Source organism: Pseudomonas sp. GW821-FHT12A04 (assembly GCF_058807755.1).
Window position 1 is genome coordinate 335,170 of sequence record NZ_JBXAQZ010000001.1, and the last position, 115,343, is coordinate 450,512.

Below are 115,343 nucleotides of genomic sequence, written 5' to 3' on the forward strand. Positions count from 1 at the left end.
CGGTGCCGGCAGCCACAGCCTCACCATGAAGCCACACACCATAGCCCATGTGGGTTTCAATGGCGTGGCCAAAAGTGTGGCCCAGGTTCAGGGTGGCACGCACGCCTGTCTCTTTCTCGTCGGCACCGACCACTGCCGCCTTGGCCGCACAGGAACGCTCGATGGCATAGGTCAGGGCTTGCTGGTCCAGATTACGCAGGCGATCGACGTTGTCTTCGAGCCAGGTCAGGAACGGCTCATCGCAGATCAGCCCGTACTTGATGACTTCGGCCAGCCCGGCGGACAGCTCGCGCGCCGGCAGGGTATTGAGGCTGGCGGTATCGATCAGCACCACGTTCGGCTGATAGAAGGCGCCGACCATGTTCTTGCCCAGCGGATGGTTGATCCCGGTCTTGCCGCCCACCGAGGAGTCGACCTGCGACAGCAGCGTGGTCGGAACCTGGATGAAATCAACGCCGCGCTGGTAGCAGGCGGCGGCAAAGCCGGCCATGTCACCGATCACACCGCCGCCAAGGGCGATCACCGTGGTGCGGCGGTCATGCCGGGCGGTCAGCAGACCGTCGAAAATCAGTTGCAGGGTTTCCCAGGTCTTGAAGGCTTCGCCGTCGGGCAGTACCACGGATATCACCGAGAACTGGGCCAGGCTGCGGGTCAGACGCTCGAGATAGAGCGGCGCAACAGTCTCGTTGGAGATGATCGCTACTTGCCGTCCGCGAATGTGCGGGGCCAGCAGCTCGGGCTGATCCAACAAACCTTCGCCAATATGAATCGGGTAGCTGCGCTCGCCTAGATCGACCTTGAGTGTCTGCATGTGTCCCCACAGTGAAGATGGAATCAGGCGTACTGCCTTGAGTTAACGAATATCCACGGCCTCTGCTGGTGTGACGCCGTTCGGTAGCCATCCGCCACAACCTCGAACGGTCATGGCGGGACGCCGAGGATAGCGCATTTCGCGCGGCGCTTTAACGGGGTGGTAACTGCTGCAGACGCTCTAGAATGTCGAGTACGACCATTCGTGGCGGCCGCTCATCGGTTTCGACCACCAGGTCGGCAATTTCCCGATAAAGCGGATCGCGGATCGCCAGCAGATCCCGCAGGGTCTTGGCCGGATCGGCGGTGCGCAGCAATGGCCGATTGCGGTCGCGGGACGTGCGGCCGACCTGCTGCTCGACTGACGCATGCAGATAAACCACCCGCCCACCGGCATGCAGTGCCCGACGATTGGCTTCGCGCATGACCGCGCCCCCGCCTGTCGCCAGCACCACACCGTCGCAATCGCACAGCTCGGCAATCATTGCCTGCTCGCGATCACGAAAACCCGGTTCGCCTTCCTTATCGAAGATCCAAGGGATATTGGCGCCCGTGCGCAATTCAATTTCCTTATCGGAATCTTTGAATGGCAGGCGCAGCTCTTTGGCCAGCAACCGGCCGATGGTGCTTTTTCCAGCACCCATCGGTCCAACAAGAATCAAATTTCGCACAGAATCAATGACTCACAGCAATCGCCCGATTATTCATGATACGCGGAGTGAGGAATACCAACAGCTCGGATTTTTTCTCCGAAACCACATCACGCCGGAAAAGGCGGCCAAGATACGGCACATCGCCAAGAAATGGCACCTTATCTACAACCTTGCTCTGAGTATTTGAGAAAACACCACCAATGACGATGGTCTCGCCATCGTTGACCAGGACCTTGGCGTTGACTTCGTTTTTCTTGATGGGGGGTACATCCTGAACCTTGTTCAGGTAGTCCGGTTCGTCCTTGGTCACCTTGACTTCCATGATGATCCGGTTGTCGGGTGTGATCTGCGGTGTCACTTCCAGCGACAGCGAAGCCTCCTTGAACGACACCGAAGTCGCGCCACTGGAGCTGGCTTCCTGATAGGGAATTTCCGTGCCCTTGAGGATTTTGGCGGTTTCCTTGTCGGACGTGACCACCTTGGGCTGCGAGACGATTTCCCCGTTGCCGGTTTTCTCCATGGCCGTCAGCTCCAGGTCCAGCAAGACGTTATCGGTGATGAAGGCGATGCCGATTCCCGAGGTGTTGTTGGCTACGCCCATGTCGACGAACGGTGAGTTGGTGCTGGTACTGCCGGGCGTGCCAATGGTCGATGACCCATTGAGTCCATTGCTGACGCCGGAGGTGTTCCAGTTGCCCTTGTTCTGTATCGAACCACCCCAGCGCACCCCGAGGCTTTTGTCATAGTCGACGTTGGCTTCGACAATGCGCGCCTCGATCATCACCTGACGCACAGGAATATCCAGCTGCGTGACGATCCTGCGCAGCTCATCCAGCCGGTCCTGGGTCTGGTAGGCAATGATGTTGTTGGTGCGTTCATCGACGGTGATTGATCCCCGTTCGTCGGGTTTCGCTTCGGCACTGGTCACCGACTGGAAGAGCTTGGCGATATCCGCCGCCTTGGCGTAATTGACCTGCAACAGCTCCCGACGCAACGGCGCCAGATCGGCAATCTGCTTCTGCGATTCGAGCTCCTGACGCTCACGGGCAGCAATTTCATCGGCCGGCGCAACCAGCAGGACATTGCCGACCTTGCGCTTGTCCAGCCCCTTGGTTTTCAGCACCAGATCCAGCGCCTGATCCCACGGCACGTTCTGCAAGCGCAGGGTAATTCCCCCCTGGACCGTGTCGCTGGCCACCAGATTGAGGTTGGTGAAATCGGCGATCAGTTGCAGCACCGAGCGCACATCGATGTCCTGGAAGTTCAGCGATAGCTTCTCGCCGCTGTAGGCCTGTTGCCCGGCATTGCGTTTTTGCAGTTCGTCGACCGTCGCCGGGCGAACGCTGACCGTGAGCTTATTGTCAGTCTGATAGGTCGAGTAATCGAACGTGCCGCCGGGCTCAATGCTGATGGTGGCTCGATCGCCGCTCGCGCTGGCATTGACGAACTGCACGGGCGTGGCGAAATCCTTCACGTCCAGGCGCACGCGCAATCGCTCGGGCAATAAGGTCTTGGCAAATCCGACGATGATCCTGCCTTCGCGCTCTTGTATGTCGGGCGCAATCGATGGATCCGACAAGTCGATCACCACGCTGCCTTCGCCCTGGGTCCCCCGCTGGAAATCCACACCCCGAATGGCCTTGCCCGCCGTCGCGACGGCTCGTGCCGGAACCGGCGCTGCTACCGCCGCCGGCCTGGATATCGACGGTTTGACTCCCTGCCCGACAACAACCAGCAGATTGTTACCTTCTATTCGCGAGTCGTACGGGGCCGGCTGGGTCAGGTTGATGATCAATCGCGTACGGTCCCGGGCCTCCACCACCGTCGCACTTCGGGCATTTCCACTGCCGAGATCGTGAGTCTTGCTCGCCAGCTGACTGGCGACACCCGGCAAATCCAGGGCAATCCGGGCTGGCGAATCCGTCGTGTAGCCGTGGGGCACCGGGGGCGGCGCATCGAACAACAACTTCAACTCGACACGGTCACCCGGCAGCGCTGCGACATCCAGCGCCTTGAGATTGGCCGCTTGTACCATCGGCGACAACAACGCTATCCATAGCGAAAGGCCGACGGTGGAAAGAATCCTATTCATTATTGGAGTTCCACTATGAGTGCTCTTTCAAAGGGATGGTCCGGGGACGCTCCAGCCACGCACCCTGACCATCGGGGACAATTTCAACCATATCGACTTGAGAGCCACTGATCGCAACGATCCGTCCGTGGTTACGCCCCAGGTAATCGCCGACTTTCAGCCGGTGCACCCCACCCGCCCCGCGCAGCAGGGCATAGGAGCCCGTTGCATTGGAAAGGGTGCCGACCATTTCAAACTGCTCGATGTTGAAGCCTTCGAGGTATTGTTTGACCCGACCCGGGTCGGGCTTGACGTTACCCGAACCCCGCCGCCGGGCCGCCAGATCGGTGCTGATCTGCGGCGAAAACGGGCTGCGCAGATTCGCCGCGTTGTAAGTGAATGCAGGGTAAGACTGGAATACTGGCGTTGGTTCAATCTTCCCCGGCCCGTGCAGGCGCATTTCGTTCATGTACGCGTCCAGATCGGTGTAGTCATCCCCCCCGCCACAACCGGACAGGGCAGACAGCAATACCACCACCGAAAAACTACGTGCCGGGCTCATTGATGCTGTCCCTTGTCGTTGTAGCGGTAGGTCTTGGCGAGGATGGTCAAGCGCAGTTTCGGACCACCCTCAGGGCTGACAGGAGCCAGATCGAAATCGTGCAAGGTAACGATTCGCGGCAACCCGGCCACACCACTGACGAAGGTGGCCAGGTCGTGGTAATCCCCGGTGACCGTGATCTGGATCGGCAGCTCGATGTAGAACGGCTGGGCCACCTCCGGCAGCAACTTGATCTCTTCGAACTCCAGGCCACTGCCGAGGCCCGTACGCGTGATGTCTTCGAGCAAGCCGGGCACTTCGGTATCGCTGGGCAGTTGCCGCAACAGCACGACGAAGGTGTTCTCCATCTCTTTCAACTGCCGGGTATAGAGATCCAGGTTCGCCGCCATGCGGGCCTTGCTGGCGAACTGCTCCTTGAGTGTCGACTCTTCCTCGCGCTTGAGATCGAGCTGGCTCACAAGGTCGCGGGTGGAAAAGTTATAGCTAAAGGCCATCACCAGAAGCACGAGCAAAGCAGCCACCAGACACTTGATCGCCGGCGGCCAGGCGCCCATGTTGCTGGTATCCAGATCATTGATGTCGATCTTGCGCAGCCCTTCGAACCATTCGGACAGACTCATTTGCCCCCCTCCGGTGTTGCGGGTTGAGTCTGGCGGACGGTCAACTGGAAGACGTTTGCCTGCTCCAACTGGCCGGCAGCCATGGCCTTGACTTCGGTCAGGCTCGGCGCATCGAACCAGTCTGATGCCTCGAGGTTGCGCATCAATTCTGAAACGCGGTTGTTGGATTGCGCGGCACCGGTGATGGACAAGGTCTTTGCGGTCATTTTCACTTCGGTGAAATACACGCCGTCGGGCAGGGCTCTCGCCAACTGGTCAAATATTCGCCCGCTGATTTGGCGATTGCCTTGCAGGCCCTGGATGACAGCCATGCGCTCGACCAATTGCTGACGGCGCGCCTTGAGATCATTGATCTGGCTGATTCGCTCATCGACCACGGCGACTTGCTTGCCGATGTAATCGTTACGGGCGACTTGCTGGTCGATGGCACCGCTAATGACCTGGTTCGCAACCAGCACCGCCCCCATCGCGCCCACCATTGCCGCCACCAGGACCAGCAGGAAGCGCTTGCGGCGGACTTCACGTCGCTCCTCGCGCCAGGGTAAAAGGTTGATCCGTGCCATCAGTCGAAGCTCCTGAGGGCCAGACCGCAGGCGATCATCAACGCCGGGGCATCACTCGCCAGGGCAGCGCCATTGACCTTGCTGCCCAGAGTCATTTCGCAAAACGGGTTCGCGACCTGGGTCGGCGTGCCCAATTGCTGCTCGATCAAACGGTCCAGCCCCGGGATCGACGCCGTACCGCCGGCCAGCAGGACATGGTCGACGGCGCTGTACTGGCCGGCAGCAAGGAAGAAGTGCAACGAGCGCGACACCTGCTGCACCAGCGCCTCTCGAAATGGCTGCAAGACCTCAGCGGCATAGTCATCCGGCAACCCGCCCTTCTTTTGCGCCAGCCCCGCCTGCTCCAGCGTCAGGCCGTAGCGACGCTGGATTTCCTCGGTCAGTTGCCGACCGCCGAACAGTTGTTCGCGGGTGTAGATAATCCGCCCGTTGTGCAGCACGCTCAGGGTGGTCATGGTGGCGCCGATGTCCACCACTGCGACCGTCAAAGGTTTCTCGGAAACCGCGAATCGACTGGACAGAAGTTCGAATGAACGCTCCAGCGCGTAGGCCTCGACATCGACCACGCGGGCGGTCAGCCCCGCCAGGGCCAGGGCGGCCTCGCGGACTTCGACGTTTTCCTTGCGACAAGCGGCGAGCAGCACGTTGACGCGCTCAGGATTACGCCCGGAGGTGCCCTGGACTTCAAAGTCGATCGCGACTTCGTCCAGGGGATAAGGAATGTACTGGTCAGCCTCGATTTTCAGCTGGCTTTCCATTTCGTCTTCGCAAAGACCGGCATCCATCTCGATGGTCTTGGTGATCACCGCTGAGCCCGCCACGGCCACGGCCACGTTCTTGAGGGCGGTTCTGGCCTTGGCCAGCGCGCGAGTGATCGCCAGCCCCACACCTTCGAGCTCGGCAATATTCTTTTCGATCACCGCGCCGACCGGCAATGGCTCGACCGCATAGGCCTCGACCCGATAGCGCTCACCCTGACGGCTCAACTCAAGAAGTTTCACCGAGGTGGAACTGATGTCGATTCCCAGCAGCGTATTGGATTTTTTCTTGAAGAGTCCTGGCACTACCAATTCCCTATGACTTTCCGTGAGTTACGGACTCTGCAATGTCCATTGCGTTCAATCCACCCGTCTTGACAGCAGCGCCAGCCACGCTCCCGATCAGAAAAATGCTTATAATGCCCAGCGTTTTTTTCCGCTTTTGCTCAAGCGCGGGTCGTTCTCGTTTAGCCTGAACCCTGTTGCCCAATTCATTTTTTACCCTGGATATCCAAAAGCCTTGATTCGTCTGCTGAAGTTTTTCGGTTGGTCCATCGTCGCGGTTTTCTGCGGACTCCTTCTGGGTCTGAGCGGGGCGTACCTTTACCTTAGTCCCGGACTACCGTCCGTGGAGGCGCTGAGAAGCATCCAGTTGCAGATCCCTTTGCGGGTCTACAGCAGCGATAACAAGTTGATCGCAGAATTTGGCGAAATGCGCCGTACACCGATCCGTTTCGCCGACATTCCCCCCAATTTCATCAATGCGTTACTAAGTGCTGAAGACGACAATTTCGCCAACCACTACGGCGTCGATCCGAGCAGCCTGATGCGTGCCGCGACCCAACTGGTCAAAAGCGGACACATCCAGTCCGGCGGCAGCACGATCACCATGCAGGTGGCGAAGAACTTCTTCCTGACCAGCGAACGCAGCTTTTCACGCAAGACCACCGAGATCCTGCTGGCCCTGCAGATCGAACAGCAGCTGACCAAGGACGAGATCCTCGAGCTGTACGTCAACAAGATCTATCTGGGTAACCGCGCCTACGGCATCGAGGCGGCGGCGCAGGTCTATTACGGCAAATCGATTCGCGATGTCAGCCTGGCGCAGATGGCGATGATCGCCGGCCTGCCCAAGGCGCCGTCGCGCTTCAACCCGCTGGCCAACCCGGCGCGCAGCAAGGAGCGTCGCGACTGGATCCTGGGGCGCATGTACAAGCTCGGAAAAATCAGCGAGGCCGACTACACCGCTGCAGTCAACGAGCCACTGAACGCCAGCTATCACGTGCCGACCCCGGAAGTGAACGCCCCGTACATCGCCGAAATGGCCCGTGCCGAAATGGTCGGGCGTTACGGTAGCGACGCGTATACCGAAGGCTTCCGCGTCACGACCACGGTACCGAGCGACCTCCAGGAGCTGGCCAACACCGCGGTCCACGAAGGCCTGATGACCTACGACCAGCGTCACGGCTATCGCGGGCCAGAGTCGCGGCTGCCGGGCAAGACCCGCGAGGCCTGGGCAACCGAGCTGACCAAACAACGCATCATCAGCGGCCTGGAACCGGCCATCGTGACCCAGGTCGACAAGACCGGCCTGCAGGTGCTGACCCGCACCGGTCAGGAACACGTGAACTGGGACACCATGAAGTGGGCCCGGCCGTTCCTGAACACCAACAGCATGGGCGCCAACCCGAAACAACCCTCGGACGTGGCCCAGGTCGGCGATCTGATTCGCGTGCAGCGTCAGCCGGACAATTCGCTGAAGTTCAGCCAGATCCCGCAGGCCCAAGGCGCTCTGGTGTCCCTGGACCCACAGAACGGCGCCATTCGTTCGCTGGTCGGGGGCTTCGCCTTCGAGCAGAGCAACTACAACCGCGCATTGCAGGCCAAGCGCCAGCCGGGCTCGAGCTTCAAACCGTTCGTCTACGCCGCCGCACTGGATAGCGGCTACACCGCCTCCAGCCTGGTGAACGACGCACCGATCGTGTTCGTCGACGAGTACCTGGACAAGGTCTGGCGCCCGAAGAACGACACCAACACCTTCCTCGGCCCGATTCGCCTGCGTGAAGCGCTGTACAAGTCGCGCAACCTGGTGTCGATCCGCTTGCTGCAAGCGATGGGCGTCGGCAAGACCATCGACTACATCACGCGCTTCGGCTTCAACAAACAGGACCTGCCACCCAACCTGTCCCTGGCACTGGGCACTGCGACCCTGACGCCAATGGAAATCGCCACCGGCTGGAGCGCCTTCGCCAACGGCGGCTACAAGATCACCCCGTACATCATCGACAAGATCGAAAGCCGCAACGGCGACACGCTGTTCGTCGCCAACCCGCCGAGCGTGCCTCAGGGCGGCGCTGCCAGCGATGGCATTGCCGTGCCAGCCGCCCAAGCCTTCACGGTCAACGCAACGCCGGGCGAGGCACCGGACACTACGCCGACACCACAAGCACCCGCCGTGGCCGAACGCATCGTTGATGGGCGCACCACGTACATCCTCAACAGCATGCTTGAGGATGTGATCAAGCTCGGCACCGGTCGCCGCGCGCTCGCCCTGGGCCGCCCTGACATTGCCGGCAAGACCGGTACGACCAACGAATCCAAGGACGCCTGGTTCTCCGGCTACAACGCCGATTACGTGACGACCGTGTGGACCGGCTTCGATCAACCGGAAAGCCTGGGTCGCAAGGAATTCGGCGGCACCGTCGCGCTGCCGATCTGGATGAACTACATGGGCGCCGCGCTCAAAGGCAAACCACCGCATACTCAACCGGAGCCCGAAGGCATCCTCAGTCTGCGAGTCGATCCGATCAGCGGTCGCGCGGCTAGCCCGGGCACCCCGGGGGCCTACTTTGAACTGTTCAAGGTCGAAGATACGCCACCGTCCGGGAACGAGCTGGGCAACGGTCTGGCACCTGGCAGCCCACTGCCGGCAGATGAAGCGGCGCCGATCGATTTGTTCTGATTGCAGGACCAACATAAAGCCCCGCTCTTCTGTAGAAGGCGGGGCTTTTTTGCATCCGGGTTTCCTGTCATATCGCCATCGCGAGCAAGCTCGCTCCCACAGGGGTACGCATTCCAATGTGGGAGCGGGCTTGCTCGCGAAGAGGCCATCAGAAACCACACAAAACCTTCAGGCACAAAAAAGCCCCGACTCTCACAAGCCGGGGCTTTTCGTTGAAGCGCTACAACGGCTTAGCCGTTGAACACGTCATCCACGCTTTTGAGCGGGTAGTTCTTCGGATACGGCAGGGTCGCCACACCGGTCTCGATGGCAGCTTTGGCCACGGCATCGGAGATCAGGGTGATCAGACGGGCATCCATTGGCTTCGGAATGATGTACTCACGACCGAATTCCAGCTTGATGCCGCCGTAGGCGTCGCACACTTCCTGAGGTACCGGCAGCTTGGCCAGTTCACGCAGGGCGTTGGCCGCAGCCACTTTCATTTCTTCGTTGATGCGCTTGGCGCGAACGTCCAGGGCACCGCGGAAAATGAACGGGAAGCCCAGTACGTTGTTGACCTGGTTCGGGTAGTCGGAACGACCGGTGGCCATGATCACGTCGCTACGGGTAGCGTGCGCCAGCTCCGGGGAGATTTCCGGATCAGGGTTCGAGCAGGCGAACACGATCGGGTTAGGCGCCATCGACAGCAGGCCTTCAGCACTCAGCAGGTTCGGGCCGGACAGACCAACGAACACATCAGCGCCTTGCAGGGCGTCAGCCAGGGTGCGCTTGTCGGTCGCGTGAGCGAACACAGCCTTGTACTGGTTCAGGTCGTCACGGCCGGAGTGGATCACGCCGGTGCGGTCGACCATGTAGATGTTTTCGATGTTGGCGCCCATGCTCACCAGCAACTTCATGCAGGAGATGGCGGCAGCGCCGGCACCCAGGCAGACGATCTTGGCTTCCGGCAGGGTTTTGCCAGCGATTTCCAGGGCGTTGATCATGCCGGCGGCGGTCACGATAGCGGTGCCGTGCTGGTCATCGTGGAATACCGGAATATCGCACTGCTCGATCAGAGCGCGCTCGATTTCAAAGCACTCTGGTGCCTTGATGTCTTCCAGGTTGATGCCACCGAAGGTGATGGAGATGCGCTTGACGGTGTCGATGAAGGCTTGCGGGCTTTCGGAGTCGACTTCGATGTCGAAAACGTCGATGCCGGCGAAGCGCTTGAACAGTACGCCCTTGCCTTCCATCACTGGCTTGGAAGCCAATGGGCCGAGGTTACCCAGACCGAGAATCGCGGTGCCATCGGAAATGACTGCAACCAGGTTGCCTTTGCCGGTGTACTTGTAGGCCAGTTCAGGATCGCGGGCGATCTCGCGTACTGGTTCGGCTACGCCCGGGCTGTAGGCCAGCGACAGGTCGCGAGCGGTAGCAGTGGCCTTGGTGAGCTCGACACTCAGCTTCCCTGGACGAGGATTGGCGTGATATTCGAGAGCGGCAGTTTTCAGATCAGACATTTTGGCATTCCGCTTTTTACTGTTGGACAGACTGGTCAGCGAGGATACGCGCCTCGCAAAGTCCCCACAAGACTGACTGGTCACCCCTGTCAAGCACCCGGCCCTACGACTTTGGGCCAAGAGCCACGGCACACAAGGGTTAGACTGTTCACAATCAGCGCAAAAAATGTCTACAATTTTTTATCACTGCACGACTTGAAACATCGCCGGGTCGGTCAAGGGCAACATCCAGCGCGCCTGACCTTCTTTCAGTCCGCCACGTCGCGAACGATCCAGCACCCAACCGCGCGCCTCGATCTGCTTGCCTTCGAGCCTTTCCAGCAAGGCCGTATCAAACCGCCCCAGCAAATTGGGTGCAACGCGCAATACAACCGAATCCTGTAACTCGATCCAAACCCCGCCGCGATTGCGTTGAACCTTGCTCACACGACCGCTGAGCACGGCGAAACCGGAAGTGCTGATCTGCTCCGCCTTCAGTACAGGCGACTGGCGCCATACACCGAGCCCGGCCTGTCGAGCGCTGGTTTCTGCAGCTTGCTGACAGATGACCAGATCGACATTCGGCGCCACGGCCACCTGAAAACCCAGGCCTTCGGCGAGCATTTGCGCTTCGAGGTTGGCGCCATTGGCACCGTAGACATGAGCCAGGGTGCGGCCGTAATGGTCCTTGCCTTCTTTGCCAGGCAGCAAACCAACCTGCCCGTCGCTAGCCGCCACCAGGGCTTCGAGTCGCTTGCGCGCGACCACGGCGAACGGTTCGTCGGAACGGCCATTCTTGCCCAGCTCCGGCGTGTTCAAGCCGATCATGCGCACACTGCGGCCATCGCTCAGGCGCAGGGTGTCGCCGTCCACCACCCGCTGCACCGCGACGGGCGCCAGGCCGCTGGGTGCCGGGCAAAACGCCTGGGCGCCGGATAGCCAAATCGCGGACATAAAAAAGGCGCCCGCGAGGGACGCCTTTTTCATCAGCATGGAAAAACCGGAACGGCTTCCCAAGTTGATTGGCCTTAGGCCTTTTTCGCGCCGAAAGCACCGAAACGGTCGGCGAAGCGCTGTACGCGGCCGCCAGTGTCCAGAGTCTTCTGCTTACCGGTGTAGAACGGGTGGCATTCGTTGCAAACGTCGATCGCCAGGGCTTTGCCGAAGGTCGAACGGGTTTCGAACTTGTTGCCGCAGCTGCAGGTAACAGCAACTGCTGGGTATTCTGGATGGATATCAGCTTTCATGGTGTCTTCCTCAGGCTAGCGTGCCGCCACCCAACACTATTGTTGAATACCGCACGTAATTAGGCCGCGGATTCTACCAGACAATGCCAATCACGCAAGCTGTCCCTGAGACCGACCGTCTGCTAGGCTCCCGGCCCAATACGCGATCCCTGTGGGAGCGAGCTTGCTCGCGATGAGGGTGTGTCATTCGGCATATGCGTTGCCTGACACGGCGCTATCGCGAGCAAGCTCGCTCCCACAGGGGGACATGCAACCCCGCTTTTATCTTCCGCTGATCGAGATCCCCCGCGTGCCCGACGCCATTTTGCGCCTCGCCCTGCCTTCGCCGCTGCGCCGCCTGTTCGACTACCGCGCTCCGGCTGGCGTCCTGCGCGCCCAGTTGCACCCCGGCATGCGCCTGCGGGTACCGTTCGGCCGACGGGAGATGATCGGTATTCTGGTAGAAGTCACCGACACCAGCGAAGTGCCGGTCGAGAAACTCAAGCCGGCCCTGGCCCTGCTCGACGCTACGCCACCGCTGCCGCCCGCGCTGTTCAAGCTGTGCCTGTGGACATCCCAGTATTACCAGCACAGCCTCGGCGACACCTTGAGCTGGGCGCTGCCGGTTTTGCTGCGCCAGGGTGAATTAGCCGAAGCACGCCAGGAGCGCTTCTGGTCCGCCGCGCCGGGGGCCAGCCTCGACGATCCGCGCATCGCCCGCGCCCCGCGCCAGCGTGAAGCCCTGGCCACACTGGCCCAACATCCCCATGGCGTCGCCCATCAATTGCTGAGCAAACTGATGCTGAGCAAGGACAGCCTGGATTTGCTGCTGGCCAAGGACCTGGTGCAGGTCGAGATCCGCCGGCACGCCCCGGGCGCACGCCACGAACACTGGCTGGCGCAACCGGAACTCCCCCTAAACCCGGAGCAGCGCGCCGCCTATGAGGCGATTCGCGCCGGCTTCGACAGTTATCACGCGTTCCTGCTGGCCGGCGTCACCGGCAGCGGCAAGACCGAAGTCTATTTGCAGTTGATCCGCGAAACCCTCGAGGCCGGCAAGCAGGCGCTGGTGCTGATCCCGGAAATCAACCTCGGCCCGCAGACCCTGGCGCGCTTCGAACAGCGTTTCAATGCCCGTATCGCGCTGATCCATTCGGCGGTCAATGACCGCGAACGCCTCGAGGCCTGGCTGGCCGCGCGGGACGGTGAGGCCGACATCATTATCGGCACCCGCTCGGCCCTGTTCACACCGATGAAGAACCCCGGCCTGATCATCATCGACGAAGAGCACGACGGCTCCTATAAACAGCAGGAAGGTTTGCGCTACCACGCCCGTGATCTGGCATTGGTGCGGGCGCGACAGGAAAACATTCCGATTGTCCTCGGCTCCGCCACCCCTTCGCTGGAAAGCCTGCACAACGCCTACACCGGCCGTTACGGGCTGCTGCGCTTGAACGAGCGAGCCGGCGGCGCCAAACAGCCGCGCTTCCTGCGTCTGGACGTGAAAAGCCGCCCGCTGGACAGCGGCATTTCCGGGCCGATGCAACAAGCCATCGGCCAGACTCTGGCCGCCGGACAGCAAGTCCTGGTGTTCCTCAACCGCCGCGGCTTCGCCCCGACCCTGCTGTGTCATGACTGTGGCTGGATGTCCGAGTGCCAGCGCTGTGACGCGCGAATGACCGTGCACCAGCGTTACGGCGAGTTGCGCTGCCACCATTGCGGCTACGTCGAACGCGTGCCGCGCCAGTGCCCGAAGTGCAACAAGGTCGATCTGCGCCCCGTTGGCGCCGGCACCGAACGGGCCGAGGAGCGCCTGGCGATTCTGTTCCCGGACTATCCGGTGCTGCGGGTCGACCGCGACAGCACATCGCGCAAGGATGCGATGAACCAGTTGTTCGCGACCATTCAAAAAGGCCAGCCGTGCATCCTGATCGGCACGCAGATGCTTGCCAAAGGTCACCACTTTCCACGGGTGACGCTGGTGTCGATCCTCGACGCCGACGGCGGCCTGTTCTCCGGCGACTTCCGCGCCAGCGAGCGCATGGCTCAATTGATCGTGCAGGTCGCCGGCCGCGCAGGTCGCGCCGAGGAGCCGGGCAAGGTGATTATCCAGACGCACCTGGCCGACCATCCGCTGCTGGTGCAATTGACCGAGCAAGGCTATTTCGCCTTTGCCGAACAGGCCTTGAGCGAACGCCGCGCGGCCGGTCTGCCGCCGTTTGCGCACCTGGCGCTGCTGCGGGCCGAGGCGCATAAACCGGGTCAGGCCGAAGGCTTCCTGGATGAGGCTTGCAGCGAGGCGGAGCGTTTGCTGGCCGAGCAGAATCTGACCGGGATCGAATTATTGGGACCGGTCCCGGCACCGATGGAGCGCCGGGCCGGGCGTTACCGTGCGCAACTGTTGGTACAGGCTGCGGCGCGAGCACCCTTGCATCGATTGCTGGCCAGTTGGTTGCTGGTGCTGGAGCAGATGCCGAGCGGGCGGGCGGTGCGTTGGTCCTTGGATGTTGATCCGGTCGATTTGTATTAATTTGGAGATTGCCATCGCGAGCAAGCTCGCTCCCACAGTGGTTCTCTGGTGGAACTAAATTTTGTATCCACCTCAAAACCTGCGGGAGCGGCGGTGCGACGATTCGACTTGCTCGCGAAGAGGCCCTAATTGTCACCACACATCCACATCCTGCCTGCTAAGGTTGGCAAGCCCGTCTTCGCAACGGATAATGCCCAGTTTTTCCACCAGCGCATGATGCGCCGCCGCGCCTGCGGTCGAAAGAGAAGACCATGAAAGACACCATTCGCCAGCTGATCCAACAAGCCATCACCCAACTCGTCAACGAAGGTGTGTTGCCTGAAGGCCTGTCGCCGGCGATCCAGGTGGAAAACTCCCGCGACAAGAAGAACGGCGATTTCGCCAGCAACATCGCCATGATGCTGGCCAAGCCCGCCGGCATGAAGCCCCGCGACCTGGCGGAAAAAATCATCGCCGCCCTGCCGGCTGACGAAAATGTCGCCAAGACCGAAATCGCCGGCCCGGGCTTCCTGAACTTCTTCCAGAACACCGACGCCCTGGCCTCGCGCCTGGACGCGGCCCTGGCCGACACCCACATCGGCGTACGCAAGGCCGGCCCGGTGCAGCGCACCGTGGTCGACCTGTCGGCACCGAACCTGGCCAAGGAGATGCACGTCGGTCACCTGCGCTCGACCATCATCGGCGACGGCGTGGCCCGCGTGCTGGAGTTCCTCGGCGACACCGTGATCCGTCAGAACCACGTCGGCGACTGGGGCACCCAGTTCGGCATGCTGATGGCTTACCTGCAGGAAAACCCGATCACCAGCGACGAGCTGTCGGACCTGGAGAACTTCTACCGCGCCGCCAAGCAACGCTTCGACGAATCCGAAGAGTTCGCCGACCGTGCCCGTGGCCTGGTGGTCAAGTTGCAGGCCGGCGACGCCGATTGCCTGGCCCTGTGGACCAAGTTCAAGGACATCTCGCTGTCCCACTGTCAGAAGATCTACGAACTGCTCAACGTTAAACTGACCATGGCCGACGTGATGGGCGAAAGCGCCTACAACGACGACCTGATCAACGTGGTCAACGACTTGAAGGCCGCAGGCATGCTGGTCGAGAGCAACGGCGCCCAATGCGTGTTCCTCGACGAGTTCAAGAACGCCGACGGCGACCCGCTGCCGGTGATCATCGTCAAGGCTGACGGCGGCTACCTCTACGCCACCACCGACCTGGCGGCCGTGCGCTACCGCAGCGGCAAGCTCAAGGCCGATCGTGCGCTGTACTTCGTCGACCAGCGTCAGGCCCTGCACTTCCAGCAAGTGTTCGCCGTGGCGCGCAAGGCCGGTTTCGTGACCCATCCGATGGAAATGGAACACATGGGCTTCGGCACCATGAACGGCGCGGACGGTCGTCCGTTCAAAACCCGTGATGGCGGCACCGTGAAGCTGATCGACCTGCTGACCGAAGCCCAGGAACGCGCCTATACCCTGGTGAAAGACAAGAACCCGGAGCTGGCCGAAGCCGAGTTGCGCAACATCGCCAAGGTGGTGGGCATCGGCGCAGTGAAGTACGCCGACCTGTCCAAGCATCGCACCAGCGACTACAGCTTCAACTTCGACCTGATGCTCAACTTCGAAGGCAACACCGCGCCGTACCTGCTGTACGCCTACACCCGCGTGGCCGGTGTGTTCCGCAAGCTCGGCAAGGACTTCAGTGAAGTCGACGGCCAGATCGTCCTCGAAGCGGCGCACGAACATGAACTCGCGGCGAAGCTCGCGCAGTTTGGCGAAATCCTGAACAACGTGTCCGAAAAAGGCACCCCGCACATCCTTTGCACTTACCTGTACGACGTCGCCGGCCTGTTCTCCAGCTTCTACGAGAACTGCCCGATCCTCGCCGCCGATACCCCGGCACAAATGCAGAGCCGCCTGCGCCTCGCCGCGCTGACCGGACGCACCCTCAAGCAAGGCCTGGAACTCTTGGGCCTGGAAACTCTGGAGCGTATGTAAGTTGGCTGCCAAGAAAAAACCTGCACCCAAGCGTGGCGCCAGCCGTTACCAAGCTCCTGCAAAGCAACCGATTCCGGGTTGGTTGTGGATGGTCATCGGCCTCACGGTCGGTGCGTTCCTTGTGTTTTTGATGAAACTGGAGCCGGGCAAGGGCAGCGACACGGTCAAGCGTGAAAAGGTCGAGCAACAGCAACAGCAGAAAGCCAGCAAGATCGCCGAGGCCAACAAGACCCCGCCGAGCCCGACGCAACCGGTGAAGCCGAAGTACGACTTCTACACCTTGCTGCCGGAATCGGAAGTCATCGTGCCGCCGGATGCCGTGCCGGAAAAAACCCTGCCGACGCCGCAAGTGCCTGCCATCCCGACCACGCCGGTCACCCCGGCCGAAGCGGCGAAGATCGACACCGCACGGGCCCAGGCTGCCTTGGCCGGGATTACTCCGCCTCCTGCACCACCGGTCAAGGCTGCGCCTGTGACGAAGTTTTTCCTGCAGGCTGGCTCGTTCCGCAAAGAGACCGATGCGGACAAGGTGCGGGCGCAGATCATCCTGCTGGGCCAGGCCGTGGCGGTTGAGTCCGGGACGGTGAAGGACGAAACCTGGTATCGGGTTCTGGTCGGGCCGTTCAGCAACCGCGAGCAACTGACCACCGCGCAGAAACAATTGGCGGGCGCAGGCTTCAGCAATTTGTTGTTACAACAACGCCAGAGCCGCTGATCCCTCCCTGTGGGCACCTTGCTTGAGGTTGCCCACAAACCCTGTGGCGAGGGGGCTTGCCCCCGCTGGGGTGCGAAGCGCCCCCAAACCCGGACACCACGTTGCTTCAGACAAATCCGGGATACCGGTTTTGCGGCCGCTGCGCGACCGAACGGGGGCGAGCCCCCTCACCACAGTTATTGCACGCCATTCGTCCCCCGCCGCTTCCTTCAGTTGAAATCCACTCCAGCACCCCCATATGAATGGGCATAAGGCATTTTCGCCCCGCTGCGTGGAGACTCTTCCCTTGACCACCATCGTTTCAGTTCGCCGCCACGGCAAAGTCGTCATGGGCGGCGACGGCCAGGTTTCCCTTGGTAATACCGTGATGAAAGGCAACGCGAAAAAAGTTCGCCGCCTGTACCACGGTCAGGTCATCGCCGGTTTTGCCGGTGCCACCGCTGACGCCTTTACCCTCTTCGAACGCTTCGAAGGCCAGCTTGAAAAACACCAGGGTCACCTGGTGCGCGCCGCCGTCGAACTCGCCAAAGAATGGCGCACCGACCGTTCCCTGAGCCGTCTTGAAGCCATGCTCGCGGTCGCCAACAAGGACGCCTCCCTGATCATCACCGGCAACGGCGATGTGGTTGAGCCCGAAGACGGCCTGATCGCCATGGGTTCCGGTGGCGCCTACGCCCAGGCCGCGGCCAGCGCGCTGCTGAAAAAGACCGACCTGTCAGCCCGGGAAATCGTCGAAACCGCCCTCGGTATCGCCGGCGACATCTGTGTATTCACCAACCACACCCAGACCATTGAGGAGCAGGACTGCGCCGAGTAAGCCCGTGCAGCCATCGCACCACGGCTCATTCTTGCTTGAGGTCCACTGAATATTATGTCCATGACTCCCCGTGAAATCGTCCACGAACTCAACCGCCACATCATCGGCCAGGACGATGCCAAGCGCGCCGTCGCCATTGCCCTGCGCAACCGCTGGCGCCGCATGCAACTGCCTGAAGAGCTGCGCGTTGAAGTAACGCCAAAGAACATCCTGATGATTGGCCCGACCGGTGTCGGTAAAACCGAGATCGCCCGTCGTCTGGCCAAACTGGCCAATGCGCCGTTCATCAAGGTCGAAGCGACCAAGTTCACTGAAGTCGGCTATGTCGGCCGCGACGTCGAATCGATCATTCGTGACCTGGCCGATGCCGCGATCAAGCTGCTGCGCGAACAGGAAATCGTCAAGGTTCGCCACCGCGCCGAAGACGCCGCCGAAGAGCGCATCCTCGATGCATTGCTGCCACCGGCGCGGATGGGCTTCAGCAGCGACGACGCCCCGACTGCCGATTCCAACACCCGCCAGCTGTTCCGCAAGCGCCTGCGTGAAGGTCAGCTGGATGACAAGGAGATCGAAATCGAGGTCGCCGAAATGACCGGCGTCGATATCTCCGCGCCACCGGGCATGGAAGAAATGACCAACCAGTTGCAAAGCCTGTTTGCCAACATGGGCAAGGGCAAGAAGAAAGCCCGCAAGCTCAAGGTCAAGGAAGCGCTCAAGCTGGTGCGCGACGAAGAAGCCGGTCGCCTGGTCAACGATGAAGAGTTGAAGGCCAAGGCCCTGGAAGCGGTCGAGCAGCACGGCATCGTGTTCATCGACGAAATCGACAAGGTCGCCAAGCGTGGCAATTCCGGTGGCGTCGATGTGTCCCGCGAAGGCGTGCAGCGCGACCTGCTGCCGCTGATCGAAGGCTGCACCGTCAACACCAAGCTGGGCATGGTCAAGACCGACCACATCCTGTTCATTGCTTCGGGTGCGTTCCACCTGAGCAAGCCGAGCGACCTGGTGCCAGAGCTACAAGGCCGTCTGCCGATCCGTGTCGAACTCAAGGCCCTGACCCCTGAGGATTTCGAACGCATCCTCAGCGAGCCTCACGCCTCGCTCACCGAGCAATACTGCGCTCTGCTGAAAACCGAAGGCCTGGGCATCGAGTTCCAGCCGAGCGGCATCAAGCGCATCGCGGAGATCGCCTGGCAGGTCAACGAGAAAACCGAAAACATCGGTGCCCGTCGCCTGCACACCCTGCTCGAGCGCCTGCTCGAAGAGGTGTCGTTCAGCGCCGGCGACCTGGCCAGCGCCCATGACGACAAGGTGATCCAGATCGACGCCGACTACGTCAACAGCCACCTGGGTGAATTGGCACAGAACGAAGACCTGTCCCGTTATATCCTGTAAGCCATACTTACAGCGATAGAGATCCTGTGGGAGCGAGCCTGTGGCGAGGGGGCTTGCCCCCGTTGGGGCGCGAAGCGCACCTAAAACCAGCCACCGCGATCCTGAATCAGAATGCGGTGATCGGTTTTACGACTGCTTCGCAGTCGAACGGGGGCAAGCCCCCTCGCCACAGGCTCGCTCCCACAAGGTTCTGCACAAGACGGACATCTGGCCATGATCCCCACCGACATCAAGCTGCACAAAGCCTCGAAAACCCTGACGCTCAAATACGCGTCCGGCGAGGAGTACACCCTGCCCGCCGAGTTCTTGCGCGTGCACTCTCCTTCCGCCGAGGTCCAGGGCCACGGCAAACCCATCCTGCAATTTGGCAAGATCAACGTAGGACTGACCAAGGTAGAACCCGCCGGTCAGTACGCACTGAAATTGACCTTCGATGACGGCCACGACAGCGGCTTGTTCACCTGGGAATATCTGTACGAGCTGGGGCGACGTTATGACGCACTCTGGGAAGATTATCTGGCCGAGCTAAAAGCCGCCGGAAAAACCCGCGATCCGAACGAATCCGTCGTCAGGCTGATGCTCTAATCCGAGCCTCTTGCTCTTTAGAGGGCATTTTCTAATTTCATCTGTTTGAATGCTCCGCTCCAGGGCCGCCGATTGGCCTGCTTGCGAAAAAAATTAAACTCGGGTAACCAATGGAACTGGCAAGTTCCCTGCAGTGCTCTCTGCATTAAAAAAGCAGCGATGCAGTATTAACGGTCACCCCGAGCAGTAGTACCTGGCATTGGCTGTGTGACTACACAGCAGGACCCGGTACTCGTCTCAGGACAATGGAGCGTCGTAGATGAGTAACAAGAATAACGATGACTTGAAGAGTCAAGCCTCGGAAAACACCTTGGGGCTGAATCCTGTCGTTGGACTGCGTGGAAAGGATCTACTGGCTTCTGCTCGAATGGTGCTCAGGCAGGCCATCAAGCAACCGATACACAGCGCCAAGCATGTCGCTCATTTCGGCCTTGAACTCAAGAACGTGCTGCTCGGCAAATCCGAGCTGCTGCCGACCAGCGATGACCGTCGTTTCGCGGATCCGGCCTGGAGCCAGAACCCGCTCTACAAACGTTATCTGCAAACCTACCTGGCGTGGCGCAAGGAACTCCACGACTGGATCGACGACAGTAACCTGCCGGCCAAGGACGTCAGCCGCGGGCACTTCGTGATCAACCTCATGACCGAGGCCTTCGCCCCGACCAACACGGCGGCCAACCCGGCGGCGGTCAAGCGCTTCTTCGAAACCGGCGGCAAGAGCCTGCTCGATGGCCTCTCGCATCTGGCCAAGGACCTGGTGCATAACGGCGGCATGCCGAGCCAGGTCAACATGGGTGCATTCGAGGTCGGCAAAACCCTTGGCGTGACCGAGGGTGCGGTGATCTTTCGCAACGACGTGCTGGAGCTGATCCAGTACAAGCCGACCACCGAGCAGGTGCATGAGCGCCCACTGCTGGTGGTACCGCCGCAGATCAACAAGTTCTACGTTTTCGACCTGAGCCCGGAAAAGAGCCTGGCGCGGTTCTGCCTGCGCAACAACATGCAGACCTTCATCGTCAGCTGGCGCAACCCGACCAAGGAGCAGCGCGAGTGGGGCCTGTCGACCTACATCGAAGCGCTCAAGGAAGCGGTTGATGTGGTCACCGCCATCACCGGCAGCAAAGACGTGAACATGCTCGGTGCCTGCTCCGGCGGCATCACCTGCACCGCGCTGCTGGGCCACTACGCGGCAATCGGCGAGAACAAGGTCAACGCCCTGACCCTGCTGGTCAGCGTGCTCGACACCACCCTGGACAGCGACGTGGCCCTGTTCGTCGACGAGCAAACCCTGGAAGCCGCCAAGCGCCAGTCGTACCAGGCCGGTGTACTCGAAGGCCGCGACATGGCGAAAGTCTTCGCCTGGATGCGCCCCAACGACCTGATCTGGAACTACTGGGTCAACAACTACCTGTTGGGCAACGAGCCGCCGGTATTCGACATTCTGTTCTGGAACAACGACACCACCCGGTTGCCCGCCGCGTTCCATGGCGACCTGATCGAGATGTTCAAAAGTAACCCGTTGACCCGTGCCGATGCACTGGAAGTGTGCGGTACGCCGATCGATCTGAAGAAGGTCACCGCCGACATCTTCTCGCTGGCCGGCACCAGCGACCACATTACCCCGTGGCGCTCCTGCTACAAGTCGGCGCAACTGTTCGGGGGCAACGTTGAATTCGTGCTGTCCAGCAGCGGACACATCCAGAGCATTCTGAACCCGCCGGGCAATCCGAAATCGCGCTACATGACCAGCACTGAAATGCCCGTCAATGCCGATGACTGGCAGGAAGAGTCGACCAAGCACGCCGACTCCTGGTGGCTGCACTGGCAGGCGTGGCAGGCACAGCGTTCGGGCAACCTGAAAAAAGCTCCGCTGAAATTGGGCAACAAGGCCTATCCCGCGGGTGAAGCCGCGCCAGGCACCTATGTGCATGAGCGGTAACTGACACACCTCGACTTCCCTGTGGGAGCGAGCTTGCTCGCGATGACGGTGGCAGGTTTGGCATATGCGCTGACTGACACTCCGCCATCGCGAGCAAGCTCGCTCCCACAAAGGGGTCGAGGAAGAATTTGAGAAAGCGACCCACAGGGCCAGAAGCATGCCGCAACCCTTCATATTCCGTACCGTCGATCTGGATGGCCAGACGCTCCGCACGGCGGTACGCCCCGGCAAGCCTCACTTGACGCCCCTGCTGATTTTCAACGGCATCGGCGCCAACCTGGAGCTGGTGTTCCCGTTCATCGCGGCACTGGACCCGGACCTGGAAGTCATCGCCTTCGACGTACCCGGCGTCGGCGGTTCGTCGACACCAAACCGGCCGTATCGTTTTCCGAGCCTTGCGAAGCTCACGGCGCGGATGCTCGACTATCTCGACTACGGGCAGGTCAACGTCATCGGCGTGTCCTGGGGGGGTGCCCTGGCTCAACAGTTCGCCTACGACTATCCGGAGCGCTGCAAGAAACTCGTGCTGGCGGCAACGGCGGCGGGTGCGGTGATGGTACCGGGCAAGCCGAAAGTGCTGTGGATGATGGCCAGCCCGCGACGCTACATCCAACCGTCCCACGTGATCCGCATTGCGCCGATGATCTACGGCGGCGCTTTCCGTCGCGACCCGACGCTGGCCGCGAGCCATGCGGCCAAGGTGCGTTCAGCGGGCAAGCTCGGATACTACTGGCAGCTGTTCGCCGGCCTCGGCTGGACCAGCATCCACTGGTTGCACAAGATCCGCCAGCCGACCCTGGTACTGGCCGGCGACGATGACCCGCTGATCCCGTTGGTCAACATGCGCTTGCTGGCCTGGCGGATCCCCAACGCCCAGTTGCACATCATCGATGACGGGCATTTGTTCCTGATTACCCGGGCCGAAGCGGTGGCCCCGATCATCATGAAATTCCTGGAAGAGGAGCGCCAGCGCGCGGTGATGCATCCGCGTCCGGCGCCATTGGGCAGCTAAACCGCTGCATCAGCGGCCGGCAGGACGCCACGCCGCGCAACAACCCGTTACAGCGTCTATGGTGTTCTGGTTCGGTGTGTTTGTTTTTAGCCTGAAGACGAAGGAGTGTTGACTCATGCGCGAGAAACCAGCGAGGGATTCCTTACCGACTCCCGCCGCGTTCATCAATGCACAGAGTGCGATTACCGGCCTGCGCGGTCGGGATCTGTTATCGACCCTGCGTAGTGTGGCCGCCCATGGCTTGCGCAATCCGGTGCACAGTGCCCGACATGCCCTCAAACTCGGCGGCCAGCTTGGTCGTGTGCTGCTGGGCGAAACCCTGCACCCGACCAACCCGCAGGACACCCGCTTCACCGATCCGGCATGGAGCCTCAACCCGTTTTATCGCCGCAGCCTGCAGGCCTATCTTAGCTGGCAGAAACAGGTCAAGAGCTGGATCGACGAGAGCGACATGAGCCCGGACGACCGCGCCCGTGCCCACTTTGCGTTCACCTTGCTCAACGACGCCGTATCACCCTCCAACACCCTGCTCAATCCACTGGCGGTCAAGGAGCTCTTCAATTCCGGCGGTAACAGCCTGGTGCGTGGCATCAGCCATTTGGTGGACGATCTGCTGCACAACGACGGCCTGCCCCGGCAAGTCACCAAGCAAGCATTCGAGGTTGGCAAGACGGTCGCCACCTCCACCGGAGCCGTGGTGTTTCGCAACGAACTGCTGGAGTTGATCCAGTACAAACCGATGAGCGAAAAGCAGTATTCCAAGCCCCTGCTGGTGGTGCCGCCGCAAATCAACAAGTACTACATTTTCGACCTGAGCCCCCACAACAGCTTCGTCCAGTACGCGCTGAAAAACGGCCTGCAAACCTTCATGATCAGTTGGCGCAACCCGGATGTGCGTCACCGCGAATGGGGGCTCTCGACCTACGTGGAAGCCGTAGAAGAGGCCATGAATGTCTGCCGGGCGATCACCGGCGCACGGGAGGTCAACCTGATGGGCGCTTGCGCCGGCGGTCTGACCATTGCCGCGCTGCAAGGACACCTGCAGGCCAAACGGCAGCTGCGCAGGGTGTCCAGCGCAACTTACCTGGTGAGCCTGCTCGACAGCCAGATGGACAGCCCCGCAACGCTGTTCGCCGACGAACAGACTCTGGAAGCCGCCAAACGCCGCTCCTATCAGAAAGGTGTATTGGACGGCCGTGACATGGCCAAGGTCTTCGCCTGGATGCGCCCCAACGATTTGATCTGGAGCTACTTCGTCAACAACTACCTGTTGGGCAAGGAGCCACCGGCGTTCGACATTCTCTACTGGAACAACGACAACACGCGCCTGCCGGCCGCCCTGCATGGTGACCTGCTGGACTTCTTCAAGCACAACCCGCTGACTCACCCGGGCGGCCTGGAAGTGTGTGGCACACCGATCGACTTGCAGAAGGTCACCGTCGACAGCTTCAGCGTCGCCGGCATCAACGATCACATCACGCCGTGGGACGCGGTGTATCGCTCGACGCTGTTGCTCGGTGGCGAGCGGCGCTTCGTGCTGTCCAACAGCGGCCATGTGCAGAGCATCCTCAACCCGCCGAGCAACCCGAAAGCCAACTACGTCGAGAACGGCAAATTCAGCAGCGACCCACGGGCCTGGTACTACGACGCCAAGCGTGTCGATGGCAGTTGGTGGACCCAATGGCTTGGCTGGATTCAGGAACGCTCCGGCGCGCAGAAGGAAACCCACATGGCGCTCGGCAACCAGAACTATCCACCGATGGAGGCAGCACCCGGTACTTACGTGCGCGTGCGCTGACGTTCAACGAGCCACGGCCACTGTCGGCCGTGGCAAGACCCGATCATTAAGAAGACTGGATGAAAACCCGCGACCGGATCCTCGAATGTGCCCTGCAGTTGTTCAATCAGAAGGGCGAACCGAATGTCTCCACCATGGAAGTTGCCAATGAGATGGGCATCAGCCCGGGCAACCTCTACTACCACTTCCACGGCAAGGAGCCTCTGATTCTCGGGCTGTTCGAGCGTTTCCAGGGCGAACTGGCCCCCTTGCTCGATCCACCGGCCGATGCCGAACTGGCACCCGAAGAATACTGGCTGTTCCTGCACCTGATCGTCGAACGCCTGTCCCACTACCGGTTCCTGTTCCAGGATCTGTCGAACCTCGCCGGGCGCCTGCCGAAACTGGCCAAGGGCATTCGCAACCTGCTCAATGCACTCAAGCGCACACTGGCGTCGCTGCTGGCACGATTGAAGGCGCAAGGGCTGCTGGTCAGCGATACCCAGGCACTGGGGCAACTGGTGGAGCAGATCACCATGACGCTGCTTTTTTCACTGGACTATCAGCGGATTCTTGATCGTCAGGGCGAAGTGCGATTGGTGGTTTACCAGATCATGATGCTGGTGGCGCCGCACCTGCTGCCATCGATGAAGGCCGCGACCGAACAGATGGCGATGGAGTACCTGGAAGACCACGAATAACCCTGACACCCACCAACCCTGTGGGAGCGAGCTTGCTCGCGATGGCGGCAGATCAGCCAACATCAATGTTGAATGTGATGGCCTCATCGCGAGCAAGCTCGCTCCCACATTGGGCTTGTGTCGGTCAGAGATTCGCACACAAACAAAAACGCCCGACCTTCACAGGCCGGGCGTTTTCTTGAGCCCTGAAAATCAGGACTGACTGGTTGGCGTCGATGGAGCTGGCGCGACAGTCGGGGTGACCGCAGGGGTCGGTGCGGTAGCGGAGTTCGAAGCGCTGACCGGAGCGGCCGGCGTTGCCGGTTTGGCAGCTGCCACTGCTGGTTTTGGCGCAACGGCCTTTGGAGCTGCCGGCTTTTTCACCGCTGGTTTTTTCGCCGCAGCGGGTTTGGCCGCTGCAGTTTTCGCTGCAGGCTTGGCGGCCGGTTTAGCCGCTGGTTTGGCGGCGGCTTTTGCAGCCACCGGCTTGGCTGCAGGTTTGGCTGCGGCCGGTTTGGCGGCTGCAGTTTTAGCCGCAGGCTTGGCAGCAGGTTTAGCCGCTGCTTTTGCCAGTGGCTTGGCTGCGGTTTTGGCAGCAGGCTTGGCTGCCGCGGTTTTCGCCGCAACAGGCGCAACCTTCGCACCGGTCAGTTTTTCGATTTGCTTGGTCAGGGTTTCGACCTTGCTGTGCAGTGCCTTGACCTCGTTGCGGCTCGGTACGCCCAGACGCGAAATGGCGCTATTCAGACGCTTGTCGAAAGCACCTTCCAGCTCATCCCACTTGCCCAGTGCGCGATCTTTCACGCCGCTGATGCGCGACTTGGCCGAAGAAGCGGAGTCCTTGGCGGCGTCGACAGTCTTGCCAACAGCGCTCTTGGTGAGCTTCTCGGCTTTCTCGCCGTCCTTAACCAATGCATCGAAGAGTTTGCTGCCGTCAGTGTCGATCTTCGAGTACACGCCTAAACCAGCCAGCCAGATTTTTCGGGAGTAATCTTCAACCTTCCCGATCCACGAGCTGCCTTCTTTTTCGGTTTTCTTTTTAACAGCCATCCCGTTCTCCTTAAGATTTACGCGCGACACGTTCGAGCAATGCCGTCAGCTCATCGAGCTTAGCAGAGAGTGTCTCAACGTCATGTTTAGACGGAATACCGATACGATTCAAGGTACTTGCGACACGCGTGTCGAACGCCTTCTCGACCTTGTCGAGTTGAACCTCGACCTTGCCTTTGAAAGTGCTGACTTCACTCTTGGCTTCATCGATCTCGGCATTGGCCGCTTCAAGCTTCTCAGCGACTACCTTTTTGCCTTTCTTTTCAACAACCTGACCAGCCTTGATCAGCTCTTGAAAGTACTCGCTGCCCTCTTGGCCGACCTTGGCGTAGGCACCCAGGCCTGCCAGCCAGATCTTGCGGGCATAGGATTTGACGTCGCCCAGCGTGCCGGTCGACGGGTCGATTTTTTTCTTCAAAATAACTTTGGCCATGGTGCACCTCACGCGCAGAAGGTTTGAGGAACTGCCCGGGTAAGTGTCGGGCTCTGGCACAAAGTAGGGAGAAAAATTAGAAACGGCACCCTAACAAATGACATAAACCTTTGAGAACGCCACGCAAAAAACTGTGGGAGCGAGCTTGCTCGCGATGGCGGTGCATCAGTCGACAATGATATTGACTGACACTGCGCCATCGCGAGCAAGCTCGCTCCCACAGGGGATCTCATTACAGCTGGAAATCAGGCCAGGGCCTTGTCGAGCGCCTTTTCGATTTCCGCTTTGATCATGCCGCTCATGGCCGACATCATCAGGCCCAGTTCCACGTCGACCTTGATCGAATCTTCACTGACATGCACCGCACCCTTCACACCCGAGCGCTTGAGGTTCAAGGTGTCGCCGGACCACTGCGGCTCCAGGCCATACTGATCGGAAAGTTTCTGCGCCAGCTTGTCGGCCTTCTCGCGAGCCGCTTCCTTACCCAGGCCATGGGCACGTTCAACACTAATACGGGCCATCAAATGACTCCTGCTTTATGGATGCTTTCCCGAGGCATCTTGACCTCTGCTGCGTCAAAACGTCCCGATGGTTGCCCATCTTACCTTCAGCCTTGCCAAGACAAAGCATGCCTTGGGGATTAGAATGTCGCGCATTCTCTTTTGGTGACAGCGATATGACTGATCAGCGCAAAGGCAGCGATGCCGAACCCACCACTCACTTCGGCTTCAAAAACGTTCCGGAAAGCCAGAAAGCGGAAAAAGTCGCTGAGGTTTTCCACTCGGTAGCCGCCAAGTACGACCTGATGAACGACCTTCTGTCGGGCGGCATGCACCGTCTGTGGAAGCGTTTCGCGATCGAACTGTCGGGCGTTCGTGCCGGCAATCGCGTACTCGACATCGCCGGCGGCACTGGCGACCTGACCAAAAAATTCTCGCACCTGGTAGGCCCGACCGGCCAGGTCGTGTTGGCCGACATCAACGAATCCATGCTCAAGGTCGGTCGTGACCGCCTCCTGGACCTCGGTGTGGCCGGCAACGTCGAATTCGTCCAGGCCGACGCGGAAAAACTGCCGTTCCCGGACAACCATTTCGACTGCGTGACCATCGCCTTCGGCCTGCGCAACGTGACCCACAAGGAAGATGCCCTGCGCTCGATGCTGCGCGTGCTCAAGCCGGGCGGCCGCTTGTTGGTACTGGAGTTCTCCAAGCCGACCAACGCACTGATGTCCAAGGCCTACGATGCTTACTCGTTCGCCTTCATGCCGCTGATGGGCAAGCTGATCACCAACGACTCGGAAAGCTATCGCTACCTGGCCGAATCGATCCGCATGCACCCGAACCAGGAAACCCTGAAGTCGATGATGGTCGAGGCCGGTTTCGACCGCGTGACCTATCACAACATGACCGCAGGCATCGTTGCCCTGCACCGCGGCATCAAGCCCTGATGTTGCTCGCCGGCCTGCTCGCCAGCGTTGAACTCGGCCTGAACCGGGTGCTGCGTCTCGACAGCACGGCGCTGCCGCGGCTGGCGCATTTGACCGGCAAAGTGATTGCCGTCGATTGCCGCAGCCCGGTGCTGCAACTGTTCATCCTGCCCAGCGACGAAGGCCTGATGCTCGCCTCCCAGTGGGAAACCGGCGCCGACTGCACCTTGCGTGCACCGGCCTCGAGCCTGTTGAAACTGGCGATGAGCAAGGACAAGACCTCGGTCCTGCACGCCCCTGAAGTCGAACTCGACGGCGACAGCGGCGTGCTGCTGGAACTGGCGGCGATCCTCCAGGACCTGGAGCTGGATTGGGAGTACGAACTCTCGCGCTGGCTGGGTCCGGTGGCCACGCAACTGGTCGGCGGTCACCTGCGCAGCCGCGCCCGCTGGTATCAGCAAGGGTTCGCCAGCCTCAATCAGAACCTGGGCGAATACCTGGCCGAAGAATCGCGCACCCTCGTCGGTCAGCGCGAAGCCGAAGCCCGATTCAGTGAGCTGGACCAGATCAAGCTTGATCTTGAACGTCTCGAGGCGCGTTTCGAGCGCCTTTCCCGATCCCTCGACCCAAGCGATAACGCATGAAGCTGCTTGCCGTCCGCCGTCTGTTGCGCATCCAGCGCGTCGTGATCCGCTACCGCCTCGATGACCTGCTGTTCGCCCTGCCGCTGCCCTGGTTCTTGCGGGCGCTGCGTTACGCCTTGCCGTGGCGCTGGTTCCCGCGCAAGACCCTGGACCTGAGCCGTGGCGCGCGTTTGCGCCTGGCGTTGCAGGACCTGGGGCCGATCTTCATCAAGTTCGGGCAGATCCTGTCCACTCGCCGCGACCTGTTGCCCGAGGACATCGCCGACGAACTGATGAAGCTGCAGGACCGCGTACCGCCATTCGACTCGCAAGTGTCGGTCAAGCTGATCGAAGAACAGCTGGGCAAGAAAATCAGCGAAGTCTTCAGCCGTTTCGACGTCGAACCGCTGGCCTCGGCCTCGGTGGCGCAGGTGCACGCCGCGCAACTGAAAACCGGTGAAGAAGTGGTGGTCAAGGTGATCCGCCCGGGCCTCAAGCCGGTGATTGCCCAAGACCTGGCGTGGCTGTTCATCCTCGCCCGCGCCGCCGAAAAACTCTCGGCCGATGCACGCCTGCTGCACCCGGTGGACGTGGTCAGCGATTATGAAAAAACCATCTACGACGAACTCGACCTGCTGCGCGAGGCGGCCAACGCCAGCCAGTTGAAGCGCAACTTCGACGGCTCGCCGCTGCTGTACGTACCGCAAGTCTATTGGGACTGGTGCCGGCCGAAAGTGCTGGTGATGGAACGCATCTACGGTATTCAGGTTACCGATCTGGCGACTCTGGCCGACCAGCGCACGGACATGAAAATGCTCGCCGAGCGTGGCGTGGAGATTTTCTTCACCCAGGTGTTCCGCGACAGTTTCTTCCACGCCGACATGCACCCCGGCAACATTTTCGTCAGCACCGTGAGTCCGTGGAGCCCGCAGTACATTGCGATCGACTGCGGCATCGTCGGCAGCCTGACCCCGGAAGACCAGGATTACCTGGCGCGCAACCTGTTCGCCTTCTTCAAGCGCGATTACCGTCGCGTGGCGCAGTTGCACATCGATTCGGGCTGGGTGCCGGCGGAAACCAAGCTCAACGAATTCGAAGCGGCGATCCGTACCGTGTGCGAGCCGATCTTCGAAAAACCGTTAAAAGATATTTCCTTCGGTCAGGTGCTGATGCGCCTGTTCCAGACTGCGCGCCGCTTCAACATGGAAGTGCAGCCACAGTTGGTCCTGCTGCAAAAAACCCTGTTGAACATCGAAGGCCTGGGCCGCCAGCTGTACCCGGACCTCGATCTGTGGAATACCGCTCAGCCATTCCTCGAACGCTGGATGCGCGAGCGGGTCAGCCCCAAAGCCCTGCTCGGCAACGTGCACAGCCAGTTCGAACAGATCCCGCACCTGGCCAACATGGCCCGCGACCTGCTCGAACGCATGTCCCAACCCCACGCCTACGACCCGCCGCCACCGTGGCGTCGACGCCGTGACGACTGGTTCCTGCGCCTGCTCGGTACGGCCCATCTGGCCGGTGGCGCCGTCCTTGCCGCTGGCGGACCGCTGAACCAGTTGGCCTATTGGCCGGCGGGAATCATGATGGCGGTCGGTTTGTATCTGGTCGTGCGCCGATAGCCAGTTGTGTGAACGACTGGCACACTGTTTGAACGCCTGAGCTCGGCTATTGAAGTGTCGAGCCCGCTGTCGGAGTCGAAGATGAAAAACTGGCTGGACGAGATCAAGTGGGACGCTGACGGCCTGGTGCCGGCCATTGCCCAGGATCACAAGACCGGGCGCGTCCTGATGATGGCCTGGATGAACCGCGAAGCACTGGAACTGACCGCTGCCGAGAACCGTGCCATTTACTGGTCACGTTCCCGTGGCAAGCTGTGGCGCAAGGGCGAAGAGTCCGGCCATGTGCAAACCCTGCACGAGATGCGCCTGGACTGCGACGCCGACGTCATCATCCTGATGGTCGAGCAGATCGGCGACATCGCCTGTCATACCGGCCGCCAGAGCTGCTTCTATCGCGTCTATGAGAACGGCGACTGGACAACCGTCGACCCGGTCCTGAAAGATCCGCACGCCATCTATTCCGCAGGGCACAAACATGAGTGACACTCTCACCCGCCTCGCCGAGGTACTGGAGGAGCGCAAAGGCGCCGCCGCCGACAGCTCGTATGTCGCCAGCCTGTACCACAAGGGCTTGAACAAGATTCTGGAAAAAGTCGGCGAAGAGTCGGTCGAAACCATCATCGCCGCCAAGGACGCCGCCGTCAGCGGCGACTGCAGCGATGTGATCTACGAAACCGCCGACCTGTGGTTCCACAGCATGGTCATGCTCGCCCAATTGGGGCAGCATCCACAGGCTGTACTCGATGAACTGGACCGTCGTTTCGGTCTCTCCGGACACGCCGAGAAAGCCTCGCGCCCGTCCGCCTGAATAACTATTAGAGAGGAGCAGCAGCATGGGCATTTTTGACTGGAAACACTGGGTCGTCATCCTGGTTGTCGTGGTACTGGTGTTCGGCACCAAGAAACTGAAAAACCTCGGCACTGACGTCGGCGAGTCGATCAAGGGCTTCCGCAAAGCCATGAACGACGATGAAAAACCGGCCGACCCGAACGCGACCCCGGCCCAACCGGTTCCTCCGGTTCAGCCACAGGCATCCGTGAACCAGCCGCACACCATCGACGTGCAGGCACAGAAAGTCGAAGAGCCGATCCGCAAAGACGTGTGAGCACTGACTAATGTTTGGTATCAGCTTCTCTGAACTGCTGCTCGTCGGCCTCGTCGCCCTGCTGGTGCTGGGTCCCGAGCGCTTGCCGGGCGCTGCGCGCACCGCCGGCCTGTGGGTCGGGCGCCTGAAGCGCAGCTTCAACGCAATCAAACAGGAAGTTGAACGTGAAATCGGTGCCGACGAGATTCGTCGGCAACTGCACAACGAGCACATCCTGTCGCTTGAGCAGGAGGCGCGGAAAATCTTCACGCCGACCCAGCAGGAGCCGACGCCGGTGGAACATGTGGGTACGCAGACGATTCTTGCGCCTGCCGCGGCTGTCGACCCGACACCTGCTCCGACGGCGGAACCTGCGCCTGTTGTGGCAGCGATGCCGGTTGAACCCGTTGCTACAGCCGCCGCGCCGACAACGCCAGCGCCCAATGACACCACTTTGCCGCCGCGAGCCCCATGAGCGATCTCCCTGAAAACGACCAGCACATGCCGCTGGTTTCGCACCTCACCGAGTTGCGTACCCGTCTGCTGCGCTGCGTAGCGGCGATCTTCATCATCTTTGCCGGGCTGTTTGCCTTTACCCAGCAGATCTACACCTTCGTCTCCACGCCGCTGCGCGCGTACCTGCCCGCTGGCGCGACGATGATTGCCACTGACGTGTCGTCGCCGTTCCTGACGCCACTGAAGCTGACGATGATGGTCTCGCTGTTCCTGGCCATTCCGGTGATCCTGCACCAGATCTGGGGTTTCATCGCCCCCGGCCTGTACAAGCATGAAAAGCGCATCGCCGTGCCCTTGCTGGTCTCCAGCATCTTTCTGTTCTACGCCGGCATGGCCTTCGCCTATTTCCTGGTGTTCCCGCTGATCTTCAAGTTCTTCGCTGCCGCCACCCCGGCCGGCGTGGAAATGATGACCGACATCACCAGCTACCTCGATTTCGTCATGACGCTGTTCTTCGCCTTTGGCGTAGCGTTCGAGATTCCGGTGGCCGTGGTGCTGCTGGTGTGGATCGGCGTGGTCGATGTCAAATACCTGAAGAAAATCCGTCCGTACGTGATCATCGGCTGCTTCGTGGTCGGCATGATCCTGACACCACCGGACATCTTCTCGCAGACCCTGCTGGCCGTTCCGATGTGGCTGTTGTTCGAGATCGGCATCCTGTTCGGCAGCCTGATCAGCAAGCGCGGCGACCATCCGGAAGACCAACCGGCTGACGATCACAACGACCAGCCGCCAGCGACCCAAGCGTGAACCTGCTGCTCCTCGAAGAGGCCGATTTCATTGCGGCCGACCGCGTGATCCTGCGTGATCGCCGGTTGACCCACATGCAGGAAGTCCACCGCTGCGAAGTCGGTGACAGCATGCGCGTCGGGCGAATCGGCGGTTTGATGGGTTCGGCCGAAGTGCTGCGCCTGGACGCCGACGAAGCGGAATTGCGCGTCACCCTCGACCAGCCACCACCGGCCAAGCTGCCATTGACCCTGGTATTGGCCCTGCCACGGCCCAAGATGCTGCGCAGGGTGTTCCAGACCGTGGCGGCCATGGGTGTGCCACGGGTCGTGCTGGTCAACAGCTATCGCGTCGAGAAGAGCTTCTGGCAGACCCCGTTCCTGGAGCCAGAGGCGATTCGCGAGCAGTTAATCCTCGGCCTGGAACAGGCGCGGGACAGTGTGTTGCCGGAAGTCGTGATCGAGAAGCGCTTCAAGCCCTTCGTCGAAGACCGTCTGCCCGCGATGACCGAAGGCACCCTCGGCCTGGTGGGGCATCCGGGCAATTACCCGCCCTGCCCTCGCGCACTCAGCGAACCGGTGACCCTGGCCATCGGCCCCGAGGGTGGCTGGATTCCCTACGAGATCGACCTGCTGGGCAAATCCGGTCTGCAACCGGTGCAACTGGGCGAGCGCATCCTGCGGGTCGAAACCGCCGTGACCGCGTTGCTGGCACGCCTCTTTTAAATCCAGACACTGTCCCTGTGGGAGCGAGCTTGCTCGCGATAGCGGAGTAACAGTCGACATCCGTGTTGCCTGAAACAACGCCATCGCGAGCAAGCTCGCTCCCACAGGTCAACATTTGCCACAGATGATCACTTGCCCGTACATCGGGAGTCACCTACAGAATCCAGCCCTCCTGCCGATAAAGCCCCCATAAAACCATTGTTTGGTCCGGGGAGTTTCAGCATGTATCAATGGCTAGCCGAGAATCTGGGTAACGTCAGCGTCAAACGCAAGCTGGGGATCGGCTTCGGTCTGGTGCTGCTGCTGACCCTGCTGATCACCTTCACCGGCTGGAGCGGCCTGAGCGGCGTGACCAGCCGCGGCGATAAACTGGGGTTCATCGCCAGTCTCAACGACCTGACCAAGGACCTGCGCATTGCACGCCTGGATTACGAGATGCGTCGCGGCGAACAAGGTCCCGGCGCCGTCAACGATCTGTTGGGCAAACTCGAAAGCGGCCTGCAGACCGCCCGCGGCCTGATCGAGCAACCGGCCGATACGGCCATGGTCGATCAACAACTGGCCGCTGTCGCCGAATACCGCCGCGCCTTCAACGACATGACCCAGGCCGGCGCCCAGCGTGAAGACGCCCGCAGCAAGCTCGGCGCCACTGCCGACAATGCCGTGGCCCGCGTCGCCGAAGTGGAAAAATCCATGCTGCAAGGCGACAGCGTAGCGGCGTTCAACAGCGTGATCGACCTGAGCAAACTGATCCAGCAGGCGCGCTTCCAGGTTCGCGGCTACACCTACAGCGGTAAGAGCGAAGCCGAACAGCCAGCCCTCGACGCGATCGACAACGCCCTGAAGAACCTCGAGAGCCTGCCGATCAAACTGCCTGAAGAACACATCGCCAACCTGCAACAGGCAACTGACTCGCTGAGGGCCTATCGCGCCGCCGTCAGCCAGTTCCGCGACTCCCAGGTGGCCAGCGCCAAGGCCCTGGCACGCATGTCCACCCAAGGCGACATCCTGTTGGACATGAGCCAGAAACTCACCGTCTCGCAAACCGTCGTGCGTGACACCGACGCCGCCCATGCCAAGAACATGCTGACCCTCGCCACGGTGCTGGCCATCGCCTTCGGCCTGCTGGCCGCCTGGGCGATTACCCGACAGATCATCATTCCATTGAACCAGACCCTGATCGTGGCCCAGCGCGTCGCCAGTGGCGACCTGACGCACAACCTGACATCGCAGCGCCGTGACGAACTCGGCCAGTTGCAGCGAGCCATGCAAAGCATGACCCAAGGCCTGCGCGAACTGATCGGCGGCATCAGCGATGGCGTCACACAGATCGCCAGCGCCGCTGAAGAGCTGTCTGCCGTCACCGAGCAGACCAGCGCCGGGGTCAACAGTCAGAAGGTCGAAACCGATCAGGTCGCCACCGCCATGAACGAAATGGCCGCCACCGTGCAGGAAGTGGCGCGCAACGCCGAAGAAGCCTCCGAAGCCGCCGTCGCCGCCGACCAGCAGGCCAGGGAGGGCGACAAAGTCGTCGGCGAAGCCATCGCCCAGATCGAACGCCTGGCCGAGGAAGTCGGTCACTCCACCGAGGCCATGGGCGAACTCAAGCGCGAAAGCGACAAGATCGGCAGCGTGCTCGACGTGATCAAGTCCGTGGCCCAGCAAACCAACCTGCTGGCCCTCAACGCGGCGATTGAAGCCGCCCGCGCCGGTGAGGCCGGGCGTGGTTTTGCCGTAGTGGCAGATGAAGTCCGCAGCCTGGCCCAGCGCACACAGAAGTCCACCGAAGAGATCGAAGAGCTGATCGTCGGCCTGCAAAACGGCACCCAGCAAGTGGCGACCATCATGGACAACAGCCGCACCCTGACCGACAGCAGCGTCGAACTGACCCGCCGTGCCGGCGGTTCACTGGAAAGCATCACCCGCACGGTGTCGGCGATCCAGGCGATGAACCAGCAGATCGCCGCGGCTGCCGAACAGCAAAGCGCCGTGGCGGAGGAGATCAACCGCAGCGTGCTGAATGTGCGGGATGTGTCGGATCAGACGTCGGCGGCGAGTGAAGAGACGGCAGCGTCCAGCGTTGAGCTGGCGCGGTTGGGGACGCATTTGCAGATGCTGGTGGGGCGGTTCAGGGTTTGAAACCGCTTGCAAACTGAACAAACCACAAACGCATGATCGCCGGCGAGCGCTACGCCGGCGGCCTTCGTCTTTGCATTTCGAATCTAATCGCCAAGCCCTGACGATCAGGATTAACCCATAAGAATTAGCATAAAAATCATATAGCACAAGTATCAGCTCTGCTAGTTATGCAACTACTCAGAGCAGCGCATCCTATAGCTCCTGTTATTTTCTGGAGCACATTCATGAACAACGATTCCGAAAACTATTCGCTCCTCCCTTCAGCACCGAGCCTAGAGCCTGTCGCGCCCAAGACAAATTACAAACGCTGGATGACAGACATGTCGTCTGCCTTAGACGAACTGAAAATCCATGAACTTGCCATTCCTGGAGCCCACAACTCCGGTGTGGACATGGCCGGGACATGGGGCCCTTGGGAGTTGTGGGGAGCCTGCCAGAACAAATCTTTCCCTGAGCAACTCTCCGCTGGAACTCGCTTCTTGGACTTGCGCCTCATTGATAACAGCTATAAAAAAACTACCGGCAACCATAGCCCCACTACAAGATTCTATGAAGTTTTCGAATTTAATCATAACATTGCCAACGCTGGGCGGCGCCTAGAACATTTAATTAGGGATGTTAAAAACTTCGTTACCGAAAATCCTGGCGAAATAGTGATACTTGGCTTTCACAAGTACGATAAAGGGAGATTTTCAGATAGTCTTGAACGTTGCCTTCCATACTTCACGCCCATTAAAAACCTCCTGATACCCTATGCCGCCTCAGACCTAAAAATAGGTGAAATACGCGTACGTTATCCGAGCGGAAGAATCATATTAGCATTCGATTATGGCTCTCCGAAAAACTGGAAGAGCGAGTGGGTACAAAAAAACGAACTTTGGCCAAATATAAAACACCAGTGGAGTTCTGACTACAGTGAAGAGAGCATCAAGCAACTGGTCATTAACGCGATGGAGTCGCCACCGACTCAACAGTACTGGGCGTTAAGTGCAGCCGCCCGAAATGCAACTGGCCCGATTCACTTGAAGCATGACCACCCCATACGAACAGAGGTATTTAAAACAGGTAGACAAAACGCAAACATCGTCATGGTTGATTTCATTGAGAGAACCGACACCGTCATTGGGGTGACAGATCGCTGCATCCAACTTAACAGAGAAAGGGCAATGGAGACTCTTAAACCTGTCCCCCCCCGAAGTCTCATCGTAAAACAGGTCGAAGAACAGAATTCCCAAAACACATTGCGGTTCGAATGGATTCGTGGCGAAGACAATACCAGCATCCGAAGATTTGAAATGTATGAAGGTAACAACTATCTGTTCACCACCACTGTCGGTACGCACGCAGTAAAAAACCTGCCCCTGAAAAACTACACATTTAAAGTCAGATCGGTCAATACCGTGGGAGACGTTTCCGATTTTTCACAGCCCTTCACTTTGGTTCAAGATCAAACCCCGCCCACCGCCCCGGAAAATTTTCGATTTGCCAAAGCCGGACTTCGTCTTGCAGAGCTTGAATGGGATCCGTCATTTGACGAGGCAGGCATAGCACATTACGAAATTAGTATTGACGATCAAGCGCCAGCAGTTACCACCGAACCATACTATAAAGCCAGAGGTCTAGTAGCGAGCAAAACACACAAATTCAAAGTCCGCGCCAAGGATATAAACGGGTTTTACTCCGAGTATACAGAACTGGCACTACAACCTAGGCCAGAAAAACTAGAAAACCCCATGTTTGAAATAAAAGAAATAATCCCAGACCTACCAGCCTATACTATATCCATCACATGGGATGTAGTTGAAAATGCTCAGGATCGAATGTCCTATAATACAATCGTAAACATAATAAGCCACAAAGAACAAGTTCACGAAGATGGAATACCTCCCACCCGATCACTATTGGCGATACCCGGGATCACTACAAAAGTTCAGAGCAATATTCTTTACTTTACTGGCGAACGAACCGAAAACGAAACGTTCGAATTTATTTTCGACCCAGTCCCGCCATTACCAGTCCGTGATCTAAAAATACAATCCCGCACACCAACCAGCACCGTCATTACGTGGCTAGGCTCATTCAGCACAAACACTGAAAATTATGCGATATCGCTAAATGAAGAACCTCCAACCTTGGTGCCAAAAACCATAACCACCTATGAGTTTCAGGAGCTACCACTAGACCAGGAATTCTTGATCGAAGTCTGGGCGATTAATAATTTCACCATTCCTTCCATTGTTCGTTCTGTCACCATTGATCCCCTACCTGGTTATGTGGGCGCCCCCAAAAACTTTCGCTTTAGTCAAATCCTTCTTCCAGTACTTGAATGGGACCCACCACACCAACCTGTAAACAACTATCGCGTCATATTGATAGGCCCAGGTGGCAATGAATTGACTTATAACGTGACAGAACCAAGACTAGGAACGATTTTACTACCCAGGACGCGTTATGACGTGAGAATCACGGCCCATAATGAAATAGGAGGGTCAGCGCCATTAATCGCGGAGTTCACAACATTATAAAGGTAGCCCTTGGGTAATGCGGCCTTGGTTAATTGAATCGCCGCCGGTCTGCTTATAAAGCCGGCGAAAATAGCGCCTACGCCAGTGGTTCCTTCGTCGTATCGTAGAAGCCCGCTGGCGTAGCGTCTTCCAACAAACACCTGACCAAAAAATATCAGCCGGTCCAAAAAACGAAAAAAGCCCTGCAGGCGTAAACCTGCAGGGCTTCTCGGTCAGGCTGACCATCTTATTAACCCGCTCTCGCGGGTTTTTTCATCAGGCCAACTGAGGCTGAGCGCTCACTGGCTTGAGCGGCAACAACGGTGCGTGGGGGTCGGCTTTCACCGACTTGCGCCACGCGCCCAGCCACTCTGGATGGCCTTCGTTCCAAACCTGCTCATGCAGGCGGGCCAGAGCTACCGGATCGCTCAACAACTGCACACGCTCGTTGTTGGTCAGGCCTTCAGGTCCAACCTTCATCGCGTGACGAACTCGTTCGATCCGCAGCCATTCGATCGGCTCGGACTGATTGTGCCGGGAAGTCGCCAACGAGCACGCCAGGGCGTTTTGCTGTGGATCGACCACCGAGCGGACGAAGCCGTCGTTCAGCGCGTGCCAGCGGTTTTCGTGGGTGTACTGGTCGGTCGCCAGCAGTGCCTGTGGCGGATTGTATTCCTCAGGGATCAGGAACAGGTTCTCGTCACGGGACTTCAGGCCCAGACCGACACGACTGGAGATCACCGATACCGGGATCGACAGCATCAACGAACCGACGATCGGCACCAGCCACCACAGGAAGCTCGGGTTCAGCCAGATCACCAGCAAGGCCCAGAAGAAGCCCAGCAGGGTTTGCGGGCCGTGGCGCTTGACCGCTTCGCTCCACGGCGTGGAGTCGTCGTCACGTTGTGGCGAGTTCCAGGTCGCGGCCCAGCCGAGGAACGCGGCGAGGACGAAACGGGTGTGGAAGATCATCCGTACCGGCGCCAGCAGCATGGAGAACAGCATCTCCAGGAGCATCGACAGGGTCACCTTGAACTTGCCGCCGAACTCTTTCGCGCCCTTGGCCCAGATCAGGATGATGCTCAACAGCTTCGGCAGGAACAGCAGCACGATGGTGGTCGAGAACAGGGCGATCGCCTTGTCCGGATGCCATTGTGGCCACAGCGGATAAAGCTGACGCGGTTCGAGGAAGTATTGCGGTTCCATCAGCGTGTTGACCGCCAGCAGCGCGGTCGACAGCACCAGGAAGAAGAACCACAACGGCGCCGACAGGTAGGACATCACGCCGGTCAGGAACACCGCGCGGTGCACCGGGTGCATGCCCTTGACCAGGAACAGGCGGAAGTTCATCAGGTTGCCGTGGCACCAGCGACGGTCGCGCTTGAGTTCGTCCAGCAGGTTCGGCGGTAGTTCTTCATAGCTGCCCGGCAGATCGTAGGCAATCCACACGCCCCAACCGGCACGACGCATGAGCGCGGCTTCGACGAAGTCGTGGGACAGGATCGCACCGGCGAACGCGCCTTTACCGGGCAATGGCGCCAGGGCGCAGTGCTCGATGAACGGCTTCATGCGGATGATCGCGTTGTGGCCCCAGTAGTGCGATTCGCCCAACTGCCAGAAGTGCAGGCCGGCAGTGAACAGCGGACCGTACACGCGGGTGGCGAACTGCTGCATGCGAGCATAAAGGGTGTCCATGCCCGACGCACGCGGCGCGGTCTGGATGATCCCGGCGTCCGGCGTGGCTTCCATCAGGCGTACCAGACTGGTCAGGCACTCACCGCTCATCACGGAGTCGGCGTCGAGTACGACCATGTACTTGTAGTCACCGCCCCAACGACGGCAGAAATCGTCGAGATTGCCGCTTTTGCGTTTTACGCGACGACGACGGCGGCGATAGAAAATCTTGCCGAAGCCCCCGGCTTCGCGGCAGACATCCAGCCAGGCCTGTTGCTCGGCGACGCAGATGTCGGCGTCGTTACTGTCGCTGAGGACGAAGAAGTCGAAGCGGTCCAGGTCACCCGTGGCTGCAACCGACTCGAAGGTCGCCCGCAGGCCGGCGAATACCCGTGGCACGTCTTCGTTGCAGATCGGCATCACCAGCGCGGTGCGCGCATCCTTTGGAATCGGCTCGTTACCAGCACTTTTACCGGAGATGCGGTATTTATCGTGCCCGGTTAGCAACTCGAGAAAACCCATCAGTGCGGTCCAGAAACCGGCCGAAACCCAGCAGAACAGGATCCCGAACAGGATCAGGATGCTGGTCTGCAATGCATATGGCAGCACTTGGGTGGCGGTTTGCAATAACGGTTGGTGCAACACTTCGTCGAGGTCGACGAATGACCAGCCCTGGTAAGGCATGAGGCCTTTCATGAACCAGCCGGCGACGATGGTCTGACCGAGCATCAGTACCAGCAGAATGTAGCGGCGGATCGAACCGACGGTGCGCCAGCGCGCGGCCGGCAGCACGTTCTCGTCTTTCGGCGGCTTCGGCGGATTGGTGCGACCGGTCAGACGCCGCCAGCCGCGCACCAGAATATTGGTGCGCCACGGCTCCGGCACGACCTTGGTCCGACGAATCGGTGGGGTCGCCTTAAGGCAGACGCGACCGCTGGCGTCGAGCACCAGCATTTCGGCGTCCTGCAATTCTTCGGCAGTGCTCAGGGTCAAGCGCTTGCCGACCGAAGCCTGGGCGGCCTCGGCTGGCGCGTCGAAAGTCGAGGACGACAGACGCTCATGCAGTTCACTGAAAGACCTGCAGCCCGCGAGTTCCGCGCGCTGCTGGTCGGTCATCGGCAGATGCGCCAGATACTCGGAGAGAGTTTCTGGCCGTACTTGAGAGTTACTCATCGGCAGGCAACTGATAGCTCCAGGTCTCGGTCAGGACTTCTTCAGTCGGGGCCGATTCCGGTGTGGCTGGGGCCGCGTCGGCAGCGACAGGCTGCTTGGCGTCTTTATTGGCCTTGTCCTTGGCATCTGCAACAGGCTTGGCTTCGGCCTGCTTGGCCTCCGCTTGCCTGGCTTCCTTGTCCGCTTTCTCTTGTTGCTTGGCGGCAACCTTGTCGGCCTTGGCAACCGACGAGTTCGACGACGGAATCGAAGTCTTGGCCAGGTCCGCCGGCACGATGTTCTGCACCAGCGCGGCACGCATCTCGGTGGACTTGCTCGGATCCTTGATCTTCATCCGCAAGGTCAGGCGCCAGCCTTTGGTTTCAGGATTATAGCGAACGCTGTTTTCCACCAGCTCGGCGTTGTCGCCGACGCTGACCTGGCTGCGAACGTCCGCTTCGGCCGGCAAAGCCGCCAGGGACGGGCCTTCAAAGTCCACCAGGTAGGCAACGCTGCCGTCCGGCTGACGAATCAGGTTGGACTGCTTGACGTCACCAGTGGAGCGCAGGGTTTGTTTGACCCAGGCGCTGTCCGGCGCGTGAATCGAGGCTTCATCCATGGTCCAGTGCATACGATAAGCGACATCGAGCGGCTGGCCAGGTTCCGGCAATTTTTCCGGATTCCAGAAAGCAACGATGTTGTCGTTGGTTTCGTCGGCGGTCGGAATCTCGACCAGGTCGACCGTGCCCTTGCCCCAGTCACCCTTCGGCTCGATCCAGGCGCTTGGGCGCTTGTCGTAGCGGTCGTCGAGGTCTTCGTAGTGGCTGAAGTCGCGGCCACGTTGCAGCAGACCAAAGCCGCGCGGGTTTTCAACGCTGAAGTTGCTCACGGCCAGGTGCTTCGGATTGTTCAGCGGACGCCAGATCCACTCGCCGTTGCCGGCATGGATCGCCAGGCCGCTGGAATCGTGCAGCTCGCGACGGTAGTTCAGTACTTTCGACGGCTGGTTGGCGCCGAACAGGAACATGCTGGTCAACGGGGCGATGCCCAGTTTGCCGACCTTGTCACGCAGGAACATCTGCGCCTTGACGTCGACGATGGTATCGCTGCCCGGACGCAGGGTCAGGCGGTAGGCACCGGTGGCACGAGGGGAATCCAGCAGGGCGAAGATCACCAGGTGCTTGTCGCCTGGCTTGGGCTGCTGAATCCAGAACTCGCGGAAACGCGGGAATTCTTCGCCGGACGGCAATGCGGTATCAAGCGCCATGCCGCGAGCGGACAAACCATAGACATGACCCTTGCCGACAACGCGGAAGTAGCTCGCGCCAAGCATGGTCATGATTTCGTCTTGCTTGTCGGCCTTGTTGATCGGGTACAGCACACGGAAACCGGCATAACCCAGTTGTTCGGTGGCCTTTGGATCGAACTTCATATCGCCGAAGTCGAAACGACTCGGATCGTATTTGATCTCTTCGACGGTGTTCGCGGTGATTTCGTTGATTTTCACCGGCGTATCGAAATGCATGCCCTGGTGATAGAAGGACAGCTTGAACGGCGTCTTCTGGTCAGCCCACTCGGCTTTTTCCGTCAGAAAACGAATTTTCTGATAGTCCGCGAATTTCATGTCGCGGAACTCGTTCGGCAGGTTACTGCGCGGCGCTTCGAATTTCTGCGCGGCCAGTTCTTTTGCCTTGACCGATACATCATCCAGACTGAATGCCCAAAGCTGACCGGCGCTGAGCAGGCAGAGCAGTGCAGAGCCCGCTACCAGGGCGCTGCGTAACCGTTTGGCAGACAATTTTGGTGCGTTACAGGGACTAACAATCACGAGCAACCCTCGCCGAAAACAGATCAAAAAACCAACGGCCAGTTAAAGGGCCTGCACGGTGTACGGTATGAAAAAACCGCCCTTGCAAACCACTCTTGCCAAGTTGGCGAGCATTGTTCCGACTCCGCTGTGGCGAAATGATTCCCCAATCGGATCCGGACAAGTCTCTACCTAAGTCAAAATGGACCAACGAACGCTGATCCCCGTAGCGCGGGATTATCTAGTAGGCCGCGTTACAACGCATCAGGGGTAACAAAGTATTTATCGCGAAAAAGCCCTGTTTTCAGCCGAAATGAACGTAAAAACTTGTTTCAAGCGCTTTCAGGTCTGTAACAGGAAGGTTACCGGGCCATCATTGACCAGGTGCACCTGCATATCCGCGCCGAATCTACCTGATGCCACAGTGCCATGCACCTGTTTCGCTTTGCTTAATAGATAGTCGAACAGCTCCTCGCCCAACGCCGGAGGGGCCGCGGTCGAGAAACTCGGACGCAGCCCGTTTTTTGTATCGGCAGCCAGGGTGAACTGAGAGACCAGCAGCAGCCCACCGCCCACATCCGCCAAGGACAGATTCATCTTGCCCTCAGCGTCACTGAATACCCGATAGTTAAGCAGCTTATTAAGGAGTTTGTCAGCGCTGGCCCGCGTATCGTCGGGCTCGACGGCTACCAGGACCAGTAATCCCTGATCGACGGCACCCACGATCTCGCCCGCGACCTCGACCCGCGCGCCGCGTACCCGCTGCAGCAGGCCCTTCATGCTTCTTCAGGCGGCAGGTCGAGCAGACGCCGGGCCATCTGATTGGCGGCGCGTACCAGTGCGTCGGTGATGCCAGGCTCGGAAGCGGCATGACCGGCATCGCGGATGACCTGCAGTTCGCTGTTCGGCCAGGCTTGATGCAATTCCCAGGCGTTATCCAGCGGGCAGATCACGTCGTAGCGACCATGAATGATCACGCCGGGCAAATGGGCGATCTTGCCCATGTCGCGGATCAGCTGATTCTGCTCCAGGAAGGCGTGGTTGCTGAAGTAGTGGCATTCGATGCGGGCAATCGACAACGCACGTTGAGGCTCGGAGAAACGGTCGACTACCAGAGGGTTAGGGCGCAGGGTCGCGGTGCGGCCCTCCCAGGTCGACCAGGCCTTGGCCGCGTGCATCTGGGCGATCTGGTCGTTGCCGACCAGGCGTTTGTGGAACGCAGCGAGCAAGTCGTCGCGCTCGTCCAGCGGGATCGGCGCGATGTAGTCCTGCCAGTAATCGGGGAACAGGCGGCTGGCACCGGCCTGGTAGAACCATTCGATTTCCTGCGGACGGCAGAGAAAGATCCCTCGCAGGATCAGGCCGTGTACCCGCTCAGGATGGGTTTGCGCGTAGGCCAGCGCCAGGGTCGAACCCCAGGAGCCACCAAACAGCACCCATTTGTCGATGCCCAGATGCTGGCGAATCCGCTCGAGGTCGGCGACCAGGTCCCAGGTGGTGTTGTTTTCCAGGCTGGCGTGGGGGGTCGAGCGACCACAACCGCGCTGGTCGAAGGTGACGATGCGATAAAGATTTGGATCGAAGTAGCACCGACTCTGGGCATCACATCCGGCACCGGGGCCGCCGTGGATGAACACCACCGGCAAACCTTCCGGTGAACCGCTTTCGTCGACATACAGCGTGTGGGTCTCGTCGACGGCCAGATCGTGCCGGGCGTGGGGTTTGATCTGCGGGTACAAAGTCTGCATTGCGCACTCCGTAAGGGGTCGAGGTCATCCCTGGGGGGACTTCTATTATTCTGCCGTTGGGCATCATAAACCCGAATTACGTCAATGAGCATGCCCGTGCGAAGTCAGAGTTTTTCCGCAAGATAACCAAACAGGGTTTCGCACAGCGCATCGACCTCGGCCACCTGCCCGCGGGCCCGTAAACAGCCATGGACCAAACCCTCGCCGACGTACAATGTGGCAGCAACGCCGGCAGTACTCAGTTGCTTGGCATACAGCACGCCGTCATCACGCAACGGGTCCAATTGCGCCACGGCGATCCATGCCGGTGGCAGTCTGCTGAAATCCGTGGCAAGCAATGGCATGGCGTAGGCGTTCGGATGGCAGGTGCCCTGCAGGTAAAGCGCGTGATAGCAATCTACGTCACTGCTGCTGAGTAACGGCGCGTCGATGCACTCACTGCGCGACGGCAGCCGGTGATCGCCGCCCAAGCCCGGATAGATCAGGACCTGCGCGCACGGCACCGGCTCGCCGGCATCGCGCAGCGCCAGGCACAACGCTGCCGCGAGGTTGCCACCGGCACTGTCGCCGGCCACCAGCGTACGCGCAGGGTCAAGTTTGAACGGCCCGGTGCGCAGTGCTCGCCAGACTTTGAGGCAATCGTCGAAGGCCGCCGGAAACGGATGTTCCGGCGCCAGACGGTAATCGACGGCGATCACCAACACGCCAAGCGTCGAGGCCAGTTCCGCGCAAATGAAGTCGTGGGAATCCAGATCCCCCACCACCCAGCCACCGCCATGTAGATAGACGATGCACGGCACGCCACCAGCAGAAGGTGAAACCGGCGGCTGATACGAACGAACGGCAACCCCCGCCAACTCGAAATCGACCACATACAACCCGGCGGGACGCGGCGGCGTGAATGCCCGGCACATCTCGCTGTAGGCCTGGCGCAATCCGGTGATACTGCTGTCGGTGCTGTTGAAACTCAGGGTTTTGTCGACGAATGCCGTCATTTGTTCAGAGAGCGGATAAGGAGCCATAAGACTGGTGCAAGCCTGTTCAGGTTTTTAAGACGTACTTATGACCTGTGGGAGCGAGCTTGCTCGCGATTGCGAACTGACAGGCAACATAGATGTTGAATGTGAGGGCGCCATCGCGAGCAAGCTCGCTCCCACAGGTTTTGCAAACATCTGGAAAGGTGTCAGTTCTTCAGACTGGCCTGAACCGTGGCCACGCCATCCTTGCCATCAAAACTGCTGACACCCGCCAGCCAGCGCTGGAGATCTTCCGGATGCTCGCGCAGCCATTTTTTCGCGACATCCTGAGCCGATTGGCGCTCCATGATCGGCACCATCAACTGGCTTTCCTGGGCGGCGGTGAAGGTCAGGTTTTCCAGCAGTCGATTGACGTTCGGGCAGCGCTGGGCGTAATCCGGCGCGGTTACGGTGGAAACGGTCGCTGCACCTTCATTCGGGCCGTACACGTCTTCGCTGCCGGTCAGGTAGGCGATCTTCATGTTGATGTTCATCGGGTGTGGAGTCCAACCGACGAACACCACGAACTCCTTGCGATTCACGGCGCGCTGTACGGCGGCGAGCATGCCGGCTTCACCGGACTCGATCAGTTTGAAATCCTTCAGGCCGAAGTGATTGGTTTCGATCATGGTCTTGATCGTGGTGTTGGCGCCGCTGCCCGGTTCGATGCCGTAGATCTTGCCGCCAAGCTGATCCTTGAATCTGGCGATGTCGGAGAAGGTCTTCAGGCCCGCCGCTTCTACATAGTCAGGGACTGCAAGGGTGGCCTGGGCATCAGCCAGGCTCGGCTTGTCCATGACCTTGACCTGATTGGCGGCCAGGAACGGCGCGATGTTTTTGTCCATCGCCGGTTTCCAGTAACCAAGGAAAATGTCCAGGCGCTTGTCGCGGATCCCGGCGAAGATGATTTGCTGAACGGCGCTGGTCTGTTTGCTTTCGTAGCCGAGGCCATTGAGCAACACGTCGGCCATGCCACTGGTGGCGATCACATCGGTCCAGTTGACCACGCCCATGCGCACGGTTTTGCAGGAGGCGTCGTCAGCGGCCAGGGCGCCGGTGCTCAGGAGAGCCGTGCCGCAGAGGATTGAGAGACAGCGGGCGAACAAACCTTTGGTGCTTGTCATAGAGAGCATCTCGTGCGGCAGCGATTATTGTGAGGTCGGTGTCTTTGTGCACCGTGGCCAGAACATTACGCAGCAGACGAGCGGTAAAAGCGACCTGTGGCGACCGTGTTTTGCACGGTGGCGACTGTTACGTCGCGCTTTCAAAATGAACACTTACCTGTGGGAGCGAGTTTGCTCGCGATGGCGGTGGATCAGTCGACATAGATGTAACAGACAGACCGCTATCGCGAGCAAGCTCGCTCCCACAGGGTTACGCGTCAGGCTTTAGCGCTTGTAGTGTTTTTCACCCCAGGCCAGCAAGCCTTGCAGCAACTCCTTGAGCACCAACCGCGTCGGTTCCGCCAGATCCGGGCGATAGCGGAATGGCTCGAACTCTTCCATGTAGGTGCACTGCCCCAACTCCAGTTGCACCGCGTGGATGTTCTCGGCCGGATTACCGTAATGGCGGGTGATGTGCCCGCCCTTGAAGCGCCCGTTGAGTACGTGGGTGTAGTTGTCATGAAGCGCGCAGATCGCTTCCAGTCGGGTCGCAAGCTGTGGATCGCAACTGGCGCCGTTGAAGGTGCCGAGGTTGAAGTCCGGCAACTTGCCGTCGAACAGGTGCGGGATGATCGAGCGGATCGAGTGCGCATCGAACAGCAGCGCATAGCCGAACTCGGCCTTCAGTCGCGCCAGTTCCTGCTGCAAGGTGCTGTGGTACGGCGTCCAGATCTGCTCCAGATAAGTCGCGCGCTCTTCTTTCGAAGGCTCCAGCCCTTCGCGGAACAACGGAATGCCGTCGAACAGCGTCGCCGGATACAGGCCGGTGGTCGCACCCACGTACAAAGGCTTGTCGTCGGACGGTCGGTTAAGGTCGATAACGAACCGCGAGTACTCGGCCGCCAGGGTGCTTGCACCCAGTTCCGCGGCGAAGTCGTATAGCTGCGGGATGTGCCAGTCGGTGTCCGGCAGGCTTTTCGCGTCAGGGATCAACCCGGCTTCGACCGCAGGCGTCAGGCGCACACCAGCGTGGGGCATGCTGATCAGCAGCGGTACGCGGCCTTGTTTGAAGTTCAGAACCTTATCCACAACAGATCTCCTACAGACTTGATTCGACGCCGTGGCGCACGACGCGTTTTTCCAGGTCGCCGCCCAGCCAGTAACACAGGTCGGCCGGACGATCGATTTGCCAGGCGACAAAATCCGCGACCTTGCCGACCTCCAGCGAACCATGAGTATCGGCCATGCCCAGCGCGGTGGCGGCATGAATCGTCGCGCCGGCCAGGGCTTCTTCCGGGGTCATGCGGAAGCAGGTGCAAGCCATGTTCAGCATCAGGCGCAACGACAGCGCCGGTGAGGTGCCCGGGTTGAGGTCGCTGGCGATGGCGATTTTCACGCCGTGCTTGCGCAGGGCTTCCATCGGCGGCAATTGGGTTTCACGCAGGAAGTAAAAGGCGCCGGGCAACAGCACCGCGACCGTACCGGACTTGGCCATGGCGATGGCGTCGTCCTCGGTCATGAACTCCAGGTGATCGGCGGACAACGCGTGATAGCGCGCCGCCAGGCTCGAGCCATGCAGCGACGATAACTGCTCGGCGTGCAGCTTCACTGGCAGGCCCAGTGCCTGGGCGGTAATGAACACCCGCTCGACCTGCGCCGGGGAGAACGCCAGGTACTCGCAAAACGCATCCACGGCGTCGACCAGCCCTTCGGCAGCCAGGGCCGGGAGCATGTCGGCGCAAATGTGATCGATATAGTCGTCAGCGCGATCCTTGTATTCCGGCGGCAAGGCGTGAGCCGCCAGGCAGGTGCTGCGCACGCTGACCGGCAGTTCGGCGCCGAGGCGACGGGCCACACGCAGCATCTTGCGCTCGTTGGCCAGGTCCAGGCCGTAGCCGGACTTGATTTCGATACTGGTAACGCCATCACGCATCAGGCTTTTCAGGCGCTTGGCGGCACTGGCGAACAGTTCATCTTCGCTGGCTGCGCGGGTGGCGCGTACGGTGCTGGCGATACCGCCGCCGCTGGCGGCGATTTCCGCGTAGCTGACGCCTTGCAGGCGCTGTTCGAATTCACCGCTGCGGTTACCGCCGAACACCGTGTGAGTGTGGCAGTCGATCAGGCCCGGCGTGACCCAGGCCCCGTTCAAATCATTGACGGCCGGGTACTCGCCCGCCGGCAACTCACCGCGCGGGCCGATCCACTCAATGTGCGCTCCTGACGTCACGATGGCCGCATCCTCGATGATCGAGTAGACGCCTTGTGCCATGGTTGCGACGTGACAGTGTTGCCAGAGAGTTTTCATCCTTGGCCTCCATTAGGTTATCGATGAGAAAAATTAGGATCCTGCGTCACCAGGGTTGCCTGGCCCGCCGCCGGTTTCACCCACGTCAGGTAAGCCAGCACCAGCAACACGATCCAGACCACGCCGACGATCAGCGCTGCCTGGGTGTCCGGGAAATAGCCCAGCACGCCGAAAATGAACAGCATGAAGGCAATCGCCGCCGCCGGTGCATAAGGCCAGAGCGGTACCGGGAACTTCAGTTGTGCAACCTGCTCGGCGCTCATGGACCGGCGCATGGCCACTTGGGTCACCAGAATCATCAGCCAGACCCACACGGTGGCAAAGGTCGCGACGGAAGCGATCAACAGGAACACGTTTTCCGGGATCAGGTAGTTCAGCAACACACCCAGCAACAGCGCGGCACTCATCACCACTACCGTCATCCATGGCACGCCATTGCGCGACAGGCGGGCGAAGCCTTTGGGTGCATGCCCTTGCTGGGCCAGACCGAACATCATGCGGCCAGCGCCGAAGATGTCACTGTTGATCGCCGAAATCGCCGCCGTGATCACCACGATGTTGAGGATGGTGGCCGCCGAGCTGATCCCCAGCTTGTCGAAAATCTGCACGAACGGGCTGCCCTGGCTGCCGATCTGCTGCCATGGAAAGATCGACATCAGCACCAGCATCGTCAGCACATAGAACAGCAGGATCCGCAACGGTACAGCATTGATCGCCCGGGGCAGCACGTGCTGCGGGTCTTTGGCTTCACCTGCCGTTACGCCTATGATCTCAATACCGCCAAACGCAAACATCACCACCGCGAACGAAGCGATCAGACCGCCCATGCCATTGGGCATGAAACCGCCGTGGCTCCAGAGGTTGCTGATGTCGGTCGCTTGGCCGGGGGCCGAGCTGATGCCGAACCACATGATGCCGAAACCACCCAGGATCATCGCGACGATGGCGGCGACCTTGAGCAGCGACAGCCAGAACTCCATTTCACCGAAGACTTTGACGTTGCACAGGTTCAGGCCGCCAACGATGGAAACGACACCCAGCACCCAGATCCAGCGGGAAACCTCCGGAAACCAGAAGCCCATGTAGATACCGAATGCAGTGACATCGGCCATGCCGACGATGACCATTTCGAATGCGTAGGTCCAACCGAGGATGAAGCCCGCCATCGGCCCCAGGTAGGTGCTGGCGTACTGGCCGAAAGAGCCGGCCACCGGGTTGTGCACCGCCATCTCACCGAGGGCGCGCATGACCATGAACACCGCCGCGCCACCGATCAGGTAAGCGAGCAGTACCGCAGGACCGGCCATTTGAATGGCCGAGGCAGATCCATAAAACAGCCCGGTGCCGATTGCCGACCCCAGCGCCATGAAGCGAATATGTCGGGCAGAGAGCCCGCGTTTCAAACCTTTTTCTGGCTGTTGCATTTCTCGTCCCTAATTATTGTTATCCGACGCAAAATCGAATCGCTGGCAAGCCAGCTCCTACAGGTTCAACGCAATCCATGTGGGAGCGGGCTTGCTCGCGAAGGGGCAATTACAGGCTAGGCAGCAACTTCGCCGTCACCAGTTCGTTCAGGCAACGCGAGGCCAACAGTTCAGACGCCGCATTGATGTCCGGCGCGAAGAAGCGGTCCTTCTCATAGAACGGCACTTCGTTACGCAGAATGGCGCGGGCTTTTTCCAGTTTTGGCGAAGTCTTCAGACCATTGCGCAGGTCCAGGCCCTGGGCTGCCGCCAGCCATTCCACCGCGAGAATCCCACGGGTGTTTTCGGCCATTTCCCACAGGCGCTTGCCAGCCGCCGGAGCCATCGATACGTGGTCTTCCTGGTTGGCGGAAGTCGGCAGGCTGTCCACCGAATGCGGATGGGACAACGCCTTGTTCTCACTGGCCAATGCCGCTGCGGTCACCTGGGCGATCATGAAGCCGGAGTTCACACCGCCGTTGGCCACCAGGAACGGCGGCAGTTGCGACATGTGCTTGTCCATCATCAGCGAGATACGGCGCTCGCTCAGGGAACCGATTTCAGCGATGGCCAATGCCATGTTGTCAGCGGCCATGGCCACCGGCTCGGCGTGGAAGTTGCCACCGGAGATCACGTCACCTTCAGCGGCGAAAACCAACGGATTGTCGGAAACGGCGTTGGATTCGATCGCCAGTACTTCGGCCGCTTGACGGAACTGGGTCAGGCAGGCACCCATGACTTGTGGCTGGCAACGCAGGGAGTACGGGTCTTGTACCTTCTCGCAGTTTTCATGGGAGTCGGAGACTTCGCTGCGCTCGCCCAGCAGATCGCGATAAGCGGCGGCTGCGTCGATCTGGCCTTTCTGGCCACGGGCAGCATGGATACGGGCGTCGAACGGCGAACGCGAGCCCAGGACCGCTTCAACGGTCAGGCCGCCCAGTGCCAAGGCACCAGCGAACAGGTCTTCACCTTCGAACAGGCCACGCAGGGCAAATGCGGTGGACACCTGAGTGCCGTTGAGCAGCGCCAGGCCTTCTTTCGCGGCGAGGGTCAGCGGGGTCAGACCAGCAACTTTCAGCGCTTCGGTGGCTTCCATCCACTCGCCCTTGTAGCGAGCCTTGCCTTCACCCAGCAGCACCAGCGACATGTGGGCCAGAGGCGCCAGGTCACCGGAAGCACCGACCGAGCCTTTCAATGGAATGTGCGGGTAAACCTCGGCATTGATCAGGGCGATCAGCGCGTCAATCACCACACGACGGATGCCAGAGAAACCACGACTCAGGCTGTTGACCTTGAGCACCATGATCAGACGCACCAGCTCATCGCTGATCGGCTGGCCGACACCGGCGGCGTGGGACAGCACCAGCGAGCGCTGCAGGTTTTCCAGGTCTTCGCTGGCAATGCGGGTCGAGGCCAGCAGACCGAAACCGGTGTTGATACCGTAGGCGGTGCGGTTCTCGGCGAGGATCTGTTCCACGCAGGCAACGCTGGCTTCGATCTGGGCCGAGGCGCTGTTGTCGAGGGTCAGTTTCACCGGCTGCTGATAGACGTCACGCAGTTGGGCGAGGGTCAGTTGGCCGGGAATCAGATTTAGCGCAGTCATTTTTGTGCTCCTTTTGAGAGTTAGCTATTAACTAACCAGACGCTCCGGAGATGTCCGTTGTCCGTCGCTTCCCCCTTTTTGAGGGGGTGGCGCCTTGGCACGCTGGTTTTATAGGGAAATCAATTCAGATTCGGTAAGGTTTTTTGCAGCAAAACAGGGTCTTTCAGAACACTGGCAGCGGCGGCAATGTCTGGTGCCAGCCAGCGGTCCTGGTCGTAGGCAGGAACTCGCTCACGCAGCAGACGCCAAGCGGTATCGGTGCCCGCACCAAAGCGTTGTTCCTTCAAGAATTCAAACGCCTGGGCCGCCAGCAAATACTCGATGGCGAGGATCTGCGTGCAGTTTTCCAGCGCGCGATGCAGCTTCAGCGCAGCGTTGGTGCCCAGGCTCAGGTGATCTTCCTGAAGACCGGAAGTGACGTAATTGTCGAGGACTGCCGGTTGCGCCAGTTGACGGTTCTCCGCGCACAGCGAAGCGGCCACGTATTGCACGATCATCATCCCGGAGTTCACGCCCGGGTTGGCCACCAGGAAAGCCGGCAGGCCGCTGACGTGCGGGTTGATCAAACGGTCCAGACGACGCTCGGCGATGGAGCCGATTTCCGCCATGGCGATCGCCAGCAGGTCCGCCGCCATTGCCACGGACTGGCCATGAGGGTTGGCCTGGGACACCACGCGGTAATTGTCCGCGGTGCCCAGCACCAGCGGGTTGTCGGTGGCGCCGTTGAGCTCGGTTTCGATCTGTTTGATCGCGTGCACCAGTTGATCGCGCGCAGCACCGTGCACCTGCGGGATCGAGCGAATGCTCAGGGCATCCTGGGTGCGAATGCCTTTGCTCTGGGCGATCACTTCGCTGCCGTCGAGCAAGGCCCGAAGGTTGATCCCGACCTGTTGCATGCCCGGGTGCGGCTTGAGCGCGATGATCTCCGCGTCGAACGCATCGATCTGCCCGCGCTGGGCTTCGAAGCTCATGGCGCCGATCACGTCGGCCCATTCCAGCAGGCGCGTGGCATCGGCAATCGCCAGGCAGCTCAGGCCGCTCATGCACGGCGTACCGTTGACCAGGCACAAACCGTCCTTGGCACCGAGCTTGACTGGTTGCAGACCTTCTTCGGCCAGCGCTTGCTGCGCGGAAACGATCTGCCCGCGATAGCTGACATTGCCCACGCCCAGCAGCGCGATGCCGATGTGCGCCATGTGAGTCAGATAACCCACCGAACCCTGGGACGGCACCTGCGGGGTGATGCCCCGGTTGAGCAGCGCCAGCAGCGCTTCGACGACCTGACGGTGCAGGCCGGATTTGCCGTGGCTGTAGTTGACGATGGCCGCGCACATGATCGAGCGGGTCTGCTCGTCGGTCAGCGGTGCACCCACGCCGCAAGCGTGGCTGAGCAAGGTGTTGCGCGACAACTGGCTGAGTTGTTCGTCCTGCAGCGAAACGTTGCACAGCGCGCCCAGGCCGGTGTTGATGCCGTAGGCACGTTCGCCGCTGGTGACGATGCGCTGGACGATGGCCTGTGCGTTTTCGATGCGCGCCCAGATCGGTGCCGACAGTTCAAGCTGTGCGCCATGACGAGCAACGGCGACCACATCCTGCCAACTGACCTGCGACTCGGTGATAACGATTTTTTCAGCCTGGGACATCTTCAACCTCTGCGTACAAACCTGAATATTGATGCAGCTTTTCCGGCCTCATCGCGAGCAAGCTCGCTCCCACAGGTTTTGTGAACACCGGGGATCCACTGTGGGAGCGAGCTTGCTCGCGATGGGGCCAGCACAGCCGGCACAAACCTTTTAAACCACCGCCGCCCGACGCTGCACAAAACGGTCGACATACTCATCCGCCGGCGAATGCAGGATCTCTCTTGGCGTGCCGACCTGGATCAGGCGGCCGTCCTTGAGAATCGCGATGCGGTTGCCAATGCGCACAGCCTCGTCGAGGTCGTGGGTGATGAAGACGATGGTCTTGTGCAGGGTCTTTTGCAGTTCCAGCAACTGGTCCTGCATCTCCGCGCGGATCAGCGGGTCGAGGGCGCTGAACGCTTCGTCCATCAGGATGATGTCAGTGTCCGCCGCCAGGGCGCGGGCCAGGCCCACACGCTGACGCATGCCGCCGGATAGCTGGTGCGGGTATTTGTTTTCGTAGCCCTTGAGGCCCACGGTGTTGATCCAGTGCAGCGCACGCTCAGCGCACATGGCTTTGCTTTCGCCACGGATTTTCAGGCCGTAGGCGACGTTGTCCAGCACGCTCTTGTGCGGCAACAGGCCAAAGCTCTGGAACACCATGCTGATCTTGCGCCGACGAAATTCGCGCAGGGCTTCCATGTCGTATTGCAGGATGTCCACGCCGTCCACCAGGATCGCGCCGCTGGTCGGGTCGATCAGGCGGTTGAAGTGGCGCACCAGAGTCGACTTGCCTGAGCCCGACAGGCCCATGATCACGAAGATCTCGCCGCTGCCGATGCTCAGCGACAGGTCGTTCACGCCGACCACGCAGCCGGTTTCGGCCAGGACCTGGTCCTTGGTCTTGCCCTGGCCGATCATGGCCAGCGCATCCTTGGAACGGTTGCCGAAAATCTTGAAGACGTTCTTGACTTCGATCTTGCTCACGGTTGCGTTGTTCATTTGCTCACCTCATGCCGTGCGCGACCATACGCCTGTGTAATGCGGTCGATCACCACAGCCAGAATCACGATCGCCAGACCGGCTTCAAGGCCACGCCCGACGTTGAGGGTCTGAATCCCTACCAGCACGTCTTCACCCAGGCCACGGGCACCGATCATCGAGGCGATCACCACCATCGACAGGGCCATCATGGTGGTCTGGTTGATCCCGGCCATGATGCTCGGCAGGGCCAGTGGCAGTTGCACGCCGAACAGTTGCTGCCAGCGGTTGGCACCGAAGGCGTTGATCGCTTCCATCACTTCGCCGTCGACCTGGCGAATGCCCAGATCGGTCAGACGGATCAGCGGTGGTGCGGCGTAGATCACCGTGGCGAAAATCGCCGGGACCTTGCCCAGGCCAAACAGCATCAGAACCGGGATCAGGTACACGAAGCTCGGCATGGTCTGCATGATGTCCAGCAACGGCATCAGCACCGAACGCAGGCGGTTGCTGCGCGCCGAGAGAATGCCCAGCGGAATGCCGATCAACACCGAAATGATCGTCGCCACCATCATCAGCGCCAGGGTCTGCATCAGCTTGTCCCAGAGGCCGACCGCACCCACCAGGAACAGCAAACCAACGATGACGGCAGTGGTCACGACCTTGCGGGTCGCGTGCCAGGCCACACCGGCCACGATCGCCAGCATCAGCCACCAGGGTGCAGCACGCAGCAGGCCTTCAAGATTGACGATGGCCCACAGCAAGGTGTCGGAGATGCTGCGGAAAACGTCGCCGTAGTTGGTAACCAGCGAATCGACCCAACCGTTGACCCAGTCGGCGATGGAAAAGGTAAAGCTTTCGGGAAACATAAGAGACTCTCAATCAAGGGGTTGCGATCAAGCGTCCGACTGCCGTTGCCGACAGCCGGAGAAGCCCAACCTACAAGGCCGCGTCGATTTTCTTGGCTGCGTCTTCGCTCACCCATGCGTGCCAGACTTCAGGATGTTCCTTCAGGAAGATCTTGGCCAGTTTTGGTGATTCGATCCGCTCTTTGGTCATGCGCCCAAGGTTCTGGTTCAGCAGGTCGATTGGCACGTTGACCTTTTCCAGCACGGCCACCAGTTCAGGCGCTTCGTCGTGGAACGTCTTGGACAAGCCGACCTTGATGGTCACTGTCTTGTTCACGCCTGGTTTCTCTTCGAGTTTCACCGCGTCGATCTGGCCCATCAAAGGCGTTGGCGACCAGTAGTAGAACAGGATCGGCTCGCCACGCTTGTAGCTCGACAGCACAGCAGCATCCAGCGCCGGGCCGGTGCCTGGGCGGAAGTTGGTGTAGGTGCTTTCCAGGCCGTAGCTTTTCAGCATTTCGCTGTTGTCCAGCTCACAGGTCCAGCCGGCCGGGCAGTTGTAGAAACGGCCCTTGGAAGGCTCTTCGGCGTCCTTGAACACCGCCGAGTATTTGCCCAGGTCAGCAATGTTTTTCAGGTCCGGAGCCTTGGCTTCCAGCTTACGCTTGGCGTCGCCTTCGATCACGTAGCGCGGCACGTACCAGCCTTCGATCGCGCCAACAACCGGGGCGCCGACACCGACGACTTTGCCGGCCTTCTCGGCCTTGTTCCAGACTTCGCTGCGGCCGACCCACTCTTCGGCAAACACTTGAATGTCGTTGCTGCTCAGGGCGTTTTCCATGGTGATGGAGTTGCCCGGCAGGCTGTCGGTCTTGCAGTCGTAGCCTTTCTCCAACACGACTTGCATCACGTCGGTCAGCAGCATGGCGCTTTCCCAGTTCAAACCGGCGAACTTCACCGGTTTACCCGACTCGCACCAACCCGCCGCCTGAGTGGCGCCAGCACTGGCCAGCAGGCCCATGGAAAGCAATGTGGTCAGCAGGGTCTTGTTCGATTTCATTGTAGTGACGCTCCTAATCATGAATTGGCTTACGGCAGTCAAGAGGCATCCAGCCCTGTCCACGTCCAATCAGGCCTGCGCCGCAGCGCGACCGACATTCAGCTTTTGTTCGGTGATCGCGCCCTGCTCGACCGGCAGGATCAAACGATCAGGCACTGTGCCGTGCCATTTTTTTGCACACAGGTAATACAGGGCGGCGGGAAGCACCAGGCCGATGACCCAGGAAATATCCACATCACCCAGGGCCGCCACCAGCGGACCGGTATAGAACTTAGTGGAGATGAACGGCAGCTGCACCAGCACACCGAACACATAGACGCTGATACCGAGGAGGTTCCAACGACCGTAGCGACCATTCGGATCGGCCAGAGCCGGTACGTCATAGCGCTCGCGAGTGATGCAGTAGTAGTCCACCAGATTGATCGCGCTCCAGGGGGTAAAGAACGCTAGCAAGAACAGGATGAAAGACTTGAACGCGCCGAGGAACGAGTGCTGACCGAGCAACGCCATCAGGGTCGCAGCACCGACGATGACCAGCACGAAGACCAGACGCTGCAAGTGCGTTACCTTCAGGTCACCACGGAAACCGCTGATGATGGTCGCAATGCACATGAAGCTACCGTAGGAGTTCAGCGTGGAGATGGTGACCTTGCCGAACGCGATGCTGAAGTACAGCAGCGCAGCAGTGGCACCGGTACCGCCCAGACCAACGATGTAGGCCACTTCGTGACCGGCGAATTGCCCGTTGGCCGAAGCGGCAGCGAACACGCCGAGGACCATCGCCACCTGTGCGCCAATGACCGAACCCGCACCTGCGGCGAAAAAGGTTTTCACCGAGGAGATATTGCTCGGCAGGTAGCGTGAGTAGTCAGCCACGTAAGGGCCGAACGCGATCTGCCAGGACGCCGCGAGCGACACCGCCAGCAGGAAGCTGCTCCAGCTGAAGTGGCGGATTTGCAGGAGAGCGCCGACGTCGGTCTGGCTCATCAGGCGCCAGAACAGATAAACGAAGGCAATCACACCGATGACGCTGGCAACTCGGCCGATCCAATGGATCACCCGATAACCGAGCACCGTGACCAGCACGATGACACTGGCAAAAATGAGGATACCGACGCTGTCGCTGACGCCAAACAACTGGCCCAGCGCCTGGCCGGATAACACGGTTCCCGTTGCGGTGAAGCCCAGGTACATCAGGCACACCAGCACGATCGGGATGGCCGCGCCGTACACGCCGAACTGTACCCGGCTGGAAATCATCTGCGGCAGGCCAAGCTTGGGGCCTTGCGCGGCATGCAGCGCCATTACGCCACCGCCGAGCAGTTGGCCGATCAACAGACCGATCAACGACCAGAACACATCACCGCCAAGGACCACGGCCAATGCGCCGGTGACAATCGCGGTGATTTGCAGGTTGGCACCCATCCACAGGGTGAACTGGCTAAACAGACGACCGTGTCTTTCCGCTTCCGGGATGTAGTCGATCGAACGCTTCTCGATCAACGGTTTGTTGCCTGCACGTTCGCTGTTAACAGCCATGATTCAACCTCTGTGGATTGTTATAGGTATATCGGTTGTCGGTGTTGGCTTCTGTGGGAGCGAGCTTGCTCGCGATAGCGGTTTTACAGTCAACGAAGAGGTTGAATGTGCCGCCCTCATCGCGAGCAAGCTCGCTCCCACATAAAGCCGTACAGCGTTATTTGCCGGTAATCATCGGCAGGTTCAGCCCTTGTTCCTTGGCGCAGTCGATGGCGATCTGGTAACCGGCATCGGCGTGACGCATGACGCCAGTGGCCGGGTCGTTGTGCAGCACGCGAGCGATACGCTCGGCCGCTTCGTCAGTACCGTCGCAGACAATCACCATGCCCGAATGCTGGGAGAAGCCCATGCCGACGCCGCCGCCGTGGTGCAGGGACACCCAGGTCGCACCGCTCGCGGTGTTGAGCAGAGCGTTGAGCAGTGGCCAGTCGGAAACGGCGTCGGAACCGTCCTGCATCGATTCGGTTTCGCGGTTCGGGCTCGATACCGAACCGGAGTCCAGGTGGTCGCGGCCGATCACGATTGGCGCGGACAACTCGCCGCTACGGACCATTTCGTTGAACGCCAGACCCAGCTTGGCGCGCAGGCCCAGGCCAACCCAGCAGATACGTGCCGGCAGACCCTGGAAGCTGATGCGCTCGCGGGCCATGTCCAGCCAGTTGTGCAGGTGGGCGTCGTCCGGGATCAGTTCCTTGACCTTGGCGTCGGTCTTGTAGATGTCTTCAGCGTTGCCCGACAGTGCAGCCCAACGGAACGGGCCGATGCCACGGCAGAACAGCGGACGGATGTAGGCCGGTACGAAGCCCGGGAAGTCGAATGCGTTTTCCACGCCTTCTTCTTGCGCCATCTGACGGATGTTGTTGCCGTAGTCAAAGGTCGGGATGCCTTGCTTCTGGAAGTCGAGCATCGCTTTAACGTGCACGGCCATCGATTGCTTGGCGGCTTTGATCACGGCAGCAGGTTCGGTCTTGGCGCGAGCGCGGTATTCGTCCCAGGTCCAGCCGGCTGGCAGGTAGCCATTGAGCGGGTCGTGGGCGCTGGTCTGGTCGGTGACCATGTCCGGGCGCACGCCGCGCTTGACCAGTTCAGGCAGGATTTCAGCCGCGTTGCCCAGCAGCGCGATGGAAATCGCTTTGCCTTCGGCGGTGTATTTGGCGATGCGGGCCAGTGCGTCGTCGAGGTCTTTGGCTTGCTCGTCGACGTAGCGGCTTTTCAGGCGGAAATCGATGCTGACTTGCTGGCATTCGATGTTCAGCGAGCAAGCGCCGGCCAGGGTTGCAGCCAGAGGCTGGGCGCCACCCATGCCACCCAGGCCGGCGGTCAGTACCCACTTGCCTTTGAGGTCATCGTTGTAGTGTTGGCGACCGGCTTCGACGAAGGTTTCGTAGGTGCCCTGGACGATGCCCTGGCTGCCGATGTAGATCCAGCTGCCGGCGGTCATCTGGCCGTACATGGCCAGGCCTTTGGCGTCCAGTTCGTTGAAGTGTTCCCAGCTCGCCCAGTGAGGAACCAGGTTGGAGTTGGCGATCAGTACGCGCGGGGCGTTGCTGTGGGTCTTGAACACGCCGACCGGCTTGCCGGATTGCACCAGCAGGGTCTCGTCGTCGTTCAGGTTGGTCAGGCTTTCGACGATCTTGTCGTAGCATTCCCAGTTACGTGCAGCGCGACCGATACCACCGTAAACCACCAGTTCTTTAGGGTTCTCGGCGACTTCCGGGTCGAGGTTGTTCATCAGCATGCGCAGCGGCGCTTCAGTCAGCCAGCTCTTGGCGGTCAGCTTGTTACCGCGTGCGGCACGGATTTCGACGTCGCGAAACTTGGTACGTTTATTCTCGGTCACGAAAAGAACTCCTCAGCAATCAATCCAAACCAACCCAGGCAGTGGGCGAGCAAGCCAATGGGCATCAGTGCACACCGGCGAATCAGTGGACGATGGTTGAGTCTTCGTGACTCATACGCATACGTCTTTACTTGTACATACAAGCATATGCAATCAAGCGGCCAACTTGTTGGATGAGCATTCAAGAAAAGTTCGGAAACAGCTGGAGAGCCCTTGGAACAAGGGTTTTGGCGTAGATGAAATTTTTCGAGGGGATTTTTTGGAGGATAGGCGGATTGTTACTTGAGCGTGGTTTTGCGCCACGCTGGGGCATTCGGTAACAAGTTGGTGCGCGGACGGAAACGGTCTGAGGGGTAGCACAACATCGCGGGCAAACATGGCCCCTGCAGGAGCCGAGCTTGCTCGCGATGGTCGTGAACGATAACGCGTAGAACCAGATGCCCAGCGGCGAATTTGGGTTATTCGCGAGCGAGCTCGCTCCTACAGGGATGGTGTATCAGCGTGCGACGAGTTCGATCACGCAGCAGGCGCCATTGCTGGAGACTTCCAGCAATCCGGTGTTACCGACCAGTTGCAGGCAATCATGGCGACCCAGTTGCGAAGCGCTGGTACCGACCTTCACTTCAAGCGCATCGCTGATACTGAAGACCAGCACAGTCCCCGCCTCACTGAAAAACCGCTGCTCGCCCGACAACCACTGCAACCGCGCGGCGTAACGCTGCGGTGCGTAAATGAGGTTGAAATCGCGAATCGCACCGCCGAGCAATGTGCAGGAAACCTTGCTTTCACCGCTGAAGGCAAATGGGTCCAGCGGTAACAGTGGCCGAGTATCCTGGCCATCCACCGTCAGGCTCATGCCGTCGCCCTGCAAAACAGTGATCACTCGCTCGTAACCGGCGAAGGTGGAAAACCCGCCCGATTCGCCAATGTCGGCAATCGACAGGCGCCAGCCAAAGCCATCCAGACCGGTGCCGGCATCGCGGGTGATTTCTTCGGTGCTGCCGCCGCCGTTTTTCCACGGCATGCGCGGGTAATCTTTGGCGCGTAAAACCTTTAACTGATTCATTTATGGAACCGACCTTCCAGACGATGACGGGAACCGGGGTGGATCAAGCGAGCGGCGGTCACCGGCTGACGGCCGGACCAGGTGCGGCGACGGATCAGCAGGCACGGCTCGCCTTTTTCAATCTGCAGCAATTTGCATTCGGACGACTCGGCCAGGATCGCCTCGACCACGTGCTCGCCTTCGGTCAGCGGCGCGACCTGGTTCAGGTAGGCGTAGGGCGTTTGCAGGGTGAAGTCCTGCTTGAGGTAGTCCGGCGCCACCAGTGCATTGACGAAACGGTCTTCGATTTGCACCGGAATATCGTTTTCGAAATGCACGATCAGCGAGTGGAACACCTTCTGCCCTTCGCGCATGTCCAGGGCCAGGGCGCGCTCGGAGCCGGCGGCCTCTTCTTCAAGGGTGATGACCTTGCAGGTGTGGCGATGACCGCGAGAGGCGATTTCATCGGCGATGTTGTGCACTTCGAACAAGGCAGACTGGCTTTTCGGCTCGGCGACGAATGTGCCGACGCCTTGCATGCGCACCAGCAGGCCATCGGCGGTCATCTCGCGCAGGGCGCGGTTGATGGTCATGCGGCTGAAGCCCAACTGGCTGACCAGCTCGCTTTCCGACGGCACACGATAGTGCGGCGGCCAGTTTCCACTGTCGATTTGCTGGGTGATCATTTGTTTGACGCGGGCGTACAAGGGCGCCGGACTGTCGCCCATGTTCGCGGCCAACGGAGAGACTGGAGGCGGAGTCGGCACGGTTAATCCTTGTTCGTTGAAAAGAGATTGCTAGCTTGCCGGAGTTTACCGGGCAGGCAAACGTCTGTATATGTATATACAAATAACACACGATGGGGTGCTGAACCATGTCCGCCTTCTTTGCCGAACGCGCGCTGCTGCCTAGTGGATGGGCCAACAATGTACGTCTTGAGGTCAGCGCCGACGGCGTTTTGACCCATATCCAGGCCGATTCCAACGCAGATGGCGCCGAACGGCTAAGCGGTCCGCTGCTGCCGGGTATGCCGAATTTACACTCCCACGCCTTCCAGCGGGCCATGGCCGGGCTGGCGGAAGTGGCGGGAAATCCGAACGACAGTTTCTGGACCTGGCGCGACCTGATGTATCGCCTCGTCGGAAAAATCAGCCCGGAACAACTCGGCGTCATCGCCCGTCAGCTGTACATCGAAATGCTCAAGGCCGGTTACACATCGGTGGCGGAATTTCATTACGTACACCATGACATCAGTGGCCAGCCTTACGCGGACCCGGCCGAACTGGCCCTGCGTATCAGCCAGGCCGCAGGTTCCGCCGGTATCGGCCTGACCCTGCTGCCGGTGCTCTACAGCCACTCCGGTTTCGGCGGCCAGACTCCGAACGAAGGTCAGCGTCGCTTCATCAACAGCACCGAAAATTACCTCAAGCTGCAATCGCGCCTGCAACCGCTCCTGGCGCAGCAGCCGGCGCAGGCCCTGGGCCTGTGTTTCCACTCGCTGCGCGCGGTCACGCCGCAACAGATCAGCGAAGTGCTGGCCGCCAGCGACAAACAATGCCCGGTGCACATCCACATCGCCGAGCAGCAGAAGGAAGTCGACGACTGCCTGACCTGGAGCGGTCGTCGTCCGCTGCAATGGCTGTACGAAAACGTCGAAGTCGACCAGCGCTGGTGCCTGGTCCACGCGACCCACGCCAACCCGGAAGAAGTCACGTCGATGGCCAGGAGCCGCGCCATCGCCGGCCTGTGCCTGACCACCGAAGCGAACCTGGGAGACGGGATTTTCCCGGCGGTGGATTTCCTCGCCCAGGGCGGCCGCATGGGCATCGGTTCCGACAGCCATGTGTCGTTGAGCGTGGTGGAAGAATTGCGCTGGCTGGAATACGGCCAGCGTCTGCGTGACCAGCGGCGTAATCGTTTGTACGGCGCGGATCAGCCAATGGTCGGCCGCACGCTTTTTGATGCCGCGCTGGATGGTGGTGCCCAGGCGCTGGGGCAGCCGATTGGCGCCCTGGAAGTCGGCAAACGCGCCGACTGGCTAGTGCTCGATGGCAATGACCCGTATCTGGCAACGGCGAGCGGCGACGGAATTCTCAACCGCTGGTTGTTTGCCGGCGGCGATCGCCAGGTGCGGGATGTGTTGGTCAATGGCCAGTGGGTAGTGCGTGACGGGCGGCATGCCGACGAGGAAGAAAGCAGCCGCGCCTTCACTCAAGTCCTGCGCGAACTCCTGGGCTGACACAAAACAACTGTGGGAGCGAGCTTGCTCGCGATAGGGCCATCAGATTCAACATTGATGTTGTCTGACAGTCCGCTATCGCGAGCAAGCTCGCTCCCACAGTGTTATCTGTAATCAGTTGGACGTCTCGGCCATCTGCTTTTCCGAGGCCCGCCAGATCAGCCGCGTGGTGTCGTACCCCTGCTGACGTGCCTTGCTCAGCAACTCCTCACGTACCACACCGTTCACGGTCGGCGTGCGCGACAACAGCCACAGATACTTGCGGCTCGGGTCACCGACGATGGCGGTCTTGTAGTCATCGCTGACGTACAGCACCCAGTATTCGCCCTTCGCCGAACCCGGGATCAGCCTGGAAAACCAGGTATCGAACTCGACCCACAGCTTGTCGCTCTTGCCGGGCACCTGTGGATAAGCCGTGCCCTTGACCTCTTCCCATTGCCACTGCGCCGTCAGGCAGCGGTTCAGCACTGCGAGGTTGCCGTCGGGCTTGAGCGTGTAATGGGCTTCGGACTGCGCGCAGTCGCGCTGGAAGTACATCGGCATACGAGCCAGCTCGTACCAGGTGCCCTGGTAGCGCTTGAGGTTGACGCTATTGACCGTCTTGGGGGCCAATGGGTCCTGGCCAGACGTGGCACAGCCGGCCAACACCAGGCCGGCAAAAAGGATGATCAATAACCGCTTCATTATTTTTCTCCCGTGGGCGATCGCCCCGGTTTACTTCAGGCCTTGGCCGGAAAACATCAGCACTTTGTCACCGGCGAACTGCACGCTGATAAAGCTGTTCTTGTCGCCCCAGGTGCAGCTGGACATGCCGAGCGCGCCTGAACAATCGGCGGGTTTGCCCAACAGGGTCTCCACATCGGCCTTGGCCATGCCGGCGGAGAGCTTCGAGTAGTTTTCCTGATTGACCTTGCTGCAGGCAGCGAGCAATACGCAGAATGAAAGCAGGGCGATGGAACGCAACGACATGGTGAAACTCCGGGGGCGTAGGGGATTGGCATGGCTGCCAAGCTGAAGCTTAGAAGAGAAAACCCCTGTCAGGTTCCCTGCCCGGCAGGCTATTTATCGGGCCACTCGTCTACCTTTTGCCGAAAATCAGCCACTTTGCCTGTTTACCGGGCATTTCGTCGTTTTTCAGAGAATTCGCCTAATCTTTGGCGCCGCCCAGTCGACATAAATGCAACGCAAAGCCACGTCAGTGGCATTTGCTCCCCCATTTTGTAGAACAGCCCCTCTGCGGTAGCTCATCCATGACCAGAAACATGAAGTTCAGCCACAAGATATTGCTGGCTGCCGCCCTCGTGGTGGCCGTCGCATTCGCTTGTTTCATCCTGTTCAACGACTATCGCCAACGCGAAACCTTGCGCAACAGTACCGAAGCCTCGATGCAGGAACTCGGCAGCCTGACCACCAGCAACATCCAGACCTGGCTGGAAAGCCGCATGCAATTGCTGCATTCGATGGCCCAACAGATCAACGCCGACGGCAATGCTCCCGCTGGCCTGAAACGAATCATCGACCTGCCCGCCTACACCGGCAACTTCCAGCTGAGTTACTTCGGTGGCGCCGACGGCGTGATGTTCTCGGTCCCGGCGGGCAACCGCGCGGCGGACTACGATCCGCGCGCCCGTGGCTGGTACAAGGCGGCCAATAGTGCGCAACAGACCATCGTCACCGAACCCTACATCGCCGCCTCCTCCGGCAAGCTGGTGATCACAGTCGCCACCCCGGTGCAGCACCAGGGCCAGATGATCGGTGTCGCCGGCGCCGACATCGACCTGTCCAGCGTCAGCGCGATCATCAACTCGCTGAACTTCGGCGGTCACGGCCATGCGTTCATCGTCGGTGCCGACGGCAAGATCCTGATTCACCCGGACAGTAAGCTGGTGCTCAAGAACCTGACCGAGGCCTACCCCAACGGCGCGCCGAAAGTCAGCCCGGGCATGAAGGAAGTCGAGATCGACGGCAAGCGTCAGTTCATCTCTTTCACCCACGTCAACGGCGTGCCATCGGCGGACTGGTACGTAGCGCTGGTGCTCGACCAGGAAACCGCGTTCTCGATGCTCAGCGAATTCCGCACCTCGGCGATCATCGCCATGGTAATTGCGGTGGTGATCATCATCGCCCTGCTGGGCATGCTGATCAGCCTGTTGATGCAACCGCTGCTGACCATGGGTCGCGCCATGCATGACATCGCCGAAGGCGAAGGTGACTTGACCAAACGCCTGACCATTCACGGCCACGACGAATTCGGCGCGCTGGGGCTGTCGTTCAACCGTTTCGTCGAGCGCATCCATACCTCGATCATCGAAGTATCCTCGGCCACCGGCCAGGTCAACGAAGTGGCGCTGAGGGTAGTCGCCGCCTCGAACTCGTCGATGTTCAACTCCGACCAGCAAGCCTCGCGCACCAGCAGCGTGGCCGCCGCGATCAACCAACTCGGTGCCGCCGCCCAGGAAATTGCCCAGAACGCCGCCCTCGCCTCGCAACATTCCAGCGATGCCCGCAGCCTGGCCGAAGACGGTCAACAGGTGGTGGATAAAACCATCGCGGCGATGCAGCAACTGTCGGCCAAGATCAGCGACTCGTGCGGCAACATCGAGACCCTCAACAGCAACACGGTCAACATCGGGCAGATCCTCGAAGTGATCACCAGCATCTCCCAGCAGACCAACTTGCTGGCACTCAACGCCGCCATTGAAGCGGCCCGCGCTGGCGAGGCCGGCCGTGGTTTTGCCGTGGTGGCCGATGAGGTGCGCAACCTCGCTCACCGCACCCAGGACTCGGCGCAGCAAGTGCAGACGATGATCGAAGAGCTGCAAGTCGGTGCCCGGGCAGCGGTGGGTATCATGACCGACAGCCAGCGCCAGAGCGAAAGCAGCGTCGGCATCGCCAACCAGGCGGGCGAACGCCTGGGCAGCGTGACCCAGCGCATCGGGGAGATCGATGGCATGAACCAGTCGGTGGCCACCGCGACCGAGGAACAGACCGCCGTGGTGGAGTCGATCAACGTCGACATCACCGAAATCAACACTCTGAATCAGGAAGGCGTGGAGAACCTGCAGTCGACCTTGCGTGCGTGTGCCGATCTTGAGCAGCAGGCGGCGCGGTTGAAGCAGCTGGTTGGTAGCTTCAGGATCTGAGGCAACCTCACCGGCCTCATCGCGAGCAAGCTCGCTCCCACAGGGATCTTTGTCGCACTGGAGATCTACTGTGGGAGCGAGCTTGCTCGCGATGGCGGCATCAGCAACAAAAAACTAGAACCTGGAGCCCGGCTTTGAGAGAAACGCCAACTCCTCAGCCGTCGACTCCCGCCCCAACACCGCATTGCGATGGGGAAACCGCCCAAACTGCGCAATCACCCTCTGATGCCGCTCGGCATAATCGAGGTAATCGGCAAACAGCGTTCGGTCACCTTCAGGCTGCTGCGCCACCAGTTCGATATAGCGCGAGACACCTTCGTTCTGCACCGCGAGGTTTTCGCTGTGCTCGAACACCAGATAGATGAACACCCGCTGAATCGGCTGCAACTGGCGATCGAAATCCGCCGCAATACCTTGGGCTACCAATTTCTGTGCCCGGGAATCGCCGGAGAATGCTTTGGGAGTGTCGCGAAAGATCATTCGCGGGATTTGATCGAGCAACAGCACCAAGGCCAGCCAACCTTCGGGACATTGCATCCACTCGGTCAAACCGCCGGCCAGTGCCTGCTCGGCCTGGCCCCCGAAACGCTCACGCGCTTCGAGGTCCTGGCTGTCGCGCTTGCCAAACCACAACTTGCCCTTCTGCGCCGCCACTTCCTTCGCTGACCCGAAACTTCCGAACCACCAATCAAGCAACGGCTGCCAGGGCGCGGTCATGGTTTATTCCTTGTGGTAAGCCGTAACGCGGGCAACTTCTTCTTTCGAACCGAGGAACACCGCAACACGCTGGTGCAGGCCTTCCGGCTGGATGTCGAGGATGCGCTGGTGGCCGTCGGTGGACGCGCCGCCTGCCTGTTCCACCAGGAACGACATCGGGTTGGCTTCGTACATCAGGCGCAGTTTGCCCGGCTTCGACGGCTCGCGGCTGTCGCGTGGGTACATGAACAGACCGCCACGGGTCAGGATGCGGTGCACGTCAGCCACCATCGCGGCAACCCAACGCATGTTGTAGTTCTTTTTCAGCGGGCCTTCATCGCCGGCCAGCAATTCGCTGACGTAGCGCTGTACCGGTGCTTCCCAGTGACGCTGGTTGGAAGCGTTGATGGCGAATTCCTGGGTGGCTTCAGGAATGGTGATGTTTTCGTGAGTCAGTACGAAGCTGCCCATTTCACGGTCCAGGGTGAAGCCTTTCACGCCGTCGCCCAGGGTCAGGATCAGCATGGTCTGCGGGCCGTAGATCGCATAACCGGCGGCCACTTGCTGGGTGCCTGGCTGCAGGAAAGCCTTTTCATTCAAGGGCTCGTTCTGGCTCAAGTATTCGTTCGGGCAACGCAGTACCGAGAAGATGGTGCCGACCGGGGCGTTGATGTCGATGTTCGACGAACCGTCCAGCGGGTCGAATACCAGCAGGTACGCGCCTTTCGGGTATTTGCCCGGGATCTGGTAGGCGTTATCCATTTCTTCGGACGCCATGCCGGCCAGGTGACCGCCCCATTCGTTGGCTTCGAGCAGGATCTCGTTGGAGATCACGTCGAGCTTTTTCTGCACTTCGCCCTGGACGTTTTCAGTGCCCATGCTGCCCAGAACGCCACCCAGGGCGCCTTTGGACACGGCGTGGTTGATCTCCTTGCAGGCACGCGCCACCACTTCGATCAGGAAGCGCAGATCGGCAGGAGTGTTGTTGCTGCGGGTCTGCTCAATCAAATAGCGACTCAAGGTAACGCGGGACATGGAAGGCTCCGGTGGAATGGGGGGGCTAAAAACCCGCGCAGTTTAACGCGAGTCGGGGCGCATTTCCTCCTATCAGACGTGATCGGCCAAAGAGAGTTCATGTGCGGGGATGAGCGTAGTAGGAAATGGACTGGATGTGAGCCTGGGAACTGCGGTCATTTCGGTATTTTTCAGTGACTGAACGAACGCTTTCGCGAGCAGGCTCGCGATTGGGTGCGCAGCATCCATTGTCAGGATTTGACAGAGGGCTTTCGCAGCAAACTGAACGCCATCGCCGCCAGGAACAGGACACTGAGTAACAACACCGCCCACAAGCCGAACTTCTTCCACTGGGTGTCCGTCGTCGCCAGCGTTTTCTCTGTCGATGCATTCGAGACCACCGCCCCGACATCCACAATGGCCCTGCCCAAGGTCGCGAGCTTCGCCGGGCTGTAATCCGGAATCAGCGTCGACAGCGGCAAGTTCGCCGCCTTCGCCGTCGAATTCCCCACGACCAGCGTGTAAGGCCCAGGCCCGCGCGCCAGGAACACCAGTTGTGTGGCACGCACGGCATACTTCAGCGTCGGCGCCCGATCACCCAGGCCGCCACCGCGTTCGTCCACGGTCAGCTTCAATTGCTGGACGATCTGCCCGGACAACTGCAATTCGTTTTGCACCACATCCTGACCGTTCTGGGCCAGGCGATAGAGCAAACCGCTGCCCAACGACTGCCATGGCAGACTGCTGTCGCGACGGCCGGCCAGGCGCACTGGCGCCAGACTGTTGGGCTGGCTCAACTCGACCTGCACCCGCTCGACATTCAGCCCCATCGGCAACTGCCAGGTGTATTCACCCGCCTTCACGCTGCTGCCGGTCAACCCTTGGGACCAGACCAACGGCAGCGGCAGGCTGCGGGTACTGGCGCTCTGTAGTTGCGCCGAAGTCAGTGTCGGTGCCGAATGCGGCGTGATCCACAGTAACCGCAGGTAGCGTGCCGACTGGCCCGGCAGGTTGACTTCATGCTGTTCGACCCGCTCGTCGGAAAAGGTCAGGCGCGCCACCTGCCCTTCGCCCCAGGACTGCCAATGCTGCAAATCGTTGCTGGCTTCGATGGTGAAACGCTGGAAGCCGTCGCGCTCGCTGCTCCAGTCCAGAACCAGCTGCTGCAACGGCGCCTTGATAGCCGAAGCGTCGAGCAACCAGCCACGCAGCTCTTCCTCACCCGCCTCCAGCTGACTGGAGGGCTGCACCTCGACCAATGTGCCGTTGGTGCTCGATTGCACCCGCACGCTCGGCGCGGTTTCAGTGGCGTCCACCGAGTTGTACAACGGAAACCATTTCACCTCGGTCAAGGTGCGCGCTTCATTGCTCCGCGCCGATTCCCGGGCCAGGGCATAAGCCTGAACTTCGCCCGCCGCATTGAACACACGTACATCGCTCAGGTCGGCCTGCCGTGCATTCAGTTGTACGTTCAGGGGCAGTTCAAGGCGATACCAGGGCCCTTCGCCCGTCACCGACAAAGGCACTTGGGTGGTGAAGTCCGCCGGTTTTTCCTGGGCAACCGCCGACAACACCACGCCCATGGCAACAGCACCCAACCAACCCAGGTTCAGCTTCTGACTCAAGACGACACTCCTTCGGATTCCGGGACCGGTTTCTCGATATCCGGCACTGCTTCGGCACGCTTGGGCGGCAGCGGGGCGAAATAGCCCACCACCAGCAGCAACACGCCGACACCGATAAACGACACGATCCGCGCCAGCCCGCCGCGATTACTCAATTCGACAAAGAACAGCTTAGCCACGACCACACCTATCAAGGCGGCGCCGATCAACCAGACTTCGCGGTGGCGACGCAAATGGCCACCGATCATCAGGCTCAGGGCCATCAAGGTCCAGACGATGGACAACCCGGCTTGCACCCGCATCGACGCCAGCAACAGATCCAGCGCGAACGGCACCCCGCTCCAATGGTGCGCCGTACGCATTACCAATGCCGTAAAGAACACGAACAGCGAGGCACCTGCGACCCCTTGCGTGGCGATGGCGGCGTAATCCTTGTACAGCGCCAGTTGTGTCATGGCGCTGCGGGACCAGACATAGATGCCGAACAGCGCGAACAACAGGCCCAGCTCCAGCGGGTTGATCAATGGCACGTAGGGTAGTGGCTCGGCGTTGCCGTCACTGGCGACATTCGCCAGCCAGAACCAGCCGAGCATCAGCAACGCCAGCGGCGCGGCGGCGTATACACGGTATTCCCTCGAGTACGCCGCCACCGGCCACGGCCACGCGCGAGGCGCCGCCATCAGAACCAGATACAGACTTGGCAGAATCGCCCAACCCAACCAGCGCCAAGCGTTGTATTGCTCGGACAACACCAGCAAGCCATAACGCAGCTCCAGCGCCAGCACCCCCATCAACAGCCAACAGCCGAGCACATGGGCGACACTCGTCACGCGTGCTGGCAGCATGGGCGCCAAGCGTCGCAGGGACATGAAATGCACCACGAACACGGCGGCCCACGCCAGCCAGCCGACGTCGGCCGCCGGGTGGTAACGCGAGTGCCAGGCCGCCAGCAGCACCAGCGCCGCCGCGGGAATCAACACCGTACTGAGCACCCCCAGTGACGGCCATTTCAGGCGCAGCGCCAACACCGTCCATAGCGCAACACTCACAGCTGCGATGCTTAACAACAAAGTCGCCTGCATCGGCAGCGACACAAAATGCAGCACTTCGATGACCCAGGCCAACGCCCACCAGCCGGCGCCCCACACCAGCAACGCCTGGGACAATCGCAACAGGCTCAGCCCTTCGAATGCTTCTGGCGAATGACCCATCTGCAAACGCCAGGCCCCGACCATCGCTGCCAGCCCCAACACCAGCGGCGCCCAGAATCCGGCATGAGCCAGGGGACTCAGCCCTTCACTGAACAGCGGCCCCGTCGCCAGGAACAGCGCACCACCCAACAGTTGCACAGCGAGCGCGGTGAACACGAATGTGCGCGATGGCAGGCGCAAGCCAACCAACAACGTCAACGCCCCGGCCAAGGCCCAACTGATCACCGTGCCGTGGCTGAAGAAAAACAACGGCGCCAGCAAATAGAGAAACGCCAGCCCGAGGCACGCCAGGACTGGCAGGCCTTTTAGCTCCCAAGGCCTGATCTGCTCCGGCAAGGCTTTACGCAACTGGTAGAAGCTGAACAACAACGCAATGCCCAGTAACAGCGCGCCTAGCGGTACACCACCGAGCAGGCTGCTCTCGCTGTTGTGCAGCTCGCTGAGAAACACCAGCGCCGAGCCCAGTTGCAGGAGCAAGGCAAACGCCCGGGCCAGGGGCCTTTGCTGGCGAAGGCCGAGCCAGAAGATCCCCGCGCCCTCCACCGCCCACGCCGCGGTCGTCCAGCGTGCATCGAGCCCCAGCGGAATCGCCAGGCTGGTGAAGATCACGCCCAAGGCCAGGCAGGTTTCCCCCAGTAACAGCGTGCGCCCGGCCATCAGCCAACGGGCAAGTCCCATGTAAATCATGCCCAGCGCCAAGGCACTGAATGCCGCAGCGAACTCCAAATGCTGCACCAGTGCGAACTGCAAGCCGAAACCCACCAGCGGCGGACCGAACAGCAGCGTGCCGTCGACGTAGTCGCCCTTGCGCGCCGACCATTGCAGCAGCGATTCGCGACTGCTCTCTGCCGGTGCATCGCTCATTTCCAGCAGCCTGCGACGGGCGAACAGCAGACCAATGGCCAGGTACATCAGGAAAAACAAAATCAGAAACGGCTCGGTGCTCCACAACTGCTCCGGCGAGTAGGAACGCAGGCCCCAGGCGAAACCGATGCCGAAGGTGCCGCTGAACCCGATGACATTCAACAGCCGCCAGGCCTTGAACCAGGCGATGGCGAAGATGCCGGCGTTGAGCAGGGCAAAGTAGCTGAACAGCGCGACGTGGCTGCCGGCGCCGGTGGAGGCCAGCAGCGGCGCGGCGAATCCGCCCAGTGCGGCAGCGGCGGCCAACCCCAGGGAGTCCTGGGTAATGGCGAGAATCGCCGAACAGACTGTCACCGCCACCAGCAGGCCAAACCCCGCCGTGGGATCGAGCAGCGGATGCAGGCGCATCGCGGCAAACACCGTCAGGTACAACACGGCGATCCCGGCCCCTTGCAGGATCAACGCATAACTGCTGTTGCGCGCCCGCAACCACCAGCCCAGCCCGAGCAACCCCAAGGCTGCCGCCGCAACGCCTGCGTACCGCAACTCAACCGGCACCACCACGCCTTCGGTGGCATAGCGCAGCAAAAAGGCCAGGCCGAGGAACAACAGCACCACGCCGACCCGCAACACGGTATTGCCGCCGAACAACCAGGCTCGGGAACGGCTGATGGCGCGATCGATAAGGTTCGGGCCGCGCGGAGGGACTGGTGGTTGTGCCTGACGAGCGATCGGCTCGGGCTTCCAGGCATCGGCGGGCTGCGAACGGTTGGTTTCGGTGGCCGCTGCGGCGATCGGCTCGAGTTCGGGCGGCAGCTCCCAGACCAACTCCGGGGCTGCGGCAGGCGCTTCATCGAGGATGGTTTCAGGTGAGACAAGTGGCTCGCGGGTTTCCGGCGCCTTGACGCCCGATGCTTCGAGCAGCGCCAGCCGTTGCTCGACCGCCTGCAGCGCTACCTGCGCCTGTTCCAGCAAACGCTGCTGCTCGACTGCCTGCGAGTCCATGCGAGCCATGCGAAGGGCCTGGCCGATACCCAATCCGAATAACGCGCCCAGCAGCGCATCGCTGAATGACTCGTCGAGTATCCAGCCGAGCACCAGCCCTATCAGCATGAACATCCATTGCATGGTCGATATCCCTAAGCGGCCCCATCATGAGGCAAGTCCAAGCGGTACAGCGTCTGATCAGTCTAGTGCGAAAACACCACAACCCCCTGTAGGAGCGAGCTTGCTCGCGATGAGGCCATAACATTCAGCATTAATGTTGAATGTCAGTGCGCAATCGCGAGCAAGCTCGCTCCCACAAGGGATTGTGGTGTGTTCAGAATCTGATCAACCCTACCGCCCGGTAATCCAGCGCCTAGTATATCGACCCAGCCCGTCAACAACCGGGCCTTGCTCGCAGTTCTGGCTGAAAACTACTCCAGTGCCTTCCAGATTTCCGTGGCGTACTCGCGAATGGTCCGGTCCGACGAGAACCAGCCCATCCGCCCCGTGTTCAACACCGCCGAGCGCCACCACTCCTTCGAATCGTGCCAATGGGCTTCGACGCGCATCTGGGCGTGCCAGTAGGAATCGAAATCGGCGCAGACCAGGAAGCGGTCGTAGTCCACCAGCGAATCGATCAATCCGGCGTAACGGGACGGATCGTCCGGCGAGAACACCCCACCACGAATCGCTTGCAGCACATCGTTCAGACGATGGGACGCGGCGATATCCGGCACCGCGCTGAACTCATGATTCTGTTTGCGCGCCTCCACCTGCTGCGCGCTGAGACCAAAGATAAACATGTGCTCGGTGCCGATGCGCTCGCTCATTTCCACGTTGGCCCCATCCAGGGTGCCGATAGTCAGCGCGCCGTTCAGGCCGAATTTCATGTTGCTGGTGCCAGAGGCTTCGAACCCGGCGGTGGAGATCTGCTCGGACAAATCCGCCGCCGGAATGATGCTCTCCGCCAGGCTGACGTTGTAGTTGGGCAGGAACACCACTTTGAGCAAGCCGCGCACGGTCGGGTCGTTGTTCACCACCCGGGCGATGTCGTTGGTCAGCTTGATGATCAGTTTGGCCTGGTGATAGCTCGCGGCTGCCTTGCCGGCGAAGATTTTCACCCGTGGCACCCAGTCGATTTCAGGCTCCGCGCGAATCGCCTGGTACAACGCCACGGTGTGCATCAGGTTGAGCAACTGGCGTTTGTACTCGTGGATTCGCTTGACCTGCACGTCGAACATCGCCGCCGGGTTGACCGCCACGCCCAGTCGCTCATGAATCAGGTACGCCAGGGCTTTCTTGCTGTGCAGGCGTTGCTCGGCAAACGCCTTGCGGAATGCACTTTTCTCGGCGAACGGTTCAAGGGCGAGCAAACGCTCTTCCGGGTTGTCCAGCACCTCGGGGCCAAGGGCATCGACCAGCATCGAGGTCAGCTCGGGGTTGGCCTGATACAACCAGCGGCGGAAGGTGATGCCGTTGGTTTTGTTGTTGATCCGCTCCGGGTAGAGCTTGTGCAGTTCGGAGAACACCGTTTGACGCATCAGCTGCGTATGTAGCCCGGACACACCGTTGATGCTGTGGGACCCGAGAAACGCCAGGTTGCCCATGCGCACCCGGCGACCGTTGTCTTCCTCGATCAGCGACACCGCGCGCAGTACGTCGAAGTCGTGAATGCCTTTGGCCCGCAGGGAGTCGATGTGGTGGGCGTTGATCAGGTAAATGATCTGCATGTGCCGCGGCAACATGCGTTCCATCAAGCCGACCGGCCAGGTTTCCAGCGCTTCGGGCAGCAATGTGTGGTTGGTGTAGGACAGCGTATCGACGGTGACCTGCCACGCGGCATCCCACGCCACGTCATACACGTCGACCAGTTGCCGCATCAGTTCAGCCACGGCAATCGAGGGATGAGTGTCGTTGAGCTGGATAGAGGCGTGATCGCCCAGGGTCAGCACCGAGGTGTGCATGTTGCGATGGCGGCGCAGCAAATCCTGCAATGACGCGGCGACGAAGAAGTACTCCTGGCGCAGGCGCAACTCCTGGCCGGCCTCGGTGCTGTCCGCCGGGTACAGCACCCGGGAGATGCTTTCGGCCCTGGCCACTTCGGCCACGGCGCCCAGGTGGTCACCGGCGTTGAAACGCTCCAGGTGCAGATCTTCCATGGCCCGGGCACGCCACAGGCGCAGCGTGTTGACGCTCGCCCCACGCCAGCCGACCACCGGCGTGTCGTAGGCAATCGCCCGCACGGTTTCCGCCGGGGACCAGACTTGTCGGGATTTGCCGGTGTCGTCGGTCAGGGTCTCGACACCGCCGCCGAAACCGATGGTGTAAGCCACTTCCGGCCGCTCGAACTCCCACGGGTTGCCGAAATCCAGCCAGTGTTCGGTCTGCTCCTGCTGCCAGCCATCGACAATCGCCTGGCGGAACAACCCGTGCTCATAGCGGATGCCGTAGCCATGACCGGCGATGCCGAGGGTCGACATGCTTTCCAGGAAACACGCCGCCAGACGCCCGAGGCCGCCGTTGCCCAGTGCCGCATCGGGCTCCAGCATGCGGATGCGCTCAAGGTCGACGCCGAGTTCGGTCAGGGCTTCGCGGGCCACGTCGAGCAGGCCGAGATTGCTCAGGCTGTCGAACAACAGCCGACCGATGAGAAATTCCAGGGAGAGGTAATAGACGCGCTTCTGACCTTTGCGGTAGATCTGCCGCGTATGGTCCATCCAGTGCTCGACCATGTGGTCCCGCGCGGCCAGGGCAATGGCTTCGAACCAGTCGTGGTCGAAGGCGTGATCCGGGTCTTTACCCACTGCATAAGTGAGTTTGGTCAAGACGGCGTCGCGGAATGCGGCCACCTCTGCTTCGCGAACAAGTGGTTCTTGAGTCATCGATAGGACCTCGAGCGAGCTTGGAGTTGTCTGAGCCTAGACGGTCTGACAGGCGGTAGAGGCTCTGGTTCGGCAGTATTTCCTGTAAGTGCGAATCGGGTCGGCAATACATTGTCGTGTACCTGATTCAATGCAGGGGCCGTGCCGGATTAGCGGTTTATTGGCCGGCCGTGAAAAAATCTGGCGAAAGGTTGTTCAAAAATCCACCAGTCCCGGTATGATCGCGCGCCCTGATGCACACGCTGGTAACAAACGATGATGAAGCCGAACCTGATCGCTGCCGCAGAGATCGACCGCCTCGATACCTGGGCCAAGTACTCTGCCCCGATGTGCGGCTCGTGCATGTCCAGCTGCTGCACCCTGCCCGTCGAGGTCAAGATCAAGGATCTGATCCGCATCGGCGTGGTCGATGAATTCGAGCTGGGTGATCCGCCGAAGAACATCGCCAAGCGCCTGCAAAAGGAAGGCTTGGTCGAACGCTTCAATCAGAAGTCAGGGATCTTTACCCTCCAGCGCATGAGCAACAACGATTGCCTGTACCTGGATCGTAAGAGCCGTCTGTGCACTATTTATGATAAGCGCCCGGATACTTGCCGCAATCACCCGAAAATCGGCCCGCGGCCGGGGTATTGCGCGTACAAGCCAAAAGAAGTGGAGCGCGAGCGGAATTCGCGGTCGATTGAGCGGTTCTGATATTTCCTGAAACCCGTGGCGGCTGATCGGCCGCCCTCGCGAGCAAGCTCGCTCCCACAGGGGTTCTGTGGTGTTCACACAATTTGTGGTTCACCTCGAACACTGTGGGAGCGAGCTTGCTCGCGATGAGGCCCGAACAAACACCGCATAAATCCCAGACAAACAAAAACGCCCCCGGTCTCTCGACCGGGGGCGTTTTTGTTCAGCCAGGGCTAAATCTTATGCCTTGGCTTTCTTGGCAGCGCGGGTACGCTCGCTTTCGTCCAGGATCTTCTTGCGAAGACGGATGGACTTAGGAGTTACTTCACACAGCTCGTCGTCCTGGATGAATTCCAGAGCCTGTTCCAGGGTGAAGCGAACAGGTGGAACCAGAGCGATGGTTTCGTCTTTACCCGAAGCACGCATGTTGTCGAGCTTCTTGCCCTTGGTAGGGTTAACGCCCAGGTCGTTGTCACGGCTGTTCAGACCAACGATCTGACCGTTGTAGATTTCCTGACCGTGTTCTACGAACAGCTTGCCACGCGCCTGCAGGGTTTCCAGGGAGTAGGTCAGTGCCTTGCCGGTTTCAACCGAAACCAGAACGCCGTTCTGACGGCCGGACATGTCGCCGGACTTCATCACGTCGTAACGGTCGAAGATCGAGGTCAGGATGCCAGCACCGTTGGTCAGGGTCAGGAACTGGTTACGGAAACCGATCAGACCGCGAGCAGGGATGTTGTATTCCAGACGTACACGGCCCTTGCCATCCGGCACCATGTTGGTCAGGTCGCCCTTACGCAGGCCCATCTCTTCCATCACCTTGCCCTGGGATTCTTCCGGAAGGTCGATGGTGACGTTTTCGAACGGTTCGTGCTTCACGCCGTCAACCAGACGGATGATCACTTCCGGACGGCCTACAGCCATTTCGAAGCCTTCGCGACGCATGGTTTCGATCAGTACCGAGAGGTGCAGTTCGCCACGGCCGGAAACCTTGAACTTGTCAGCCGAGTCGCCTTCTTCAACGCGCAGTGCAACGTTGTACAGCAGCTCTTTGTCCAGACGTTCCTTGATGTTACGGGAAGTCACGAACTTGCCTTCTTTACCGCAGAATGGCGAGTCGTTTACCTGGAAGGTCATGGAAACGGTTGGCTCGTCGACGGTCAGCGGCTTCATCGCTTCGACCGTGTCCGGGTGGCACAGGGTGTCGGAGATGAACAGCGAGTCCATACCGCTGATGCACACGATATCGCCTGCTGCAGCTTCTTCAACGTCGATGCGGTGCAGACCGTGGTGACCCATCAGCTTCAGGATACGACCGTTACGCTTCTTGCCGTCGGCACCGATAGCCACAACCGGGGTGTTCGGCTTGACGCGACCACGAGCGATACGGCCAACACCGATAACACCCAGGAAGCTGTTGTAGTCCAGTGCGGAGATCTGCATCTGGAACGGACCTTCACGGTCAACAGCCGGCGCCGGTACGTTGTCGACGATCGACTGGTACAGCGGGGTCATGTCTTCAGCCATTTCGGTGTGGTCCAGACCGGCAATACCGTTCAGGGCCGAGGCGTAGACGACTTTGAAGTCCAGCTGTTCTTCGGTGGCACCCAGGTTGTCGAACAGGTCGAAGATCTGGTCCAGAACCCAGTCCGGACGCGCGCCTGGACGGTCAACCTTGTTGATGCACACGATCGGACGCAGGCCGGCTTCGAAAGCCTTCTTGGTCACGAAACGGGTTTGCGGCATAGGGCCGTCTTGAGCGTCAACCAGCAGCAGAACGGAGTCGACCATCGACATTACGCGTTCAACTTCGCCGCCGAAGTCGGCGTGGCCCGGGGTGTCCACGATGTTGATGTGGTAGCCGTTCCAGTTGATGGCGGTGTTTTTCGCCAGAATGGTAATACCGCGCTCTTTCTCCTGGTCGTTGGAGTCCATCACGCGCTCGTCGTTGAGCTCGTTGCGCTCCAGGGTGCCGGATTGACGCAGGAGTTTGTCTACCAGGGTGGTCTTACCATGGTCAACGTGGGCAATGATGGCGATGTTGCGTAGATTTTCGATCACTTGTGTATCTCGATCAGAGGATTCGGTGTGCTGACAAGTCTTGGCAGCGATTAACAGTAGCGTCCGTGAAAGCCGTTACAGCTTGACGGTGGCATCGGGGGGCCGGTGACGCAGGCCACAGGCAAACAGCCCCGGGCACTTAGCTCGGTCGATAAACGCGCACATTGGCATGCCCCTCACTGAGCAAATGGTGGGCATGCAGGCGACTCATCACGCCTTTGTCGCAATACAGCAGGTACTGGCGAGTAGGGTCCAGTTCCTTGAAACGAGCGTTCACTGCATAAAACGGCATCGTTTGTACCTCGATGCCAGCGAGGTCCAGCGGGTCGTCTTCAGCGGCATCCGGGTGACGGATGTCGATGACGATCTGACCGGCCAGCGCTTCGCTGACTTCTTCAATCTGCAAGTCCTGGCCCAGTTCATCGATCACGCGATCGATCGGCACCAGCTTGGCGTTTTCGAGCGCACGCTCGAGTACCGCCATATCGAATTCTTTCTCTTCATGCTCGACGCGATAGCGCTTGGCCGCGGTCTTCGGATTGACCGAGATGACGCCGCAGTATTCCGGCATGTGCCGGGCGAAATCGGCGGTGCCGATTTCGATTGCCGTGTCGATAATGTCCTGCTTGTGACTGGCGATCAGCGGGCGCAGTACCAGCTTTTCGGTCACGCAGTCGATCACTGACAGGTTCGGCAGCGTCTGGCTCGACACCTGGGAGATCGCCTCACCGGTGACCAGTGCGTCGATGTGCAGTCGATCGGCAATTTGGGAGGAAGCGCGCAACATCATACGCTTCAATACTACGCCCATATGACTGTTATCGACTTTGCCGAGAATTTCGCCCAGCACTTCTTCGAACGGCACACTGACAAATAGCACGCGCTGGGAGCTGCCGTACTTCTTCCAGATGAAATGCGCGACTTCCATGACGCCCAGTTCGTGGGCACGTCCGCCCAGATTGAAGAAGCAGAAATGCGCCATCAGGCCGCGGCGCATGATCTGGTAGGCCGCCACGGTGGAGTCGAAGCCACCGGACATCAGCACCAGGGTCTGCTCCAGCGCGCCCAGCGGATATCCGCCGATGCCGTTGTGCTGGCTGTGGATCACGAACAACCGTTGGTCGCGAACCTCGATCCTGACTTCGATTTCCGGCGCTTTCAGGTCGATCCCGGCTGCGCCGCACTCGCGACGCAGCTTGCTGCCGACGTATTTTTCGACGTCCATCGAGCTGAACGTGTGCTTGCCCGCACGCTTGCAGCGCACCGAGAAAATTTTCCCGGCCAGCGCATCGCCGTAGTGCTGCCTGCACTTTTCGGTGATGTCGTCGAAGTCGCCCAGCGGGTACTCGTCGATCTGCAGAAAGTGCGCGATGCCCGGCATGCAGGTCAGGCGCTCACCCATCTCTTTCAAGGCTTTCGGGTCGGTAACACGGGTTTCCAGCTCGAGATTGTCCCACACGCCGTTCACCACCACGGCCGGGTCCAGATCACGGAGCACGGCGCGGATGTTTTTGGCCAACTGGCGGATAAATTTCGTCCGGACAGGTCGACTCTTGATGGTGATCTCGGGGAAGACTTTTACGATTAATTTCATGGAAACAGCGCGCGCATGGCCTGCCGAAAAAGGGGGGCGCGGATTATAGCGGAAATTGCTCAAGGTTTAACCAGTTAATGTGCAGAAGGTTTTGCATGCACCAAAACAGGTCACTTATTGGATATAGCGCCACATTACAGGGCGAGCTTTTCTGCTTTAAAGGGCAAAACGCCCTCTCAAGCGTGATTTTGGGGCAAAAAATCCATGCTGGGGCACTGGCATGCAATTTGCTCCCTTGTGAGGCAGGTTGCCTTGGCAGAGTATTCGCGCCGGCATCACAAACATTTAAGGGCATCCACTACCAGCCCTAATACACCCGGAGGACACTATGTCGAAGTCGGTTCAACTCATCAAAGATCATGACGTCAAGTGGATTGATCTGCGCTTCACGGACACCAAAGGCACTCAGCACCACGTGACCATGCCGGCTCGCGATGCGCTGGATGACGACTTCTTCGAAGTCGGCAAAATGTTCGACGGCTCCTCCATCGCCGGCTGGAAAGGCATCGAAGCCTCCGACATGATCCTGATGCCGGACGACTCCACCGCTGTTCTGGATCCGTTCACCGAAGAACCGACCCTGATCCTGGTCTGCGACATCATCGAGCCTTCGAGCATGCAAGGCTACGACCGCGACCCACGTGCGATCGCCAAGCGCGCCGAAGAGCACCTGAAAGCCACCGCTATCGGTGACACCGTATACGCAGGTCCTGAGCCAGAGTTCTTCATCTTTGACCAGGTGAAGTTCAAGTCCGACATTTCCGGTTCCATGTTCAAGATCTACTCTGAACAAGGTTCGTGGATGTCCGACCAGGACATCGAAGGCGGCAACAAAGGCCACCGTCCAGGCGTCAAAGGCGGCTATTTCCCGGTTCCGCCGTTCGACCACGACCACGAAATCCGTACCTCCATGTGCAACGCACTGGAAGAAATGGGCCTGACCGTCGAAGTTCACCACCACGAAGTGGCGACTGCCGGCCAGAACGAAATCGGCGTCAAGTTCAACACCCTGGTGAAGAAAGCCGACGAAACCCAAACCCTGAAGTACGTCGTGCACAACGTTGCCGATGCCTACGGCCGCACCGCGACCTTCATGCCTAAGCCTCTGTACGGCGACAACGGCTCGGGTATGCACGTACACATGTCCATCTGGAAAGATGGCAAGAACACCTTCGCTGGCGAAGGCTATGCCGGCCTGTCCGACACCGCCCTGTACTTCATCGGCGGCATCATCAAGCACGGTAAGGCCCTGAACGGCTTCACCAACCCGGCGACCAACTCCTACAAGCGTCTGGTTCCAGGCTTCGAAGCTCCAGTGATGCTGGCCTACTCGGCTCGCAACCGTTCCGCTTCGATCCGTATTCCTTACGTGTCGAGCCCGAAAGCCCGCCGTATCGAAGCACGCTTCCCGGATCCGGCTGCCAACCCGTACCTGTGCTTCGCCGCACTGTTGATGGCTGGCCTGGACGGCATCCAGAACAAGATCCACCCTGGCGACGCCGCTGACAAAAACCTGTACGACCTGCCGCCTGAAGAGGCCAAAGAGATCCCACAAGTTTGCGGCAGCCTGAAAGAAGCCCTGGAAGAGCTGGACAAAGGTCGTGCGTTCCTGACCAAAGGCGGCGTTTTCAGCGACGACTTCATCGACGCTTACATCGCCCTGAAAAGCGAAGAAGAAATCAAGGTACGTACCTTCGTACACCCACTGGAATACGAGCTGTACTACAGCTGCTGATCCGGTAGCGCCGCGGCACGCGGCGTGACAAAAAGAGGCCTCCTTCGGGAGGCCTTTTTTATTGCCCACGATTCAATGGCCGACAAAGTACCCTGTGGGAGCGGGCTTGCTCGCGAAAGCAATCTGTCTGACACATTGATCTTGAATGTACTGGCGCCTTCGCGAGCAAGCCCGCTCCCACAGGGGATCTGGGTTGCCGGACCTCCTTCGCAAACCATGCCCGAATGTGTCGTAGCTTGGGATAACCACCCAGCCTGGCCTATGCTGCAACCCAACGCTTTCGTTTCCGGTCGATTCCATGGGTCGTGGTTTTCTCTTCATCCTGCTGCTGGTTGTTCTGCCCGCCACGGCGCAGATCTACAAGTACACGGACGCCAACGGCGCCACCGCGTACAGCAATCAACCGCCTGATGGCATCAGCGCCCAACCGGTCGACTTGCCGCCCCTCAACAGCGTCGAACGCCAGCCTTCCGGCGAAGCCGCACCTGCTGCTGAAGCCAAAGTCGAAGCCGAAGCCGCTCACAATGAACTCCCCCACAAAACCTATGAAGTGCTGGAGCTGACAGGCCTGCCCAGCACCGAAGCCCTGCGCGCCAACAACGGCACGTTCACCGTAACAGTACTGATCACACCCCGCCTGCAAGCCACCCACCTGTTACGTCTGCTGCTGGACGGTCAGCCCTACGGCCAGCCAGGCAATGTGCCGATCCTGCAACTGGTGAACATCGATCGCGGCGAACACCGCCTCGCCGTGCAAGTGATCGATGGCGAAAACGTTGTGCAGCAGAGCCCTGCGGTGACATTCACCGTACAGCGGGTGCACATACCTTGAAGGCCTGGCTACTGATCGCCTGCCTGATCGCCCAGCCCGCCTCGGCAGAGGTCTTCATGTATGTCGATGCTCAGGGCAACCGGGTTTTCACCGACCAGCCAAAACCCGGCGACGCCCGGCGTGTACCGCTGACAAAGAGCAATCGAATAGCGGCCAACCCCACCAGCGCAGCACTGTTGATCGCCGAGAGCAGTCCTGAAGTACAGGCGCTGTTCCACTATGAGGTGCTGCGTATCCTGATCCCGGAACCCGACGCAACCATCCGCAGCAACACCGGCGAAGTCATTGTCAGCGCCACCAACGAACCGGCCCTGCAACCCGGTCACCACTACCGGTTGCTGCTCGACGGCCAGCCCACCGCCGAACCTGGCCTGAGCCCGGTGTTCCCGCTTAGCAACATCGATCGCGGCAGCCATACCCTGTCCGTGGAAATCCTCGACGAACAGGGGCGCATCGTCGAACGCACCGCCAACCAACCTTTCCACATGCAGCGCACGTCTGTCGCCCAGAAGCGCAGGATCAAACCCTGCACTCTCGAAGACTACGGCCAGCGGCCGGAATGCCCGCTCAGCGACAGACCAGGCGAAGAAAAAAATCCTTTCTTGAGACTCTTTTAACCTCGTTCAGGCTTGCGCACTATATTGGTGCAATTGTTTGCACCGTACTCACACTCCAACCCATTTTGGTTCGAAAGTACCCGCGATAGCTGGCAGAACGCCACGTAAACGAGCGTCAAACGCCTGTTTCAGGCGCTGAACGCTTCTTTTCGGAGCCTTGGTTTGGTTTTTGCATTTTGCCCGTATCAGCATTTTTTTACGCACGCTCTGCCCTAAAAGAGGTCCCGATGACCATTAGCGACGCACTCCACCGTTTGCTACTCGACAACCTCACCACTGCCACCATCCTTCTCGACGCCGAACTGCGCCTCGAGTACATGAACCCGGCGGCAGAGATGCTGCTGGCCATCAGCGGTCAGCGCAGCCATGGGCAGTTCATCAGTGAGTTGTTTACCGAATCGACCGAAGCGCTGAACTCGTTGCGCCAGGCCGTCGAGCAGGCGCACCCGTTCACCAAGCGCGAAGCCATGCTCACCGCCCTCACCGGCCAGACCCTGACCGTCGACTACGCGGTAACACCGATTCTGAGCAACGGCGACACGATGCTGCTGCTCGAAGTCCACCCCCGTGACCGCCTGCTGCGGATCACCAAAGAAGAAGCACAACTGTCGAAACAGGAAACCAGCAAGATGCTGGTGCGCGGCCTTGCCCATGAAATCAAGAACCCCTTGGGCGGGATTCGCGGCGCGGCACAATTGCTGGCCCGGGAACTGCCGGAAGAGAGCCTGCGCGACTACACCAACGTCATCATCGAAGAAGCCGACCGCCTGCGTAATCTGGTGGATCGCATGCTCGGCTCCAACAAGCTGCCGTCGCTGGCCATGTGCAATGTCCATGAAGTGCTTGAGCGTGTCTGCCATCTGGTGGAGGCTGAAAGCCAGGGCTGCATCACCTTGGTGCGCGACTACGATCCAAGCATCCCCGACGTCCTGATCGATCGCGAACAAATGATTCAGGCCGTGCTGAACATCGTGCGCAATGCGATGCAGGCCATCAGCAGCCAGAACGAACTGCGCCTGGGGCGTATCAGCCTGCGCACCCGCGCCATGCGCCAGTTCACCATCGGCCACGTACGCCATCGTCTGGTGACCAAGATCGAAATCATCGACAACGGTCCGGGCATCCCGGCAGAACTTCAGGAAACCATTTTCTTCCCCATGGTCAGCGGTCGCCCGGACGGTACCGGGCTGGGCCTGGCCATTACCCAGAACATCATCAGCCAGCACCAGGGCCTGATCGAATGTGACAGCCACCCCGGCCACACCACCTTCTCGATCTTTCTGCCACTGGAACAAGGAGCCACATCGACATGAGCCGTAGTGAAACCGTGTGGATCGTCGATGACGACCGTTCTATCCGTTGGGTCCTGGAAAAAGCCTTGCAACAGGAAGGCATGACCACGCAAAGCTTCGACAGCGCCGATGGCGTGATGAGCCGTCTGGCGCGCCAGCAGCCGGACGTGATCATTTCCGACATCCGCATGCCCGGCGCCAGCGGTCTGGAGCTTCTGGCGCGGATTCGCGAACAGCACCCGCGGCTGCCAGTGATCATCATGACCGCGCACTCCGATCTGGACAGCGCTGTCGCGTCCTATCAGGGCGGCGCCTTCGAGTACCTGCCCAAGCCGTTCGACGTCGACGAGGCGGTTTCCCTGGTCAAGCGCGCCAACCAGCACGCTCAGGAACAACAAGGCCTGGAAGTTGCCCCGACCCTGACCCGCACCCCGGAAATCATCGGCGAAGCGCCGGCGATGCAGGAAGTGTTTCGCGCCATCGGACGCTTGAGCCACTCCAACATCACCGTGCTGATCAATGGTGAATCGGGTACCGGTAAAGAACTGGTGGCCCACGCCCTGCACCGTCACAGCCCGCGGGCAGCGTCGCCGTTCATTGCGCTGAACATGGCGGCGATCCCCAAAGACCTGATGGAATCCGAACTGTTCGGCCACGAGAAAGGCGCGTTCACGGGCGCGGCCAACCTGCGTCGCGGGCGTTTCGAGCAAGCCGACGGCGGTACGCTGTTCCTCGACGAAATCGGTGACATGCCCGCTGACACCCAGACCCGCTTGCTACGGGTACTGGCCGACGGCGAGTTCTACCGCGTCGGCGGTCACGTGCCGGTGAAGGTCGATGTGCGCATCATCGCCGCGACTCACCAGAATCTGGAAACCCTGGTGCATGCCGGGAAATTCCGTGAGGACTTGTTCCATCGCCTCAACGTGATCCGCATCCATATCCCGCGCCTGTCGGATCGCCGCGAAGATATCCCGACCCTGGCCAAGCACTTCCTCGGCCGCGCTGCCCAGGAACTGGCAGTCGAACCGAAGCTGCTGAAAAGCGAAACCGAGGAATACCTGAAGAACTTGCCATGGCCCGGCAACGTGCGGCAGTTGGAGAATACCTGCCGCTGGATCACGGTGATGGCTTCGGGTCGCGAAGTGCACATCGGTGACCTGCCGCCGGAGCTGCTGAGCCTGCCTCAGGACTCGGCGCCCGTGACCAACTGGGAACAGGCCCTGCGCCAGTGGGCCGACCAGGCGCTGGCCCGTGGTCAGTCAAGCCTGCTCGACAGCGCCGTACCGGCCTTCGAGCGGATTATGATCGAGACCGCCCTCAAGCATACCGCCGGTCGCCGCCGTGATGCCGCCGTCTTGCTGGGTTGGGGACGCAACACCCTGACTCGCAAGATCAAGGAATTGGGGATGAAGGTTGATGGCGGGGATGATGATGAGGGGGATGAGGGCTAAACAGCCTTTAGTACTTCGCTGATCTTTAGGCCCAATCGCGAGCAAGCTCGCTCCTACAGTGGATTTTCGGTGTTTTCACGATCGTGCAGACACCATCGAACCCTGTGGGAGCGAGCTTGCTCGCGATGCTTTTTGGGTTATCAGTGCACCGCCGCAATGCACCGTGAACCGCAATCGCGCACAACCACTGTCCTGAAACCTCGCCATAAAACTCGATACTACCCGCCACCCAAAAACACAAAAGCCCCGGATCTCGGGGCTTTCAGCGCTTCAAAGCGATTTTTTGTTCCAAGCTGTTAAAACCTGGCATGCCCCCTGCAATAACCCTTTCAAGTGAATCAGTTCACCTACCCGGTTTCGGGGACCTTGGTACAGGCAGGCCGGGGATTCCCCTCTTTACATCGGGCTCACACCGCACCCGCGACGAGCCCAGCCGTTTTGGGGCCCTTGATACAGGCAGGTCAGGGGTTCCTTCTTTACACCAGGCTCACACCGCACTCGCGACGAGCCTCCCGTTTCGGGAACCTTGGTACAGGCAGGCCGGGGATTCCCTCTTTTATTGCTCCCGGAGATGGATCTCCAGCCGCCAGCGGTCATCAACCTCGCTACCGACCCATTCGCCCCGCAGGGGCCGGGCCGCTACCAGTGTCAGCAACAACCCTCCATCGCTCAAACGTACCCGCCAGTTCACGTCCTTGCCGCCGAGCTTGAGCTGACCTTTCTGCGCCTTGCCCTCGGCGCCAAACAGCAGCGCGACACTGCCGTCCACAATTTCGCCGTGGGTCTTGGGTTCATTGTTGAACCACACCACCAGCCCGTCGTTCGTCACTTCCACCTGCTGCAACTGACTGGGGTCTGGCGTGGTCAGGCGACCGATCATCATCCCGACCATCACCCCGACAATCGCCAGCGAGCCCATTACCCGCAGGAATAGTTTCGAACGCACGCCTTCTGGCGGCGTAGAATGCGCGTCATCTTTGCCTTCGGAGCCGTGCATGTTTCACGTCATCCTTTTCCAACCAGAAATTCCGCCGAATACCGGCAACGTTATCAGGCTGTGCGCCAACAGTGGCTGCCACCTGCATTTGATCGAACCGCTGGGCTTCGAGATGGACGACAAGCGCCTGCGCCGGGCCGGCCTCGATTACCACGAGTATGCCACCCTGCAACGCCACGCGGACCTTGCCAGCTGCCTGGAGAGCCTCGGCCATCCACGACTGTTCGCCTTCACCACCAAGGGTTCGCGGCCGTTCCACGATGCCAGCTTCGCCCCGGGCGACGCATTCCTGTTCGGCCCGGAAAGCCGTGGCTTGCCCGCCGAAGTGCTGGATGCCCTGCCCGGCGAGCAACGCCTGCGCCTGCCGATGCGCGAGGGCTGCCGCAGCCTGAATCTGTCCAATACCGTGGCGGTGGCCGTTTACGAAGCCTGGCGTCAGAACGACTTCAAGTAACCCCCAAAAAAATGTGGGAGCGAGCTTGCTCGCGATGGCGGTGCATCAGTCAACATTGATGTTGAAGCTGGTGACCTCATCGCGAGCAAGCTCGCTCCCACAGTATTGATACGCTTTTACTGAACGGTCGGAGTCTCGCCAGCAGCCTGCATGCGTTGCAGCTCTTGCGCGTACAGCGCATCGAAGTTCACCGGAGCCAGCATCAGTGCCGGGAACGAACCGCGGGTCACCAGGCTATCCAGGGTTTCGCGAGCGTACGGGAACAGGATGTTCGGGCAGAACGCACCCAGGGTGTGGCTCATCGAAGCGTCATCCAGGTTCTTGATCAGGAAGATCCCGGCCTGTTGCACTTCAGCGATGAACGCCACTTCGTCACCGTTTTTCACGGTAACCGACAGGGTCAGCACGACTTCGTGGAAGTCGGCTTCCAGCGTCTTCTGACGGGTGTTCAGATCCAGAGCGACGCTCGGCTCCCACTGCTGGCGGAAGATCGCCGGGCTTTTCGGAGCTTCGAAGGACAGGTCACGCACATAAATGCGCTGCAAGGAGAATTGCGGTGCAGTTTCTTCTTCGTTCGCAGCAGTGTTCTGTTGGTCAGTCATCGCAGATCCTTCTTGATCCAGGGTTCTTTTAGGTTTGCTTGTTTGGGGTATTGCCGTCAGGCCCTGAGCAGCGCGTCGAGCTTGCCGGCACGCTCCAGGGCGAACAGATCATCACAACCGCCCACGTGGGTGCTGCCGATCCAGATTTGCGGCACGGACGTACGCCCGGCCTTCTGGGCCATCGCAGCGCGCACCTGCGGCTTGCCATCGACCTTGATCTCTTCGAAGGCCACACCTTTGTTCTCGAGCAGATACTTGGCTCGCGAGCAGTAAGGGCAGTAATCGCTGGAATAGACGACGACGCTACTCATATCACTTCACCAGCGGCAGATTGTCGGCTTTCCAGCTGGAGATACCGCCGGACAGCTTGGCGGCGGTGAAGCCGGATTTCATCAATTCGCGGGCGTGGGTGCCGGCGGTCTGGCCCATGGCGTCGACCAGGATGATGGTCTTGGCCTTGTGCTTTTCCAGCTCACCTACACGTGCGGTCAGTTTGTCCTGAGGGATGTTCAGCGCGCCGACAATGTGACCGGCGGCGAAATCCTTGGTCGGACGAATGTCGATCACTACGCCTGCGTCCTTGTTGACCAGCCCGGTCAGTTCGCCGGTGCTCAGGCTACGGCCGCCGCCCTGCATTTGATAGGCAATCAGCAACGCCAGCAGTACGACGAAAATACCGACGAGGATGTAGTGGTTAGTGGCAAATTGAATCAGGTTAGCAACCATCGAAGGAGGTTCCAGGGCGTTAAAATGTCGGCCAGTATACACAGCCACTATGGTGGGCCAAACCCCGTCCGGCGGTGACGCGGCCGGAACTTCGCTTTAAACTGCCACTCCCTTTTCCATTGCTCCTTTTTATCTCAGCCACGAGTGGATTCCATGACTACCACGCCTAAACCTTTGGTCCTGATGATTCTCGACGGCTTCGGTCACAGTGACAGCCCTGAATCCAACGCTATCTTCGCCGCGAAGAAGCCCGTACTGGACCGCCTGTGGGCCACCGTGCCGAACGGTCTGATCTCGGGCAGCGGCATGGACGTCGGCCTGCCGGACGGCCAGATGGGCAACTCCGAAGTCGGCCACATGAACCTGGGCGCCGGTCGCGTGGTGTATCAGGACTTCACTCGCGTCACCAAATCGATCCGCGACGGCGAGTTCTTCGAGAATCCGACCATCTGCGCTGCCGTGGACAAAGCGGTCGCCGCCGGCAAAGCCGTGCACTTCATGGGCCTGCTGTCCGATGGCGGCGTACACAGCCACCAGGATCACCTGGTTGCCATGGCCGAACTGGCCTTCAAGCGCGGCGCTCAAAACATCTACCTGCACGCTTTCCTCGATGGCCGCGATACTCCGCCGAAAAGCGCGCAGTCGTCGATCGAACTGCTCGACGCGACCTTCCAGGCCCTGGGCAAAGGCCGGATCGCCAGCATCATCGGCCGCTACTACGCCATGGACCGCGACAACCGTTGGGACCGCGTGTCCCAGGCCTACAACCTGATTGTCGATGGCCAGGGCGAATTCAACGCCGCCACCGCCCAGGAAGGCCTGCAGGCGGCATACGAGCGTGGCGAGAGCGACGAATTCGTCAAGGCCACCTCCATCGGTGAGCCGGTAAAAGTCGAAGACGGTGATGCCGTGGTGTTCATGAACTTCCGCGCCGACCGTGCCCGCGAGCTGACCCGCGTGTTCGTCGAAGACAACTTCAGTGAGTTCGAGCGCGCCCGCCAGCCGAAACTGGCCGGTTTCGTCATGCTGACCCAATACGCCGCCAGCATTCCTGCGCCGTCGGCTTTCGCGGCCGGCAGCCTGGAAAACGTACTGGGCGATTACCTGGCGAAAAACGGCAAGACCCAACTGCGCATCGCCGAAACCGAAAAATATGCCCACGTGACCTTCTTCTTCTCCGGCGGCCGCGAAGAACCGTTCCCGGGCGAAGAACGCATCCTGATTCCGTCGCCAAAAGTCGCCACCTATGACTTGCAGCCGGAAATGAGCGCACCGGAAGTCACCGACCGTATCGTCGACGCCATCGAAAACCAGCGTTACGACGTGATCGTGGTCAACTACGCCAACGGCGACATGGTTGGCCACAGCGGCGTGTTCGAAGCGGCGGTCAAGGCCGTTGAATGCCTGGACCTGTGCGTGGGACGCATCGTCGATGCCTTGGAAAAAGTCGGCGGCGAAGCCTTGATCACCGCTGACCATGGCAACGTCGAGCAAATGTCCGATGAAACCACCGGCCAGGCGCACACTGCGCACACCACCGAGCCGGTACCGTTCATCTATGTCGGCAAGCGCGACCTGAAGGTGCGCGAAGGCGGCGTGCTGGCGGACGTGGCGCCGACCATGCTGAAGTTGCTGGGCCTTGAGCAACCGGCGGAAATGACAGGGACTTCGATTCTGGTGTAACCGGGATATCCCGAACACTGAAAAACCCTGTGGGAGCGAGCTTGCTCGCGATAGCAATCTGACAGCCAACATCTATGTTGAATGATCGGACGCCATCGCGAGCAAGCTCGCTCCCACAATGGTTTATGGAGTTTTCGAAATGGAATTCAGTCTGTCGCTCGCTCCAGTCATCACACAGTCAGAAATGGGCATTTTTTTTGCTGCCCATGGCGGGCATACTAGGCCGTCCCTTTCCCTGGTGCCGCCTGCCCCTATGCTTCGCGTCCTGATAGCCCTAGCTCTGACATGCCTGCTCCAACCGGCCTTTGCTGACGAGCGCGCAGATACCCAACAACAGTTGGACGCCACGCGTCAGGACATTGCCGAGCTGAAGAAGCTGCTGGGCAAGCTGCAGGAAGAAAAGTCCGGTGTGCAGAAAGAGCTCAAGGGCACCGAAACCGAAATGGGCAAGCTCGAGAAGCAGGTCGAAGCCCTGCAAAAAGAGCTGAAGAAAAGCGAAGCCGAGCTGCAGCGACTCGATGCAGAGAAAAAAAAACTCCAGAGCGCGCGCATTGAACAGCAACGACTGATCGCCATTCAGGCCCGGGCGGCCTACCAGAACGGTCGCCAGGAATACCTCAAGCTGCTGCTCAACCAGCAGAATCCTGAAAGATTTGCCCGTACCCTCACCTATTACGATTACCTGAGCCAGGCTCGCCTGGAGCAGTTGAAGAATTTCAACGAAACCCTGCGCCAACTGTCCAATGTCGAGAAAGACATCGCCATGCAGCAGGCGCAACTGCTGGTGCAGCAAAGCAGCCTCGACACCCAGCGTGATGAGCTCGAGAAAGTCCGCAAGGAGCGCCAGCAAGTCCTGGCCAAGCTCAATGACGACGTAAAGGCCCGCGATCAGAAACTGGCGGCGCGCGAGCAGGATCAGGCAGACCTGTCTAAAGTCCTTAAAACCATTGAAGAAACTCTGGCACGCCAGGCCCGTGAGGCAGAAGAAGCGCGACAAAAAGCGCTGATTGCCCAGCAGGAAGCCGAAAAAAAGCGTTTACGTGAGGCCCAGGCGCAGGCAGATGCCAGCGACGATGCCCCACGCAAACCGGTCAGATCGACACCTGGCGCACTGGTTTCCAGTTCCGGCGAAACCTTTGGCGGTCCGTTTGCGTCAACCCGCGGCAAACTTCCCTGGCCTGTCGATGGTCGACTGCTGGCGCGCTACGGTGAAAGCCGAGGCGACGATGCCCGGACCAAGTGGGATGGCGTGATGATCGGCGCGTCTGCCGGCAGTGCGGTGCGTGCCGTACACGGTGGTCGCGTGGTGTTCGCCGACTGGTTGCGCGGCGCCGGGCTGCTGGTGATCCTCGACCACGGCAATGGTTATTTGAGTCTGTACGGTCACAACCAGACGCTGCTCAAGTCTGCCGGTGACGTTGTAAAAGCCGGTGAGCCTATTTCCACTGTCGGTAGCAGTGGCGGGCAGGACACACCAGCGCTGTATTTCGCAATTCGTCAGCAGGGTCACCCGAGTGACCCTGCGCAATGGTGCCACGCGCAAGGATAGGCGTAGAGTCACCTACATTAGGAGTTCGTTCGACATGCTGCATTTGTCCCGCCTTACCTCGCTGGCCCTGACGATCGCCCTGGTGATCGGCGCGCCTCTGGCGTTTGCCGCTCAACCAGCGCCGGTGGTTGCGCCTGCGGGCACTGCCGCGACCACCAAGGCGCCGCTGCCGCTGGATGAGTTGCGCACCTTTGCCGAGGTGATGGACCGGATCAAGGCCGCTTATGTCGAACCGGTGGACGACAAGACCCTGCTGGAAAACGCCATCAAGGGCATGCTCAGCAACCTCGATCCGCATTCCGCCTACCTGGGCCCTGAAGATTTCGCCGAGCTGCAGGAAAGCACCAGCGGTGAATTCGGTGGCCTGGGCATTGAAGTCGGCGCCGAAGACGGCTTCATCAAGGTGGTGTCGCCGATTGACGACACTCCGGCCTCCAAGGCCGGCATTCAGGCCGGCGACTTCATCGTCAAGATCGACGGCCAGCCGACTCGCGGCCAGAGCATGACCGAAGCCGTGGACAAGATGCGCGGCAAGATCGGCCAGAAAATCACCCTGACGCTGGTGCGCGATGGCGGCACGCCGTTCGACGTGACCCTGACCCGCGCCGTCATCCAGGTCAAGAGCGTGAAGAGCCAACTGCTGGAGTCGGGCTACGGCTACATCCGCATCACCCAGTTCCAGGTCAAGACCGGTGAAGAGGTTTCCAAGGCCCTGGCCAAGCTGCGCAAAGACAACGGCAAGAAGCTCAAGGGCATCATTCTCGACCTGCGCAACAACCCGGGCGGGGTGTTGCAGGCGGCGGTGGAAGTGGTCGACCACTTCATCACCAAGGGCCTGATCGTTTACACCAAGGGCCGTATCGCCAACTCCGAGCTGCGTTTCTCTGCCACCGGCAAGGACGAAAGCGAAGCCGTGCCAATGGTCGTGTTGATCAACGGCGGCAGCGCCTCGGCTTCGGAAATTGTCGCCGGCGCCCTGCAGGACCAGAAACGCGCCGTGCTGATGGGCACCACCAGTTTCGGCAAGGGCTCGGTGCAAACCGTGCTGCCGCTGAACAATGAGCGCGCATTGAAGATCACCACAGCGTTGTATTACACGCCGAACGGCCGCTCCATCCAGGCCCAGGGCATCGTCCCGGACATCGAAGTGCGCAAGGCCAAGATCACCAGCGAGCAGGACAGCGATTACTTCAAGGAAGCGGACTTGCAGGGTCACCTGGGCAACGGCAACGGCGGCGTCGACAAACCGACCGGTTCCAGCGGCAAAGCCAAGCCGATGCCGCAGGACGATGATTACCAACTGGCCCAGGCCCTGAGCCTGCTCAAAGGGCTGAGCATCACGTCCGGCCGTTGAGATGTTTCTGCGGTTACTGATCGGTCTGCTGTGTTGTCTGGCGGGTGTTGTTCATGCAGAACCCGCCGGATCGACGTCCCACAAAGCCTACCTGAGCCTGATCATCGATGACCTGGGGCAGAGCCTGCCCCGGGATCGCCGCGTGCTGGCCCTGCCCGGCCCGGTGACTGCGGCGATCATGCCCGATACACCCCACGCCACCGAATTCGCCCGCGAAGCCCATCGCGCCGGCAAGATCGTCATTCTGCACATGCCCATGGATCCGGCCACCGGACCGTTCGCCTGGAATCCCGAGCTGCCCGTCGATGAGCTGGAAAAACGCCTGAACGCCGCGTTCAAAATGGTCCCGTACACCAGCGGCATCAACAACCACATGGGCAGCCGCATGACCGCACAACCAACGGCCATGGCCTGGCTGATGGCGGCCTTGCAGCGACGGCACAAGTTCTTTGTCGACAGCCGCACCAGCGCGCAGACCGTAGCCGCTGCCCAAGCGCAGAAGATCGGTTTGGCGAGCGTTTCACGGGATGTATTTCTCGACGATGAGCGTACTGAAGCAGCGATTTTGACCCAGTTGCAAACCGCGATCAGCCTCGCGCGCAAGCAGGGTTCGGCGGTGATGATCGGGCATCCGTATCCACAGACGCTGGCGGTACTGGAACGCGAACTGCCCAAACTCAAAGCTCAGGGGATCGAGTGGATTGATATCCGGCAGATGATCAGCGTACGCGGAAACCGGGCGACGGCGGCGCATGGCAAGGATGGGGTGTACCGCTGAGTCTGCGGCACCACAAAACTACTGTGGGAGCGAGCTTGCTCGCGATGGCGCCATCAAATTCAACATCTCTATCGACTGGCAGACCGTCATCGCGAGCAAGCTCGCTCCCACAGTGGTCCGGGCATGGCTAACGGGTTGGTATTGAATCCTACAGATACTGCGCCATTATCTCGTCCACCCGACCTTCCTTGCGCATCTGATCCAGCGCCGCCTGGAGCTTGGCAACCGTCTCGTCCGGCACGTCCTTGTTCAGTGCCAGGTACAGTTCGGCACTGTTGAAACGCAATACGGTTTTCAACCCGTTAACCCCTTCCTGGCGCGCCAGATAGCGCCCGGCCGGGTCACCAGTGGCCCACAGGTCGATCTGCCCGTTGACCAGTTTTTTCGCGTTGTCCTGGTCGCGCAGTACAACAATCGGATTGAGTCCCTGCTTGGCCAGCGTCTCGGCAATGGCGTCGCCCTTGTAGGCGCCGATCTTGTATTTGCGCGCGTCATTCAAGGTTTCGAGGGTGATCTTGCTGTCAGCCTTGGCCAGCATGATCCAGTCGTCCGGGCCAATCGGGCCGACCCATTTGAAGAGTTTTTCGCGATCGGGCAAGCGCGCCATGACGAATACGCCGTAACCGGGTTTTTCCAGGGTGAGTTTGTAGATTCGCTCCCAAGGGAAACGCAGCGTCAGGCTGTAGGTGATGTCGGCGCGCTTGAATATCTCGCGGACGATATCGGTGGCGATGCCATCGATGTTCTCGTCCTGAGCGAAGTTCTTGCCGTTCTTCGCCATGTTGTACGGCGGGAAGTTTTCCGTCAGCAACACCAGGTCGGTATCGGGACTGTCTTTAGCGTTTGCTCCATTGATCAACAACAGAGAAGCGCTGGCAAGGACGAGAAGAAAGCGTTTAAGCATGTCTGGCTACCGAAATCCATGGCGTACCCAAGAGTGCCTTGGGTACGCCATGGTGTCCACTGGCCTGTACCGGTTTGTTTAACGCATCACGATTCCGCGATGGGCCATATAGGCCTTGGCTTCCTGCACGGTGTATTCGCCGAAGTGGAAAATACTCGCCGCCAGTACCGCGCTGGCGTGGCCTTCGATAATGCCGTCGGCCAGGTGTTGCAGGTTACCGACACCGCCAGAGGCGATCACCGGAATGCCCAGTGCATCACTGATGGCGCGGGTGACGCCCAGGTCAAAGCCGTTTTTCATGCCGTCCTGATCCATGCTGGTCAGCAGGATTTCGCCGGCGCCCAGGCCTTCCATTTTCTTCGCCCACTCAACGGCGTCGAGACCGGTTGGTTTGCGACCGCCATGGGTGAAGATTTCCCAGCGCGGGGTTTCGCCCGGTCCGGAAACCTTCTTCGCGTCGATAGCCACCACGATGCATTGCGAACCGAAATGCTGCGCGGCTTCGCCGACAAATTCCGGGTTGAACACCGCTGCGGTGTTTATCGAGACCTTGTCCGCGCCGGCATTGAGCAGGTTGCGGATGTCCTGCACGGTGCGCACGCCGCCGCCCACGGTCAGCGGGATGAACACCTGGCTGGCCATGCGCTCGACGGTGTGCAGCGTGGTGTCGCGGCCATCGACGCTGGCGGTGATGTCGAGAAAGGTAATCTCGTCGGCGCCCTGCTCGTCGTAGCGACGAGCAATTTCCACCGGGTCACCGGCGTCGCGGATGTTTTCGAATTTCACACCCTTGACCACCCGGCCGTTGTCCACGTCCAGGCAAGGGATGATGCGTTTGGCCAGCGCCATGATCAGTCCTCAGCCTTTGTACGAATCGCAGAAAGCTTGCGCTTCAGCGACATCGAGGGTGCCTTCGTAGATCGCACGGCCTGTGATCGCACCGATGATGCCTGGCGCCTTGGCGTCGAGCAGGGTCTTGATGTCACCCAGGTTGTGGATGCCGCCGGAAGCGATCACCGGGATCTTTGTTGCAGCAGCCAGTGCCGCGGTGAACGGTACGTTGCAGCCCTGCATCATGCCGTCTTTGGCGATGTCGGTATAAACGATCGAAGACACGCCGTCGGCTTCAAACTGCTTGGCCAGGTCGATCACCTGGATGGTGCTGATTTCAGCCCAGCCGTCAGTGGCGACAAAACCGTCTTTGGCATCCAGGCCCACGATGATTTTGCCCGGGAACGCGCGGCAGGCTTCTGCAACAAAGGCCGGATCTTTCACGGCCTTGGTGCCAATGATCACGTAGCTAACGCCCGCTTTCACGTAGTGTTCGATGGTTTCCAGGGAGCGGATACCGCCGCCGATCTGGATCGGCAGGTTCGGATAACGCTTGGCGATGGCAGTGACCACTTCGCCGTTGACCGGCTGGCCTTCGAAGGCGCCGTTCAGGTCGACCAGATGCAGACGACGGCAACCGCCCTCCACCCACTTGGCAGCCATGCTCACCGGGTCATCGGAGAACACTGTGGAATCTTCCATGCGGCCCTGGCGCAGACGAACACAGGCACCGTCTTTAAGATCGATAGCGGGAATAATCAGCATCTGGCAAACCTTCAAATTCGAATGTTCAGCTTGGCTCGGAAATCAGCTTTTCTCGAGCGCCCACAGGTCGCTTTCGATGCTTTCGAACCTCTCTTTGAGGTGCGCCTGCACATCGAAAATCGCCCTGTTGTAATAGTGCGGAGCAATTTCACGGGTAAACAGCTCAAGAATCTCCGCCGCCTCGAACGAGCCGAGGTCGAGCTCAAAGCGGTCTTCCATGAAACGCTTGATCTTGCGATTGGCCTCGCTCTCCTGTTCGGGAGTGAGGGTCAGAATCGGCGGCTTCTTCTTGACGGCCATTTACCAGCGACCGTCCCACGCGGCGAAGTTCTGCAGCAACTGCAGGCCATGGGTATGGCTTTTCTCCGGGTGGAACTGCACGGCGAAACGCGAACCTTCGGCCAGCGCTGCGGCGAAATCGACACCGTAGTGACCGCCCCCCACCACCTGCCGCGCGTTGGCGGCAGCGATGTAGTAGCTGTGCACGAAGTAGAACCGCGCCAGGTCCGGAATGTCGTGCCACAGCGGGTGACTGACCTTCTGCTTCACTTCGTTCCAGCCCATGTGCGGGACTTTCAGGTGTTCCCCGTCTTCATGCAGGTCTTTGCCGAAGAACTTCACCGCGCCCGGGAACAGGCCGATGCAGTCGACACCGTCGTTCTCTTCGCTGGTGTCGAGCAAGGCTTGCATGCCCACGCAGATGCCAAGGAACGGCCGGTCCTGGCTGACTTCACGCACCAGTGAATCGAAGCCGAGGCGACGGATCTCCGCCATGCAATCGCGAATCGCGCCGACGCCGGGGAAAACCACCCGGTCGGCTTCGCGAATCACGTTGGCATCGCTGGTGATCAAAACCTTGCCGGCACCGACGTGCTCGAGGGCCTTGGCCACCGAGTGCAGGTTGCCCATGCCGTAATCGATAACCGCGACTGTCTGCATTACAGGACGCCCTTGGTCGATGGCATTTGTCCGGCCATGCGGTCATCGAGCTCGACGGCCATGCGCAGAGCGCGGCCGAAAGCCTTGAACACGGTTTCGATCTGGTGGTGGGTGTTGGTGCCACGCAGGTTGTCGATGTGCAGGCTGACCAATGCATGGTTGACGAAGCCCTGGAAGAATTCCTGGAACAGGTCAACGTCGAAGCCGCCGACGGTGGCGCGGGTGTACGGAACATGCATCTGCAGGCCTGGACGGCCGGAGAAGTCGATCACAACCCGCGACAGCGCTTCATCGAGCGGCACGTAGGCGTGGCCGTAGCGACGGATGCCTTTTTTGTCGCCGATGGCTTTGGCAAACGCCTGGCCGAGGGTGATACCGACGTCTTCCACCGTGTGGTGGTCATCGATATGCAGGTCGCCCTTGCTGACAATATCCAGGTCGATCAGCCCGTGACGGGCGATCTGGTCCAGCATGTGCTCAAGAAAAGGAACACCGATATCGAATCGGGCCTTTCCGGTGCCATCGAGGTTGATCGAGGCTTTGATCTGGGTTTCCAGAGTGTCGCGCTCGACAGACGCCTTACGTTCGGCCATCACCAGCTCCGCAAAATCATTGGGCGAAAAAGGCAGCCATTATAGGCGTGCGGGGCCGAAACAGAAACACGAGAGGTGATATCGCTGACGGAATGAATTCGGGGGTGCCGGCGATGTACATGTCCATACAAGCCATTTGGCACACCACAAAAAAATGTGGGAGCGAGCTTGCTCGCGATAGGGCCATCACATTCAACATTTTTGCTGACTGTCAGACCGCTATCGCGAGCAAGCTCGCTCCCACAGGTTTCGGGTTGAAACTGGTGTTAGTGAAACAGCACCGCCGTCTTCTGCAAGGTCACCCAGACACCCCACGCCAGCGGAATGCCCACCACCAGCCACGCCGCAACCGCCAGCGGCTTGGTGCCCGGCGCGGCTTTCCACTCCAGCACGGTGCTGCTGTCGGCGCCTTTGTCATGGCCCAGCGCCTGTTCGGCGGCCAGTTCGGCGTCGGTCATGAAGTACTTGTCCGCCACCGGACGCACCAGCAGGTTGCACAGGAAACCCAGCACCAGCAGGCCGGCGAGGATGTACAGGGTGATGTCGTAAGCCGCCGCACGCTCGACGCCGATGCTCAGTTGGTATTCACGCAGATAGTTCACCAGCACCGGACCGAGCACACCGGCAGCAGCCCACGCCGTCAACAGACGACCGTGAATCGCACCAACCATTTGCGTACCGAACAGGTCCGCCAGATACGCCGGAACAGTCGCGAAGCCACCGCCATACATCGACAGGATGATGCAGAACGCCGCCACGAACAGCGCGATGCTGCCCAGGTGACCCAGGTTCGGAATCAGTCCGTACAGGGCAAAGCCCAGGGCGAAGAACACGAAGTAAGTGTTTTTGCGGCCCAGGTAATCCGAGAACGAAGCCCAGAAGAAGCGCCCGCCGATGTTGAACAGGCTGAGCAAACCGGTGAAGCCGGCAGCGATGGCGGCGATCGAAGCCAGTTGCGAAGCGTCGAGTTGGCCGAACGCCAGGTCATTGCCCAGCAACTTGCCAGCGAACACTTCCTGCAACAGCGGCGACGCCATGCCGAGGATGCCGATACCAGCCGATACGTTCAGGCACAGCACCAGCCACACCAGACGGAACTGCGGCGTCTTCCAGGCCACATTCACGTGAACATGACGATGAGTGATCATCGCGTTCGAGGCTTTTTTCGCCGGGGCCGTCCAGCCTTCCGGCTTCCAGCCGGTTGGCGGAACGCGGTAGGACAGTGCGCCACCGATCATGAACACGAAGTAGATCGCGGCCATCACCAGGAAGCTCTGCCAGACGCCGACGCTGGTTGGCGAGGCGAAATGCCCCATCAGTGCCGCCGCCAGCGGGGCGCCGACCATTGCGCCACCGCCGAAGCCCATGATCGCCATGCCGGTCGCCATTCCGCGCTTGTCCGGGAACCATTTGATCAGGGTCGACACCGGCGAAATGTAGCCCAGGCCCAGGCCGATACCGCCAATGACCCCGGAGCCGATCCACATCAGCCAGATCTGGTGGGTATACACCCCCAGCGCCGAAATCAGCAGGCCGCCACACCAGCACAGTGCCGATACGACACCGGCCTTGCGCGGTCCGGCATGCTCCAGCCAGCCACCCCAGATGGCGGCCGAGCAACCCAGGAAGATGAAGAACAGGGTGTAGATCCAGCCGAGCATCGAGATCGGCCAGTCACACTGGGACGAAAAGACTTGTGCGATAAAACTCATGTCCGGTGCGCAGGCCACTGGAGCGGAGATGCCCAGCGCCTTGGACAGCGGCAACCAGAACACCGAAAAACCGTAGGCCATGCCGATGCACAAGTGGATGGCCAACGCGGCCGGTGGCACCAGCCAACGGTTGAAACCGGGCTTGGCGATGATCCGCTCCTTGGACAGGAACGCAGGCTGGTCGGTGCTGAAGCCGTCCGCCGTGATGCTCGTGGTCATTGTGTATCCCCCAATTATTTGTATGGTTCGCCAGCCACAGCTCACTCCCGGCCTTTATGCACGCAGGCATGACCGTTTTTTGTAGAGCACCTTGTTGTGCGACAACAGGTCGCAGAAGGACGGACGAACGGGCAAAGGTTACCATTTGCAAGTGACAGAAAAACCAAACTGACATCACCTTTTGTACGTCATCTGATCTCTATCGCTTCATGACCTCACAGGAATCACCATGCCGATCATTGTCGAGCCGCTGAACCAAGCCACTGCCCAGGATCGGCAGGATCTGCAAAAGATCTACTGCGACGCCCCGGACTGGCTGTTCGCCCCTTTTTCCGGGGCCGCGCAGTTGATCGAAGACTGTTTGCGCGACGGCACACTGATCGCCGGACGCTTCAACGATCGCCTGCTGGGCGCGGCCCGGTTGCAAAGGCACCAAGACGCCTGGCACTTGTCCCAAATATGTGTTCGAAAAATTACCCGTCGCCGTGGTGTTGCCGAGCGACTGGTTGCCGAAGCCCAGAAAATGGCCGCGCAATCGGGCATGCCCCTGCGCCTGCTGGCGCCTGCCGGGCATCTGGAGGCTCAGGCGCTGGCCGCCAAGCTGAAACTGCCACTGGATGTGCTGCCGGCGTGATCACTGACCGGTCGTCTGTTCGGGGGCGCTATACTCCTCGGCTAAATTTTGAATTCGACTAATTACAAGGACTCGCCCATGAAAGCGTTCGGCAAAATCCTGGGTCTGGTACTTCTCGGGCTGTTGCTGATCATTGTGGCGCTGGGCTTTGCCCTGACCCACCTCTTCGATCCCAACGACTACAAAGACGAGATCCGCCAGATTGCCCGCGACAAGGCCCACATCGAGCTGACGCTCAATGGCGATATCGGCTGGAGCCTGTTCCCGTGGCTGGGCCTGGAACTGCACGACGCCAGCGTCGCGACCATGGTCAAACCGACCGAACCGTTTGCCGACTTGCAGATGCTAGGCCTGTCGGTACGCGTACTGCCGCTGCTGCGCCGTGAAGTGCAGATGAGCGACGTACGTGTCGAGGGCCTGAACCTGCGCCTGAACCGTGACAAGGACGGCCACGGCAATTGGGAAGACGTCGGCAAGCTGCCGGCACCGGCCAACACCGGCGCGATCAGCACCCCGCCAGCCGCTGGCGAACCGGCGCCCGAAGCCAGCGTCGCGGCGGAAAAACCGCCTCAGCCGATCCGCCTGGACATCGACAGCCTGACCGTGAACAACGCACGGGTTGAATACACCGACGAACGAACCGGCAAGAGCTTCAGCGCCGAAAGTATTCAGTTGAGCACCGGTGCGGTTCACGACTCCGTCAACATTCCGCTCAAGCTCACGGCTTTCCTGTCCGCCAACCAGCCGGCACTGCGGGTTCGAACCGAGCTCAATGGTGAGGTGCGTATCGCACGCGCGCTGCAGCGCTATCAGCTCGAAGACATGAAATTGTCCGGTGAAGTGACCGGCGACCCGCTGCAAGGCAAGACCATGACGTTCTCCGCCCAGGGCCAGCTGGTGCTGGACAAGGCCGCCAATGTCGCCGAGTGGACCGGCATCAAGATCTCCGCCAACCAGCTGCGGGCACTGGGTGAACTGAAAGTCAACGACCTCGACAAGACTCCACAAGTCAGTGGCGGCATCTCGATCGCCCAGTTCGACTTGGCGAAATTCGTCGATAGCATCGGCCAGAAACTCCCCGCCATGGCCGAAGGCAGCCTGAGCAAGGTCGAACTGGTCAGCCGTCTGGCAGCAACACCCACCAGCCTGGCGCTCGACAACATCAACCTGAAAGTCGACGACAGCACCTTCAGCGGCCGCATTGCCGTCGAAGATTTCGCCAAGCAATCGCTGCGCGCAGCACTCAAGGCCGACACCTTCAACGTCGACCGCTACCTGCCGCCGAAATCCGCCGAGGCCAATAGCGCGACACAAGTGCGCCAGGCCGAAGTCGCCAGCACCGAAGCCGATGCCATGGCCGGCGCCGGCAGCACTCCGTTGCCACCCGCGCCGACCAAGGACGCCTGGAGCAGCGACCGCCTGTTGCCCGTGGAACGCTTGAGCAAGCTCGATGTGGACGCCGACCTGACCTTCGGCCAGTTGACCCTGCAAAAATTGCCGATTCATAACGCTGCGCTCAAGGCCACCGGCCAGGGTGGCCTGCTGACACTGGCCAACCTGCGCGGCGATCTGTACGAAGGCAACTTCGAAACCACCGGCACGCTCGATGTGCGTCAGCCAGTGCCGGCGCTGAACCTGCAGACGAAGATCAGCCGGGTACCGGCGGAAAAAATCCTCGAAAGCCAGGGCAAGAACCCGCCCGTCAAAGGCCTGGTCACGCTCAACAGCAGCCTGACCGGTAGCGGCAACAGCCAGAAAGCGTTGATCGATACCCTCAACGGCAATGCCAGTTTCATCATCAACAATGGCGTGCTGCTCAACGCCAACCTTGAACAACAGCTGTGCAAAGGCATCGCCACGCTCAACCGCAAAACCCTCAGCGGCGAGCCTCGGGGCAAGGACACTCCGTTCCAGGAGCTCAAGGGCAACCTGACCTTGCGTAACGGCGTGGCCAGCAACCCGGACCTGAAAGTGCGCATCCCGGGCATGACCGTCAACGGTGACGGTGACATCGATCTGCGAGTGTTGGGCATGGACTACCGCGTCGGCATCATCGTCGAAGGCGATACCAGCGCCATGCCGGACCCTGCTTGCCAGGTGGGCGACAAGTTTGTCGGCATCGAGTGGCCGCTGCGCTGCCGCGGCCCGCTGGAGCTGGGCGCCAAGGCTTGCCGTTTGGATAACGACCGCATGGGCCAGGTCGCGGCCAAACAGGCTGGCGACAGGATCAGCGAAAAAATCGAGGAGAAATGGGGCGACAAAGTCGACCCGAAACTGAAAGACGCGCTCAAGGAAATGTTCAAGCGATGAGAGCCGAGCAGTTTTCAACGGCGGTGCTGGACTGGTTCGACCGCCACGGCCGTCACGATTTGCCCTGGCAGCAGGACATCAACCCGTATCGGGTGTGGGTCTCGGAAATCATGTTGCAGCAGACCCAGGTCAGCACCGTGCTGAATTACTTCGACCGCTTCATGGCCTCGTTGCCGACGGTCCAGGCGCTGGCGTGCGCGCCGGAAGACGAAGTGCTGCACCTGTGGACGGGCCTTGGTTACTACACCCGCGCGCGCAATTTGCAGAAGACCGCGAAGATCGTCGTCGAGCAGTACGGCGGCGAATTTCCCCGGGACGTGGAAAAACTCACTGATCTGCCGGGGATCGGCCTGTCCACCGCCGGCGCCATTGCCAGCATCAGCATGGGCCTGCGCGCACCGATCCTCGATGGCAACGTCAAACGGGTGCTGGCGCGCTTTACCGCGCAAGAGGGCTACCCCGGCGAGCCGAAGGTCGCCAAACAGCTCTGGGCCAACGCTGAGCGCTTTACGCCGCACGATCGGGTCAACGCCTACACCCAGGCGATGATGGACCTCGGTGCCACGCTCTGCACCCGCAGTAAACCGAGCTGCCTGCTGTGTCCGCTGGAAAAGGGCTGTGAGGCGCACATGCTTGGCCTGGAAACCCGCTACCCGATCCCCAAGCCGCGCAAGACCATCCCGCAGAAGCGCACGCTGATGCCGATGCTCGCCAACGCCGAAGGCGCCATTCTGCTTTACCGTCGCCCCTCCACGGGCCTGTGGGGCGGCTTGTGGAGCCTGCCGGAACTCGACGACCTCGATGACCTGCCGCATCTGGCATCGCAGCACTCTCTGGAACTGGGCACACAACAGGCATTGCCAAGCCTGGTGCACACCTTCAGCCATTTTCAGTTATCCATCGAACCCTGGCTGGTTCAGGTCCAGGAGAGCGGCCATCACGTGGCCGAGGCTGACTGGCTCTGGTATAACCTCGCCACCCCGCCGCGCCTGGGCCTTGCCGCCCCGGTCAAAACATTGCTCGAACGCGCGGCCGCCGTATTGAACGCAGGAGAGTCGTCATGACCCGCACCATCATGTGCCGCAAGTACAAAGAAGAATTGCCAGGCCTGGAGCGCGCTCCCTTCCCGGGCGCCAAAGGCCAGGACATTTTTGACCACGTCTCGGCCAAGGCTTGGGCAGATTGGCAAAAGCACCAGACCCTGCTGATCAACGAAAAACGCCTGAACATGATGAACGCCGAAGATCGCAAATATCTTCAGGGCGAGATGGACAAGTACTTCTCCGGCGAGGATTACGCCAAGGCCGAAGGCTACGTGCCGCCATCGGAATAACCCCGATTTATCGGGGGTCGGAACGTAAGCGACGGTAATAATTAAAATTTTTTTGAAAACTTGCTTGACGACCCCCTGAAAAACCCGTTTAATGCGCCCCGTTGCCCAGATAGCTCAGTCGGTAGAGCAGGGGATTGAAAATCCCCGTGTCGGCGGTTCGATTCCGTCTCTGGGCACCACCTTTAGTTTTCAGGTGATGCCAAGCACACCTGAAAACACACAAGAAGCCCGCCCAGTGCGGGCTTTTTGTTGTCTATGCTTTCCATAACCTCCCTTGCAAGCCCAAACAAATGGGGGCTTAATCGGGGGCATCTCGGTTCGGTCGAAAAATAGGCCCCCAGAATGGACGCAAAACTAGACAGCAAGGCACCCGCAGCGCTACCGCTCAAGGCAAGACCGTACAAAACGGCAATCCGCCAACGGCGTTATCTGCTGACCACGCCGACTGGCTCCAAACTGTGGCGCTTCAAGTTTTATTTCGAGCGCTGGGAGAAAACCCCAGCCGTTGGCGCCTTCTCTGCTGTCACACTGGCGCAGGCCATCCAGGCCAGCGACGACGCCCGCGCCGCCTTTGGGGCCGGCATCAACGCCCCTACCATCTGCAAAGCCGAACGAGCCGAACACCCCACCCTGCGACCCCGCGCAAAAGCCTTTCGCCTGGTGATGACGCGAGAAAACTCACTGACCATCGAAACACCCCGCCAGATTCTGAACCTGACGCCCAAGCAGACCGCCGCCGGCCGCGCCCTCCTGCTGGCCGTTGAACCCGAGGGCACCCGCCATGCCGCTGACTGATAGCGCAATCAAGACCGCCAAGCCCAAGGAAAAGCCGTACAAGCTGGGTGACGCCCAAGGGCTGTATCTGGAGATCACGCCAAACGGCTCCAAGCTGTGGCGCCTCAAATACCGGATAGCAGGCAAAGAGAAAAAGCTGGCCCTTGGCATCTACCCTACCGTCACCCTCGCCCTAGCCCGCCAAAGACGCGAGACAGCGCGCGGGCTGCTGGCCGAAGGCATCGACCCCGGCGAGCAGAAGAAGGCCGCCAAACAGGCGCATAGGGTCACGGGACTTACCTTCGAGACGCTGGCGCGGGAGTGGTTCAGTTACAACTCACCCCGCTGGGCAGAAAGCACGGTCCGCAAAGCCAAGCTGTATTTGGAAAACGACCTGATCCCCGGTATCGGATCGCGCCCTGTGAAAGCCATCACCCGGCCTGAACTGGTGGAGTTGGTGCGTAAGGTGGAAGCGCGGGGCTCGCTGAACGCAGCCGGCAAGATTCGCCAATGGCTACACCAGATATTCCGCTTCGGCTTGGCCAGCGGCGTGGTGGACAGCAATCCGGCCACCGACCTGAGTGTGGTAGCAGCACCAGCAAAAGCCGTACGCCGGCACCCGCACATTACCTTTGCCGAAATGCCCGAACTGCTGGGCAAGATCGACAGCACCAATATCAACACACTGACCCGCTGCGCCATTCGATTGCTTGTACTCACGGCCGTGCGCCCTGGCGAATTGCGTGCCGCTCAATGGTCAGAGTTCGACCTTGATAACGACATCTGGGCGATACCAGACTCACGGATGAAAAACCGCCGCCTGCATCTGGTGCCCCTGCCGCATCAAGCTGTAAAAATCCTGCGCCAACTGCAAGAGATCACCGGGACGTATCCACTACTGTTCCCCGGTCAGCAGAAAGCAGATCGGCCAATGAGCGATAACACCATCAATAAGGCGCTGCGCCGTATGGGCTACGAAGGCCGCCAAACTGGCCATGGCTTCCGCCACCTTATAAGCACCGAGCTTAACGAGCGCGGCTATAACAAGGATTGGATTGAGCGCCAGCTGGCCCATGGCGACAAAAACGAAATCCGAGACACCTACAACCACGCCACCTATTTGCCGCAGCGAGAAATCATGATGCAAGAATTGGCCGACTCAATCGACGCCCTGTGCGCGGGCGCCAACGTGGCGGGCATTAAGCGGAAGGAGTGAGATATGGCCGACAAGTTTGATTACTCAGACTGGGGAAAAGAACAAGAGTGGCTTGCAGCAAAAGCCAAGGACATTCCAGCACTCCCCGCCGAAGACATTGCTTTTTTGGATCAAGCCATCGCCCAACAGCTAAGAGTAAAAATCGCCAAGATCGCTGCCCAACGCTGGTGGAACTTGTTCGGATCGCAAGGTCATCGCTTAGATACGATCGAGGATGAGGAGAACTTCATCGCTCACCTGGACAAGGTATTCAGCTGTCCCGCCGCCAGCGAGCTGTTAGCACCACCAAGTCATGAACGGAGGTCGTATAGCGTCCATGATGTTACGAGGCGGGGAATGCCACAGCGAGTCGAGTTCAGCGCCCCGCCCGCCTCTCGGTTAATGGAACTGATGCTATTCGGTTTTTTTGATTATGCAGGCCATTGGATATACCTATTCCGCACTGGCGATCGGACAGCAGATGACTACAAACCACCTGAGCAGTGGTGGGCCTTGCCCGATACAAAAGCCCCATCCGACCGCCTGGGGATAAGCATTCAAATTCGCGGATTCCGCCTTGATGCATCAGCATCGCCCGCCTCAGCATTCAGCGACTTATCAGGCGAACAAAGGGAAAGACTGGCGGTTGAGTTCGGCAGGGTTGGGACGCATCAAGAATGGCTGGCGGGAATTGTTGAAAATCTCATGCGCAGCAGCATTCACGAACAGTCACTCTCGATTCAATTTGCCGGAGAATATCCATCCGGCGGGATACCGCTGGCGGAACTCATAGCGAATGACGACCATATGGCAGGCAAAAAAATTGAGCCCATCAATGGAGATTTTTTTGATTGCCGCCCAGAGAATCTTAAAACCACATCAATCCGGGGCCGGAAAATGGCGTGTCGCATCTGCCAACGCCCCACCACGCCGAATAAATCTGAGCGCATCAAAAACCCACAAGGCTCAAGCATGCGCGTCTGCCATGCTTGCATTCAGGCGAGACGCTGAGCTATTTGGGAACAACCGGGAGGATTAGGGCTTGCGTGAAATGCACGGCTCGCGTAAAAAAGACCCCACTATGCGGTAAGTGCATATGAATGATAAATAACCGGCCCTAGAGCCGGTTTTTTTTATTCCCGTTTCTTCCACCTGCTGCCCATCAACCCCGCCATCGTGCGGGGTTTTTCATTTTCAGCCCGCCATCGTGCGGGCTTTTTTGTGCCCGCCATCGTGCGGGCTTTTTTGTGCCCGGAGAAATGACATGGCCGATAACGCACCCCGCCGCTTTATCAAGCTGGGCGAAGTCAAAGCCCTGACCACACTTTCCACATCCGAGATTTACCGGCGCATTGCCGCCGGCACTTTCCCCGCTCAAGTCACCCTTGGCCCGAAGTCTGTTGTATGGATCGAGGCCGAGGTACTGGCCTGGTGTGAGGCGCGTATCGTCGCCAGCCGAGGGGAGACTGCCTAATGGACAGCACCGCCACTTTTCGTGACGCCATGCAAGCCGTCTTTGGGCCGCTTGATTGGCTGCCGATACCAGACGGCGACATCCACCGCTTCCACGTGCCAGGCGACACGCCAGGCACCCGCAACGGCGCCTATGAGCTTTATTCTAATGCGATCGCCTCGGGCTGGTTTGGCACCTGGAAGGACGGTAAATGGCACAACTGGAGCAGCCGTAAACCTGCCAGCCGCCTGGAGGCGCAGTTGATCGCCCAGCGAATCAAGCGGGCACAACGTGAGCGAGAAGCCGAGCAGCACAAGCACCAACAAGCCGCCGCAGAAAAAGCCAACCGACTGTGGAGCCAGGCACAGCCAGCCGCAGATGATCATCCCTACCTATCCCGCAAACGGGTAAAGGCATACAGCCTGCGCCAGCATGGTGATGTGCTGCTCGTGCCGCTGAACTGCGACGGCCTACTGGTCAGTCTGCAGTACATCTATCCGGACGGCTCCAAGCGCTTTCTGATCGACGGCATGACCAAGGGCTGCTGTTCACTTATCGGTACGATTCAGCCAGGTCAGCCACTTTATATTTGTGAAGGTTGGGCTACCGGCGCCACGCTCCACGCCGAAACCGGCGCGGCCGTAGCCTGTGCCATGACTGCCGGCAACCTGCTTCTAGCCGCCCATCATCTGCGGCGCCAGCACCCAAACGCCGTATTGATCGTGGCCGGCGACGACGACCGCATGACCGAAGGCAACCCCGGACGTACTGCCGCCATCAAGGCAGCCACTGCCCTTGGCTGTCGCATGGTCTTCCCGCCTTGGTCGGGGGCCGAGCCGCTGACTCTTTCCGATTTTAACGACCTGGCCAATTGGAGAGCAGCGCAATGACTTCCACGCTTATTCCTGAGCCAGCCTATCCCGATCCGCAGCCTCTGCTGCCAGACGTGTCGATTGCGGCACCTTATCCCCTGCAAGCTCTGGGTGATTTGCTGGGTGGGGCTGCTGCAGCCATTATCGAGAGCGTGCAAGTGCCCGATGCCTTGGCCGGGCAAGCTGTACTGGCTGCTGCTGCAATGGCTGCCCAGCCTCACGCCAATGTACAACGCTCAGGCCAACTGATCCCGCTGTCACTGTTTGCTCTTACCGTTGCCGAGTCTGGCGACCGCAAGTCGGCAGCGGACCACTTGGCACTGCACGCTCACCACCAACACCAGCACACCCTGTTAGGTGCACATAAGACCGAATACAAGAAGTACCGCAACTACCGGGACGCCCACCAGAAAGCCCGTACAGCCATTCTCGACAGTGCCAAGGGCGATCCGGAAACCATAGCTATTGAGCTGGGTAAGTTGCTTGAGCCAATCGAGCCGCCATCGCCTTTCATCCTGGCCGAAGAACCGACGTTAGAGGGGCTGCAAAAGTCCCTGCTGCGCGGTTACTCCTCGCAAGGGCTATTCAGTGACGAAGGCGGCCAATTCTTCGGCGGATACGCTAGCAGACCGGAAAACATGCTGAAAAGCGTGGCCGGGCTGTCGAAGCTTTGGGACGGCTCACCTATCACGCGCATCCGCGCCGCCGAAGGTGAAAGCGCATCACGCAGCGGTTGCCGCTTGAGCGCACACCTGATGATTCAGCCTATCGTGGCGCAAAACGTGCTGGGCAATCCACTGTTACAGGGCCAAGGTTTTCTGGCGCGCTTCCTAATCGCTTGGCCGCAGTCACTCGCCGGGGGTCGCTTCTACCGGGATGTCGATCCCATGCGAGACGTAAGGTTGGGGCGCTACTGGCAGCGCATGGCCCATCTGCTGGCCCTTGAACCGCCGCAGAATGAGCAAGGGGAGCTGGCCCCGCCAGCACTGCCGATGGGGCCGCAGTCGCTGGCCGCCTGGGTTGCCCAGCACGACGCTATTGAGGCGGAGTTAGGCAAATGGGGCGAATTGTTCGAAATCAAACCGGCCGCTGCCAAGGGTGGCGAGAACCTGCTGCGGATTGCTGGCGTACTGGCCGTGGTCGAGAACGCCGGTACCATTACCCTGCCGATTATCGAGCGGGCCGGAATGCTGGTGCGCTGGTATCTGGACGAAGCTCTGCGACTGACCAACCCAACGAAGGTGGAGCCGCACTTGTTTAAAGCGCAAAGCTTACTGGATTGGCTCCTCAACAAAGGGTGGTACACCTTCGATTCGCGCACACTACAGCGCGCAGGGCCGTCCATAGCTCGTAAGAGCGCAAAGCAGCGCGACGATTTGCTGGGTGTTCTGGTGGAGCATCACCAGCTTCTGACCAGCGATGGGAAACATTTCACCATCAACCCGGCTGCGACAACTGCGACAATCGTGACAAAGCCCGTCCCGCAGGAGCTCCGAGCCTGCGACAGCGTTGTGACGAGCTGCGACCAGGCGCCTGTGGCGTCCGACCTGTCGCAACCTGTCACAGACCTGTCGCAAACGTCTGGGTCAATAAATTCGGGGGGTGTCGCAAAAGTCGCACATGTCGCAGTGCGCCCCGTGTTCGGGGGTGAGGTATGAGCGCCGCCGAATTACTGAGTCGTGCCAGCGCCGAAGGTGTGGCGTTGGTGCTGGAGGGCAATCGGCTGACATGGACCGCTGACCACCAGCCGCCCATCGATCTGCTGACCAGTATCAAGGCGCACCGCCTGGAAATCATTGCCGTGCTGGGGGCGGCGAAGGATTCGACAGCAGAAGCGCAATGGCTGGCCCATGTCGCCTGCCTGCTGGAGTGTTCGCCGGGCTACCTGTTGGAGCATGGCTATATCGACCAGCATGACCTGGCCGAGCAGCGCCGAATTCATCCACGCTTTGTCGTGCCGCTGATCCGCAGCAATCCCGCGTGGGGCCAGGAGCGGCCCGACACCCCAGCACCTCCCGCGTCCGAGCAGGAAAACAGCCGTGCCCGATGCGTCTTGACCGCCGTCACTGCAACGCCTGAGTGGTGCCGGGCCCATGACCGATACATCAACCACCTGATGCTTTGCCGCGCGTGCCATGCACCTACAAATCGCTACTGTGTCGCAGGGGTCGAGTTGCGGCAGCGGTACGACCAGACGCCAATGGAGTCAAGACCATGACCTGGGACATCGTAAATACCCCGGTAACCACATCGAAGCCTGGCACCACCAAACGTGGCAACCTGACCTTGCCTGTCGCCCCGGAGTAACATCTGCCAAGCAATTTGACCGCATACACAATGATAGCCGCGCAATACGCCGGTAGGCCGGCAAGCTGCGCCAGTTTCTGCCGCTCTCGGCCCAGGTCGTGGCCGAGCCGGAGCAGCAGGCCTGCGACCATCACGCTTTAGAGCTGGTCGGTTCTGCGGTGCGTGCTGGTAGCTTATGGGCAGGTGCAGCATAAGCTTAATGTCGCTGGACGTGCGATTAACTCATCGTGTCATGCTCAATCGAAGTCGCTACGTAATCGAATGTCCAGTCAGCGATCCCTTCACATCCTGATACGAGATACGTTGGATGGACAGGGATCGATGGATGCCCCATCAACATGATCCTATCCAGCAACATCTGTTTCGAAGCATCGGATAGCTGATCCCACCAAGAGATGCGGATCGCATGGTTTTCACAACATGAAACTGCAAATCTGAGCATCAGGTCTTCCAGGCGCTGGCCTTCGCGGAAGGACTCAGCTAAGGACCTCTCGAACGGTTTGCAGACAGCGTTGCTGCTCTTGTGCCAAGCAATACCGAATGCCCATCCATCCTCAAGGGGAGCCGTAAAGAAGGTGATCAATTCGAGAGGGGTCGACCAGTTTCCAAGGTTCTGCAGTCGATTCCCTCGAAAATCGAAGTCAGGATAGAGAAGCCCTGAAACTTGAATAGAGCAGGGTGACGCCGAAGTGAAATATGTGAATTCAAAATCTTGATATTGGTTATTCGATAGTGCTTGGTCATATATACGCTTGTGATGCTGAAGTCCGCTCCACCCACGATTTTGCCCCTCTAGAGCGGCATCGAAAATGGCCCCGTGGCTTCCGATCCCGAGGTGGGCCTTCATTTTCGAAAGGCTGCGTACTGCATTTTCCTTGACGAAATACTCCCGACATAAACTGCGATAGGCATAGAGCGCTATCTGCTTTCGGTCTTTCGTGAGAGGAAAGTTGTCGATTGGTTCAAAAAGCGAATTGTCATGAGTGGAACAGAAACCGTCGAATGTTGAAGCTTTACCTATTCCTACCTTTTTGAGTTGGGGCACTCCACCGCTTCTCTGCAATGTCGAAAAATCTGCGTCGGCTCGATATATATGGCCATCCTCGGCGAGTAGACCTAACTGCCCCCTACGCTGTATGGAGTGTGCGGAGATAATTTTTCCGCATCGCTTGCCATCGAAGAAATGAAGACAGCGCCCTCTGTCGTTTTCTCGCTTCATCGCAGCAATGAAGTCACCGATAAACGATTTTCCCATGATCGCTGCTCCTTCAAATATCGAGGTGACATTCGCTTAGCTTGCCCGTTTCTACCGGGCCCTCATCTAACCACGCCCCCCTCATACCGCCAACTACGGCATCATGAATACACGAAATATCCCAAAACAACCGACTATACGGTCCTTTGCCTTAAGCTGAGCGCTAGTTCCGGAGTAAATTGACGTGCTGATCCCCAACACGAGCAGTCAAAGGCGAGATGGTCGATGGTCAGCTCTTGGCCGTTTTCTGCTGGTCGCAGCAGGCAGAAATCGGCCAGGAGAAGTCACTCGCATCCGACCACTTACGCACCAAACCGAACACTAACGTTTAAGCTCAGGCTGCGGCCCTTAAGGGCCGTCGCGCCTGCAGCGAATTGTTCGGCACCAACATATCGCAGCGTATTGAAACCGATTAGTACACGCGAACGTCGTAGCCTAGCGCCCTTAACCCCTTACTGGTTCTGCCGTTACGTGGCGGGCACAACTCAGGGCGAGCCCACCCTGAAAGTTCTGCAATTTGATTATTTCCAAAATGAGGGAATCTTCTTGCTGAGCTATGCACCGCCTCAAACAGTCTTGCCGGAATTTCATTTGGGGAGCCGCCATCAAGCACAAAGGCTAAGAGATCTAAGACTGTTTCGCCCCTCTCATTTCTCTGGCTAAGCAGCAGCGCCGCGAATGCCCCGACACGCTGCGCCTCAGTAACGTCTTGCGCGCCCCTCAGGCCTAACTCCTCAAGCCTCATACGACGCACATGGTCTACGGTTGAGTGGTTGGCCTGAAGAACCTCGGAGAACTCCTCCAGTGAAAGAGACCTCACCTTGTTTTTTACTAGATACCGACGTATGACGGGAGCTCGGATGTGGCAATTCACGTCTTCACTGGACGGAGGTGCGTCCAATTCAGACCACCATTTCAGCGCAGCGATCATGCTTGCGGCTGGATCTTTCCGATTCTTCTGATAGTGCTCATCAAATGGATGCCGAACTCCATCAACTACTTTGTTGTAATAGAAGGCGTGCAAAAACTGGTCTGCTTGCCAAGCCGCAGGTACATCTTGATTGAGCCACCTTGGGCGGTAATTCTGTGCTTTATCAGCAATATCCCTCAAAACAGAAAGGCCATTGCGCCATTCCTTAATGAAGAACTCCTTGCGGATATCAAGAGCTTTATCTGAACTCGTGAACGCCGGGCCTTCCCACGTCTTTATGCTCCTCAGACGCTGCGACTCAAGCTCAATTTTCTGCTGTTCTTTTTCTCTGAACCTAAGAATTCCCTCTTGCTCCTTGATTATTTCCTCCGTCAACTGCTGGGCTGCATCGCAGGATATGAGGGACTCAAAGAACCCCTCTATCTCAGCTATGCCTCCATTAGCCTCTAGATCTTGCTCTGGGATAAATACGCCAAACTCGATATTTGAAACCCAGGCCCGCTCGGTGAGGTTTGCGGAGCCAACATATACGCCATAGTTCTTCCACCAAATTACCTTTGCGTGAAGCACATCGGGGATAAGGGTGCAGAAGATGTTTTTACCGGTGTTTCGAAGCAAAAATCTGAGGAGGCGAGGGTCTACCGGAACCGTATGGTCATATCGCATCCATATGTCGAGCCTACGCCCGTGCTCCAGGCAGTTTTCCACGAGAGTAGTTCCATCACTCCCGTAAGCAATGGCTGCGCGAACCCAATCGACTTCAACACTTTCGCCGGGAAGCACATTTCTGAGAAAGCCTCCGTTCAGTTTATTTGCGTAGAACTTCACTGTTTTTCTTCCATGGCAAGATGCCGTATGGCACCGAATGATTCGACTAGACCTACCCCGAGAGTACGAAGCCGTCGGCAGTGTGTCTACGGTCAGTAAGGGGTTTAGCGTTTGCGTCCATTAATGTCCGTTTCTGGCAGAAATCGGTCCCTTTTGAGAGTCAGCTTCTGACCTGGAGCGCCCCTCCAATTCGCCGCGCACACGGTGATTGCGTCAACAGCTCCGCCAGCCGTTCCCCTTTGTGGTCAGCCTGTCCGGAGCAATGGGCATAAACTTGGGTTGAATACTTCGTCTCGTCCATAATCCCGACTTCGAGATCAGCGCGGTAGGGTTCCCTCTACCATCGCCAAAATGGCATAATGCCACCAAGCTCATCCCCTTAATTGTTACTTTCTAGAAGAATATTATGCTGGAATTCCTCAGTACCAGTTATTTAGCCTTTGTGGTTTGGATGGACAGTCATGCTGGAGTCGCCAGCTGGGTCCAAGGCATCGGGTCTATCCTGGCTATTGTCGCAGCCATAATCATTGCTAATCGACAGAACCGAAGCCTTGTTGCTCAAACAAGGAAGCAGCACGTGCTGCAGATCAAAAAGCTCTATGACTCATTTTGGGCTGTGGCGATGAGTTGCGCGAACCATTTCGGAAGGATTGAGACAAACTTTAAGAAAAACCCAGTTGACTACTTTCGTGAAGAGTTTACAACGACCGGGATAGAGCGCGCATTGCGTACTCTTGACAGTTTCCCTTTTCATGACCTTCCAGATTACAAGTCGGTCAGAGCCGCCTTAGAAGTGAGGGACAGACAACATGCGTTGCTTGATGTCGCACAGAAACTTCAAAAAGCAGCTCAACATTACTCAGATATTGAGTTCAACGATTTAAAAACTTCATTTTCAACTCATCTTTCTGCATTCGAGACAGAGCTGAATGACTTTGAATCTCGAAAGGATTCTTACCTAGCGCGCGTACAGTAACATCGTTGGGTTGTTGGGATTAAGTTACCTTTACGCCGATGTTTTTATAGGCACATCCAAGCGACGACTTCTGGTCAATTTCTGCCAATCTCCACTGTCAGCTATCAGCCGATTCTGTTGAAAAAGTCGGCCATGGTTTGCGCATCAGAAAAGTACGCGTCCGAGATTGAAATCCTTACTTTTGGCAGAGGCATCTGGACTCGAATTTCACGTAGCAGCGTGCAAAAAAGGCGTTCTCACCAGTCAATGATCAGGGAGTCTTGGCGGACCGACTTTTCCAACAGAATCAGCCAAAAGCGCCCCCCCCCGCTCAGCGGCGGCTCAACCTAAAGCGGACACTCCTGATAGGCCCCTCGGGTGCTAGACTTGCGCTTTTGCCCCTACTCCAAGGAGTTGTTGCGTGAATACGGAAAATCATTCCCAGACGGCCGCTTTTCTCTGGTCGATTGCCGATCTGCTACGCGGTGACTTCAAGCAGTCTCAGTACGGTCGCATCATCCTGCCATTCACCCTGCTTCGGCGCATGGAGTGTGTGCTGGCGCCGACCAAGGATGCCGTGATTCGCGAGTTCTACGCTCAGGAAGGCCGTCCGGATACCGTGCGTGAGATGTATATGCTGCGCGCAGCAGGTGGCATGCAGTTCTTCAACGCCTCG

General features: G+C 59.7%; 101 protein-coding genes, 1 tRNA gene and 2 pseudogenes (2 of these 104 only partly in view). 51 read left to right on the forward strand and 53 right to left on the reverse strand.

Annotated elements, in window-relative coordinates:
* The 7 genes from aroB to AC1RS8_RS01430 form a co-directional block, all read right to left on the reverse strand.
* Nucleotides 1-811, reverse strand: partial view of a 3-dehydroquinate synthase gene (aroB, locus tag AC1RS8_RS01400; RefSeq protein ID WP_057712349.1) — the 5' portion only. 290 nt of this gene lie to the left of the window's left edge; the window shows 811 of its 1,101 coding nt (coding positions 1-811); its start codon is at nucleotides 809-811; its stop codon lies off the left edge, out of view.
* A gap of 151 nt (nucleotides 812-962) precedes the next feature.
* Nucleotides 963-1,481: a shikimate kinase AroK gene (aroK, locus tag AC1RS8_RS01405; RefSeq protein WP_057712350.1), complete on the reverse strand. Its 519-nt coding sequence runs from the start codon at nucleotides 1,479-1,481 to the stop codon at nucleotides 963-965.
* 4 nt (nucleotides 1,482-1,485) lie between these two features.
* Complete coding sequence (locus tag AC1RS8_RS01410) at nucleotides 1,486-3,555, reverse strand: type IV pilus secretin PilQ (RefSeq protein ID WP_493162180.1); 2,070 nt, start codon at nucleotides 3,553-3,555, stop codon at nucleotides 1,486-1,488.
* A gap of 13 nt (nucleotides 3,556-3,568) precedes the next feature.
* Nucleotides 3,569-4,096, reverse strand: a complete 528-nt coding sequence (locus AC1RS8_RS01415) for a pilus assembly protein PilP (protein ID WP_150811961.1) — start codon at nucleotides 4,094-4,096, stop codon at nucleotides 3,569-3,571.
* Nucleotides 4,093-4,716 (reverse strand): type IV pilus inner membrane component PilO, encoded by a 624-nt coding sequence (locus AC1RS8_RS01420; RefSeq protein WP_489339605.1) that lies wholly within the window; start codon nucleotides 4,714-4,716, stop codon nucleotides 4,093-4,095. Before AC1RS8_RS01420 ends, AC1RS8_RS01415 begins: the two co-directional genes overlap by 4 nt.
* On the reverse strand, nucleotides 4,713-5,279 hold the full coding sequence (locus AC1RS8_RS01425; RefSeq protein WP_489339604.1) for a PilN domain-containing protein: 567 nt from the start codon (nucleotides 5,277-5,279) through the stop codon (nucleotides 4,713-4,715). Before AC1RS8_RS01425 ends, AC1RS8_RS01420 begins: the two co-directional genes overlap by 4 nt.
* Nucleotides 5,279-6,343, reverse strand: a complete 1,065-nt coding sequence (locus AC1RS8_RS01430; protein ID WP_489339603.1) for a pilus assembly protein PilM — start codon at nucleotides 6,341-6,343, stop codon at nucleotides 5,279-5,281. The genes AC1RS8_RS01425 and AC1RS8_RS01430 overlap by 1 nt, the downstream gene beginning before the upstream one ends.
* Before the next feature lie 217 nt (nucleotides 6,344-6,560).
* On the opposite strand from AC1RS8_RS01430, the gene AC1RS8_RS01435 reads away from it, so the two are divergent.
* Nucleotides 6,561-8,999, forward strand: a complete 2,439-nt coding sequence (locus tag AC1RS8_RS01435; protein WP_489340595.1) for a penicillin-binding protein 1A — start codon at nucleotides 6,561-6,563, stop codon at nucleotides 8,997-8,999.
* A gap of 230 nt (nucleotides 9,000-9,229) precedes the next feature.
* Here the strand turns inward: AC1RS8_RS01435 and AC1RS8_RS01440 are convergent, their stop codons facing one another.
* From AC1RS8_RS01440 to rpmE, 3 genes are all read right to left on the reverse strand, one after another.
* A complete protein-coding gene (locus tag AC1RS8_RS01440; RefSeq protein ID WP_008047852.1) occupies nucleotides 9,230-10,498 on the reverse strand; it encodes a malic enzyme-like NAD(P)-binding protein in 1,269 nt (422 codons plus the stop codon).
* A 183-nt stretch (nucleotides 10,499-10,681) separates the two neighbouring features.
* Nucleotides 10,682-11,470 carry a thermonuclease family protein gene (locus AC1RS8_RS01445; RefSeq protein WP_218495251.1) on the reverse strand — a complete coding sequence of 263 codons (789 nt, stop codon included), beginning with the start codon at nucleotides 11,468-11,470 and terminating at the stop codon, nucleotides 10,682-10,684.
* 35 nt (nucleotides 11,471-11,505) lie between these two features.
* The gene (gene rpmE / locus AC1RS8_RS01450; protein WP_008047849.1) at nucleotides 11,506-11,724 is read right to left on the reverse strand and encodes a 50S ribosomal protein L31; all 219 of its coding nucleotides are present in this window, start codon (nucleotides 11,722-11,724) and stop codon (nucleotides 11,506-11,508) included.
* A 289-nt stretch (nucleotides 11,725-12,013) separates the two neighbouring features.
* On the opposite strand from rpmE, the gene AC1RS8_RS01455 reads away from it, so the two are divergent.
* The 10 genes from AC1RS8_RS01455 (at nucleotide 12,014) to AC1RS8_RS01500 (ending at nucleotide 25,159) form a co-directional block, all read left to right on the forward strand.
* Nucleotides 12,014-14,233 carry a primosomal protein N' gene (locus AC1RS8_RS01455; protein ID WP_489339602.1) on the forward strand — a complete coding sequence of 740 codons (2,220 nt, stop codon included), beginning with the start codon at nucleotides 12,014-12,016 and terminating at the stop codon, nucleotides 14,231-14,233.
* 251 nt (nucleotides 14,234-14,484) lie between these two features.
* A complete protein-coding gene (gene argS / locus AC1RS8_RS01460; protein ID WP_218495252.1) occupies nucleotides 14,485-16,221 on the forward strand; it encodes an arginine--tRNA ligase in 1,737 nt (578 codons plus the stop codon).
* 1 nt (nucleotide 16,222) lies between these two features.
* Nucleotides 16,223-16,936, forward strand: coding sequence for an SPOR domain-containing protein (locus AC1RS8_RS01465; RefSeq protein WP_057712359.1), 714 nt, complete (start codon nucleotides 16,223-16,225; stop codon nucleotides 16,934-16,936).
* A 286-nt stretch (nucleotides 16,937-17,222) separates the two neighbouring features.
* Entirely contained in the window at nucleotides 17,223-17,753 is a 531-nt protein-coding gene (hslV, locus tag AC1RS8_RS01470; RefSeq protein ID WP_007975582.1) for an ATP-dependent protease subunit HslV, read from the forward strand.
* A gap of 54 nt (nucleotides 17,754-17,807) precedes the next feature.
* Nucleotides 17,808-19,145 carry an ATP-dependent protease ATPase subunit HslU gene (gene hslU / locus AC1RS8_RS01475; protein ID WP_150811968.1) on the forward strand — a complete coding sequence of 446 codons (1,338 nt, stop codon included), beginning with the start codon at nucleotides 17,808-17,810 and terminating at the stop codon, nucleotides 19,143-19,145.
* A 213-nt stretch (nucleotides 19,146-19,358) separates the two neighbouring features.
* On the forward strand, nucleotides 19,359-19,730 hold the full coding sequence (locus AC1RS8_RS01480; protein ID WP_057712361.1) for a gamma-butyrobetaine hydroxylase family protein: 372 nt from the start codon (nucleotides 19,359-19,361) through the stop codon (nucleotides 19,728-19,730).
* A gap of 259 nt (nucleotides 19,731-19,989) precedes the next feature.
* The gene (gene phaC, locus AC1RS8_RS01485; RefSeq protein ID WP_489339601.1) at nucleotides 19,990-21,669 is read left to right on the forward strand and encodes a class II poly(R)-hydroxyalkanoic acid synthase; all 1,680 of its coding nucleotides are present in this window, start codon (nucleotides 19,990-19,992) and stop codon (nucleotides 21,667-21,669) included.
* Nucleotides 21,670-21,826: 157 nt separating this feature from the next.
* Nucleotides 21,827-22,681, forward strand: coding sequence for a poly(3-hydroxyalkanoate) depolymerase (phaZ, locus tag AC1RS8_RS01490; protein ID WP_057712363.1), 855 nt, complete (start codon nucleotides 21,827-21,829; stop codon nucleotides 22,679-22,681).
* A gap of 115 nt (nucleotides 22,682-22,796) precedes the next feature.
* Complete coding sequence (gene phaC, locus AC1RS8_RS01495) at nucleotides 22,797-24,479, forward strand: class II poly(R)-hydroxyalkanoic acid synthase (protein WP_090452657.1); 1,683 nt, start codon at nucleotides 22,797-22,799, stop codon at nucleotides 24,477-24,479.
* Between the two features lie 59 nt (nucleotides 24,480-24,538).
* Nucleotides 24,539-25,159 (forward strand): TetR/AcrR family transcriptional regulator, encoded by a 621-nt coding sequence (locus tag AC1RS8_RS01500; RefSeq protein ID WP_057712365.1) that lies wholly within the window; start codon nucleotides 24,539-24,541, stop codon nucleotides 25,157-25,159.
* A 192-nt stretch (nucleotides 25,160-25,351) separates the two neighbouring features.
* On the opposite strand, the gene AC1RS8_RS01505 is transcribed toward AC1RS8_RS01500, so the two are convergent.
* The 3 genes from AC1RS8_RS01505 to AC1RS8_RS01515 all read right to left on the reverse strand — a co-directional run bounded on the left by AC1RS8_RS01505 (nucleotide 25,352) and on the right by AC1RS8_RS01515 (nucleotide 27,142).
* Complete coding sequence (locus AC1RS8_RS01505) at nucleotides 25,352-26,188, reverse strand: phasin family protein (protein ID WP_489339600.1); 837 nt, start codon at nucleotides 26,186-26,188, stop codon at nucleotides 25,352-25,354.
* Nucleotides 26,189-26,198: 10 nt separating this feature from the next.
* Nucleotides 26,199-26,621: a phasin family protein gene (locus AC1RS8_RS01510; protein ID WP_057712367.1), complete on the reverse strand. Its 423-nt coding sequence runs from the start codon at nucleotides 26,619-26,621 to the stop codon at nucleotides 26,199-26,201.
* A gap of 245 nt (nucleotides 26,622-26,866) precedes the next feature.
* Nucleotides 26,867-27,142, reverse strand: coding sequence for a polyhydroxyalkanoic acid system family protein (locus tag AC1RS8_RS01515; RefSeq protein ID WP_150811973.1), 276 nt, complete (start codon nucleotides 27,140-27,142; stop codon nucleotides 26,867-26,869).
* 155 nt (nucleotides 27,143-27,297) lie between these two features.
* Between AC1RS8_RS01515 and ubiE the strand changes: the two genes are divergently transcribed.
* The 12 genes and pseudogenes from ubiE to AC1RS8_RS01575 all read left to right on the forward strand — a co-directional run bounded on the left by ubiE (nucleotide 27,298) and on the right by AC1RS8_RS01575 (nucleotide 38,011).
* The gene (gene ubiE / locus AC1RS8_RS01520; RefSeq protein ID WP_053153319.1) at nucleotides 27,298-28,068 is read left to right on the forward strand and encodes a bifunctional demethylmenaquinone methyltransferase/2-methoxy-6-polyprenyl-1,4-benzoquinol methylase UbiE; all 771 of its coding nucleotides are present in this window, start codon (nucleotides 27,298-27,300) and stop codon (nucleotides 28,066-28,068) included.
* Nucleotides 28,068-28,691: a ubiquinone biosynthesis accessory factor UbiJ gene (locus AC1RS8_RS01525; protein ID WP_057712368.1), complete on the forward strand. Its 624-nt coding sequence runs from the start codon at nucleotides 28,068-28,070 to the stop codon at nucleotides 28,689-28,691. The genes ubiE and AC1RS8_RS01525 overlap by 1 nt, the downstream gene beginning before the upstream one ends.
* On the forward strand, nucleotides 28,688-30,292 hold the full coding sequence (gene ubiB, locus AC1RS8_RS01530) for a ubiquinone biosynthesis regulatory protein kinase UbiB (RefSeq protein ID WP_090452651.1): 1,605 nt from the start codon (nucleotides 28,688-28,690) through the stop codon (nucleotides 30,290-30,292). The genes AC1RS8_RS01525 and ubiB overlap by 4 nt, the downstream gene beginning before the upstream one ends.
* Nucleotides 30,293-30,373: 81 nt before the next feature.
* The gene (gene hisI, locus AC1RS8_RS01535; RefSeq protein ID WP_007989281.1) at nucleotides 30,374-30,775 is read left to right on the forward strand and encodes a phosphoribosyl-AMP cyclohydrolase; all 402 of its coding nucleotides are present in this window, start codon (nucleotides 30,374-30,376) and stop codon (nucleotides 30,773-30,775) included.
* Complete coding sequence (locus AC1RS8_RS01540) at nucleotides 30,768-31,100, forward strand: phosphoribosyl-ATP diphosphatase (RefSeq protein WP_007975564.1); 333 nt, start codon at nucleotides 30,768-30,770, stop codon at nucleotides 31,098-31,100. Before hisI ends, AC1RS8_RS01540 begins: the two co-directional genes overlap by 8 nt.
* 25 nt (nucleotides 31,101-31,125) lie before the next feature.
* Complete coding sequence (locus AC1RS8_RS01545) at nucleotides 31,126-31,398, forward strand: twin-arginine translocase TatA/TatE family subunit (protein WP_057712370.1); 273 nt, start codon at nucleotides 31,126-31,128, stop codon at nucleotides 31,396-31,398.
* 10 nt (nucleotides 31,399-31,408) lie between these two features.
* Entirely contained in the window at nucleotides 31,409-31,852 is a 444-nt protein-coding gene (gene tatB / locus AC1RS8_RS01550; protein ID WP_489339599.1) for a Sec-independent protein translocase protein TatB, read from the forward strand.
* A complete protein-coding gene (gene tatC / locus AC1RS8_RS01555) occupies nucleotides 31,849-32,643 on the forward strand; it encodes a twin-arginine translocase subunit TatC (RefSeq protein WP_057712372.1) in 795 nt (264 codons plus the stop codon). Before tatB ends, tatC begins: the two co-directional genes overlap by 4 nt.
* Entirely contained in the window at nucleotides 32,640-33,347 is a 708-nt protein-coding gene (locus tag AC1RS8_RS01560) for a 16S rRNA (uracil(1498)-N(3))-methyltransferase (RefSeq protein ID WP_090452647.1), read from the forward strand. The genes tatC and AC1RS8_RS01560 overlap by 4 nt, the downstream gene beginning before the upstream one ends.
* 222 nt (nucleotides 33,348-33,569) lie before the next feature.
* A pseudogene (locus AC1RS8_RS01565) lies at nucleotides 33,570-34,631 on the forward strand (methyl-accepting chemotaxis protein); the annotation flags it as partial.
* Between the two features lie 141 nt (nucleotides 34,632-34,772).
* The gene (locus AC1RS8_RS01570; RefSeq protein WP_493162330.1) at nucleotides 34,773-35,486 is read left to right on the forward strand and encodes a methyl-accepting chemotaxis protein; all 714 of its coding nucleotides are present in this window, start codon (nucleotides 34,773-34,775) and stop codon (nucleotides 35,484-35,486) included.
* Between the two features lie 224 nt (nucleotides 35,487-35,710).
* The gene (locus AC1RS8_RS01575; protein ID WP_493162192.1) at nucleotides 35,711-38,011 is read left to right on the forward strand and encodes a fibronectin type III domain-containing protein; all 2,301 of its coding nucleotides are present in this window, start codon (nucleotides 35,711-35,713) and stop codon (nucleotides 38,009-38,011) included.
* A 255-nt stretch (nucleotides 38,012-38,266) separates the two neighbouring features.
* Here AC1RS8_RS01575 and mdoH read toward each other — a convergent pair whose 3' ends face one another.
* From mdoH to hutC, 18 genes are all read right to left on the reverse strand, one after another.
* On the reverse strand, nucleotides 38,267-40,837 hold the full coding sequence (gene mdoH / locus AC1RS8_RS01580) for a glucans biosynthesis glucosyltransferase MdoH (RefSeq protein ID WP_493162194.1): 2,571 nt from the start codon (nucleotides 40,835-40,837) through the stop codon (nucleotides 38,267-38,269).
* Nucleotides 40,830-42,644, reverse strand: coding sequence for a glucan biosynthesis protein G (locus AC1RS8_RS01585; RefSeq protein WP_090452641.1), 1,815 nt, complete (start codon nucleotides 42,642-42,644; stop codon nucleotides 40,830-40,832). The genes mdoH and AC1RS8_RS01585 overlap by 8 nt, the downstream gene beginning before the upstream one ends.
* Before the next feature lie 321 nt (nucleotides 42,645-42,965).
* Entirely contained in the window at nucleotides 42,966-43,403 is a 438-nt protein-coding gene (gene dtd / locus AC1RS8_RS01590) for a D-aminoacyl-tRNA deacylase (protein WP_057712378.1), read from the reverse strand.
* On the reverse strand, nucleotides 43,400-44,371 hold the full coding sequence (gene pip, locus AC1RS8_RS01595) for a prolyl aminopeptidase (protein ID WP_057712379.1): 972 nt from the start codon (nucleotides 44,369-44,371) through the stop codon (nucleotides 43,400-43,402). Before pip ends, dtd begins: the two co-directional genes overlap by 4 nt.
* Before the next feature lie 104 nt (nucleotides 44,372-44,475).
* Complete coding sequence (locus tag AC1RS8_RS01600) at nucleotides 44,476-45,393, reverse strand: alpha/beta hydrolase (RefSeq protein ID WP_489339597.1); 918 nt, start codon at nucleotides 45,391-45,393, stop codon at nucleotides 44,476-44,478.
* Between the two features lie 161 nt (nucleotides 45,394-45,554).
* A complete protein-coding gene (locus AC1RS8_RS01605) occupies nucleotides 45,555-46,511 on the reverse strand; it encodes a choline ABC transporter substrate-binding protein (protein ID WP_407515067.1) in 957 nt (318 codons plus the stop codon).
* A 264-nt stretch (nucleotides 46,512-46,775) separates the two neighbouring features.
* Nucleotides 46,776-47,579, reverse strand: coding sequence for an N-formylglutamate deformylase (hutG, locus tag AC1RS8_RS01610; protein WP_057712382.1), 804 nt, complete (start codon nucleotides 47,577-47,579; stop codon nucleotides 46,776-46,778).
* 10 nt (nucleotides 47,580-47,589) lie between these two features.
* Nucleotides 47,590-48,795 carry an imidazolonepropionase gene (hutI, locus tag AC1RS8_RS01615; RefSeq protein ID WP_218495264.1) on the reverse strand — a complete coding sequence of 402 codons (1,206 nt, stop codon included), beginning with the start codon at nucleotides 48,793-48,795 and terminating at the stop codon, nucleotides 47,590-47,592.
* A gap of 17 nt (nucleotides 48,796-48,812) precedes the next feature.
* Complete coding sequence (locus tag AC1RS8_RS01620) at nucleotides 48,813-50,219, reverse strand: amino acid permease (protein WP_489339596.1); 1,407 nt, start codon at nucleotides 50,217-50,219, stop codon at nucleotides 48,813-48,815.
* A 109-nt stretch (nucleotides 50,220-50,328) separates the two neighbouring features.
* Nucleotides 50,329-51,861, reverse strand: a complete 1,533-nt coding sequence (gene hutH / locus AC1RS8_RS01625) for a histidine ammonia-lyase (RefSeq protein ID WP_218495266.1) — start codon at nucleotides 51,859-51,861, stop codon at nucleotides 50,329-50,331.
* Nucleotides 51,862-51,980: 119 nt separating this feature from the next.
* Complete coding sequence (hutH, locus tag AC1RS8_RS01630; RefSeq protein WP_090452628.1) at nucleotides 51,981-53,504, reverse strand: histidine ammonia-lyase; 1,524 nt, start codon at nucleotides 53,502-53,504, stop codon at nucleotides 51,981-51,983.
* 150 nt (nucleotides 53,505-53,654) lie between these two features.
* Nucleotides 53,655-54,485, reverse strand: coding sequence for a quaternary amine ABC transporter ATP-binding protein (locus AC1RS8_RS01635; RefSeq protein ID WP_052961897.1), 831 nt, complete (start codon nucleotides 54,483-54,485; stop codon nucleotides 53,655-53,657).
* Nucleotides 54,482-55,333 (reverse strand): ABC transporter permease, encoded by an 852-nt coding sequence (locus tag AC1RS8_RS01640; RefSeq protein WP_057712387.1) that lies wholly within the window; start codon nucleotides 55,331-55,333, stop codon nucleotides 54,482-54,484. The genes AC1RS8_RS01635 and AC1RS8_RS01640 overlap by 4 nt, the downstream gene beginning before the upstream one ends.
* Nucleotides 55,334-55,403: 70 nt before the next feature.
* Nucleotides 55,404-56,372, reverse strand: a complete 969-nt coding sequence (locus AC1RS8_RS01645) for an ABC transporter substrate-binding protein (protein ID WP_218495268.1) — start codon at nucleotides 56,370-56,372, stop codon at nucleotides 55,404-55,406.
* A gap of 69 nt (nucleotides 56,373-56,441) precedes the next feature.
* A complete protein-coding gene (locus AC1RS8_RS01650; RefSeq protein WP_057712389.1) occupies nucleotides 56,442-57,911 on the reverse strand; it encodes a purine-cytosine permease family protein in 1,470 nt (489 codons plus the stop codon).
* A gap of 157 nt (nucleotides 57,912-58,068) precedes the next feature.
* A complete protein-coding gene (gene hutU / locus AC1RS8_RS01655) occupies nucleotides 58,069-59,751 on the reverse strand; it encodes a urocanate hydratase (protein ID WP_349734694.1) in 1,683 nt (560 codons plus the stop codon).
* A gap of 496 nt (nucleotides 59,752-60,247) precedes the next feature.
* Entirely contained in the window at nucleotides 60,248-60,817 is a 570-nt protein-coding gene (locus AC1RS8_RS01660; RefSeq protein WP_090452625.1) for a HutD/Ves family protein, read from the reverse strand.
* Nucleotides 60,814-61,524 carry a histidine utilization transcriptional repressor HutC gene (hutC, locus tag AC1RS8_RS01665; protein WP_173677901.1) on the reverse strand — a complete coding sequence of 237 codons (711 nt, stop codon included), beginning with the start codon at nucleotides 61,522-61,524 and terminating at the stop codon, nucleotides 60,814-60,816. The genes AC1RS8_RS01660 and hutC overlap by 4 nt, the downstream gene beginning before the upstream one ends.
* Before the next feature lie 146 nt (nucleotides 61,525-61,670).
* Between hutC and AC1RS8_RS01670 the strand changes: the two genes are divergently transcribed.
* The gene (locus AC1RS8_RS01670; protein ID WP_429521820.1) at nucleotides 61,671-63,035 is read left to right on the forward strand and encodes a formimidoylglutamate deiminase; all 1,365 of its coding nucleotides are present in this window, start codon (nucleotides 61,671-61,673) and stop codon (nucleotides 63,033-63,035) included.
* Between the two features lie 114 nt (nucleotides 63,036-63,149).
* On the opposite strand, the gene AC1RS8_RS01675 is transcribed toward AC1RS8_RS01670, so the two are convergent.
* Together AC1RS8_RS01675 and AC1RS8_RS01680 are read right to left on the reverse strand one after the other, a co-directional pair.
* Nucleotides 63,150-63,719: a lipocalin family protein gene (locus tag AC1RS8_RS01675; RefSeq protein WP_057712393.1), complete on the reverse strand. Its 570-nt coding sequence runs from the start codon at nucleotides 63,717-63,719 to the stop codon at nucleotides 63,150-63,152.
* 30 nt (nucleotides 63,720-63,749) lie between these two features.
* Nucleotides 63,750-64,004, reverse strand: a complete 255-nt coding sequence (locus AC1RS8_RS01680) for a hypothetical protein (RefSeq protein WP_007975531.1) — start codon at nucleotides 64,002-64,004, stop codon at nucleotides 63,750-63,752.
* A 293-nt stretch (nucleotides 64,005-64,297) separates the two neighbouring features.
* Between AC1RS8_RS01680 and AC1RS8_RS01685 the strand changes: the two are divergent.
* Nucleotides 64,298-65,320: pseudogene (locus AC1RS8_RS01685) on the forward strand (HAMP domain-containing protein); the annotation flags it as partial.
* Between the two features lie 93 nt (nucleotides 65,321-65,413).
* On the forward strand, nucleotides 65,414-66,178 hold the full coding sequence (locus tag AC1RS8_RS01690; protein ID WP_371318464.1) for a methyl-accepting chemotaxis protein: 765 nt from the start codon (nucleotides 65,414-65,416) through the stop codon (nucleotides 66,176-66,178).
* Between the two features lie 114 nt (nucleotides 66,179-66,292).
* On the opposite strand, the gene AC1RS8_RS01695 is transcribed toward AC1RS8_RS01690, so the two are convergent.
* The 5 genes from AC1RS8_RS01695 to AC1RS8_RS01715 all read right to left on the reverse strand — a co-directional run bounded on the left by AC1RS8_RS01695 (nucleotide 66,293) and on the right by AC1RS8_RS01715 (nucleotide 75,457).
* Nucleotides 66,293-66,895, reverse strand: coding sequence for a DUF924 family protein (locus AC1RS8_RS01695; protein WP_057712395.1), 603 nt, complete (start codon nucleotides 66,893-66,895; stop codon nucleotides 66,293-66,295).
* Nucleotides 66,896-66,898: 3 nt separating this feature from the next.
* Nucleotides 66,899-67,909, reverse strand: coding sequence for a class 1 fructose-bisphosphatase (locus tag AC1RS8_RS01700; RefSeq protein ID WP_007975526.1), 1,011 nt, complete (start codon nucleotides 67,907-67,909; stop codon nucleotides 66,899-66,901).
* Nucleotides 67,910-68,139: 230 nt separating this feature from the next.
* On the reverse strand, nucleotides 68,140-69,513 hold the full coding sequence (locus tag AC1RS8_RS01705; protein WP_489339595.1) for a DUF3999 domain-containing protein: 1,374 nt from the start codon (nucleotides 69,511-69,513) through the stop codon (nucleotides 68,140-68,142).
* Complete coding sequence (locus AC1RS8_RS01710) at nucleotides 69,510-72,716, reverse strand: DUF2339 domain-containing protein (protein WP_489339594.1); 3,207 nt, start codon at nucleotides 72,714-72,716, stop codon at nucleotides 69,510-69,512. The genes AC1RS8_RS01705 and AC1RS8_RS01710 overlap by 4 nt, the downstream gene beginning before the upstream one ends.
* 290 nt (nucleotides 72,717-73,006) lie before the next feature.
* Nucleotides 73,007-75,457, reverse strand: a complete 2,451-nt coding sequence (locus AC1RS8_RS01715) for a glycogen/starch/alpha-glucan phosphorylase (protein WP_489339593.1) — start codon at nucleotides 75,455-75,457, stop codon at nucleotides 73,007-73,009.
* Nucleotides 75,458-75,712: 255 nt separating this feature from the next.
* Here AC1RS8_RS01715 and AC1RS8_RS01720 point away from each other — a divergent pair, with 255 nt between their 5' ends.
* On the forward strand, nucleotides 75,713-76,150 hold the full coding sequence (locus tag AC1RS8_RS01720; protein ID WP_007970630.1) for a YkgJ family cysteine cluster protein: 438 nt from the start codon (nucleotides 75,713-75,715) through the stop codon (nucleotides 76,148-76,150).
* A gap of 219 nt (nucleotides 76,151-76,369) precedes the next feature.
* On the opposite strand, the gene typA is transcribed toward AC1RS8_RS01720, so the two are convergent.
* Complete coding sequence (gene typA / locus AC1RS8_RS01725) at nucleotides 76,370-78,190, reverse strand: translational GTPase TypA (protein WP_057712399.1); 1,821 nt, start codon at nucleotides 78,188-78,190, stop codon at nucleotides 76,370-76,372.
* Nucleotides 78,191-78,329: 139 nt separating this feature from the next.
* Nucleotides 78,330-79,784, reverse strand: coding sequence for a tRNA uracil 4-sulfurtransferase ThiI (gene thiI, locus AC1RS8_RS01730; protein WP_057712400.1), 1,455 nt, complete (start codon nucleotides 79,782-79,784; stop codon nucleotides 78,330-78,332).
* 328 nt (nucleotides 79,785-80,112) lie between these two features.
* On the opposite strand from thiI, the gene glnA reads away from it, so the two are divergent.
* The 5 genes from glnA (at nucleotide 80,113) to ntrC (ending at nucleotide 85,714) form a co-directional block, all read left to right on the forward strand.
* The gene (glnA, locus tag AC1RS8_RS01735) at nucleotides 80,113-81,519 is read left to right on the forward strand and encodes a type I glutamate--ammonia ligase (protein ID WP_008002929.1); all 1,407 of its coding nucleotides are present in this window, start codon (nucleotides 80,113-80,115) and stop codon (nucleotides 81,517-81,519) included.
* Between the two features lie 298 nt (nucleotides 81,520-81,817).
* On the forward strand, nucleotides 81,818-82,351 hold the full coding sequence (locus AC1RS8_RS01740) for a DUF4124 domain-containing protein (RefSeq protein WP_489339592.1): 534 nt from the start codon (nucleotides 81,818-81,820) through the stop codon (nucleotides 82,349-82,351).
* Nucleotides 82,348-82,968: a DUF4124 domain-containing protein gene (locus AC1RS8_RS01745; protein ID WP_489339591.1), complete on the forward strand. Its 621-nt coding sequence runs from the start codon at nucleotides 82,348-82,350 to the stop codon at nucleotides 82,966-82,968. The genes AC1RS8_RS01740 and AC1RS8_RS01745 overlap by 4 nt, the downstream gene beginning before the upstream one ends.
* A 227-nt stretch (nucleotides 82,969-83,195) precedes the next feature.
* Nucleotides 83,196-84,281 carry a nitrogen regulation protein NR(II) gene (gene glnL, locus AC1RS8_RS01750; protein ID WP_057712404.1) on the forward strand — a complete coding sequence of 362 codons (1,086 nt, stop codon included), beginning with the start codon at nucleotides 83,196-83,198 and terminating at the stop codon, nucleotides 84,279-84,281.
* Entirely contained in the window at nucleotides 84,278-85,714 is a 1,437-nt protein-coding gene (ntrC, locus tag AC1RS8_RS01755; protein WP_046040882.1) for a nitrogen regulation protein NR(I), read from the forward strand. The genes glnL and ntrC overlap by 4 nt, the downstream gene beginning before the upstream one ends.
* Nucleotides 85,715-86,270: 556 nt before the next feature.
* Here ntrC and AC1RS8_RS01760 read toward each other — a convergent pair.
* Nucleotides 86,271-86,711: a hypothetical protein gene (locus AC1RS8_RS01760; protein WP_057712405.1), complete on the reverse strand. Its 441-nt coding sequence runs from the start codon at nucleotides 86,709-86,711 to the stop codon at nucleotides 86,271-86,273.
* Here AC1RS8_RS01760 and trmL point away from each other — a divergent pair.
* A complete protein-coding gene (gene trmL / locus AC1RS8_RS01765) occupies nucleotides 86,710-87,165 on the forward strand; it encodes a tRNA (uridine(34)/cytosine(34)/5-carboxymethylaminomethyluridine(34)-2'-O)-methyltransferase TrmL (RefSeq protein ID WP_090452600.1) in 456 nt (151 codons plus the stop codon). The two genes, AC1RS8_RS01760 and trmL, sit on opposite strands and share 2 nt — an antisense overlap.
* A gap of 116 nt (nucleotides 87,166-87,281) precedes the next feature.
* On the opposite strand, the gene secB is transcribed toward trmL, so the two are convergent.
* Genes secB through AC1RS8_RS01780 form a run of 3 tightly spaced genes read right to left on the reverse strand, consistent with a single transcriptional unit; the run spans nucleotide 87,282 to nucleotide 88,493 of the window.
* Nucleotides 87,282-87,767 carry a protein-export chaperone SecB gene (gene secB, locus AC1RS8_RS01770; protein WP_057397192.1) on the reverse strand — a complete coding sequence of 162 codons (486 nt, stop codon included), beginning with the start codon at nucleotides 87,765-87,767 and terminating at the stop codon, nucleotides 87,282-87,284.
* 56 nt (nucleotides 87,768-87,823) lie between these two features.
* Complete coding sequence (gene grxC / locus AC1RS8_RS01775) at nucleotides 87,824-88,078, reverse strand: glutaredoxin 3 (protein ID WP_008047737.1); 255 nt, start codon at nucleotides 88,076-88,078, stop codon at nucleotides 87,824-87,826.
* A gap of 1 nt (nucleotide 88,079) precedes the next feature.
* Nucleotides 88,080-88,493: a rhodanese-like domain-containing protein gene (locus tag AC1RS8_RS01780; RefSeq protein ID WP_008047735.1), complete on the reverse strand. Its 414-nt coding sequence runs from the start codon at nucleotides 88,491-88,493 to the stop codon at nucleotides 88,080-88,082.
* Nucleotides 88,494-88,646: 153 nt separating this feature from the next.
* Here AC1RS8_RS01780 and gpmI point away from each other — a divergent pair, with 153 nt between their 5' ends.
* From gpmI to AC1RS8_RS01800, 4 genes are all read left to right on the forward strand, one after another.
* On the forward strand, nucleotides 88,647-90,176 hold the full coding sequence (gene gpmI / locus AC1RS8_RS01785; protein WP_429521811.1) for a 2,3-bisphosphoglycerate-independent phosphoglycerate mutase: 1,530 nt from the start codon (nucleotides 88,647-88,649) through the stop codon (nucleotides 90,174-90,176).
* 253 nt (nucleotides 90,177-90,429) lie between these two features.
* Nucleotides 90,430-91,725: a murein hydrolase activator EnvC family protein gene (locus AC1RS8_RS01790; RefSeq protein ID WP_057712408.1), complete on the forward strand. Its 1,296-nt coding sequence runs from the start codon at nucleotides 90,430-90,432 to the stop codon at nucleotides 91,723-91,725.
* Nucleotides 91,726-91,759: 34 nt separating this feature from the next.
* Nucleotides 91,760-93,079 (forward strand): S41 family peptidase, encoded by a 1,320-nt coding sequence (locus AC1RS8_RS01795; protein WP_057712409.1) that lies wholly within the window; start codon nucleotides 91,760-91,762, stop codon nucleotides 93,077-93,079.
* A gap of 1 nt (nucleotide 93,080) precedes the next feature.
* A complete protein-coding gene (locus tag AC1RS8_RS01800; protein WP_489339590.1) occupies nucleotides 93,081-93,857 on the forward strand; it encodes a divergent polysaccharide deacetylase family protein in 777 nt (258 codons plus the stop codon).
* A 148-nt stretch (nucleotides 93,858-94,005) separates the two neighbouring features.
* Here AC1RS8_RS01800 and AC1RS8_RS01805 read toward each other — a convergent pair whose 3' ends face one another.
* The 7 genes from AC1RS8_RS01805 to AC1RS8_RS01835 all read right to left on the reverse strand — a co-directional run bounded on the left by AC1RS8_RS01805 (nucleotide 94,006) and on the right by AC1RS8_RS01835 (nucleotide 99,820).
* Nucleotides 94,006-94,761, reverse strand: coding sequence for a substrate-binding periplasmic protein (locus AC1RS8_RS01805; protein ID WP_090452595.1), 756 nt, complete (start codon nucleotides 94,759-94,761; stop codon nucleotides 94,006-94,008).
* A 78-nt stretch (nucleotides 94,762-94,839) separates the two neighbouring features.
* A complete protein-coding gene (gene hisF, locus AC1RS8_RS01810) occupies nucleotides 94,840-95,610 on the reverse strand; it encodes an imidazole glycerol phosphate synthase subunit HisF (protein ID WP_007972752.1) in 771 nt (256 codons plus the stop codon).
* A 9-nt stretch (nucleotides 95,611-95,619) separates the two neighbouring features.
* Complete coding sequence (hisA, locus tag AC1RS8_RS01815; protein ID WP_027617356.1) at nucleotides 95,620-96,357, reverse strand: 1-(5-phosphoribosyl)-5-[(5-phosphoribosylamino)methylideneamino]imidazole-4-carboxamide isomerase; 738 nt, start codon at nucleotides 96,355-96,357, stop codon at nucleotides 95,620-95,622.
* A 42-nt stretch (nucleotides 96,358-96,399) separates the two neighbouring features.
* Nucleotides 96,400-96,657 carry a DUF2164 domain-containing protein gene (locus tag AC1RS8_RS01820; protein WP_489339589.1) on the reverse strand — a complete coding sequence of 86 codons (258 nt, stop codon included), beginning with the start codon at nucleotides 96,655-96,657 and terminating at the stop codon, nucleotides 96,400-96,402.
* A complete protein-coding gene (gene hisH / locus AC1RS8_RS01825; RefSeq protein WP_057712412.1) occupies nucleotides 96,658-97,296 on the reverse strand; it encodes an imidazole glycerol phosphate synthase subunit HisH in 639 nt (212 codons plus the stop codon). It lies immediately after the preceding gene.
* A complete protein-coding gene (hisB, locus tag AC1RS8_RS01830) occupies nucleotides 97,296-97,889 on the reverse strand; it encodes an imidazoleglycerol-phosphate dehydratase HisB (RefSeq protein WP_003218037.1) in 594 nt (197 codons plus the stop codon). The genes hisH and hisB overlap by 1 nt, the downstream gene beginning before the upstream one ends.
* Before the next feature lie 266 nt (nucleotides 97,890-98,155).
* The gene (locus AC1RS8_RS01835) at nucleotides 98,156-99,820 is read right to left on the reverse strand and encodes an OFA family MFS transporter (protein WP_489339588.1); all 1,665 of its coding nucleotides are present in this window, start codon (nucleotides 99,818-99,820) and stop codon (nucleotides 98,156-98,158) included.
* A 229-nt stretch (nucleotides 99,821-100,049) separates the two neighbouring features.
* Here AC1RS8_RS01835 and AC1RS8_RS01840 point away from each other — a divergent pair, with 229 nt between their 5' ends.
* The 12 genes from AC1RS8_RS01840 to AC1RS8_RS01895 all read left to right on the forward strand — a co-directional run bounded on the left by AC1RS8_RS01840 (nucleotide 100,050) and on the right by AC1RS8_RS01895 (nucleotide 110,609).
* Complete coding sequence (locus AC1RS8_RS01840) at nucleotides 100,050-100,454, forward strand: acetyl-CoA sensor PanZ family protein (RefSeq protein ID WP_057712414.1); 405 nt, start codon at nucleotides 100,050-100,052, stop codon at nucleotides 100,452-100,454.
* A gap of 78 nt (nucleotides 100,455-100,532) precedes the next feature.
* A complete protein-coding gene (locus AC1RS8_RS01845; RefSeq protein ID WP_489339587.1) occupies nucleotides 100,533-102,764 on the forward strand; it encodes an AsmA family protein in 2,232 nt (743 codons plus the stop codon).
* Entirely contained in the window at nucleotides 102,761-103,828 is a 1,068-nt protein-coding gene (gene mutY / locus AC1RS8_RS01850; protein ID WP_429521805.1) for an A/G-specific adenine glycosylase, read from the forward strand. The genes AC1RS8_RS01845 and mutY overlap by 4 nt, the downstream gene beginning before the upstream one ends.
* Nucleotides 103,825-104,097: an oxidative damage protection protein gene (locus tag AC1RS8_RS01855; RefSeq protein WP_007972770.1), complete on the forward strand. Its 273-nt coding sequence runs from the start codon at nucleotides 103,825-103,827 to the stop codon at nucleotides 104,095-104,097. The genes mutY and AC1RS8_RS01855 overlap by 4 nt, the downstream gene beginning before the upstream one ends.
* A gap of 103 nt (nucleotides 104,098-104,200) precedes the next feature.
* Nucleotides 104,201-104,276, forward strand: a tRNA-Phe gene (locus AC1RS8_RS01860).
* Between the two features lie 163 nt (nucleotides 104,277-104,439).
* Nucleotides 104,440-104,892 (forward strand): Arm DNA-binding domain-containing protein, encoded by a 453-nt coding sequence (locus AC1RS8_RS01865; protein WP_493162230.1) that lies wholly within the window; start codon nucleotides 104,440-104,442, stop codon nucleotides 104,890-104,892.
* Nucleotides 104,879-106,087 (forward strand): tyrosine-type recombinase/integrase, encoded by a 1,209-nt coding sequence (locus AC1RS8_RS01870; RefSeq protein ID WP_493162232.1) that lies wholly within the window; start codon nucleotides 104,879-104,881, stop codon nucleotides 106,085-106,087. The genes AC1RS8_RS01865 and AC1RS8_RS01870 overlap by 14 nt, the downstream gene beginning before the upstream one ends.
* A 3-nt stretch (nucleotides 106,088-106,090) precedes the next feature.
* Nucleotides 106,091-107,077: a hypothetical protein gene (locus tag AC1RS8_RS01875; RefSeq protein ID WP_493162234.1), complete on the forward strand. Its 987-nt coding sequence runs from the start codon at nucleotides 106,091-106,093 to the stop codon at nucleotides 107,075-107,077.
* Between the two features lie 253 nt (nucleotides 107,078-107,330).
* A complete protein-coding gene (locus AC1RS8_RS01880; protein ID WP_493162236.1) occupies nucleotides 107,331-107,540 on the forward strand; it encodes a helix-turn-helix transcriptional regulator in 210 nt (69 codons plus the stop codon).
* Complete coding sequence (locus tag AC1RS8_RS01885; protein WP_493162238.1) at nucleotides 107,540-108,409, forward strand: toprim domain-containing protein; 870 nt, start codon at nucleotides 107,540-107,542, stop codon at nucleotides 108,407-108,409. Before AC1RS8_RS01880 ends, AC1RS8_RS01885 begins: the two co-directional genes overlap by 1 nt.
* A complete protein-coding gene (locus AC1RS8_RS01890) occupies nucleotides 108,406-110,049 on the forward strand; it encodes a YfjI family protein (RefSeq protein ID WP_493162240.1) in 1,644 nt (547 codons plus the stop codon). The genes AC1RS8_RS01885 and AC1RS8_RS01890 overlap by 4 nt, the downstream gene beginning before the upstream one ends.
* Nucleotides 110,046-110,609 (forward strand): hypothetical protein, encoded by a 564-nt coding sequence (locus AC1RS8_RS01895; protein ID WP_493162242.1) that lies wholly within the window; start codon nucleotides 110,046-110,048, stop codon nucleotides 110,607-110,609. The genes AC1RS8_RS01890 and AC1RS8_RS01895 overlap by 4 nt, the downstream gene beginning before the upstream one ends.
* A gap of 306 nt (nucleotides 110,610-110,915) precedes the next feature.
* Here the strand turns inward: AC1RS8_RS01895 and AC1RS8_RS01900 are convergent, their stop codons facing one another.
* Together AC1RS8_RS01900 and AC1RS8_RS01905 are read right to left on the reverse strand one after the other, a co-directional pair.
* Entirely contained in the window at nucleotides 110,916-111,953 is a 1,038-nt protein-coding gene (locus AC1RS8_RS01900; protein ID WP_493162244.1) for a hypothetical protein, read from the reverse strand.
* Nucleotides 111,954-112,365: 412 nt separating this feature from the next.
* Entirely contained in the window at nucleotides 112,366-113,712 is a 1,347-nt protein-coding gene (locus AC1RS8_RS01905) for a phospholipase D family protein (protein ID WP_493162246.1), read from the reverse strand.
* Nucleotides 113,713-114,118: 406 nt separating this feature from the next.
* On the opposite strand from AC1RS8_RS01905, the gene AC1RS8_RS01910 reads away from it, so the two are divergent.
* Together AC1RS8_RS01910 and AC1RS8_RS01915 are read left to right on the forward strand one after the other, a co-directional pair.
* Entirely contained in the window at nucleotides 114,119-114,688 is a 570-nt protein-coding gene (locus AC1RS8_RS01910; RefSeq protein ID WP_493162248.1) for a hypothetical protein, read from the forward strand.
* Between the two features lie 400 nt (nucleotides 114,689-115,088).
* Nucleotides 115,089-115,343: the 5' portion of a type I restriction-modification system subunit M gene (locus AC1RS8_RS01915; protein ID WP_493162250.1), read on the forward strand. 1,725 nt of this gene lie beyond the right edge of the window; the window shows 255 of its 1,980 coding nt (coding positions 1-255); the start codon lies at nucleotides 115,089-115,091; its stop codon lies beyond the right edge, outside the window.

Bases quoted from the DNA above. Each gene is read 5' to 3' on its own strand.
- AC1RS8_RS01440 (WP_008047852.1), bottom strand. From the start codon at position 10,498: ATGTCTGATCTGAAAACTGCCGCTCTCGAATATCACGCCAATCCTCGT.
- AC1RS8_RS01620 (WP_489339596.1), bottom strand. From the start codon at position 50,219: ATGCAACAGCCAGAAAAAGGTTTGAAACGCGGGCTCTCTGCCCGACAT.
- hutI (WP_218495264.1), bottom strand. From the start codon at position 48,795: ATGAAAACTCTCTGGCAACACTGTCACGTCGCAACCATGGCACAAGGC.
- AC1RS8_RS01805 (WP_090452595.1), bottom strand. From the start codon at position 94,761: ATGCTTAAACGCTTTCTTCTCGTCCTTGCCAGCGCTTCTCTGTTGTTG.
- AC1RS8_RS01865 (WP_493162230.1), top strand. From the start codon at position 104,440: ATGGACGCAAAACTAGACAGCAAGGCACCCGCAGCGCTACCGCTCAAG.
- AC1RS8_RS01840 (WP_057712414.1), top strand. From the start codon at position 100,050: ATGCCGATCATTGTCGAGCCGCTGAACCAAGCCACTGCCCAGGATCGG.
- AC1RS8_RS01855 (WP_007972770.1), top strand. From the start codon at position 103,825: ATGACCCGCACCATCATGTGCCGCAAGTACAAAGAAGAATTGCCAGGC.
- ubiE (WP_053153319.1), top strand. From the start codon at position 27,298: ATGACTGATCAGCGCAAAGGCAGCGATGCCGAACCCACCACTCACTTC.
- AC1RS8_RS01880 (WP_493162236.1), top strand. From the start codon at position 107,331: ATGGCCGATAACGCACCCCGCCGCTTTATCAAGCTGGGCGAAGTCAAA.
- AC1RS8_RS01875 (WP_493162234.1), top strand. From the start codon at position 106,091: ATGGCCGACAAGTTTGATTACTCAGACTGGGGAAAAGAACAAGAGTGG.
- AC1RS8_RS01635 (WP_052961897.1), bottom strand. From the start codon at position 54,485: ATGAACAACGCAACCGTGAGCAAGATCGAAGTCAAGAACGTCTTCAAG.
- AC1RS8_RS01505 (WP_489339600.1), bottom strand. From the start codon at position 26,188: ATGGCTGTTAAAAAGAAAACCGAAAAAGAAGGCAGCTCGTGGATCGGG.
- dtd (WP_057712378.1), bottom strand. From the start codon at position 43,403: ATGAAGGGCCTGCTGCAGCGGGTACGCGGCGCGCGGGTCGAGGTCGCG.
- AC1RS8_RS01600 (WP_489339597.1), bottom strand. From the start codon at position 45,393: ATGGCTCCTTATCCGCTCTCTGAACAAATGACGGCATTCGTCGACAAA.
- AC1RS8_RS01650 (WP_057712389.1), bottom strand. From the start codon at position 57,911: ATGGCTGTTAACAGCGAACGTGCAGGCAACAAACCGTTGATCGAGAAG.
- AC1RS8_RS01415 (WP_150811961.1), bottom strand. From the start codon at position 4,096: ATGAGCCCGGCACGTAGTTTTTCGGTGGTGGTATTGCTGTCTGCCCTG.
- hutC (WP_173677901.1), bottom strand. From the start codon at position 61,524: ATGGGCGACAGTCCGGCGCCCTTGTACGCCCGCGTCAAACAAATGATC.
- hisA (WP_027617356.1), bottom strand. From the start codon at position 96,357: ATGCTGATTATTCCCGCTATCGATCTTAAAGACGGTGCCTGTGTTCGT.
- hisI (WP_007989281.1), top strand. From the start codon at position 30,374: ATGAAAAACTGGCTGGACGAGATCAAGTGGGACGCTGACGGCCTGGTG.
- secB (WP_057397192.1), bottom strand. From the start codon at position 87,767: ATGACTGACCAACAGAACACTGCTGCGAACGAAGAAGAAACTGCACCG.
- pip (WP_057712379.1), bottom strand. From the start codon at position 44,371: ATGCAGACTTTGTACCCGCAGATCAAACCCCACGCCCGGCACGATCTG.
- AC1RS8_RS01820 (WP_489339589.1), bottom strand. From the start codon at position 96,657: ATGGCCGTCAAGAAGAAGCCGCCGATTCTGACCCTCACTCCCGAACAG.
- mdoH (WP_493162194.1), bottom strand. From the start codon at position 40,837: ATGAGTAACTCTCAAGTACGGCCAGAAACTCTCTCCGAGTATCTGGCG.
- AC1RS8_RS01645 (WP_218495268.1), bottom strand. From the start codon at position 56,372: ATGAAATCGAACAAGACCCTGCTGACCACATTGCTTTCCATGGGCCTG.
- AC1RS8_RS01540 (WP_007975564.1), top strand. From the start codon at position 30,768: ATGAGTGACACTCTCACCCGCCTCGCCGAGGTACTGGAGGAGCGCAAA.
- AC1RS8_RS01690 (WP_371318464.1), top strand. From the start codon at position 65,414: ATGTTCAACTCCGACCAGCAAGCCTCGCGCACCAGCAGCGTGGCCGCC.
- trmL (WP_090452600.1), top strand. From the start codon at position 86,710: ATGTTTCACGTCATCCTTTTCCAACCAGAAATTCCGCCGAATACCGGC.
- AC1RS8_RS01780 (WP_008047735.1), bottom strand. From the start codon at position 88,493: ATGGTTGCTAACCTGATTCAATTTGCCACTAACCACTACATCCTCGTC.
- AC1RS8_RS01795 (WP_057712409.1), top strand. From the start codon at position 91,760: ATGCTGCATTTGTCCCGCCTTACCTCGCTGGCCCTGACGATCGCCCTG.
- rpmE (WP_008047849.1), bottom strand. From the start codon at position 11,724: ATGAAAGCTGATATCCATCCAGAATACCCAGCAGTTGCTGTTACCTGC.
- AC1RS8_RS01800 (WP_489339590.1), top strand. From the start codon at position 93,081: ATGTTTCTGCGGTTACTGATCGGTCTGCTGTGTTGTCTGGCGGGTGTT.
- AC1RS8_RS01575 (WP_493162192.1), top strand. From the start codon at position 35,711: ATGAACAACGATTCCGAAAACTATTCGCTCCTCCCTTCAGCACCGAGC.
- AC1RS8_RS01790 (WP_057712408.1), top strand. From the start codon at position 90,430: ATGCTTCGCGTCCTGATAGCCCTAGCTCTGACATGCCTGCTCCAACCG.
- AC1RS8_RS01910 (WP_493162248.1), top strand. From the start codon at position 114,119: ATGCTGGAATTCCTCAGTACCAGTTATTTAGCCTTTGTGGTTTGGATG.
- AC1RS8_RS01900 (WP_493162244.1), bottom strand. From the start codon at position 111,953: ATGGGAAAATCGTTTATCGGTGACTTCATTGCTGCGATGAAGCGAGAA.
- AC1RS8_RS01445 (WP_218495251.1), bottom strand. From the start codon at position 11,470: ATGCTGATGAAAAAGGCGTCCCTCGCGGGCGCCTTTTTTATGTCCGCG.
- tatC (WP_057712372.1), top strand. From the start codon at position 31,849: ATGAGCGATCTCCCTGAAAACGACCAGCACATGCCGCTGGTTTCGCAC.
- AC1RS8_RS01740 (WP_489339592.1), top strand. From the start codon at position 81,818: ATGGGTCGTGGTTTTCTCTTCATCCTGCTGCTGGTTGTTCTGCCCGCC.
- AC1RS8_RS01675 (WP_057712393.1), bottom strand. From the start codon at position 63,719: ATGAAGCGGTTATTGATCATCCTTTTTGCCGGCCTGGTGTTGGCCGGC.
- thiI (WP_057712400.1), bottom strand. From the start codon at position 79,784: ATGAAATTAATCGTAAAAGTCTTCCCCGAGATCACCATCAAGAGTCGA.
- AC1RS8_RS01845 (WP_489339587.1), top strand. From the start codon at position 100,533: ATGAAAGCGTTCGGCAAAATCCTGGGTCTGGTACTTCTCGGGCTGTTG.
- AC1RS8_RS01500 (WP_057712365.1), top strand. From the start codon at position 24,539: ATGAAAACCCGCGACCGGATCCTCGAATGTGCCCTGCAGTTGTTCAAT.
- hisB (WP_003218037.1), bottom strand. From the start codon at position 97,889: ATGGCCGAACGTAAGGCGTCTGTCGAGCGCGACACTCTGGAAACCCAG.
- hisH (WP_057712412.1), bottom strand. From the start codon at position 97,296: ATGCAGACAGTCGCGGTTATCGATTACGGCATGGGCAACCTGCACTCG.
- AC1RS8_RS01605 (WP_407515067.1), bottom strand. From the start codon at position 46,511: ATGACAAGCACCAAAGGTTTGTTCGCCCGCTGTCTCTCAATCCTCTGC.
- glnA (WP_008002929.1), top strand. From the start codon at position 80,113: ATGTCGAAGTCGGTTCAACTCATCAAAGATCATGACGTCAAGTGGATT.
- AC1RS8_RS01480 (WP_057712361.1), top strand. From the start codon at position 19,359: ATGATCCCCACCGACATCAAGCTGCACAAAGCCTCGAAAACCCTGACG.
- hutH (WP_218495266.1), bottom strand. From the start codon at position 51,861: ATGACTGCGCTAAATCTGATTCCCGGCCAACTGACCCTCGCCCAACTG.
- hslU (WP_150811968.1), top strand. From the start codon at position 17,808: ATGTCCATGACTCCCCGTGAAATCGTCCACGAACTCAACCGCCACATC.
- ubiB (WP_090452651.1), top strand. From the start codon at position 28,688: ATGAAGCTGCTTGCCGTCCGCCGTCTGTTGCGCATCCAGCGCGTCGTG.
- AC1RS8_RS01680 (WP_007975531.1), bottom strand. From the start codon at position 64,004: ATGTCGTTGCGTTCCATCGCCCTGCTTTCATTCTGCGTATTGCTCGCT.
- phaC (WP_090452657.1), top strand. From the start codon at position 22,797: ATGCGCGAGAAACCAGCGAGGGATTCCTTACCGACTCCCGCCGCGTTC.
- AC1RS8_RS01425 (WP_489339604.1), bottom strand. From the start codon at position 5,279: ATGGCACGGATCAACCTTTTACCCTGGCGCGAGGAGCGACGTGAAGTC.
- AC1RS8_RS01410 (WP_493162180.1), bottom strand. From the start codon at position 3,555: ATGAATAGGATTCTTTCCACCGTCGGCCTTTCGCTATGGATAGCGTTG.
- AC1RS8_RS01570 (WP_493162330.1), top strand. From the start codon at position 34,773: ATGAACGAAATGGCCGCCACCGTGCAGGAAGTGGCGCGCAACGCCGAA.
- grxC (WP_008047737.1), bottom strand. From the start codon at position 88,078: ATGAGTAGCGTCGTCGTCTATTCCAGCGATTACTGCCCTTACTGCTCG.
- glnL (WP_057712404.1), top strand. From the start codon at position 83,196: ATGACCATTAGCGACGCACTCCACCGTTTGCTACTCGACAACCTCACC.
- phaZ (WP_057712363.1), top strand. From the start codon at position 21,827: ATGCCGCAACCCTTCATATTCCGTACCGTCGATCTGGATGGCCAGACG.
- hisF (WP_007972752.1), bottom strand. From the start codon at position 95,610: ATGGCGCTGGCCAAACGCATCATCCCTTGCCTGGACGTGGACAACGGC.
- AC1RS8_RS01710 (WP_489339594.1), bottom strand. From the start codon at position 72,716: ATGCAATGGATGTTCATGCTGATAGGGCTGGTGCTCGGCTGGATACTC.
- argS (WP_218495252.1), top strand. From the start codon at position 14,485: ATGAAAGACACCATTCGCCAGCTGATCCAACAAGCCATCACCCAACTC.
- AC1RS8_RS01515 (WP_150811973.1), bottom strand. From the start codon at position 27,142: ATGGCCCGTATTAGTGTTGAACGTGCCCATGGCCTGGGTAAGGAAGCG.
- AC1RS8_RS01700 (WP_007975526.1), bottom strand. From the start codon at position 67,909: ATGTCCCGCGTTACCTTGAGTCGCTATTTGATTGAGCAGACCCGCAGC.
- hutH (WP_090452628.1), bottom strand. From the start codon at position 53,504: ATGTCCCAGGCTGAAAAAATCGTTATCACCGAGTCGCAGGTCAGTTGG.
- AC1RS8_RS01660 (WP_090452625.1), bottom strand. From the start codon at position 60,817: ATGAATCAGTTAAAGGTTTTACGCGCCAAAGATTACCCGCGCATGCCG.
- AC1RS8_RS01885 (WP_493162238.1), top strand. From the start codon at position 107,540: ATGGACAGCACCGCCACTTTTCGTGACGCCATGCAAGCCGTCTTTGGG.
- AC1RS8_RS01890 (WP_493162240.1), top strand. From the start codon at position 108,406: ATGACTTCCACGCTTATTCCTGAGCCAGCCTATCCCGATCCGCAGCCT.
- tatB (WP_489339599.1), top strand. From the start codon at position 31,409: ATGTTTGGTATCAGCTTCTCTGAACTGCTGCTCGTCGGCCTCGTCGCC.
- ntrC (WP_046040882.1), top strand. From the start codon at position 84,278: ATGAGCCGTAGTGAAACCGTGTGGATCGTCGATGACGACCGTTCTATC.
- AC1RS8_RS01835 (WP_489339588.1), bottom strand. From the start codon at position 99,820: ATGACCACGAGCATCACGGCGGACGGCTTCAGCACCGACCAGCCTGCG.
- AC1RS8_RS01695 (WP_057712395.1), bottom strand. From the start codon at position 66,895: ATGACCGCGCCCTGGCAGCCGTTGCTTGATTGGTGGTTCGGAAGTTTC.
- phaC (WP_489339601.1), top strand. From the start codon at position 19,990: ATGAGTAACAAGAATAACGATGACTTGAAGAGTCAAGCCTCGGAAAAC.
- AC1RS8_RS01640 (WP_057712387.1), bottom strand. From the start codon at position 55,333: ATGTTTCCCGAAAGCTTTACCTTTTCCATCGCCGACTGGGTCAACGGT.
- gpmI (WP_429521811.1), top strand. From the start codon at position 88,647: ATGACTACCACGCCTAAACCTTTGGTCCTGATGATTCTCGACGGCTTC.
- AC1RS8_RS01510 (WP_057712367.1), bottom strand. From the start codon at position 26,621: ATGGCCAAAGTTATTTTGAAGAAAAAAATCGACCCGTCGACCGGCACG.
- AC1RS8_RS01895 (WP_493162242.1), top strand. From the start codon at position 110,046: ATGAGCGCCGCCGAATTACTGAGTCGTGCCAGCGCCGAAGGTGTGGCG.
- AC1RS8_RS01670 (WP_429521820.1), top strand. From the start codon at position 61,671: ATGTCCGCCTTCTTTGCCGAACGCGCGCTGCTGCCTAGTGGATGGGCC.
- AC1RS8_RS01715 (WP_489339593.1), bottom strand. From the start codon at position 75,457: ATGACTCAAGAACCACTTGTTCGCGAAGCAGAGGTGGCCGCATTCCGC.
- AC1RS8_RS01420 (WP_489339605.1), bottom strand. From the start codon at position 4,716: ATGAGTCTGTCCGAATGGTTCGAAGGGCTGCGCAAGATCGACATCAAT.
- AC1RS8_RS01870 (WP_493162232.1), top strand. From the start codon at position 104,879: ATGCCGCTGACTGATAGCGCAATCAAGACCGCCAAGCCCAAGGAAAAG.
- mutY (WP_429521805.1), top strand. From the start codon at position 102,761: ATGAGAGCCGAGCAGTTTTCAACGGCGGTGCTGGACTGGTTCGACCGC.
- AC1RS8_RS01525 (WP_057712368.1), top strand. From the start codon at position 28,068: ATGTTGCTCGCCGGCCTGCTCGCCAGCGTTGAACTCGGCCTGAACCGG.
- AC1RS8_RS01545 (WP_057712370.1), top strand. From the start codon at position 31,126: ATGGGCATTTTTGACTGGAAACACTGGGTCGTCATCCTGGTTGTCGTG.
- AC1RS8_RS01720 (WP_007970630.1), top strand. From the start codon at position 75,713: ATGATGAAGCCGAACCTGATCGCTGCCGCAGAGATCGACCGCCTCGAT.
- AC1RS8_RS01760 (WP_057712405.1), bottom strand. From the start codon at position 86,711: ATGCACGGCTCCGAAGGCAAAGATGACGCGCATTCTACGCCGCCAGAA.